The organism is Rhizobium sp. R711 (assembly GCF_002211365.1).
Taxonomy (GTDB): Bacteria; Pseudomonadota; Alphaproteobacteria; order Rhizobiales; family Rhizobiaceae; genus Rhizobium.
The window spans coordinates 576,208-688,915 of record NZ_LOKZ01000001.1 but is presented as its reverse complement, the minus strand read 5'-3'; the positions used below and the strand labels follow the sequence as shown (position 1 = coordinate 688,915).

Annotated in this window: 108 protein-coding genes, 1 tRNA gene and 9 pseudogenes (2 of these 118 running past the window's edge); 57 read left to right on the top strand and 61 right to left on the bottom strand. The window is 60.8% G+C overall.

Translation table 11 applies throughout. From position 1 onward, the window contains the following. Window positions 1-1,068, top strand: the end of a protein-coding gene (locus ATY80_RS03280) for an EAL domain-containing protein (RefSeq protein WP_088691028.1). Its footprint begins 1,317 nt before the window's first position; the window shows 1,068 of its 2,385 coding nt (coding positions 1,318-2,385); the start codon falls outside the window, past its left edge; the stop codon is at window positions 1,066-1,068. 3 nt (window positions 1,069-1,071) lie between these two features. Here the strand turns inward: ATY80_RS03280 and ATY80_RS03275 are convergent, their stop codons facing one another. After that, window positions 1,072-1,488, bottom strand: a complete 417-nt coding sequence (locus ATY80_RS03275; protein WP_088691027.1) for a MarR family transcriptional regulator — start codon at window positions 1,486-1,488, stop codon at window positions 1,072-1,074. 422 nt (window positions 1,489-1,910) lie between these two features. On the opposite strand from ATY80_RS03275, the gene polA reads away from it, so the two are divergent. Both polA and ATY80_RS03265 read left to right on the top strand, forming a co-directional pair. After that, window positions 1,911-4,910 (top strand): DNA polymerase I, encoded by a 3,000-nt coding sequence (gene polA, locus ATY80_RS03270; RefSeq protein ID WP_088691026.1) that lies wholly within the window; start codon window positions 1,911-1,913, stop codon window positions 4,908-4,910. Between the two features lie 172 nt (window positions 4,911-5,082). Then, window positions 5,083-7,431, top strand: a complete 2,349-nt coding sequence (locus ATY80_RS03265; protein WP_088691025.1) for a DNA translocase FtsK — start codon at window positions 5,083-5,085, stop codon at window positions 7,429-7,431. Between the two features lie 431 nt (window positions 7,432-7,862). Here the strand turns inward: ATY80_RS03265 and ATY80_RS03260 are convergent, their stop codons facing one another. The 8 genes from ATY80_RS03260 to phnC form a co-directional block, all read right to left on the bottom strand. Next, a complete protein-coding gene (locus ATY80_RS03260; RefSeq protein WP_088691024.1) occupies window positions 7,863-8,372 on the bottom strand; it encodes a GrpB family protein in 510 nt (169 codons plus the stop codon). A 14-nt stretch (window positions 8,373-8,386) separates the two neighbouring features. Beyond that, entirely contained in the window at window positions 8,387-8,986 is a 600-nt protein-coding gene (gene phnN / locus ATY80_RS03255; protein WP_088691023.1) for a phosphonate metabolism protein/1,5-bisphosphokinase (PRPP-forming) PhnN, read from the bottom strand. Further along, window positions 8,983-10,122 carry an alpha-D-ribose 1-methylphosphonate 5-triphosphate diphosphatase gene (locus tag ATY80_RS03250; protein WP_088691022.1) on the bottom strand — a complete coding sequence of 380 codons (1,140 nt, stop codon included), beginning with the start codon at window positions 10,120-10,122 and terminating at the stop codon, window positions 8,983-8,985. Before ATY80_RS03250 ends, phnN begins: the two co-directional genes overlap by 4 nt. 13 nt (window positions 10,123-10,135) lie before the next feature. Further along, window positions 10,136-10,831 carry a DUF1045 domain-containing protein gene (locus ATY80_RS03245; RefSeq protein WP_088691021.1) on the bottom strand — a complete coding sequence of 232 codons (696 nt, stop codon included), beginning with the start codon at window positions 10,829-10,831 and terminating at the stop codon, window positions 10,136-10,138. 131 nt (window positions 10,832-10,962) lie between these two features. Next, a complete protein-coding gene (gene phnE, locus ATY80_RS03240; protein ID WP_088691020.1) occupies window positions 10,963-12,303 on the bottom strand; it encodes a phosphonate ABC transporter, permease protein PhnE in 1,341 nt (446 codons plus the stop codon). Window positions 12,304-12,311: 8 nt separating this feature from the next. Beyond that, window positions 12,312-13,280 carry a phosphonate ABC transporter, permease protein PhnE gene (gene phnE, locus ATY80_RS03235; protein ID WP_088691019.1) on the bottom strand — a complete coding sequence of 323 codons (969 nt, stop codon included), beginning with the start codon at window positions 13,278-13,280 and terminating at the stop codon, window positions 12,312-12,314. A 69-nt stretch (window positions 13,281-13,349) separates the two neighbouring features. Then, window positions 13,350-14,255 (bottom strand): phosphonate ABC transporter substrate-binding protein, encoded by a 906-nt coding sequence (phnD, locus tag ATY80_RS03230; RefSeq protein WP_088691018.1) that lies wholly within the window; start codon window positions 14,253-14,255, stop codon window positions 13,350-13,352. A gap of 90 nt (window positions 14,256-14,345) precedes the next feature. Then, window positions 14,346-15,191, bottom strand: a complete 846-nt coding sequence (gene phnC / locus ATY80_RS03225; RefSeq protein WP_189637073.1) for a phosphonate ABC transporter ATP-binding protein — start codon at window positions 15,189-15,191, stop codon at window positions 14,346-14,348. 290 nt (window positions 15,192-15,481) lie between these two features. Between phnC and ATY80_RS03220 the strand changes: the two genes are divergently transcribed. After that, the gene (locus ATY80_RS03220; RefSeq protein ID WP_088691016.1) at window positions 15,482-15,694 is read left to right on the top strand and encodes a hypothetical protein; all 213 of its coding nucleotides are present in this window, start codon (window positions 15,482-15,484) and stop codon (window positions 15,692-15,694) included. Window positions 15,695-15,772: 78 nt separating this feature from the next. Here the strand turns inward: ATY80_RS03220 and ATY80_RS03215 are convergent, their stop codons facing one another. The 7 genes from ATY80_RS03215 to phnG all read right to left on the bottom strand — a co-directional run bounded on the left by ATY80_RS03215 (window position 15,773) and on the right by phnG (window position 21,016). Beyond that, the gene (locus tag ATY80_RS03215; RefSeq protein WP_088691015.1) at window positions 15,773-16,390 is read right to left on the bottom strand and encodes a DapH/DapD/GlmU-related protein; all 618 of its coding nucleotides are present in this window, start codon (window positions 16,388-16,390) and stop codon (window positions 15,773-15,775) included. Then, complete coding sequence (gene phnL, locus ATY80_RS03210; protein ID WP_088691014.1) at window positions 16,387-17,097, bottom strand: phosphonate C-P lyase system protein PhnL; 711 nt, start codon at window positions 17,095-17,097, stop codon at window positions 16,387-16,389. Before phnL ends, ATY80_RS03215 begins: the two co-directional genes overlap by 4 nt. Before the next feature lie 64 nt (window positions 17,098-17,161). Beyond that, complete coding sequence (phnK, locus tag ATY80_RS03205) at window positions 17,162-17,938, bottom strand: phosphonate C-P lyase system protein PhnK (protein ID WP_088691013.1); 777 nt, start codon at window positions 17,936-17,938, stop codon at window positions 17,162-17,164. Continuing rightward, complete coding sequence (locus ATY80_RS03200) at window positions 17,935-18,816, bottom strand: alpha-D-ribose 1-methylphosphonate 5-phosphate C-P-lyase PhnJ (RefSeq protein WP_088691012.1); 882 nt, start codon at window positions 18,814-18,816, stop codon at window positions 17,935-17,937. Before ATY80_RS03200 ends, phnK begins: the two co-directional genes overlap by 4 nt. Next, on the bottom strand, window positions 18,813-19,922 hold the full coding sequence (locus ATY80_RS03195; RefSeq protein WP_088691011.1) for a carbon-phosphorus lyase complex subunit PhnI: 1,110 nt from the start codon (window positions 19,920-19,922) through the stop codon (window positions 18,813-18,815). Before ATY80_RS03195 ends, ATY80_RS03200 begins: the two co-directional genes overlap by 4 nt. 3 nt (window positions 19,923-19,925) lie before the next feature. Further along, the gene (phnH, locus tag ATY80_RS03190) at window positions 19,926-20,549 is read right to left on the bottom strand and encodes a phosphonate C-P lyase system protein PhnH (RefSeq protein WP_088691010.1); all 624 of its coding nucleotides are present in this window, start codon (window positions 20,547-20,549) and stop codon (window positions 19,926-19,928) included. Continuing rightward, the gene (gene phnG, locus ATY80_RS03185) at window positions 20,549-21,016 is read right to left on the bottom strand and encodes a phosphonate C-P lyase system protein PhnG (protein WP_088691009.1); all 468 of its coding nucleotides are present in this window, start codon (window positions 21,014-21,016) and stop codon (window positions 20,549-20,551) included. The genes phnH and phnG overlap by 1 nt, the downstream gene beginning before the upstream one ends. Window positions 21,017-21,113: 97 nt before the next feature. Here phnG and phnF point away from each other — a divergent pair, with 97 nt between their 5' ends. Continuing rightward, window positions 21,114-21,845 carry a phosphonate metabolism transcriptional regulator PhnF gene (phnF, locus tag ATY80_RS03180; protein ID WP_088691008.1) on the top strand — a complete coding sequence of 244 codons (732 nt, stop codon included), beginning with the start codon at window positions 21,114-21,116 and terminating at the stop codon, window positions 21,843-21,845. Window positions 21,846-21,897: 52 nt separating this feature from the next. Here the strand turns inward: phnF and ATY80_RS03175 are convergent, their stop codons facing one another. Next, entirely contained in the window at window positions 21,898-22,767 is an 870-nt protein-coding gene (locus ATY80_RS03175) for an oxidoreductase (protein ID WP_088691007.1), read from the bottom strand. Between the two features lie 87 nt (window positions 22,768-22,854). Between ATY80_RS03175 and ATY80_RS03170 the strand changes: the two genes are divergently transcribed. After that, window positions 22,855-23,268, top strand: coding sequence for a helix-turn-helix domain-containing protein (locus tag ATY80_RS03170; RefSeq protein ID WP_088691006.1), 414 nt, complete (start codon window positions 22,855-22,857; stop codon window positions 23,266-23,268). A gap of 62 nt (window positions 23,269-23,330) precedes the next feature. Here ATY80_RS03170 and ATY80_RS03165 read toward each other — a convergent pair whose 3' ends face one another. The 7 genes from ATY80_RS03165 to ATY80_RS03135 form a co-directional block, all read right to left on the bottom strand. Then, entirely contained in the window at window positions 23,331-23,966 is a 636-nt protein-coding gene (locus ATY80_RS03165) for a 2,3-bisphosphoglycerate-dependent phosphoglycerate mutase (RefSeq protein WP_088691005.1), read from the bottom strand. 21 nt (window positions 23,967-23,987) lie between these two features. Beyond that, window positions 23,988-24,812: a 4-hydroxy-tetrahydrodipicolinate reductase gene (gene dapB, locus ATY80_RS03160; protein WP_088691004.1), complete on the bottom strand. Its 825-nt coding sequence runs from the start codon at window positions 24,810-24,812 to the stop codon at window positions 23,988-23,990. 17 nt (window positions 24,813-24,829) lie between these two features. After that, window positions 24,830-26,617, bottom strand: coding sequence for an ABC transporter ATP-binding protein (locus tag ATY80_RS03155; protein WP_088691003.1), 1,788 nt, complete (start codon window positions 26,615-26,617; stop codon window positions 24,830-24,832). A 96-nt stretch (window positions 26,618-26,713) separates the two neighbouring features. After that, a complete protein-coding gene (locus ATY80_RS03150; RefSeq protein WP_088691002.1) occupies window positions 26,714-27,739 on the bottom strand; it encodes a glucokinase in 1,026 nt (341 codons plus the stop codon). A gap of 35 nt (window positions 27,740-27,774) precedes the next feature. Beyond that, window positions 27,775-28,155 (bottom strand): methylglyoxal synthase, encoded by a 381-nt coding sequence (locus ATY80_RS03145; protein WP_088691001.1) that lies wholly within the window; start codon window positions 28,153-28,155, stop codon window positions 27,775-27,777. A gap of 92 nt (window positions 28,156-28,247) precedes the next feature. Beyond that, the gene (gene mepA, locus ATY80_RS03140) at window positions 28,248-29,318 is read right to left on the bottom strand and encodes a penicillin-insensitive murein endopeptidase (protein ID WP_088691476.1); all 1,071 of its coding nucleotides are present in this window, start codon (window positions 29,316-29,318) and stop codon (window positions 28,248-28,250) included. 117 nt (window positions 29,319-29,435) lie between these two features. Further along, complete coding sequence (locus tag ATY80_RS03135) at window positions 29,436-30,008, bottom strand: hydrolase (protein ID WP_088691475.1); 573 nt, start codon at window positions 30,006-30,008, stop codon at window positions 29,436-29,438. Window positions 30,009-30,059: 51 nt separating this feature from the next. Between ATY80_RS03135 and ATY80_RS03130 the strand changes: the two genes are divergently transcribed. The 10 genes and pseudogenes from ATY80_RS03130 to ATY80_RS03085 all read left to right on the top strand — a co-directional run. Continuing rightward, entirely contained in the window at window positions 30,060-30,674 is a 615-nt protein-coding gene (locus ATY80_RS03130; protein ID WP_088691000.1) for a TetR/AcrR family transcriptional regulator, read from the top strand. Window positions 30,675-30,790: 116 nt separating this feature from the next. Continuing rightward, window positions 30,791-32,626, top strand: a complete 1,836-nt coding sequence (locus ATY80_RS03125; protein WP_088690999.1) for an extracellular solute-binding protein — start codon at window positions 30,791-30,793, stop codon at window positions 32,624-32,626. A 168-nt stretch (window positions 32,627-32,794) separates the two neighbouring features. Continuing rightward, on the top strand, window positions 32,795-33,889 hold the full coding sequence (locus ATY80_RS03120) for a microcin C ABC transporter permease YejB (RefSeq protein ID WP_088690998.1): 1,095 nt from the start codon (window positions 32,795-32,797) through the stop codon (window positions 33,887-33,889). Beyond that, a complete protein-coding gene (locus ATY80_RS03115; RefSeq protein ID WP_088690997.1) occupies window positions 33,889-35,037 on the top strand; it encodes an ABC transporter permease in 1,149 nt (382 codons plus the stop codon). The genes ATY80_RS03120 and ATY80_RS03115 overlap by 1 nt, the downstream gene beginning before the upstream one ends. Then, window positions 35,034-36,671, top strand: coding sequence for an ABC transporter ATP-binding protein (locus ATY80_RS03110; protein ID WP_088690996.1), 1,638 nt, complete (start codon window positions 35,034-35,036; stop codon window positions 36,669-36,671). The genes ATY80_RS03115 and ATY80_RS03110 overlap by 4 nt, the downstream gene beginning before the upstream one ends. A gap of 8 nt (window positions 36,672-36,679) precedes the next feature. Continuing rightward, window positions 36,680-37,639 carry a glyoxylate/hydroxypyruvate reductase A gene (locus tag ATY80_RS03105; protein ID WP_088690995.1) on the top strand — a complete coding sequence of 320 codons (960 nt, stop codon included), beginning with the start codon at window positions 36,680-36,682 and terminating at the stop codon, window positions 37,637-37,639. A gap of 83 nt (window positions 37,640-37,722) precedes the next feature. Beyond that, complete coding sequence (locus tag ATY80_RS03100) at window positions 37,723-37,992, top strand: hypothetical protein (protein ID WP_088690994.1); 270 nt, start codon at window positions 37,723-37,725, stop codon at window positions 37,990-37,992. A 171-nt stretch (window positions 37,993-38,163) separates the two neighbouring features. Continuing rightward, window positions 38,164-39,468, top strand: a complete 1,305-nt coding sequence (pncB, locus tag ATY80_RS03095; RefSeq protein ID WP_088690993.1) for a nicotinate phosphoribosyltransferase — start codon at window positions 38,164-38,166, stop codon at window positions 39,466-39,468. A gap of 139 nt (window positions 39,469-39,607) precedes the next feature. Further along, window positions 39,608-40,129 (top strand): peptide-methionine (S)-S-oxide reductase MsrA, encoded by a 522-nt coding sequence (gene msrA / locus ATY80_RS03090; protein WP_088690992.1) that lies wholly within the window; start codon window positions 39,608-39,610, stop codon window positions 40,127-40,129. A gap of 166 nt (window positions 40,130-40,295) precedes the next feature. After that, window positions 40,296-40,576: pseudogene (locus ATY80_RS03085) on the top strand (recombinase family protein); the annotation flags it as partial. A gap of 58 nt (window positions 40,577-40,634) precedes the next feature. On the opposite strand, the gene ATY80_RS03080 reads toward ATY80_RS03085, so the two are convergent. Further along, the gene (locus ATY80_RS03080; RefSeq protein WP_088690991.1) at window positions 40,635-41,024 is read right to left on the bottom strand and encodes a hypothetical protein; all 390 of its coding nucleotides are present in this window, start codon (window positions 41,022-41,024) and stop codon (window positions 40,635-40,637) included. A gap of 81 nt (window positions 41,025-41,105) precedes the next feature. Between ATY80_RS03080 and ATY80_RS03075 the strand changes: the two genes are divergently transcribed. The 5 genes and pseudogenes from ATY80_RS03075 to ATY80_RS03055 all read left to right on the top strand — a co-directional run. Beyond that, entirely contained in the window at window positions 41,106-41,375 is a 270-nt protein-coding gene (locus ATY80_RS03075) for a hypothetical protein (RefSeq protein WP_245306742.1), read from the top strand. A 135-nt stretch (window positions 41,376-41,510) separates the two neighbouring features. Then, window positions 41,511-41,675: pseudogene (locus tag ATY80_RS29385) on the top strand (IS481 family transposase); the annotation flags it as partial. A gap of 212 nt (window positions 41,676-41,887) precedes the next feature. Beyond that, the gene (locus ATY80_RS03065; protein ID WP_189637072.1) at window positions 41,888-42,178 is read left to right on the top strand and encodes a DUF1778 domain-containing protein; all 291 of its coding nucleotides are present in this window, start codon (window positions 41,888-41,890) and stop codon (window positions 42,176-42,178) included. Further along, window positions 42,175-42,690, top strand: a complete 516-nt coding sequence (locus ATY80_RS03060) for a GNAT family N-acetyltransferase (RefSeq protein ID WP_088690990.1) — start codon at window positions 42,175-42,177, stop codon at window positions 42,688-42,690. The genes ATY80_RS03065 and ATY80_RS03060 overlap by 4 nt, the downstream gene beginning before the upstream one ends. Further along, window positions 42,687-43,359, top strand: a pseudogene (locus tag ATY80_RS03055) (recombinase family protein); the annotation flags it as partial. The gene ATY80_RS03060 and the pseudogene ATY80_RS03055, both read left to right, overlap by 4 nt. Window positions 43,360-43,368: 9 nt before the next feature. Here the strand turns inward: ATY80_RS03055 and ATY80_RS03050 are convergent. Next, window positions 43,369-43,458 (bottom strand) — tRNA-Ser (locus ATY80_RS03050). 229 nt (window positions 43,459-43,687) lie between these two features. On the opposite strand from ATY80_RS03050, the gene ATY80_RS03045 reads away from it, so the two are divergent. From ATY80_RS03045 to ATY80_RS02990, 12 genes are all read left to right on the top strand, one after another. Next, window positions 43,688-44,005, top strand: coding sequence for a hypothetical protein (locus ATY80_RS03045; protein WP_088690989.1), 318 nt, complete (start codon window positions 43,688-43,690; stop codon window positions 44,003-44,005). Between the two features lie 305 nt (window positions 44,006-44,310). Continuing rightward, window positions 44,311-45,303: a BMP family ABC transporter substrate-binding protein gene (locus ATY80_RS03040; RefSeq protein ID WP_088690988.1), complete on the top strand. Its 993-nt coding sequence runs from the start codon at window positions 44,311-44,313 to the stop codon at window positions 45,301-45,303. 68 nt (window positions 45,304-45,371) lie between these two features. Next, window positions 45,372-46,883 carry an ABC transporter ATP-binding protein gene (locus ATY80_RS03035; RefSeq protein WP_189637071.1) on the top strand — a complete coding sequence of 504 codons (1,512 nt, stop codon included), beginning with the start codon at window positions 45,372-45,374 and terminating at the stop codon, window positions 46,881-46,883. 7 nt (window positions 46,884-46,890) lie between these two features. Beyond that, the gene (locus tag ATY80_RS03030; RefSeq protein ID WP_088690986.1) at window positions 46,891-47,994 is read left to right on the top strand and encodes an ABC transporter permease; all 1,104 of its coding nucleotides are present in this window, start codon (window positions 46,891-46,893) and stop codon (window positions 47,992-47,994) included. A gap of 12 nt (window positions 47,995-48,006) precedes the next feature. After that, a complete protein-coding gene (locus ATY80_RS03025) occupies window positions 48,007-48,978 on the top strand; it encodes an ABC transporter permease (RefSeq protein WP_088690985.1) in 972 nt (323 codons plus the stop codon). 4 nt (window positions 48,979-48,982) lie between these two features. Next, complete coding sequence (locus ATY80_RS03020) at window positions 48,983-49,369, top strand: cytidine deaminase (RefSeq protein WP_088690984.1); 387 nt, start codon at window positions 48,983-48,985, stop codon at window positions 49,367-49,369. Continuing rightward, window positions 49,369-50,172, top strand: a complete 804-nt coding sequence (locus ATY80_RS03015; protein WP_088690983.1) for a purine-nucleoside phosphorylase — start codon at window positions 49,369-49,371, stop codon at window positions 50,170-50,172. Before ATY80_RS03020 ends, ATY80_RS03015 begins: the two co-directional genes overlap by 1 nt. Then, entirely contained in the window at window positions 50,169-50,945 is a 777-nt protein-coding gene (deoC, locus tag ATY80_RS03010; RefSeq protein WP_088690982.1) for a deoxyribose-phosphate aldolase, read from the top strand. Before ATY80_RS03015 ends, deoC begins: the two co-directional genes overlap by 4 nt. 1 nt (window position 50,946) lies before the next feature. After that, a complete protein-coding gene (gene deoA / locus ATY80_RS03005) occupies window positions 50,947-52,272 on the top strand; it encodes a thymidine phosphorylase (RefSeq protein ID WP_088690981.1) in 1,326 nt (441 codons plus the stop codon). Window positions 52,273-52,572: 300 nt separating this feature from the next. Further along, window positions 52,573-53,655 (top strand): substrate-binding domain-containing protein, encoded by a 1,083-nt coding sequence (locus tag ATY80_RS03000; RefSeq protein WP_088690980.1) that lies wholly within the window; start codon window positions 52,573-52,575, stop codon window positions 53,653-53,655. Window positions 53,656-53,733: 78 nt separating this feature from the next. Next, entirely contained in the window at window positions 53,734-55,986 is a 2,253-nt protein-coding gene (locus ATY80_RS02995; protein ID WP_088690979.1) for an ABC transporter permease, read from the top strand. Continuing rightward, window positions 55,979-56,779, top strand: coding sequence for an ATP-binding cassette domain-containing protein (locus tag ATY80_RS02990; RefSeq protein ID WP_088690978.1), 801 nt, complete (start codon window positions 55,979-55,981; stop codon window positions 56,777-56,779). Before ATY80_RS02995 ends, ATY80_RS02990 begins: the two co-directional genes overlap by 8 nt. Before the next feature lie 3 nt (window positions 56,780-56,782). On the opposite strand, the gene ATY80_RS02985 is transcribed toward ATY80_RS02990, so the two are convergent. The 7 genes from ATY80_RS02985 to ATY80_RS02955 form a co-directional block, all read right to left on the bottom strand. Next, complete coding sequence (locus ATY80_RS02985) at window positions 56,783-57,304, bottom strand: TIGR02281 family clan AA aspartic protease (RefSeq protein WP_088690977.1); 522 nt, start codon at window positions 57,302-57,304, stop codon at window positions 56,783-56,785. A 160-nt stretch (window positions 57,305-57,464) separates the two neighbouring features. Beyond that, a complete protein-coding gene (gene upp, locus ATY80_RS02980) occupies window positions 57,465-58,094 on the bottom strand; it encodes a uracil phosphoribosyltransferase (RefSeq protein ID WP_007529134.1) in 630 nt (209 codons plus the stop codon). Between the two features lie 108 nt (window positions 58,095-58,202). Next, entirely contained in the window at window positions 58,203-59,171 is a 969-nt protein-coding gene (locus tag ATY80_RS02975) for an adenosine deaminase (protein ID WP_088690976.1), read from the bottom strand. Beyond that, a complete protein-coding gene (locus ATY80_RS02970; protein ID WP_088690975.1) occupies window positions 59,168-60,388 on the bottom strand; it encodes a phosphopentomutase in 1,221 nt (406 codons plus the stop codon). Before ATY80_RS02970 ends, ATY80_RS02975 begins: the two co-directional genes overlap by 4 nt. 97 nt (window positions 60,389-60,485) lie before the next feature. Next, a complete protein-coding gene (locus ATY80_RS02965) occupies window positions 60,486-61,061 on the bottom strand; it encodes a TadE/TadG family type IV pilus assembly protein (RefSeq protein ID WP_088690974.1) in 576 nt (191 codons plus the stop codon). Continuing rightward, entirely contained in the window at window positions 61,061-61,678 is a 618-nt protein-coding gene (locus tag ATY80_RS02960) for a TadE/TadG family type IV pilus assembly protein (RefSeq protein WP_088690973.1), read from the bottom strand. Before ATY80_RS02960 ends, ATY80_RS02965 begins: the two co-directional genes overlap by 1 nt. A 116-nt stretch (window positions 61,679-61,794) precedes the next feature. After that, window positions 61,795-62,205 (bottom strand): pilus assembly protein N-terminal domain-containing protein, encoded by a 411-nt coding sequence (locus tag ATY80_RS02955; RefSeq protein WP_088690972.1) that lies wholly within the window; start codon window positions 62,203-62,205, stop codon window positions 61,795-61,797. 406 nt (window positions 62,206-62,611) lie between these two features. On the opposite strand from ATY80_RS02955, the gene ATY80_RS02950 reads away from it, so the two are divergent. The 10 genes from ATY80_RS02950 to ATY80_RS02905 all read left to right on the top strand — a co-directional run bounded on the left by ATY80_RS02950 (window position 62,612) and on the right by ATY80_RS02905 (window position 72,101). Continuing rightward, window positions 62,612-62,791, top strand: coding sequence for a Flp family type IVb pilin (locus ATY80_RS02950; RefSeq protein WP_088690971.1), 180 nt, complete (start codon window positions 62,612-62,614; stop codon window positions 62,789-62,791). Window positions 62,792-62,876: 85 nt separating this feature from the next. Continuing rightward, window positions 62,877-63,389 carry a prepilin peptidase gene (locus ATY80_RS02945; RefSeq protein ID WP_088690970.1) on the top strand — a complete coding sequence of 171 codons (513 nt, stop codon included), beginning with the start codon at window positions 62,877-62,879 and terminating at the stop codon, window positions 63,387-63,389. Window positions 63,390-63,500: 111 nt separating this feature from the next. Continuing rightward, window positions 63,501-64,316, top strand: a complete 816-nt coding sequence (gene cpaB / locus ATY80_RS02940; protein ID WP_088690969.1) for a Flp pilus assembly protein CpaB — start codon at window positions 63,501-63,503, stop codon at window positions 64,314-64,316. A 5-nt stretch (window positions 64,317-64,321) separates the two neighbouring features. Next, entirely contained in the window at window positions 64,322-65,833 is a 1,512-nt protein-coding gene (locus tag ATY80_RS02935; protein WP_189637070.1) for a type II and III secretion system protein family protein, read from the top strand. After that, on the top strand, window positions 65,830-66,582 hold the full coding sequence (locus tag ATY80_RS02930) for a CpaD family pilus assembly protein (RefSeq protein ID WP_088690967.1): 753 nt from the start codon (window positions 65,830-65,832) through the stop codon (window positions 66,580-66,582). Before ATY80_RS02935 ends, ATY80_RS02930 begins: the two co-directional genes overlap by 4 nt. Window positions 66,583-66,600: 18 nt before the next feature. Beyond that, the gene (locus ATY80_RS02925; protein WP_088690966.1) at window positions 66,601-67,878 is read left to right on the top strand and encodes a CtpF protein; all 1,278 of its coding nucleotides are present in this window, start codon (window positions 66,601-66,603) and stop codon (window positions 67,876-67,878) included. A 29-nt stretch (window positions 67,879-67,907) separates the two neighbouring features. Beyond that, window positions 67,908-69,377 (top strand): CpaF family protein, encoded by a 1,470-nt coding sequence (locus ATY80_RS02920; RefSeq protein ID WP_088690965.1) that lies wholly within the window; start codon window positions 67,908-67,910, stop codon window positions 69,375-69,377. Window positions 69,378-69,381: 4 nt separating this feature from the next. Further along, window positions 69,382-70,389, top strand: coding sequence for a type II secretion system F family protein (locus tag ATY80_RS02915; RefSeq protein ID WP_088690964.1), 1,008 nt, complete (start codon window positions 69,382-69,384; stop codon window positions 70,387-70,389). 13 nt (window positions 70,390-70,402) lie between these two features. Then, window positions 70,403-71,386, top strand: coding sequence for a type II secretion system F family protein (locus tag ATY80_RS02910; RefSeq protein WP_088690963.1), 984 nt, complete (start codon window positions 70,403-70,405; stop codon window positions 71,384-71,386). 82 nt (window positions 71,387-71,468) lie between these two features. Beyond that, on the top strand, window positions 71,469-72,101 hold the full coding sequence (locus tag ATY80_RS02905) for a LysE family translocator (protein WP_088690962.1): 633 nt from the start codon (window positions 71,469-71,471) through the stop codon (window positions 72,099-72,101). A gap of 3 nt (window positions 72,102-72,104) precedes the next feature. Here ATY80_RS02905 and ATY80_RS02900 read toward each other — a convergent pair whose 3' ends face one another. After that, the gene (locus tag ATY80_RS02900) at window positions 72,105-72,935 is read right to left on the bottom strand and encodes a tetratricopeptide repeat protein (RefSeq protein ID WP_088690961.1); all 831 of its coding nucleotides are present in this window, start codon (window positions 72,933-72,935) and stop codon (window positions 72,105-72,107) included. 155 nt (window positions 72,936-73,090) lie between these two features. Here ATY80_RS02900 and ATY80_RS02895 point away from each other — a divergent pair, with 155 nt between their 5' ends. From ATY80_RS02895 to ATY80_RS02885, 3 genes are all read left to right on the top strand, one after another. Next, entirely contained in the window at window positions 73,091-74,479 is a 1,389-nt protein-coding gene (locus ATY80_RS02895) for a M17 family metallopeptidase (protein ID WP_088690960.1), read from the top strand. A gap of 117 nt (window positions 74,480-74,596) precedes the next feature. After that, window positions 74,597-74,947, top strand: coding sequence for a MarR family winged helix-turn-helix transcriptional regulator (locus tag ATY80_RS02890; protein WP_088690959.1), 351 nt, complete (start codon window positions 74,597-74,599; stop codon window positions 74,945-74,947). Between the two features lie 10 nt (window positions 74,948-74,957). Further along, entirely contained in the window at window positions 74,958-75,815 is an 858-nt protein-coding gene (locus ATY80_RS02885) for an NlpC/P60 family protein (RefSeq protein WP_088691473.1), read from the top strand. On the opposite strand, the gene ATY80_RS02880 is transcribed toward ATY80_RS02885, so the two are convergent. The 9 genes from ATY80_RS02880 to purU form a co-directional block, all read right to left on the bottom strand. Next, window positions 75,808-77,199, bottom strand: a complete 1,392-nt coding sequence (locus ATY80_RS02880) for an amidase (RefSeq protein WP_088690958.1) — start codon at window positions 77,197-77,199, stop codon at window positions 75,808-75,810. The two genes, ATY80_RS02885 and ATY80_RS02880, sit on opposite strands and share 8 nt — an antisense overlap. Before the next feature lie 32 nt (window positions 77,200-77,231). Next, on the bottom strand, window positions 77,232-78,098 hold the full coding sequence (locus ATY80_RS02875) for an ABC transporter permease (RefSeq protein WP_088690957.1): 867 nt from the start codon (window positions 78,096-78,098) through the stop codon (window positions 77,232-77,234). 1 nt (window position 78,099) lies between these two features. Continuing rightward, window positions 78,100-79,047 carry an ABC transporter permease gene (locus ATY80_RS02870; RefSeq protein ID WP_088690956.1) on the bottom strand — a complete coding sequence of 316 codons (948 nt, stop codon included), beginning with the start codon at window positions 79,045-79,047 and terminating at the stop codon, window positions 78,100-78,102. A gap of 47 nt (window positions 79,048-79,094) precedes the next feature. Further along, window positions 79,095-80,624: an ABC transporter substrate-binding protein gene (locus ATY80_RS02865; RefSeq protein WP_088690955.1), complete on the bottom strand. Its 1,530-nt coding sequence runs from the start codon at window positions 80,622-80,624 to the stop codon at window positions 79,095-79,097. A 148-nt stretch (window positions 80,625-80,772) separates the two neighbouring features. Beyond that, window positions 80,773-81,693, bottom strand: a complete 921-nt coding sequence (locus ATY80_RS02860) for a LysR family transcriptional regulator (protein WP_088690954.1) — start codon at window positions 81,691-81,693, stop codon at window positions 80,773-80,775. An 18-nt stretch (window positions 81,694-81,711) separates the two neighbouring features. Then, window positions 81,712-82,743, bottom strand: coding sequence for a P1 family peptidase (locus ATY80_RS02855; RefSeq protein ID WP_088690953.1), 1,032 nt, complete (start codon window positions 82,741-82,743; stop codon window positions 81,712-81,714). Between the two features lie 121 nt (window positions 82,744-82,864). After that, window positions 82,865-83,059, bottom strand: coding sequence for a hypothetical protein (locus ATY80_RS02850; RefSeq protein ID WP_007529092.1), 195 nt, complete (start codon window positions 83,057-83,059; stop codon window positions 82,865-82,867). A gap of 522 nt (window positions 83,060-83,581) precedes the next feature. After that, entirely contained in the window at window positions 83,582-86,509 is a 2,928-nt protein-coding gene (locus ATY80_RS02845; RefSeq protein WP_088690952.1) for an aminotransferase, read from the bottom strand. Between the two features lie 110 nt (window positions 86,510-86,619). Beyond that, entirely contained in the window at window positions 86,620-87,504 is an 885-nt protein-coding gene (purU, locus tag ATY80_RS02840; RefSeq protein WP_088690951.1) for a formyltetrahydrofolate deformylase, read from the bottom strand. A 357-nt stretch (window positions 87,505-87,861) separates the two neighbouring features. On the opposite strand from purU, the gene ATY80_RS02835 reads away from it, so the two are divergent. Next, complete coding sequence (locus ATY80_RS02835; RefSeq protein WP_088690950.1) at window positions 87,862-88,194, top strand: hypothetical protein; 333 nt, start codon at window positions 87,862-87,864, stop codon at window positions 88,192-88,194. A gap of 1 nt (window position 88,195) precedes the next feature. Here ATY80_RS02835 and ATY80_RS02830 read toward each other — a convergent pair whose 3' ends face one another. The 5 genes from ATY80_RS02830 to ATY80_RS02810 form a co-directional block, all read right to left on the bottom strand. After that, window positions 88,196-88,681, bottom strand: coding sequence for a DoxX family protein (locus tag ATY80_RS02830; protein WP_088690949.1), 486 nt, complete (start codon window positions 88,679-88,681; stop codon window positions 88,196-88,198). A gap of 21 nt (window positions 88,682-88,702) precedes the next feature. Next, entirely contained in the window at window positions 88,703-89,458 is a 756-nt protein-coding gene (locus tag ATY80_RS02825) for a DNA-binding domain-containing protein (RefSeq protein WP_088690948.1), read from the bottom strand. Between the two features lie 10 nt (window positions 89,459-89,468). After that, complete coding sequence (locus ATY80_RS02820) at window positions 89,469-90,323, bottom strand: DUF692 domain-containing protein (protein WP_088690947.1); 855 nt, start codon at window positions 90,321-90,323, stop codon at window positions 89,469-89,471. A gap of 72 nt (window positions 90,324-90,395) precedes the next feature. Next, a complete protein-coding gene (locus ATY80_RS02815; RefSeq protein WP_088691472.1) occupies window positions 90,396-90,680 on the bottom strand; it encodes a DUF2282 domain-containing protein in 285 nt (94 codons plus the stop codon). Window positions 90,681-90,722: 42 nt separating this feature from the next. Continuing rightward, window positions 90,723-90,992, bottom strand: a complete 270-nt coding sequence (locus tag ATY80_RS02810; protein WP_088690946.1) for a DUF2282 domain-containing protein — start codon at window positions 90,990-90,992, stop codon at window positions 90,723-90,725. Window positions 90,993-91,214: 222 nt separating this feature from the next. Between ATY80_RS02810 and ATY80_RS02805 the strand changes: the two genes are divergently transcribed. Together ATY80_RS02805 and ATY80_RS02800 are read left to right on the top strand one after the other, a co-directional pair. Next, complete coding sequence (locus tag ATY80_RS02805; RefSeq protein ID WP_088690945.1) at window positions 91,215-91,781, top strand: sigma-70 family RNA polymerase sigma factor; 567 nt, start codon at window positions 91,215-91,217, stop codon at window positions 91,779-91,781. Then, the gene (locus tag ATY80_RS02800; RefSeq protein WP_088690944.1) at window positions 91,768-92,403 is read left to right on the top strand and encodes a DUF1109 domain-containing protein; all 636 of its coding nucleotides are present in this window, start codon (window positions 91,768-91,770) and stop codon (window positions 92,401-92,403) included. The genes ATY80_RS02805 and ATY80_RS02800 overlap by 14 nt, the downstream gene beginning before the upstream one ends. A 220-nt stretch (window positions 92,404-92,623) precedes the next feature. Here ATY80_RS02800 and ATY80_RS02795 read toward each other — a convergent pair whose 3' ends face one another. The 3 genes and pseudogenes from ATY80_RS02795 to ATY80_RS02785 all read right to left on the bottom strand — a co-directional run bounded on the left by ATY80_RS02795 (window position 92,624) and on the right by ATY80_RS02785 (window position 94,425). Further along, the gene (locus ATY80_RS02795) at window positions 92,624-93,526 is read right to left on the bottom strand and encodes a HEPN domain-containing protein (protein WP_088690943.1); all 903 of its coding nucleotides are present in this window, start codon (window positions 93,524-93,526) and stop codon (window positions 92,624-92,626) included. A gap of 110 nt (window positions 93,527-93,636) precedes the next feature. Then, window positions 93,637-93,874: pseudogene (locus tag ATY80_RS02790) on the bottom strand (type II toxin-antitoxin system RelE/ParE family toxin). A gap of 95 nt (window positions 93,875-93,969) precedes the next feature. Then, window positions 93,970-94,425, bottom strand: a complete 456-nt coding sequence (locus ATY80_RS02785; protein ID WP_088690942.1) for an Lrp/AsnC family transcriptional regulator — start codon at window positions 94,423-94,425, stop codon at window positions 93,970-93,972. A 116-nt stretch (window positions 94,426-94,541) separates the two neighbouring features. Here ATY80_RS02785 and ATY80_RS02780 point away from each other — a divergent pair, with 116 nt between their 5' ends. The 3 genes from ATY80_RS02780 (at window position 94,542) to ATY80_RS02770 (ending at window position 98,637) form a co-directional block, all read left to right on the top strand. After that, entirely contained in the window at window positions 94,542-95,453 is a 912-nt protein-coding gene (locus tag ATY80_RS02780; protein WP_088690941.1) for a DMT family transporter, read from the top strand. A gap of 22 nt (window positions 95,454-95,475) precedes the next feature. Then, a complete protein-coding gene (locus ATY80_RS02775) occupies window positions 95,476-96,675 on the top strand; it encodes an aromatic amino acid transaminase (protein WP_088690940.1) in 1,200 nt (399 codons plus the stop codon). Window positions 96,676-96,864: 189 nt separating this feature from the next. Continuing rightward, entirely contained in the window at window positions 96,865-98,637 is a 1,773-nt protein-coding gene (locus tag ATY80_RS02770) for an adenylate/guanylate cyclase domain-containing protein (RefSeq protein ID WP_088690939.1), read from the top strand. 270 nt (window positions 98,638-98,907) lie between these two features. On the opposite strand, the pseudogene ATY80_RS02765 reads toward ATY80_RS02770, so the two are convergent. Beyond that, window positions 98,908-100,274: pseudogene (locus ATY80_RS02765) on the bottom strand (IS5 family transposase). Window positions 100,275-100,528: 254 nt separating this feature from the next. Here ATY80_RS02765 and ATY80_RS02760 point away from each other — a divergent pair. The 3 genes and pseudogenes from ATY80_RS02760 to ATY80_RS28840 form a co-directional block, all read left to right on the top strand. Beyond that, a complete protein-coding gene (locus ATY80_RS02760) occupies window positions 100,529-101,038 on the top strand; it encodes a nucleoside kinase (RefSeq protein WP_088690938.1) in 510 nt (169 codons plus the stop codon). Window positions 101,039-101,195: 157 nt separating this feature from the next. Further along, window positions 101,196-101,502 (top strand): annotated as a pseudogene (locus tag ATY80_RS02755) (type II toxin-antitoxin system RelB/DinJ family antitoxin). After that, window positions 101,499-101,767 (top strand): annotated as a pseudogene (locus ATY80_RS28840) (type II toxin-antitoxin system RelE/ParE family toxin); the annotation flags it as partial. The pseudogenes ATY80_RS02755 and ATY80_RS28840, both read left to right, overlap by 4 nt. A gap of 172 nt (window positions 101,768-101,939) precedes the next feature. Here ATY80_RS28840 and ATY80_RS30105 read toward each other — a convergent pair. From ATY80_RS30105 to ATY80_RS29380, 3 genes and pseudogenes are all read right to left on the bottom strand, one after another. Beyond that, window positions 101,940-102,076: pseudogene (locus ATY80_RS30105) on the bottom strand (IS21-like element helper ATPase IstB); the annotation flags it as partial. A 209-nt stretch (window positions 102,077-102,285) separates the two neighbouring features. Further along, on the bottom strand, window positions 102,286-102,723 hold the full coding sequence (locus ATY80_RS02740) for a VOC family protein (RefSeq protein WP_088690937.1): 438 nt from the start codon (window positions 102,721-102,723) through the stop codon (window positions 102,286-102,288). Window positions 102,724-102,960: 237 nt separating this feature from the next. Continuing rightward, a pseudogene (locus ATY80_RS29380) lies at window positions 102,961-103,163 on the bottom strand (IS3 family transposase); the annotation flags it as partial. A gap of 690 nt (window positions 103,164-103,853) precedes the next feature. On the opposite strand from ATY80_RS29380, the gene ATY80_RS02730 reads away from it, so the two are divergent. After that, complete coding sequence (locus ATY80_RS02730) at window positions 103,854-104,249, top strand: hypothetical protein (protein WP_088690935.1); 396 nt, start codon at window positions 103,854-103,856, stop codon at window positions 104,247-104,249. Between the two features lie 369 nt (window positions 104,250-104,618). Here ATY80_RS02730 and ATY80_RS02725 read toward each other — a convergent pair whose 3' ends face one another. From ATY80_RS02725 to ATY80_RS02685, 6 genes are all read right to left on the bottom strand, one after another. Then, entirely contained in the window at window positions 104,619-105,857 is a 1,239-nt protein-coding gene (locus tag ATY80_RS02725; RefSeq protein WP_088690934.1) for a type II toxin-antitoxin system HipA family toxin, read from the bottom strand. Continuing rightward, window positions 105,847-106,440 carry a helix-turn-helix transcriptional regulator gene (locus ATY80_RS02720; RefSeq protein ID WP_088690933.1) on the bottom strand — a complete coding sequence of 198 codons (594 nt, stop codon included), beginning with the start codon at window positions 106,438-106,440 and terminating at the stop codon, window positions 105,847-105,849. Before ATY80_RS02720 ends, ATY80_RS02725 begins: the two co-directional genes overlap by 11 nt. A 991-nt stretch (window positions 106,441-107,431) precedes the next feature. After that, window positions 107,432-109,807 (bottom strand): hypothetical protein, encoded by a 2,376-nt coding sequence (locus ATY80_RS02700; RefSeq protein ID WP_088690930.1) that lies wholly within the window; start codon window positions 109,805-109,807, stop codon window positions 107,432-107,434. Between the two features lie 12 nt (window positions 109,808-109,819). Then, window positions 109,820-110,590 (bottom strand): ABC transporter permease, encoded by a 771-nt coding sequence (locus ATY80_RS02695; protein ID WP_088690929.1) that lies wholly within the window; start codon window positions 110,588-110,590, stop codon window positions 109,820-109,822. A 10-nt stretch (window positions 110,591-110,600) separates the two neighbouring features. Next, window positions 110,601-111,596, bottom strand: a complete 996-nt coding sequence (locus tag ATY80_RS02690; protein ID WP_088690928.1) for an ABC transporter substrate-binding protein — start codon at window positions 111,594-111,596, stop codon at window positions 110,601-110,603. Window positions 111,597-111,608: 12 nt separating this feature from the next. Next, complete coding sequence (locus ATY80_RS02685; protein WP_189637067.1) at window positions 111,609-112,364, bottom strand: ABC transporter ATP-binding protein; 756 nt, start codon at window positions 112,362-112,364, stop codon at window positions 111,609-111,611. Between the two features lie 217 nt (window positions 112,365-112,581). On the opposite strand from ATY80_RS02685, the gene ATY80_RS02680 reads away from it, so the two are divergent. Next, on the top strand, window positions 112,582-112,708 hold the 5' end (the start) of the coding sequence (locus ATY80_RS02680; RefSeq protein ID WP_088690926.1) for a GntR family transcriptional regulator. Its footprint extends 593 nt past the window's final position; only the first 127 of its 720 coding nucleotides appear in the window; its start codon is at window positions 112,582-112,584; the stop codon falls past the right edge of the window.

Below are 112,708 nucleotides of genomic sequence, written 5' to 3'. Positions count from 1 at the left end.
ACGGGCAAGCAGCAGCCGGACGCCGCGCGCAAGCTCGCTGGGCTTATTCTTGACGGGCTCGCCGCTGAAATGGATATCGCCCGCGATCCGACCGCCGTCGGCATCAGTGTCGGTATCGCTGTTTATCCTACGGACGGACACACGGCGGAGGAGCTGAGCGATAACGCCGATACGGCGCTTTACCGTGCCAAGCACGGCGGGCGCGGCAAGGCCTGCTTCTTCGACGCGGAAATGGACGAGGCCGTGCGCGCCCGCCGCCAGATCGAGGCAGAGCTGCGGCATGCGATCACGCGCAATCAGGTCTCCGTAAGCTACCAACCGATCCTCGACAGCAGGACGGATACCGTCACCGGCTATGAAGCCCTGATGCGGTGGAATCGGCCGGGACATGGCATGAGTGAACCGGAGGTCTTTATCGGCATAGCCGAGGAAAGCGGCGTGATCGTGCAGCTTGGAGAGTGGGTGATGCGCCAGGCATGCACCGAAGCGGCGCGGTGGCCGCAGCCACTGTCCATTGCCGTCAACGTCTCGCCGGTGCAGTTCATGCTCCCGAACCTTTGCGAGCGGGTTGCGGCGATCCTCGAAGAGACCGGGTTGGCCCCGGAGAGGCTGGAACTGGAAATTACCGAAGCTGCCTTCGTGCGCGACCGAAGCAATGTCATCGCAACGCTGATGCGTCTGCATGGACTAGGCGTGCGCATCGTCATGGACGACTTCGGAACGGGCTTCTCATCGCTTTCGAACCTGCGCGCTTTGCCATTTGACAAAATCAAGGTGGATCGCAGCTTCACGGGCATTCTCGAACATGACGCCGCCGCCCGTTCCATTGTGCGCGCCATCATCGGCCTTGGTCACAGCCTGGGAATTCAGGTCGTGACCGAAGGCGTCGAAACGGAACTTCAGCGTCAGATCGTCATCGAGGAAGGCTGCGAGCAGATGCAGGGCCTGCTTCTCGGCAAGCCGGACATCGAGCCGAGCGTCAAGCTGGCAGCGCGTGAGAGCTTCCTCACAACCCACGGCGAGTTGGATCGGCCGCTCGCTTCCGCCACCATAACGGCGGCGGAATAGAACTCAGAGCTTCTTGGCGTTGTCGAGAAGGCGACGGATATATTCGAGGGTCAGCTCGCGTTCGAAGCTCTTGAAGCCCTCAAACAGCGCTAGATCCGCTTCACGCGCCGCCTCGATCGCGTCGTCTTCCATGCCCTTGGCCTTGTCCGTCAGGAAGATCAGCTGGGCGCGCTTGTCGGACGGATGCGGGCGGCGGTCGATGAGCCCGTCTCGCGCCATGCGTGCGAGGGTGTTTGCCATCGTCGCCTGTTCGATGTCGACGCGGGCCAGCAACTGCTTCTGCGTCAGCCCGTCCTCGGCCCAAAGTTCGAGAAGAACCGGGAACTGCCCTGGCGAAAAGCCGAGCCTTGCCGCGCGCTGCTGGAGCGAACGAGCGAAGCCCTTGGCCAGCTGGCTGGCAAGGTAAGCCCCCGAGTCCATACGATTAATTCCCATCTTTTCAGTTAGTCGCAAAAAACTCGACAAAACAATGCAACAAATCTCATACGATGGATCACAAACGCTTCATCGCAGGTTGTCCTTGGAAAGATAGAGCAGAAAAACAAAGCCGCCATAGCCTGGAGGTCTGGCTATGGCGGCTCTAAAATGGGGACAAAGGCCCGGAGAGGGGATAAGGCCTTTGTCCAAGTCCGATGCGGCGGGGGACAAGCCAGCTATCAGACCCTCGACGCGATCAACACGATCAAACGTCGGTAGTAATCATTTGTGATCGGGAATGTGGCTTTTCAAGGGAAAGCTGAGGATTGACTATTACAAATTAGTAACAGTTTGGTGAGGCAGAATCTTTTCTCCCTCCGAACTTTATATGGACCTTCCAAGGTCGCCGCGCTATCCATGACGCCATGAAAAAAGGCGATCATCTTTTCCTTGTCGACGGCTCCGGTTTCATCTTTCGAGCCTTTCACGCACTCCCCCCACTCACCCGCAAAAGCGACGGCTTGCCGGTGGGAGCGGTTTCGGGATTCTGCAACATGCTGTGGAAGCTATTGACGGATGCGCGCGACACATCGGTCGGCGTGACGCCGACGCATCTGGCGGTCGTCTTCGACTACTCGGCAAGGACGTTCCGCAAGGATCTCTACGACGCCTACAAGGCCAACCGCTCGGCGCCGCCGGAGGAACTGATCCCCCAATTCGGGCTCATCCGCCAAGCCACGCGGGCCTTCAATCTGCCGTGCATCGAAACTGAAGGCTTCGAGGCCGACGACATCATTGCGACCTATGCGCGCCAGGCCGAGGCCCTCGGCGCTGACGTGACGATCGTGTCTTCGGACAAGGATCTGATGCAGCTGGTGACGCCTGCTGTCCACATGTACGACAGCATGAAGGACAAGCAGATCGGCATCCCTGATGTCATTGAGAAATGGGGCGTTCCACCCGAGAAAATGATCGATCTTCAGGCGATGACCGGCGACTCGGTCGACAACGTGCCTGGCATTCCCGGCATTGGCCCGAAGACGGCGGCGCAGCTGCTTGCCGAATACGGCGATCTCGACGCGCTCCTCGAACGCGCGACCGAGATCAAGCAGGAAAAGCGCCGGCAAACGATCATCGAGAATGCCGACAAGGCCCGCCTGTCGCGTGAGCTGGTGCGGCTGCGCATCGACGTTCCGCTTGAACTCAAGGTCGAAGACCTGATCCTCGAGCCGCAAAACGGGCCAAAGCTGATCGGTTTCCTGAAGGCCATGCAGTTTACCTCGCTGACGCGGCGGGTGGCCGAGGCTTGCGATTGCGATGCCAGCGCCATCGATGCGGTCGATGTGCCGGTCGAGTGGGGTGCAGCAGCGCGCGGGCCGGACCTCGATGCCGCCGAGCCGGAGCCGGTTGCCGGTGGAATTCCCGAGGTCGCCGGCGAGGCGGTGCCTGTTCCGGCAAAGGCGAACGGCGCGAATGGTCGCGAAGGCACCTTCTTGCCGGCTGATTTTGCCAAGGCGCGCGCAGAAGCGTTTGCCTCGCTCCCGTTCGATCACTCGCGCTATGTCACCATTCGCGATGTCGCGACGCTCGACAAATGGATTGCCGATGCGCGCGAGACGGGTCTGGTTGGCTTCGACACCGAGACAACGTCGCTCGACGCGATGCAGGCGGAGCTCGTCGGGTTCTCGATGGCGATCGCAGACAACGACAAGAACCCCACCGGCACCAGCATCCGCGCCGCCTATGTCCCGATCGGCCACAAGACCGGCGTCGGCGATCTGCTCGGCGGCGGGCTTGCAGACAACCAGATCCCGATGCGGGACGCCCTTCCCCGGCTGAAGGCGCTTTTGGAAGACGAGTCGATCCTGAAGGTCGCCCAGAACCTCAAATACGACTACCTGCTGATGAAGCGCTATGGCGTCGAAACGAAGAACTTCGACGATACGATGCTGATCTCCTACGTGCTGGACGCCGGAACCGGCGCGCACGGCATGGATCCGCTGTCGGAGAAGTTCCTCGGCCATACACCCATTGCCTACAAGGACGTGGCCGGCAGTGGTAAGTCGAACGTTACATTCGACCTCGTCGATATCGATCGCGCGACGCACTACGCCGCAGAGGATGCCGATATCACGCTGCGGCTCTGGCTGGTCCTGAAGCCGCGCCTTGCGGCCGAGAAACTGACGACGGTTTACGAACGTCTTGAGCGCCCACTGGTGCCCGTTCTGGCGCATATGGAAGAGCGCGGCATCACCGTTGACCGGCAGATCCTCTCGCGCCTGTCCGGCGATCTCGCACAGGGCGCCGCCGCGCTCGAGGACGAAATTTTCAAGCTCGCGGGCGTTCGCTTTACCATCGGCTCGCCGAAGCAGCTGGGCGACATCCTGTTCGGCAAGATGGGACTTGCCGGCGGTACGAAGACGAAGACCGGCCAGTGGTCCACCTCGGCAAGCGTGCTCGAAGACCTCGCAGCCGCGGGCTTCGAACTACCACGCAAGATCGTCGACTGGCGCCAGCTGACCAAGTTGAAGTCGACCTATACGGATGCGCTGCCGGGATACGTTCACCCCCAGACGAAGCGGGTCCACACCTCCTATTCGCTGGCCTCGACGACGACAGGCCGGCTGTCCTCCTCGGAACCCAACCTGCAGAACATTCCGGTGCGGACGGCGGAAGGCCGCAAGATCCGCACGGCATTCATTTCGTCGCCGGGCCACAAGCTGATTTCGGCCGACTACAGCCAGATCGAACTGCGCGTGCTCGCGCACGTCGCGGAGATCCCGCAGCTAACGCAAGCCTTTGCCGACGGTGTCGACATTCATGCCATGACCGCGTCCGAGATGTTCGGCGTTCCGGTCGAGGGCATGCCGTCAGAGGTGCGGCGTCGCGCCAAGGCAATCAACTTTGGGATCATCTACGGCATATCCGCGTTCGGCCTCGCCAATCAGCTCTCGATCGAGCGCTCGGAAGCGGGCGACTACATCAAGAAGTATTTCGAGCGCTTCCCCGGCATTCGTGACTACATGGACAGCCGCAAGCAGATGGCGCGCGACAAGGGCTACGTCGAAACGATCTTCGGGCGGCGAATCAACTACCCTGAGATTCGCTCCTCCAACCCGTCGGTTCGTGCCTTCAACGAGCGCGCGGCGATCAACGCACCGATCCAGGGATCGGCGGCCGATATCATTCGCCGGGCAATGATCAAGATGGAGCCGGCGCTCGCCGAAGCGGGACTTGGCGACCGCGTGCGCATGCTCCTGCAGGTCCATGACGAACTGATCTTCGAGGTCGAGGATGCAGACGTCGAAAAGGCCACGCCGATCATCGTCTCGGTCATGGAAAACGCCACCATGCCGGCGCTTGAAATGCGCGTGCCGCTGAGGGTCGACGCGCGTTCGGCGACCAACTGGGACGAAGCGCACTGAGCGCTTCGTCGAAAATCCATTAAAATTTTCTCCACGTTTCAAATAATTGATATTGAACATTTTTCTTTATATTTTTCATCGACCGATGGTGTGGATGGAAGGAACTTATTAACCTTCATTTCCTAATTCGAGAGCGGATATTAGTTGCTAATCATGAGTGAGTAGCGGTCGTATGCGCTTTCCTAGAACCAATCTGACAGGGGCCGAGGAGATTTCCGCGGAAGTCGAAGGTGAACAGCTGCAGGAATACGCAGGCGAGAAGCCTACGGCACCAATCTGGCAGAGCAATTTTTCACTGGCTCCGAATGTGCGGTTCACCCGCACGCCCGAGAATCTGATCAATCCGAAGCGCGTGCCGGCGCCAGCCGTCCACACGCCGCCTCTTGCGCTGCAGGAACGCGTTGCGGCCGAAATCGGCGCGAGCGTGGCGCCGGCGGCGCCTGTTGTCGCCAACGTCCCACTCGAGGTCCATGAAGCCGAGATCCCCCTTACGATCGAAGTGCAGCCGGCTGTGGCTGTATCGCCAGTGATGTCGGTCGAGCCTGAAACCGAGACTATTGTCCGTGCATCCACTGAACTGGCTGCCATCTCGGACTTCGCGTTCTGGGAGGTCATGGCCTTCGAGGAAGCGGTAGCCGAACCGATCCTACTGCCTCAGATTTCATTGCCGCGGCCGGAAGTCAGCCCCGAATCGATCATCAGCCGGTTCCGCGTCATGGAGTGGCGACCAGGTCGGCAACATCAGGCAATCGCCGTTGCACCGATGCCTGAGCCGGTCGCCCCGCCACCCGTCGCGCCGGCTGCCAGTTTGACGCGCGGCCGCGCAACACAGAGCCCGGTCGCGACCGAGCGGACCCGCGTAGAAGAAGCGGCGGCAGTCCAGCCGAAGACGCAGCCGATCGCTCCGCTGCCGGTTCGCGCGCAGGCTCCCCAGCCGCTCGCTCCGGCGCCGCGCTTTGCCGCGCCGAAGATCGTGCCCTCGAGGGTCGATGCCTCCGGCTACGAATTCCCCTCACATTCGCTGCTGCAGGAACCGCCGGAGCGTGTCGGCGAGATCATGTCGCAGGAGACGCTGGAGCAGAATGCCGGCCTTCTCGAAAGCGTGCTCGAGGATTTCGGTATCAAGGGCGAGATCATCCATGTCCGCCCCGGCCCCGTCGTCACACTTTACGAGTTCGAGCCGGCACCGGGCGTCAAGTCCTCCCGCGTCATCGGCTTGGCCGACGATATCGCCCGTTCGATGTCGGCGCTGTCGGCGCGTGTTGCCGTGGTTCCCGGCCGCAACGTCATCGGTATCGAACTGCCGAACGCGCTGCGCGAAACCGTCTACTTCCGTGAGATGATCGAAAGCCAGGATTTCGAGAAAAGCGGCTACAAGCTTGCGCTCGGCCTCGGCAAGACGATCGGCGGCGAACCCGTCATCGCAGAGCTCGCGAAGATGCCGCATTTGCTCGTCGCCGGCACCACCGGTTCGGGCAAGTCCGTCGCCATCAACACGATGATCCTGTCGCTGCTCTACCGCATGTCGCCGGAACAGTGCCGCCTGATCATGGTCGATCCGAAGATGCTGGAACTCTCCGTCTATGACGGCATCCCGCACCTTTTGACACCTGTCGTCACCGACCCGAAGAAGGCCGTCATGGCGCTGAAGTGGGCGGTACGCGAGATGGAGGATCGCTATCGCAAGATGTCGCGCCTCGGCGTGCGCAATATCGACGGCTACAACAGCCGCGTGGCGCAGGCGCGCGACAAGGGCGAGACCATCCACGTCATGGTCCAGACCGGCTTCGACAGAAGCACGGGCGCTCCGATCGAGGAGCAACAGGAGATGGATCTGACGCCGATGCCTTACATCGTCGTCATCGTCGACGAGATGGCCGACCTGATGATGGTCGCCGGCAAGGAAATCGAAGGGGCGATCCAGCGCCTGGCGCAGATGGCGCGCGCCGCCGGCATCCACCTGATCATGGCGACGCAGCGCCCGTCGGTCGACGTCATCACCGGCACCATCAAGGCGAACTTCCCGACGCGGATATCCTTCCAGGTGACGTCGAAGATCGACAGCCGCACTATTCTTGGCGAACAGGGAGCCGAACAGCTGCTCGGCCAGGGCGACATGCTGCACATGCAGGGCGGCGGGCGGATTTCGCGCGTACACGGACCATTTGTTTCGGATGCCGAGGTGGAGAAGGTCGTCGCGCACCTGAAGACGCAGGGTCGGCCGGAGTATCTCGACACCGTTACAGCTGACGAGGAAGACGAGGCCGGCGAAGAAGAGGACAACGCAGTCTTCGACAAGAGCGCCATGGGCTCCGAAGACGGCGACGAGCTTTACCAGCAGGCGGTCAAGGTCGTGATGCGTGACAAGAAGTGCTCGACCTCCTACATCCAGCGCCGTCTTGGCATCGGCTACAACCGTGCGGCTTCGCTCGTCGAGCGCATGGAAAAGGAAGGTCTCGTTGGCCCGGCAAATCATGTCGGCAAGCGCGAGATCGTGGCTGGACGCGGCGAAGGCGAATAACGCAGTGGCTGTGACATCCCAGAACGGGTGCCGCCGCCAGCAGTGATGTCCGCGCCGAAGAGTGATCCGGTACGGCTTGGGCTTGCTGGGAATGGGCAGGCGACGTCGTGGTAGATGTGGATTGTCAGGCGGCGCCGCCTGCCCGATCGCATCGAGTCCCCACTCTTCCAGGCCGACAGGAGCGTCTCTCGGCCCTTCCGTTGCGGTGGATCGCCGGTCCTGACGGCCTACGATCCCTCTCCTGCAATGATTATCGAACGCCGGATTTCGACCAATTTTGTCAGATCCGGTTCGCGACCCGGCTCCCTGTCCAATGACGTCATCAGTGTGCCGCAGATCATTTGCGCGGGGATCGGCGGGGAAGAACAGTTTGTTCAAATCACTGAAAGTTCATTCGATTTTTTCCACGCACAACAAAATTGCACCGCGGATCAGTCCGCCTCGCCAGCCGCGAGACGTAAGGTCTCGCGTACGAAGTCGGTCTTGCCGCCGGTGTAGTAGGCCCAATCGTCGTTCGCCTCGCTCATCAGGCGAAGCTTCAGCGCGGCGTATGCTTGCGCCCGCTGGGGATGCGCCCGCAAGTAGTCGCGGAAAACGATGCGATCGCGGAGCACGTGGTTATCGGATGAACAGAGATAGAGCCGCGCGCCGTAGGAGCCCTTGCCGCTGGTGAAGGTCCAGCTCTGGTCGTTGTATTTGTCACCGTGAAACGTGTAGGCGGAGAGGTCTTTTACCCGCTCGATCGCGGTCAGTAACCCATCCTCATTGCAAAAAGCAGCGTGCAGATCGATCTTGGGCTTCGCGGCAAGACCAGGAACCGATGTGCTACCGACATGATGAAAAAACGGTGCCAAATCGGATAGTACCGGATGCAGCTCTGCTTTGACCTCGTCGAAAAGCTGTGGCCACTCGGGATTGTAAGCAACGACAACGATGGCCATCGTACCTCCCGATCCTATGCCACTTCCGCGAGGAAGCCGTTCAGCGCATCCACGATCCTGCGCTCGCCGTCTTCCAGCGAACCGCTGTTGTCGACGTCGGTCACGTCGTAATCGCCACGCACCGTCAGCGGGCCACGGGCGAGACGCGCCATGATGTCTTCATGCGTCTCGCGGCCGCGCGCTTCCAGACGGCTGGCCAGCACCTCGGCGGTCGCCGTCACATTGATGACCTTGAGCCGCGGGAAAGCGGCCTTGAAATGGTGAAGCGCCGAGCGCGAGCCATTGGCGATAACCAAATTTCCCTGAGCGAGCGACACCGACACCTCGGCCGGAATGCCATATTTCAGGCCGTGTGCTTCCCACCAGACCGCAAAACTTCCGGCCTGTTCCATCGACGCAAAGCCCTGGTCCGACACGGCGAGATGCTGCTCGCCGCCGGCATGGGTGTGACGGGTGATGACGCGGCGGACGAAATGCACCTCTGGACGACCCCGGAAGTGCTTGGCGGCCAGCGCCATCAACGTGTCCTTGCCGGCACCGCTCGGACCAACGACCACGACCATGATGCCGCGTTCGGTGCCCGGAACGATGTGAGGTTCGTGCGACGGGTTCATGCGACACGGCGCCCTTCACGCCAAACAGAACGGGTGACCGGCACGCCGTGGTCACGGAAGACCCGGACGAGATCGGCGCGCAGGCCGGTGGCGATGCGGCCGCGGTCGTTGAGGCTGACGGCGCGGGCCGGAGTAGCAGTGACCATGGCGATCGCCTTCGGCAGCGAAATGCTCTCGACTTCGTCGGCGATCAGGAAGGGCGCGTAGAGGAGGCTGAGCGGGACGTAGTCGGAGGACAGCACGTCGAGAACGCCGTGTTCGGCGAGATCACGGGCGGCAATGTTGCCGGAGTGCGACTTGCCGCGAACGATGTTCGGGGCGCCCATCAGCACGCTCATGCCATGCTCGTGCGACGCCTTGGCAGCGTCGAAGCTGGTCGGGAATTCGGCGAGGCGAACGCCATTTTCGATGGCTTCGTCGACATGGGCGAGCGTTGCGTCGTCGTGACTGGCGACGGTAATGCCACGCTCAGCGCAGACCCTGGAAATGGCCGCGCGATGCGGCGTCGAGTTGCGCTCGGACTCCGTCACGCGGCGATCGACGAACTTGGCGAACTCGGCATCGGAGAGACCGCGCTTCTTCTGGTAGTAGAAGATGTACTGGTCCATCGTCTGGAACTGCCGCTGGCCAGGCGCGTGGTCCATCAGCGAGACAAGACGGACGTAGGGATCGTTTTCGAAATCGGAGAAGTGCTGCAGCACGTTGTCAGCGGAGACCTCGCAGCGCAGGTGAAGCAGATGTTCAGCCCGCAAACGGCCTTCCTGCTCGGCCTTCTGGATCGCATCGGCCATCTCGCGCATCTCGCCGTGCTCGAAGCCGCCATCCTCGTCTGCGCCCATGCGCAGGCAATCGAAGACCGTGGTGATGCCGGATGTGACGATCTGGGCATCATGCGCCTGGATCGCCGCCGTCTTGTGCCAGCGCAGGCCCGGGCGCGGCGAATAGTGGCCTTCGAGATGGTCGGTGTGGAGCTCGACGAGACCAGGGATCAGGTAGTCGCCTTCGAAATCCTCACCGACATGCGAGTTGCCTGTCGAGATATCGGCAATCTTGCCGTCGCGGACGAGGACCGAGCCTTCGATGATTTCATCCTCGAGGACAATGCGAGCGTTGGAGAAGACGGTTTCTTTGGTCATTGAATATGGTCTCTCAGTTTTTCGCGCCGGCAAGCGGCCACCAGGAATGGGCTGTAAACGGAGCGCCGCGCGCCTCCTCAACGAAAACGGCAAGGCCGGTGATCGGGAGCGGCCGGCCAGTAAAGGCGGCGAAACGCTCCGCCAGAATGGCCTTCATTATGCCGGCACGCTCCTGCGGCACCTGGCCGGTCAGCGTCATATGAAACCCGAAGTCATCCATCACATAGGGATAGCCCCAGCGCAACAGATTGGTCCTCTGGCTCTCGCTTAGTCTTTCCGGATTGCGGCGCGCGATATCGGCATCCGACAAGGCGGCGCGAAACGGCTCGAAGGATTTTACCACCGTGGCAGCAAAATCCTGAAGCGGCGGATGCAGAAAAGCGGGCACCAACGCAAAGAATTTACCCAGTTGCCCAAGCACCAGCTCGGGAATCTCGAAGGCCGACGTGCGGGCGGCAAAATCCTCAACAACCTGGATCAGGTCCTTCTCAGTGACGGAGGCTGCCAGATGGAAGGGCGCCTTGATCGTCGCGTGGAAAGCGTAGCGGCGAGGATCGGCGGTCAGCTCGAACTGCTCGGCGGCCGGCAGGTCCGGATGATCAGGAGCCGGGTAAGTTTCGCCGGTGAAGGCATCGCGGCCGAGCCAGAGCGCGGCCGTGCCGTTCAAAGGATCGTCCTTCGGCGGCGTGAAATAGAGTGCGTAGCGCAAGGCTCGTATCCTGGGAATCGTTCCGAATGCGGATTGTAGTGTTCAGTGATTTGACCGCCACCGCAAGCTGGCTTCCGGCTAAAAGATTTCCGTGACAGAATGATGATGATCCGGAACGATCCTGCGCTTTTTCAGTGTGCCTTGGTGCCCATCAATCGATGGCGCAGCGCGTTCGAGGCCATGTCGAACAGGAAGACGACAATGAGAATCAACAGCACCATATAGGCGACGTTTTCCCAGTTGGCGTTGGTGCGCATCGCTTCCCAAAGCTTGAGGCCGATACCACCCGCGCCAACCGCGCCGATAATGGTGGCGCCACGAACATTCGACTCCCATTGGTAGAGGGTCTGGCTGACGAAAACAGGGACGACCTGTGGAATAATGCCGTAGCGATGCGTGAGTACGGTGGACGCACCGGTCGATTTGATGCCTTCGCGCGGCTTGTTGTCGACGTTCTCCAGGCCTTCTGAATAGAGCTTGCCGAGCGTGCCCGTTTCGGTGAGGAAAATCGCGCCGGACCCAGCCAGAGGACCGGGACCGAAGGCGCGGGTCAGAAAGAGTGCCCAGATCAGCATGTCGACCGAGCGCAGAAAGTCGAAGAAGCGCTTCAGGACCTGATTCAGCACCTTGTTCGGGGTGATGTTGCGCGCTGCAAGAAACGCCAGCGGAAAAGCGAACAATGCACCGAGCAGCGTCCCCAGGAAAGCCATCACGATGGTCTGGAACAGTTTTGTCCAGACGTCGCCGTGCTGCCAGGCGCTGTTGTGCCACATATTATCGAAGGCAAGCGACAGGTTGGATTGGCCGGGCTTCAGTTCCGGTCCCGAAACGATCAGGCTGATGACCTTGCTCGCCGGCTTGCCGAAGAATGGCGATTGGGTGTCGAAAACGAAATTCGCCCAGCCGAGGAAGCGCTTGCGCACCTTGACGCGATCGACCGAAATGCTGACGTCGCCGGCAAAGCCCAGGTCGGCTAGGACGTTGTCGTCGTAGACCGTCATCCAGCTCGGCACGGGGCCGACGAGCTTCGGTGCGCCGCTGGAGACTTCCACCGGCACGCTGATGCCGTGGGCGGTCACCGTCGTCTCCGTTTTGGAGATGGTAACGCTGCGGCTTGTGCCGCTGACCGAAACCGTGACGCTGCCATCCGGATTGTTGATGACCCAATCCGGATGCGGGTTGTCGCCGAGCGGCGAGAAACGCGGATATTTGACCGTGATGCCGTCATCGCCAATGCGCAATTCGAGCTGCACGTCATAGCTTACCCACTGGCTGAGATAGAGGCCGACGCGCTCCCAATGGGCATCGGCAAGCAGCTTCGGCAGGTCGAAGAACCAGGTTGCGTAAAGCCCATAGACAAGCGTCGCGATCACGATCATCAGGCCGCCGAAGCGCTGCCGGAAGGAACGTTTGAAATACTCCGGATAACGCTGCTCGATCTCGTGCATCCGGTTGGCGTCGATCACCGTCATGGCGGACCTCAATGCTGCAAAAGGAAGGCGTGCTCACCGACGAGGCGGCGGCGCAGCCATGCGGAGAACTGGTCGACCGCAACGATGGTGATGAAGAGCAGGAGAACGAGAGCCATCGTCTTGGCGCCGAAACCGCGCGAGATGGAGAGCTTCAACTCCTCACCGATACCGCCGCCGCCGACCGCACCGATGATGGTGGAGGCGCGGACATTGATCTCCAGGCGCAGCAGCGCGTAGGAGACGAAGTTCGGCATGACCTGCGGCAGGGCAGCGAAGCGGACGCGCTCCGACCAGCTGGCGCCGACGGCTTTCATGCCTTCATCCGGCTTCATGTCGATGTTTTCGACAACTTCATAGAAAAGTTTGCCGAGCGCACCGATGGTGTGCAGGCCGACTGCAATGATCGCGGCAACCGGACCGATCGAGAGGATGGCGGAAAACAGGCCTGCGATAACAATCTCGGGGAACGCGCGGAGGAGTTCCGTCAGACGCTTGGCGATGATGCGCAGCGGATTGGACGGCGCCAGATTGCGGGCCACGAGAAAGCTCAGCGGCACGGCGAAGATGAAGCCGATGATCGTCGAAACGAGCGCGACGTTGATCGTGATGATCATCAGCTCGAAATATTCGGGGATATAGAAGCCGCCCCAGACATAGACGCGACCCTGGGCGAAATTATACTCTTCACCGGTCTTCTGGGTCGGGTTTGCGATATCCAACAGGGCGCGCCAGACATCATTCCAATCCTTGGGAATGAGCCAGTTCAGAAAATCGAAGAGATGCGGCAGGCGCTCAAAGAAATGGCCGGCATTGCTTTCATCGGCAAAACGCACGGAGGCGATGAAAGCGGCAAGCAGGATCACCAGCCCAAGGCCGGTATAGAAGCGGCGTCGGGCCACCATCTTGCTCCAGGCGTCACCGATTTCACGGGCGCTTTGCTGGGCCGGCGCGTGGGTGTTGGGATCGGCAAAAGTCATGAAGGTGTCCGCTTTCTTCGCAACAAAAAGGGCGGCTTGTTACGGCCGCCCTTCAACCGTCAGGATCGATCAACCGCCGATGGCAGCCTTACGAGCATCGATGATGGCATTGTAGAAGTCAGGCTGAACCTTGGTGTAGCCCTGGTAATCGCCGCCTTCGATGGCTGCGAAGCACTTGGCATCCTTTGCCGGGAGCTTCATGAAGAAGTCGGTGAGCTTTGCCTGCCAATCAGCGCCGAGTTCGTTGCGAATAACGAGCGGGCCGTTCGGGATCAGTGGCGAACGCCAGACTTCGACGAGCTTGTTCGGATCTACGGTGCCCTTGTCGACAGCCTTGCGGAAGGTGCCGGAAGTGTAGCCGTCCTTGAAATCGCCGATGCCCGAGGAGTCGTCAACGGCGATATCGACCTTGCCGTCATAGGCAGCGAGAAGGTTGTTCTCGTGGCCGCCGTTGAACTGCGTGGAAGCGAAGTACTGGTCATTCGGCATGCCAGTGTCCTTCGGGATCTGCGTCAGCGGGATCAGGTAGCCCGAGGTGGAGTCCGGATCGGCGTAGCCGAGCTTCTTGCCCTTGGCGTCCTTGATGTCCTTGATGCCCGAGGACTTCAGAGCGAGACCAATCGAGTGGTAGCCCGTCGAACCGTCCTTCTGAACGGTCGTCAGGATCGGGGTGACAGCCTTGTCGTTCTTGATGGCGATCGCAGCGTAACCCGAAGCGCCGAGTTCCGCGAAGTCGAGCGTGCCGCCGAGAAGACCCTGGATAACGCCGTCATAGTCGGCAGCCGGGAAGAGCGAAACCTTCTCGAAGCCGAATTCGGTCTTCAGGTGGTCAGCCAGGCAAGCGTAGTTACGCAGGCGATCGGCTTCGTTTTCGCCACCGAGAATACCAACGCGGAATTCCTTGAGGTCTGCAGCATGCGAAACGCCGGCAAGCGCAAACAGCGCCGTCGCGGCAAAGAGTGCTTTCTTCAACATGGTACTCTCCTGATTGACCGGTCTTCCCGGCGATCCCTGGTTAAGAAGACGTGCGCCCATAACGCGGGCTTACGATCGAGGCCGCCCCTCTCAGAGACCGGCCAGCGCCAGCGGTTGCAAGCCGGCGGATTGATTGGCGGCGGCAGCCGCGGGAATGTTGATCGAGGTCGAGGTCATCGTCTCGTCGATGCCGGCGCCATCCTTGTCGGTGCCGTAAATCTGTTTGACGGCTTCAGCCGTCAGTTCGGAGGGCTTGCCGTCGAACACGACGCGGCCAGCAGCCATGCCGACGATGCGTTCGCAGTAGTTGCGGGCGGTATCGAGTGTATGAAGATTGGTGATGACGGTGATGCCTTCGCGCTCGTTGATGTCGCGCAGTGCGTCCATGACGATCTTGGCGTTGAGCGGATCAAGCGAGGCGATCGGCTCGTCGGCGAGCACCATCTTCGGGTTCTGCATCAGCGCGCGGGCAATCGCCACGCGCTGCTGCTGGCCACCCGACAGAGTGCCTGCCATCTGCAAGGCCGTCTGCTCGATGCCGAGGCGCTCAAGGGCGGCAATCGCGTGGATGCGCTCCTCGCGGGTGAAGAGACCAAACAGGCTCATCGCGGTGGAGCGATGATTGAGACGGCCGAGCATGACGTTGGTCAGCACGTCGAGACGCGGAACGAGATTGAATTGCTGGAAGATCATCGCGCAATCGCGCTGCCAGTTGCGTAGCGCCTGGCCGCCAAGGCTGGAGACCTTGACACCGGCGAAATGGATCGAGCCCGATGTCGGCTCCTGCAGGCGGTTGATCATACGCAGAAGCGTGGACTTGCCCGCACCGGAACGTCCGATGATGCCGACCATCTGGCCCTGAGGAATGTCGAGCGTAACGGAATCGACGGCGGTCTTCTTTCCGAAACGGCGGGTGACATTCCTCAGCTCGAACATCATGCTCTTCCTCATAGTCCAAAGGCGATATGAGGGAGTGCATTAGTCCCGCTTGATGAAGCTCCAATGTCAATTTTGTGTAAGGACTGTCATAATCGGTCCTTTGACGGACATCGGATCCAGCCGCGGTCGTGTGCCGGATAAACAATAGCGACGGGAACCTGCCAACCGCAGCTGGGGCTGAGCGATTGCACACGAAGTCGGCACGAGAGGTATCGTCGCAGCAGTTGACCCGATCACCAGTCGATGGCAGGCAATTCAACGGATATCGGGAATACTGGAGTAAAGCGATGGATCAGGCACTCTTCAAAAGCCTGTGCAAAGACGGGAAGTTCAAGGAGGCGCTCAGTCTCGCCATCCGTGGACACGAGAGCGAAAAGTTCACGCCGAGCCGCTTCTCGATGGACAAGAAGACCGGACAGCCGATCTTCTACCGCGGCAACAAACGCGTCGAGCCGGACGAGACCGGTGAATGGCAGTTGGCGAAGAACCCAAATCCGTAGACCAAAGCCTGGCTTTTCGCGTGGGGCTGCCTTCGTGGACCGAAGAGAAAAGCCCCTGAGCGAACTCAAGGGCTTCGGTCACTGCTCGTAGCGGGCGAGAAAATCTTCGACGCTGAGGTTCCGGAAGTCCTGCAGGGCGACCCGCAGGCGATCATGCTCCCAATCCCACCAGGCGAGCTTGTCCATGCGTTCGCCGACCTCTTTCGGGAACCGCTCGCGGATCAGCTTGGCGGGGACGCCGCCGACGATGGTGTAGGCAGCGACATCCTTGGAGACGACCGCGCCGGCACCGATGACCGCGCCGTTGCCGACCTTGACGCCGGGCAGGATGGTGGCCCCGTGGCCGATCCAGACGTCATGGCCAATGACGACGCGGTTGGAGCGGCGCCATTCGAAGAAGTCGGCCTCCATATCGGCATCCGGCCAATAATCGGCGGCGCGATAGGTGAAGTGATGCAGCGTTGCGCGCCAGGTCGGATGGTTGGTGGCATTAATCCGCACCGAGGCGGCGATGTTGACGAACTTGCCGATCGTCGCGCACCAGATCGCACCGTCCTGCATGACATAGGAATAGTCGCCGAACTCGACTTCCTCCATGCGGCAACGCTCCGAGACCTCCGTGAAGCGACCGAAGGTGGCGTTCTTCACCGATGCTGTTTCGTGGAAATAGGGCTCGAGGCCAATCTTGCGGCTCATGCGGCGATCGCCTTTCGCGGCGAGAATTTCTGGACGTCGAGAATGCGGTCGGCGACGGCCTCGCGCACCTCTTCATCGTGGAAGATGCCGAGAAGGGCGACGCCCGCCTTCTTCTTTTCCTCGATCATGCCGACGACGACGGCGCGGTTCCTGGCGTCGAGCGAGGCGGTCGGCTCATCGAGCAGCAGGACGGTGTGCTCGGTGATGAAGCCGCGGGCGATGTTGACGCGCTGCTGCTCGCCGCCGGAGAAGGTGGCGGGCGGAAGCTGCCAGAGCGCTTCCGGCAGGTTCAGCTTCGAGAGAAGGTTTGCCGCCTTCTCGCGCGCCGTTTCAGCTTTCTCACCGCGGGCGACCAGCGGCTCGGCCACCACGTCGATGGCCGCGACACGCGGAACGGTGCGCAGGAACTGGCTGACATAGCCGAGCGTATGACGGCGCATGTCGATCACCGTGCGCGGGTCCGCCGTTGCCAGATCGACGATCTTGTCGTGATGCTTAATGAGAATCTGGCCACTATCCACGGCATAGTTGCCGTAAATCATCTTCAGCAGCGAGCTCTTGCCGATGCCCGACGGGCCGCCGAGGACGACGCATTCCCCGCATGCCACGGAAAAGGATACATCCGAAACGACCGGCAGCTTGATGCCGTCGCGCAGGTGCATGGTGAAGCTCTTGACGACTTCAGAAACAACGAGTGGCGTTGCCATGATTTCTTTCCTTAGTTTCGCTTGCCGCCGACACCGATAGCCGGAGTCGGAACAGCATTCTCGATCAGACCTGCAGGATGGAGGAAACGAGGAGTTGCGTGTACGGCTCGCGCGGATCGTCGAGGACGCGATCGGTCAGCCCGTGCTCGATGACATGACCATCCTTCATCACCATCATGCGGTGCGACAGCAGGCGCGCGACGGCGAGGTCGTGGGTGACGATGATCGCGGCAAGGCCGAGATCATTGACGAGGCCGCGCACAAGATCGAGCAGGCGGGCCTGCACCGAGACGTCAAGGCCGCCGGTCGGCTCGTCCATGAAGACCAGGCGCGGGCCGGTCACCAGGTTGCGAGCAATCTGCAGGCGCTGACGCATGCCGCCGGAGAAGGCACGCGGCTGATCGTCGATACGGCCTTCGTCGATTTCGACGCGCTGCAGCCAGTCGATGGCCGTGGAGCGGATGTTGCCGTAGTGACGGTCGCCGATCGCCATCAGGCGTTCGCCGACATTGGCACCGGCCGAGACCGTCATACGCAGGCCGTCAGCCGGATTCTGATGCACGAAACCCCAGTCGGTGCGCATCAGGAAGCGGCGCTCGGCCTCGTTCATGCGGTAGAGGTCGCGATAGGCGCCGTCGCGCATGTGATATTCGACGCTGCCCGTTGTCGGCATCAGGCGAGTCGAGATGCAGTTGAGCAGCGTGGTCTTGCCTGAGCCGGATTCACCGACGATGGCGAGCACTTCGCCGGGCCAGAGCTCGAAGGAGACGTTGCGGCAGCCGATGCGGTTGCCGTAGAACTTCGAGACGTCATTGACTTTGAGAAGTGGGGTGTCGCTCATTCGGCGGCCTCCTGACTGGGTGCCAACATCTCGCCGGCATGCCCGCGGGCGCGGCGGTCTTCGCAATGGTCGGTGTCAGAGCAGACGAACATGCGCCCGCCCTTGTCGTCGAGGATGACCTCGTCGAGATAGACCTCTTCTGCGCCGCAGAGCGCGCACGGCTTGCCGAAGCGCTGGATCTCGAAGGGATAATCCTCGAAATCGAGGCTGACGACTTCGGTATAGGGCGGAACGGCATAGATGCGCTTCTCGCGCCCTGCCCCGAAGAGCTGCAGCGCATCCGACATGTGCATTTTCGGATTGTCGAACTTCGGCGTCGGCGACGGATCCATGACGTAGCGGCCGGCGACCTTGACCGGATAGGCGTAGGTCTTGGAGATGCGGCCGTTGTGCGCGATGTCCTCGTAGAGCTTCACATGCATGAGGCCGTATTCCTCAAGCGCGTGCATCTTGCGGGTTTCGATCTCGCGCGGCTCGAGGAAGCGCAGCGGCTCGGGGATCGGCACCTGGTAGACCAGCACCTGATTGGTCCCGAGCTTTTCTTCCGGGATGCGGTGGCGGGTCTGGATGATCGTCGCTTCCTTGGTGTGCGTCGTCACCGCGACATTGGCGACCTTCTGGAAGAAGGCGCGGATCGAGACCGCGTTGGTCGTATCGTCGGCGCCTTGGTCGATGACCTTCAGCACATCATCCGGGCCGATGATCGAGGCCGTGACCTGCACGCCGCCGGTGCCCCAGCCGTAAGGCATCGGCATTTCGCGCGAGGCGAAGGGCACCTGGTAGCCGGGGATGGCGATCGCCTTCAGGATCGCGCGGCGGATCATGCGCTTCGTCTGTTCGTCGAGATAGCCGAAATTGTACGTGGCCAGATCGGTCATTCCGCAGCCTCCTTGATGGTATCGTCGCCGCCGGTGCGGTTGGCTTCGAATTCGTTGCGCATGCGACGGACCAGATCGAGTTCCGCCTGGAAGTCGACGTAGTGCGGCAGCTTCAGATGCTCGACGAAGCCGGTCGACTGCACGTTGTCGGCATGCGAGATGACGAATTCCTCGTCCTGCGCCGGGGCGGTGATGTCCTCGCCGAGTTCTTCGGCGCGCAGTGCACGATCAACGAGCGACATGGACATTGCCTTGCGCTCGCTCTGGCCGAAGACGAGGCCGTAGCCGCGGGTGAACTGCGGCGGCGCCTTTGACGAACCCTTGAACTGGTTGACCATCTGGCATTCGGTGACCTGGATGGTGCCGAGCGAGACAGCGAAGCCGAGTTCGCGAACATCGAATTCGACCTCGACCTCACCGATGCGGATTTCGCCGGTGAAGGGATGGTTGCGACCGTAGCCGCGCTGCGTGGAATAGCCGAGCGCCAGGAGGAAACCTTCATCACCGCGGGCCAGCGCCTGCAGGCGCAGATCGCGGGTCATCGGGAATTCCATAGGCTCGCGCGTGAGGTCACCGATCTCGTGATCCTCGGGCATTTCGCCATCGCCCTCGATCAGGCCTTCCTGCTCGAGGATTTCCGAAACGCGCATGACGCGGCCGGTTTCCGCTTCGCGAAGCGTCGGTTCCTCGACGGCTTCGTCTGATAGCAGCGATGGGTCTAGGAGGCGATGCGTGTAGTCGAAGGTCGGGCCGAGCAGCTGGCCGCCGGGCAGATCCTTGTAGGTGGCAGAGACGCGGCGCTCGATCTTCATATGGGCGGTGTCGATCGGCTTGCTATAGCCAAAGCGCGGCAGCGTCGTGCGGTAGGCGCGGAGCAGGAAGATCGCTTCAATCATGTCGCCACGCGACTGGCGGACGGCGAGAGCGGCAAGCGTGCGATCGTAAAGCGAGGCTTCGGCCATGACGCGATCGACGGCCAGCGCCAGCTGCGCCACGATCTGGTCGATACCGATAGCCGGCAACGTACGGTCGCCGCGACGGCGATCCGCCAGCAGGCGATGAGCGTTGGCAATGGCGGCCTCGCCCCCTTTGACAGCAACATACATGGGTCACATCTCCCTTGCGGTGATCTTGGTGGTGCGGGGCAGGCAGAGAAAACGGCTGCCCGAGGTCAGCACGATGTCGATGCCGCGCGGGAAGAGGGCGCGGTTCTCCGTCCAGAGGCGCAAGAAGGTATCGGGCAGGCCAAGCGGCGCGATGTCGGTCACGGTCTTGATGCCGGGACCCATCAGCGCCAGCTTGCGGCCACCTTCGATATCAGCCAGTTCGATGACCAGCGTCGTCGAACGGTCCGGATATTCCTGGGTGCCGGCGGCAAAGAGACCGAAGGACGACAGCGGCGTTCCGGCGTCGACGAAGGCGAAGCGCGCTTCGGCCTTCTCCGGCGTGACAGGCGCACCGGTGTGGAAGCCAAGCCATTGCGGCACGGCGGATTTTGCCAGCCCTGATGACAGCCAGACCGGGGTGTCGTGATCGCAGAGCGTCAGCGCGATCGCGCCGGCCGCAACGCCGAGGGGCGCCGGCGGCAGGGCGTCGGGGGCGACCGTCTGGATCGTGCCCGGACGGGCCATCGCATCCATCATCAGCTTGAAGACGCTCTGGGCGTGGAAGACCGGCTCGGCAAAGCCGCCGGCCAACGCATCATTCCTGGGGGCTTCCGTCTTGAGGCTCATCAGTCGTCTCCGCGAACCATGGTGAAGAAATCGACGCGGGTTGCCGCAGTCTCATCGGCCTTGCGGCGACCGGCATCCGCCACGCGTGCGGCGATCGGCTGCAGAAGCGCATGCTCGACGAAGGATTGTGTCGCCTGCTCCTGCCAGAGGGCGTCGAAGATGGCGGAAAACCGGGCCTTCTCTCGATCCGTGCCGAGCGCCTGGGCGTGACCCACGGTGCCTGATGCAAGGCGCACGGTGGCGCGGGTGACCGTCACCTCGCCGAGGTTGAACGGCGCACCGCCGCCGCCCATGCGGCCGCGGACCATGACGAGGCCCGTTTCCGGTCCGCGCACCGGCTGGGCCGCAGGCTTTTCCGCCAGCTTGTCCCATGCCTCGACCAGCTCCTGTCGCTCCGCACGCGCAAGCAGGTCGACGACGCGCTTGCGCCCCCCTGCCCCCGGCTCATTCTTTTCCGCTAAGGTCATCGCCACATCCTTAAATGTCTATTGATATAGACAACCATACAAGATACGGTTACGCTTAAATCCGCGACATGACAAGCGTGTGACATCAAGGGGTAAAATGGCTGGGCAGGTACAAAGACAGACGGGCGTGGCGCTGTGGCGGCAGATCGCCGACCGCATTCGCCAGGCGATCAGCGCCGGCGCCTATGACGAGACCGGCATGGTGCCGCCCGAGACGGTTCTGGCGCTGCAGTTCGGCGTCAACCGGCATACAGTCAGAAGCGCGATCGCCGCCCTTGCGCAGGAAGGCATCGTGCGCGCCGTGCAGGGACGCGGCACGCTGATCGAGCGCAAGGAGCGCCTGAACTTTCCGATCACCAAGCGCACCCGCTTTACCGCCGGGATCGGCGAGCAGGCGCGCGAGATGCGCGGGCTGCTGCTTTCCTATTCGGAGGAGAAGGCCGACGCGGACGTGGCGCGCGGGCTGCAGATTCGGCCAGGCGAGCCTGTCATCCGCATGGAAACGGTTCGCAAGGCGGATGGCCGCCCGGTCTCCTGCGCGACGGCGTGGTTTCCAGCTGGGCGCTTCGGCGGCATGCCCGATGCCTACCAGCGGACAGAATCCATCACCAAGGCCTTTGCCGAGCTTGGATTATCCGACTATGTGCGCGCGACCACCGAGATCACCGCCGTCCATGCCGACGAGGCGGATACGGCAGCGCTCGATCTGGCGCCCGGCGCGATCCTGCTGATCACCAAGGCTGTCAACACCGACCTCGAAGGCGTGCCGGTCCAATATGCGATCAGTCGGTTTGCGGCCGACCGCGTGCAGTTCACGATCGAGAATTAGGTCAGTCCGATGCCGGAGGAGCGCTCCCCGGCATCGATCACGAGACCGGCGGCTATCTCCCCGCTTCCCAAGGGAACTTTCCGGCGCCGGCGCCGGGCTCGAAATCCGTGGAGACACTGAGGTCGCGCCAGACCGCATGCTCCTCGGCTCGTACCGCGTCGTTCTGTTCGACACCACGCACCGCATCGCTGCCAAGCAGCAGGCGTAGTGGCGGTTCTGCGACAACGGCCAAATGGATGATCGCAGCGGCTGCCTTTGCGGGATCGCCCGGCTGCTTGCCGTTGTAATCGCGCTGGTAGCGAGCCATCTTGCCGACGGTGTCCTCGTATTCCGGGCGTCCTTCGCGGAGCGTGGTCGAGGCGCCGGCGAAATCGGTCCGGAAGCCGCCGGGCTCGATGATCGTCACCTTGATCCCGAGCGGGCCGACTTCCCTGGAGAGCACTTCGGAAAAACCCTCGACGCCCCACTTGGCCGCCGCATAGGGAGCGCGGCCGGCCGGGCCGATGCGGCCGCCGACGGAGGAAAACTGGATGATGTGACCGGTGCCCTGCTCGCGCATCAACGGCAGGGCCGCCTTGGTGACGATGATCGTTCCGAACAGGTTGGTTTCGATCTGGGCGCGGAAATCGGCAAGGCTGGTGTCCTCGATCGATCCGACATCGCCATAACCGGCATTGTTGACGAGCACGTCGAGCCGGCCGAACGTCTGCACTGCGGCCTTCACGGCTGATGCAGCCGATTGCTCGTCGGTCACATCAAGAGGAATCGTCAAGACATTGTCGGCGTAGCGCTGCTTGATATCCTGAAGCTGCGAGGGATCGCGCGCGGTCGCGACCAGCTTGTGCCCTGCCGCCAGAACCGCTTGCGCAAGGGCCCTGCCCAGGCCACGCGAACTGCCTGTAATCAACCAAACCTGTGACATCCGAAATCTCCTTGATCCGTCGCAAGACCATATAGGCAAGTCGGTTTCATCTTGAAAGAAGGTACCCGTGAGAGCTATACATACCTGATGGTAACTGACCTGAGCGATGATACATTCGATTTCTGCGAGACGCTGACCGATGCGCAGGATGCGTTGGCCCGTGAGATGCTGGAACGCGCCAGCGCCAAATGGCCCCTGCGCGTCATGCACATCCTGGCGGAGGCAAAGGGGCCTTTGCGGTTTTCGCGGGTTCTGGAACGGGTCGAGGGGATCAGCCAGAAGGTGCTGACGCAGACGCTGCGGACGCTTGAGAGCCACGGGCTGGTGACGCGAACGCTCTACCCGCAGGTGCCGCCACGGGTGGAATATGAACTGACGCCGCTCGGCGGAGAGCTTCTGGTGGAGGTGGTGACGCTCTGGCAGTGGATCGCCAACCGTCTGCCGGATTTCGAGGCGGCGCGAAAAAGGGCGCCTCAGGCTACGGACACGTCTAAAGGCTGAAAGCCGGTGCCAACCAGGCAGGCGAAGCGCCGCGCAGCAAACGATGCGCGGCGCAATCGATATCAGTGAGCGCCGGACATGTCGCCGAGCACTTCCTTGGAAGCGACGGTGGAGTCGGCGTTGAGCTTGTAGACCATGGGCACGCCGGTCGCGAGGTTGACGCCGAGGATCTGTTCCTTGGTCAGCTTGTCGAGGACCATGACCAGAGAGCGCAGCGAGTTGCCGTGGGCGGCGACCAGCACCTTTTCGCCGCGCAGGACGCGAGGCAGGATTTCCGTCAGGTAGTAAGGCCAGACGCGGGCGCCGGTGTCGCGCAGGCTTTCGCCGCCCGGAGGCGGAACGTCGTAGGAGCGGCGCCAAATGTGAACCTGCTCTTCGCCCCACTTGGCGCGGGCGTCGTCCTTGTTGAGGCCGGAGAGATCGCCGTAATCGCGCTCGTTCAGCGCCTGATCCCTGAAGGTCTTGAGGTCCGGCTGACCGACGTTGTCGAGAATGATCTTCAGCGTGTCCTGAGCGCGCTTGAGATCCGAGGTGAAGGCGACGTCGAACTTGATGCCGTAGTCGACGAGGGCCTTGCCGCCGGTGTTGGCTTCCTGAATGCCGAGCTCGGTCAGGTCAGGGTCCTTCCAGCCGGTGAAAAGGTTCTTGAGGTTCCAGTCGCTCTGGCCGTGACGAACGAGGACGAGAGTGCCGCTCATGAAAAATGCCTCCGAAAAAGATTACTTTGAAGAAAGCCCGAGCACGTCGAGCATGGAATAGAGACCGGGCTTCTTGTCGCGTGCCCAGAGCGCTGCCTTGACGGCGCCGCGGCCGAAGATCGAGCGATCGGTGGCGCTGTGCGACATCGTCACGGTTTCGCCCTCGCCGGCGAAGATCACCGAATGCTCGCCGACAACCGAGCCGCCGCGCAGTGTCGCAAAGCCGATGGTGCCCTGCTCGCGTGGACCGGTGTGGCCGTCGCGCACGCGCACGGACTTCGAGGCGAGGTCGATGCCTCTGCCCTTGGCCGCCGCGTCGCCTAGCAGCAGCGCCGTGCCCGAGGGCGCATCGACCTTGCGCTTGTGGTGCATTTCAAGGACTTCGATATCCCAATCGGTCGGATCCAGCGCACGTGCGGCCTGTTCGACAAGGACGCTGAGCAAGTTCACGCCGAGCCCCATATTGCCGGATTTGACGACCCGGGCGTGACGGGCGGCGGCCGCGATCTTCATATCGTCTTCGACAGAGCAGCCGGTCGTACCGATCACGTGAACAATACGCGCTTGTGCGGCCAGCGCCGCGAACTCCACCGTGCCGGCGGGCGACGTGAAATCGAGAACCCCTTCGGCATGGAGAAACGCCGCCAGCGGATCATCCCCGATGATCACGCCATTCGCGCCAAGACCGGCGATCTCGCCGGCGTCCCTGCCAACGAAGGGCGAGCCGGTGCGCTCGACCGCGGCATGCAGCGTTACGCCATCAATGGCGTGGATGAGACGGATGAGCGTTTGCCCCATGCGCCCTGCCGCGCCAACCACAACCAGTTTCATCGCAGCATCGCTCATGTCAGTCGATCATCCTATCAGCGGGCATCCGAGGCGGCTGGCCTCTGCAGATTGTTGAGGCGAGCGTAAAGACCGTCGCTACGCTGCGCAAGGCTGTCGTGATTGCCCTCTTCGATGATCCGGCCCTGTTGCATGACCACGATCTTGTCGGCGCGGACAACGGTGGACAGGCGGTGGGCGATCACGACCACGGTCCGACCAACCATGGCCTCATCGAGCGCCTTCTGAACGGCCGCTTCCGACTCCGTGTCGAGCGCCGAGGTCGCTTCGTCGAGGAGCAGGATCGGAGCATTGCGCACCAGAGCGCGGGCGATCGAAAGGCGTTGGCGCTGACCGCCTGAAAGCGTCACGCCGTTTTCGCCAACCGGCGTGTCGTAGCCTTGCGGCTGCGCCAGGATGAAGTCGTGCGCATAGGCGAGACGCGCGGCGCGTTCGACTTCCGCGTCGGTCGCCTCCTGGCGGCCATAACGGATGTTGTCGCGGATCGTCCCTTCGAAAAGATATGGCTGCTGGGAAACATAGGCCAGTTGCTCCCGCAGCGACTTTTTCGTCACATGCGCAATGTCCTGGCCGTCGATCAGGATTTGCCCGGCCTTCGGATCGTAGAAACGCGGAATGAGCGTAATGATCGTCGATTTGCCCGCACCCGACGGTCCGACTAGCGCCGTTGTCTTGCCGCCATCGGCGACGAGGCTGACATCGCGCAGGACTTCATCGTCACCGTAGGCGAAGGAGACGTTACGGAATTCTATCCTGGCTTGTGTGACGACGAGCGCCTTTGCGCCGGGCACATCGCGCTGATGCGGCACAGTATCGAGGAATTCATAGATCATGCGGGCGTTGACGACGGCACGCTCCATCTGCACCTGAAGGCGAGCAAGACGGCGCGCGGGATCGTAGGCCAGCAGCAAGGCCATTACGAACGAGAAAAAGGCGCCCGGCGGAATATTGTTGTAGATGGTGCGGTAAGCGGCGTAGGCGAGAACGCTGGCGACGGCAAGACCGGCGAAGCTTTCCGTGAGCGGGGCCGTTCGTTCGGACAGTCGCGCGATCCGGTTCGCACGCCGTTCGGCGCTCACGACGAGCCTGTCAACCTTGTCCTCCAACTGGGCTTCCATGGTGAAGGCCTTGACGATAGCGATACCCTGGATGGTCTCCTGCATCGCACCGGCAACGTGGCTGTTGACGTGGATCGCATCCTTGGTTGCCACGCGAAGCCGCTTCGACACGTATCGCAACGCGTAAAGAAGAGGTGGCGCCAGAACGAAAACCGCCAGGCTGAGCAGCGGATCCTGAATGATCATCACGGCGAGCAGAGAGATGAACGTCAGGAGATCGCGCACCGTCGACGTGATCGTCAGGTTCATCACATCGCGGATGCCGCTGATGTTCTGGTTGAGCTGCGCAACAACATGGGCCGATCGCGTCTGGTTGAAATAACCGAGCGACAGCTTCATCAGGTGCGAATAGGCACGCTGCTGATACTGCGCGACAATGTTGTTGCCGATCTTGGACAGAACCACGGCCTGGCCGTAGCTCGCAAAACCGCGCGCGACGAAGGCAATGAAGATGGTAAAACAGATCGCCCAGACGATATCCGCACGCCGATTTGCGAATGCCTCGTTGATCACCGACTTCATGATCCAGGCAGTATACGCCGTCGACAGGGCAACGATGACGAGGCAGCTTATGGCAAAAACATAGCCCCACAGATGCTCACGGCCGTTTTCCGCGATAATGCGCTTCAAAATGCCGGTGATGCTGTCGCTCGTTAGAGGCTTCTGCTGGATGTCCGGTGCTTGCAAAAATCAGTCTTCCTGTGTGTCAGGACACGCATGTCGTCATGGCTGCGCGTTCTCGCCCGGCTCTATAAAGAGTTGACGGCGTTTTGACCAGTACCGCTACGCCCGCCAGCGACGGCCGTCCGTCAAGACGCCGAAGCTCTCGGGCTTGCGGGCATAAGATGAAAGGCCCGCAAGCGCCGCAAGCGGGTGTGTGACGACATAAGTCGGGATCGTCGCAAGCAACGCCGAATGCGGCGCCTTGTCCTCGAACGCAGCCCGGAATTCCGGCTTCTTGAGCGCGGGCAGGATCTTCTGCGAGATACCCCCTGACAGGAAGACGCCACCGCGCGCCATGAAGATCATTGCCATGTCGCCTGCAACGCGGCCGAGGTAGGTCGAGAACAGGCTGATCGTCTCAACGGCAACCTTGTCGGTAGCGGCAAGCGCGTGTGAGGTGATGTCTGCGGGGTCGGAGTAGACGGGCTCGACACCATCCGCCGTGCAGATTGCCCGGTAGAGGTTGACGATACCCCGGCCGCACAGAATCTGCTCCGCAGAAACCCGGCTCTCAATCGTCTCCACATGCGGGAAGATCTGAAGGTCGCGCGCGGTGCGCGGCCCGAGATCGACGTGGCCACCCTCGCCCGGCACGGGAATCCAGGAGCCTCGTGCATGAACAAGCCCCCCGACGCCGAGACCGGTACCCGGACCAAGGACGACACGGGATGCGACCATCTCGCCCGATGCATTGCCAAGGCGCTCGCGGTTCTCGTCAGAGAGGTTGGCAATTGCCAGTGCCTGCGCCTCGAAGTCGTTGACGACGAGCACGTCCTCAATGCCGAGGCCGTCGATCATCGTGCGTGGGCGGACAACCCAGCCGCAGTTCGTCAGCGGTATCTCGTCCCGGCTGATCGGGCCAGCGACAGCAAGGATTGCCGAGCGCGGTCGCAAGCTGCTCTTTTCAAGAATGCAGCTGCGGATCGCATCGTCGATCGTCTCGAAATCGGCGGTGCGGACATTCGGAAAATGGATCTGCTCTGCCGCGGCGTCCGGGATGATCGCAAAACGGGCATTCGTGCCGCCGATATCGCCAATCAGGATTGGAAAAGGCATGGCGGTGTCGCTGGTATCGAGCTGGGGCATGGCAGGTTCCGTACGTGCGCGCAATCAAGCGCCGGTTACGCGTGAAGGGTGGCAATAAGCTTGTCGGCGGTCGCTTCGTTCAGCGCCATCGGGATATCGTAGACGATTGCAAGCCGCATCAAAGCCTTGACATCGACATCATGCGGCATCGGTGTCAGAGGATCGACAAAAAAGATCAGCGCATCGACTTCGCCGGTGGCAATCAGTGCGCCGATCTGTTGGTCGCCGCCCAGCGGGCCGCTTTTCAGGCGGGTCACATCGAGGTCCGGAGCGGCCTCAAGAACCCGGCCGCCGGTCGTGCCCGTGGCAACGATCTTCCATTTCGCGAATGTCTCACGGTTGCGGCGTGCGAACTCCGCCATGTCGTCCTTCTTCTGGTCATGCGCAATCAATGCAAGGCACTTGCCGCCGGCCATGAAAAGGACCTCCGCCTGAAATTCAATCGATTTGACTGCTTCTATACGAAGCGCCCGTCTTTTGAAAGACCACCGCCAGCACTGGCAATGCGTCACTCGACGGACGGCTTGTCATCCGGCACCGGCCCGATGGCAGGCAGTCCCTCGTCGGACGCCGCGGCAGGCATCACCGCCATCGGCGCGACCGCCGGGGCATCGGCGGCACCACCGAACGTCGCCGCCTGGATGGAGTCAACGGACGGTGCTGCGAGGACCGCCGAGCAGGCGTTCGGAAGATCAGAGACCATCACTTCGCGCGGCTTGACGGGCTTCGTGCCGGGCTTTGGTGGCTTCGGCGGAGCCCATGGTTCCTTCGTGAACCACCATGCCAGCGATTTGCCGCATCCATCGTCGGCGGACACTGGCGCTTGCGGCTTGCAGGCGGTTGCGCCCGGCGGGCACTTGATGCGGATGTGGAAGTGCGAGTCGTGGCCGTAGATCGGGCGCAGCTTGCCGAGATTGGTGCGATCGCCCGTCCAGGTGTCACACATCTTCTTCTTGATGGCAGGATTGACGAAGATCCGTTCCACCTGGGGATAGCTCGCCGCACGCATCAACAGCCTGGCACGCGATTCGGTCCAGACATTGGGATTGATGGTCAGGAACGCATTCTTCTGCAGCATCGTCGTGAAGGGCAGCGTTTCGCGTTCCTCGACGCTCAGCGGATGAGCGGGCATTGGCGTCAGCCAAATGTCGGCATCAAGTCCGATCTGGTGCGACGCATGGCCGTTAAACATTGGCCCGCCGCGCGGCTGCGAGATGTCGCCGACGAGCAGGCCCGGCCATCCGTCATACTTTGCCGCGTCACGGGACAGCCGTTCCAGCAGCGAGATCATGGCGGGATTGCCCCAACGGCGATTGCGCGAAAGCCGCATGGTCTGCCATGTGGGTCCATCGATCGGCAGCGCCACGGCGCCGGACATGCAACCTTTCGCGTAGAAGCCATAAGGCTGAGCTGCGCCCTGGCTCGGCAGAGAGACGGAGCCGAAAATGGCCTTGGCGCTCCCGGGACTCGGCTGCTTATCTTCGGCGCCGGCATCGCCGGCGACGAGACTTGCACCGAGCATGCCGGCAAATGCCAATTTCAAAAATGTCTGAAAAGTCCTGGTGGTATGGAGAGCCATGCCATGTCCTGAGCGTCTGCGGCGCGCGGCCGAGTGATTTGCGATCGAATCTATCGTGAAAAGCAATTTTGGTGAATCGATGTTTTCACCCATGCCAGCTCGGGCAGCGTGTGAGGCTCAGGCGTTCGCGAGAATGTCGGCGGTTTTGCGCACCCGGGCAAGGCGCGGGAAGATGCGCTCACAGGCAAAGGTCTGCATCTCGCCTGAGAACGTCGTCATCGCATCCTCGACGGCGATGACCGCATAGTTATGCGCGAAGGCATCGCGGATGCTGGCTTCAACACCGAAATTGGTGGCGATGCCGGTGAGAATAACGGTCTTGATGCCGCGCCGGCGCAGTTGCAGGTCCATTTCAGTCCCGTAGAAGGCGCTCCATTGATGCTTGGTGATGCGCACGTCGGGCGCAAGGGCCGCGATCTCGGGCGGCTCGCGCAGGGCTTCGGCCGGCAGTCCACCCTGTGGGAAGGCCGCCGGCTCGTCGGTCGGCTGGTTGACAGCATCGGCATAGTCTGCGGAAAATCCGACCGTCACGAAAATCGTGGTGCCGCCGGCGGATTTCAGCGACTTCGCGATTGCGGCCGTATTTTCGATCACCTGCTGGGCGGAATGGGGTGTCACGGGCCTGGAAATGATAAAGCCCTGCAGATCGATGGAGATCAGGGCCGTGGTCTTGGGATCGTAGAGGGACATGAAAGACTCCGGAATAAACATGAGGAAATCCTCACAATTGGAAATATGAGGATGACCTCACAAAAATCAAGCCCCGATCCGATGAATCGTTCTCCGAAGCAGAAGCGCGGGCGGGAACGCGTCGCCGTTCTGACCGAGGCGGCGGCCAAGGTGTTTCTCGATAGAGGCTACGAAGCCGCGACGATGACCGAGATCGCCGCTGAGGCGAAATCCTCGATCGGCTCGCTCTACCAGTTCTTCCCGACCAAGATGCTTCTGGCGGAAGCGTTGCATCTCGAACGGCTGCGGCAGCTCAACGCGGCGCTGGTAGATCTCCAGCCAAAGGTGGATGGCAAACGCGCGGCGGAGATCGGCGACGCGATATTCGCCCGACTTGGCGCCTTTCTGGAAGAGCATCGCGAATTTCCGGTCCTGGCGGCGCGGCGGGACATTCCCAAGGAACGCAAGGTGCAATCACGGGCGGAACTGCGCGGCAATATCACCACACTGCTGAGGAAGGCCGTGCCGTCGATTGGCGACGACGTGGACCTGCTGGCGGCGCTGGTGCTCGAACTCCTTCGGATCATCGTCACCGCAGCGCACGATCCGGATATCGGAGGCGACCCCCGCATGGTGGCGGAACTACGCGGAATGCTGCGCAAAAGGCTGGAGGAAGCGACAACCTGACGGGCCGCAGCCTTGGTCACGTTCCCGCTAGCCGGACAAAAACTGTTGGCTCACCTGTTTTTCGCCTGTTTTTCGCCTATTGTCGGCGAAAGCAGAAGAACAATCGGGGTTGGCGAATGGCGCTTACGTGGTCGAAATTTGGTGTGGTCCTTTCTCTTCTCGGCGCAATGGCCCTGCCCTTGCAGGCTGTCGCCCAGGAGCCAAATTTCCAGATCGGCAGTTCCGTCATCAGCGAGCTGAAATACAAGCCGGGATTCAAGCATTTCGACTACGTCAATCCTGATGCGCCGAAGGGCGGCAATCTGCGGCTTTCCGCCTCCGGCACCTACGACACCTTCAATCCGTTGCTTGCGAAGGGCGAAACGGCGGTCGGCCTGACGCTGCCTTTCGAAACGCTGATGAAATCGGCCGACGACGAGCTGCTCGCCTCCTACGGGCTATTGGCGGAAGGCGTTTCTTTTCCCGACGACGTATCGAACGCAACCTTCCGGCTGCGCAAAGAAGCCAAGTGGGCCGACGGAAGCCCGGTGACGCCTGATGACGTCGTCTTCAGTTTCGACAAATCGAAGGAGCTCAATCCGCTCCTGTCCAACTACTACAAGCATGTCGCAAAGGCCGAGAAGACGGGCGAACGCGACGTGACCTTCACCTTCGACGAGAAGAACAACAAGGAGCTTCCCAATATCCTGGGACAGCTGACCGTAGTGCCTAAGCACTGGTGGGAGGGCGCGGGGCCGGACGGCAAGCCGCGCGACATTTCCAAGACGACGCTCGAGCCTGTGATGGGATCCGGCCCCTACAAGATCGCTGCCTTCGCGCCGGGCGCGACGATCCGCTACGAGTTGCGCGACGACTATTGGGGCAAGGACCTCAATGTGAATGTTGGCCAGAACAATTTCGGCTCGATCACTTACACCTATTTCGGCGACCGGGACGTGGAGTTCGAGGCCTTCCGGGCCGGCAACAGCGACTATTGGCAGGAGACGCAAGCGGCGCGCTGGGCGACAGGCTATGATTTCCCGGCCGTCAAGGACGGGCGCGTGAAGAAGGAAGACGTCCCCAACGCACTGCGCGCCACCGGCATCATGCAAGCCCTGGTACCGAACACGCGCCGCGATATCTTCAAGGACGAAAAGGTTCGCGAGGCGCTGAACTACGGCTTCGACTTCGAGGAACTGAACCGCACCGTCGCCTTCAACACCTACAAGCGCATCGACAGCTATTTCTGGAACACCGAGCTCGCCTCCTCCGGCTTGCCCCAAGGCCGCGAGCTTGAAATCCTTGAAAGTCTGAAGGACAGGCTGTCGCCTGCGGTCTTCACCACGCCCTATACCAATCCGGTCGGCGGTGATCCGCAAAAGAGCCGCGACAACCTGCGCAAGGCGATCGGGCTCTTCAAGGAAGCCGGCTGGGAGATCAAGGGCAACCGCATGGTCAACACCAAGACCGGCAAGCCGATGAGCTTCGAGATCCTGCTGTCCAGCCCGATACTGGAACGCTGGGCGGTGCCCTATACCAACAATCTGAAGAAGATCGGCATCGATGCGCGTGTCCGGACCGTGGATGCCTCGCAATACACCAACCGGGTGCGCAGCTTTGACTACGACATGATCTGGAATGTGTGGGCGGAGACGATGAACCCTGGCAACGAGCAGGCCGACTACTGGGGATCGGGATCGGCCAACCAGCAGGGCTCACGCAACTATGCGGGCATCGCCGATCCGGCGATCGATGCGCTGATCCGCCTGGTGATCTTCGCCCCCAACCGCGACGAACAGGTGGCGGCGATCAAGGCGCTCGACCGCGTGCTCCTGGCGGGGCACTATGTCGTACCACTGTTCTATCGCGGCACGCAGTCGATCGCCTATTGGGACACCATCACGCGGCCGACCGAATATCCGACCTACGCGACCGGCTTCCCTGATGTCTGGTGGTCGAAGGACGCGAAATAGCCGGCCGGCGAGCAGGCTTGCATTGCCGGTGTGAGTGGGCTCCAAATGAACGATGCGAATCAGGGCAAGGCGTAGCGCGCTTGGCCACACGACAAGGAGACCGCACGGATTGAACGGCGATAGACTGGACAGCGCTCGACGCAAGCTTTCCCGGAAGGGCCTTTACTGATGGGCGCCTATATCCTTCGCCGCCTGCTTTTGATGATCCCGACGATCATCGGCATCATGGCCATCTCCTTTACCGTCATCCAGTTCGCGCCCGGCGGTCCGGTCGAGCAGGTGATTGCGCAGCTGACCGGCGATGCGCAGGGCGCCGATTCTCGGCTTTCCGGCGGTGGCGGCGATCTTCTCGGCGGCGGAGGGCTCGATGAAGGCGGCTCGAAATACCGCGGCGCCCAGGGGCTCGATCCGGAACTGATCGCCAAGCTCGAAAAGCAGTTCGGCTTCGACAAGCCGCCGCTGACGCGCTTCGGCGAGATGATGTGGAACTACATCCGCTTCGATTTCGGCGAAAGCTTCTTCCGCAATACCTCGGTGCTGAACCTGATCAAGGAGAAGCTGCCGGTCTCTGCCTCGCTCGGCGTCTGGATCATGATCTTCTCCTACGGCATCTCGATCCCGCTCGGCATCCGCAAGGCTGTCAAAGACGGCTCGACTTTCGACGTCTGGACCTCGGGCGTCATCATCATCGGCTATGCGGTCCCGAGCTTCCTGTTCGGTATCCTGCTGATCGTGCTCTTTGCCGGCGGATCCTTCTACGACTGGTTCCCGCTACGCGGCCTCGTCTCCGACAATTTCGACCAGCTCGCCTGGTGGCAGAAGCCGCTCGACTATTTCTGGCACCTGACGCTGCCGCTGATCTCGCTCTCGCTTGCCGCCTTCGCGACGACGACGCTGCTCACCAAGAATTCCTTCATCGAAGAAATCAAGAAGCAATACGTGGTGACGGCCCGCGCGAAGGGCTTGAACGAGCGGCAGGTGCTCTATGGCCACGTCTTCCGCAACGCCATGCTGATCATCATCGCCGGTTTCCCCGGCGCTTTCATCTCCGCCTTCTTCACCGGTTCGCTGCTGATCGAGAATATCTTCTCGCTCGATGGCCTGGGACGGCTCGGTTATCTGTCGGTGGTCAACCGCGACTACCCGATCGTGTTTGCGACGCTCTACATCTTCTCGCTGCTCGGCCTGTTCGTCAGCCTGATTTCCGACCTGATCTACACATGGATCGATCCGCGCATCGACTTCGAGCGGAGGGACGTCTGATGGACACCGCCGCCAATCCGACGACCGCAACGCCGGCCAAGCCGCCGCGCAAGGGACTGCTGTCGCCGACCAACGTCCGCCGCTGGAAGAACTTCAAGGCGAACCGCCGTGGCTACTGGTCCTTGTGGCTGTTCCTTGTCCTATTCGTGCTCAGCCTGTTTGCCGAGTTCATCGCCAACGACCGGCCGATCATCGCTTCCTACAAGGGCGAGATCCTCTTCCCTGTCCTGGTCAACTATCCGGAAGAGAAGTTTGGTGGCTTCCTGGCCGAGACCGATTACCGCTCCGACGTCATCACGGACGAGATCAACGCCAATGGCTGGATGATCTGGCCGCCGATCCACTACTCCTATCGCTCCGTCAACTCGAATATCCCGCATTCTGCGCCGACCGCGCCCTTCTGGCTGATGAGCAAGGAAAAGCGCTGCTCCGGATATCCGCAGGGCACGGCCGATCCAGGCTGCAACTTCGGCAATCTCAACTGGCTCGGCACGGACGATCAGGCGCGTGATGTGCTTGCCCGCGTCATCTACGGCTTCCGCATCTCCGTGCTGTTCGGCCTGGTGCTGACGATCTGCTCGGCCGTCATCGGCGTCACCGCCGGCGCGATCCAGGGCTATTTCGGCGGCTGGACGGACCTCTTGCTGCAGCGTTTCATCGAGATCTGGTCGTCGATGCCGGTGCTCTACATTCTCCTGATCATCGCGGCGATCCTGCCACCCGGATTCTTCGTGCTGCTTGGTATCATGCTGCTCTTTTCTTGGGTCGGCTTCGTCGGTGTGGTGCGCGCCGAATTCCTGCGGGCCCGCAATTTCGAATATGTCAGGGCGGCGCGAGCGCTGGGCGTCGGCAACCGGACGATCATGTGGCGCCACCTGCTACCGAACGCGATGGTGGCGACGCTGACCTTCCTGCCGTTCATCCTGTCGGGCTCGATCACGACGCTGACCTCGCTCGACTTCCTCGGCTTCGGCATGCCGCCGGGCTCCCCTTCGCTCGGCGAGATGATCGCGCAGGGCAAGGCCAACCTGCAGGCGCCGTGGCTCGGGCTGACGGCGTTCTTCACCATGTCGATCATGCTGTCGCTCTTGATCTTCATCGGCGAGGCGGTTCGTGATGCATTCGATCCCAGGAAGACGTTTCAATGAGTGACGCTGCCGAAACACTGCTGTCCGTTCGCGATCTCTCGGTAGCATTCCACCAGGGCGGCGATACATCGATTGCTGTCGATCACGTCTCCTTCGATATCCGAAAGGGCGAGGTCGTGGCGCTGGTGGGCGAATCCGGGTCGGGCAAGTCGGTCTCCGCCAACTCGATCCTGCGGCTGCTCCCCTACCCCGCGGCCAGCCATCCCTCTGGCGAAATCCTGTTCAAGGGCAAGGACCTCCTGAAGGCATCCGACAAGGCGTTGCGCGAGGTGCGCGGCAACGACATCACGATGATCTTTCAGGAGCCGATGACTTCGCTCAACCCGCTGCACACGATCGAGAAGCAGATCGCCGAGATTCTCGAGCTGCATCAGGGCGTGACAGGACAGGCCGCACGCACGCGGATTCTCGAACTCCTCAATCAGGTCGGCATTCGCGAGCCGGAAAAGCGGCTGAAGGCCTATCCTCACGAGCTTTCCGGCGGCCAGCGGCAACGCGTGATGATCGCCATGGCGCTCGCCAACCGGCCGGAGCTTTTGATCGCGGATGAGCCGACGACGGCGCTCGACGTCACCGTGCAGGCGCAGATCCTCGAACTGCTGCGACAGCTCAAGGGCCAGCATGGCATGTCCATGCTGTTCATCACTCACGATCTCGGCATCGTGCGCAAGTTCGCCGATCGGGTCTGCGTGATGACCAAGGGCAAGATCGTCGAGACCGGCACGGTGGAAGAGGTCTTCCGCAATCCGCAGCACGAGTACACCCGGCATCTCCTGGCCTCCGAGCCGCGCGGCGAGCCGCCGCGTACCGATCCCTCGAAGCCCATCGTGATGCAGGGATCGGATATCCGCGTCTGGTTTCCGATCAAGGCCGGCCTCATGCGGAAGGTCGTCGATCATGTAAAGGCCGTCGACGGGATCGACCTTCAGCTGCGCGCCGGCCAAACGCTCGGCGTCGTCGGCGAGTCCGGATCCGGCAAGACAACGCTCGGCCTTGCGCTGACACGGCTGATTTCGTCACAGGGCCGGATCAGCTTCGTCGGCAAGGATATAGCCAGCTATTCGTTTACGGAAATGCGGCCTCTCCGCAACCAGCTGCAGGTCGTCTTCCAGGATCCCTATGGCTCGCTCAGCCCGCGCATGTCCGTCGGCGACATTATCGCCGAGGGGCTCAAGGTGCATGAGCGGTCGCTCTCTTACGAGGAACGCGACCAGCGGGTCTGCTGGGCGCTGGAGGAAGTCGGGCTCGATCCGCTGACCCGCTGGCGGTATCCGCACGAGTTTTCCGGCGGACAGCGCCAGCGCATCGCCATTGCCCGCGCCATGGTGCTGAAACCCCGCTTCGTGATGCTGGATGAGCCGACGTCCGCGCTCGACATGAGCGTCCAGGCGCAGGTCGTCGACCTCTTGCGCGACCTGCAGAAGAAGCATGATCTCGCCTACCTCTTCATCAGCCACGATCTGAAGGTGGTGAAGGCGCTGGCGAACGACGTCATCGTCATGCGCTTCGGCAAGGTCGTCGAACAAGGACCTTCCGCCAAGATCTTCAGTGCGCCCAAGGACGACTATACCAAGGCGCTGATGGCTGCTGCCTTCAACATCGAGGCGGTTCCGACACCCGCCGTCCAACAGTAAAGACTATCATGTCCGCAAAACCACCCATTCTCGTCGATCTGAAGTTCGACCCCGACACCGTTGCCCGCATCCTCAAGACGTCCTTTTTGGATCGCGGCAGCATCAATCTCGCCGATCCCACAAACAGGGATCGCGATCTGACCGACATCGACTATGCGCTTCTCTGGAAGCCGGACGCGGATCTTTTCAGCCGCGCCCCCAATCTCAAGGTCATCTTTTCGGGTGGCGCCGGGGTCGACAGCTTCATGAACCTGCCGGGCTTGCCTGACGTCCCGATCGTTCGCTTCTCCGACCGCAGCCTGACGACACGAATGAGCGAATGGGTGGTGATGCAGTGCCTCATGCATCTCCGGCAGCAGCATCAGCACGACAAAGATCAGCGCGCGCGCATCTGGGGCAAGCTGGTTCCGCCGGAAGCTGCCGAGATCACCGTCGGCATCATGGGCCTCGGCGTGCTCGGACAGGATGCGGCCTACAAGCTGAAGGTGATGGGTTTCAACGTCATCGGCTGGTCGCGCAGCCGCAAGGAGATCGACGGCGTCGAGACATTCGATTTCGGTCAGCTCGACGATTTCCTGTCCAGGACGGATGTTCTCGTCGGCCTTCTGCCGCTAACGCCCGAGACCAGTTGCTTCTATAATGCGGCGCTGTTTTCAAAGCTGCGGCAGGGCGGCGCGCTGGGCAAACCGGTGTTCATCAATGCCGGCCGCGGCAAGAGCCAGGTGCAGAGCGACATTGTCGCCGCGGTTCAGGGCGGCGTGCTCGGTGGCGCCTCGATCGACGTCTTCGCCGTCGAGCCGCTGCCCTCCGATGATCCGCTCTGGGGGCTGGAGAATGTGTTCATCACGCCGCACGATGCGGCGGTATCCGATGAGACAGCACTCTTCCGGCACGTCGAGCGCCAAATCGCCCGCTACGAGAGCGGTGAGCCTCTGCAATTCGTCGTCGACCGGCAGAGAGGTTACTGACGGCAGGAACCATGCCGCGTGCCGTTCGTTTTCCTCCGAGATGAAGCGCAGGGCTGATAAAGCTCACGCGGAAGGAGGAAGGCATGGCTCAGCAGACGGAAGCGCGCTGGGAAAAGCCCGACGGCAAGCTCCACGCCGAAGAGACGATTTCGCCAGTCAAGGCAAGGCAAGGTCGCATGGGCACCCGAGTTCTCATGGTTCTGATCGTCGCGTTGGCGCTTGCCTTCATCGTATGGATCCCCGTTGAAATCTGGGGCAAGAAGGAGGCCGCGGAGGTCGTTTCGCAGCAACCTGGACAGCAGATTCAATCGCAACAGCCGGCACCGGCTACGCCGAATGCCCCCGCGCAATAGGAACGGGGCGGGTCAGGCGGTCACAAAAGGCATCCTGCCGGACGGCCGGCGGGATGCTTTTCTGATTGCTCTGGACTTTACCGGCTGATTTTTCGATAAGAAAGCGCACGAGCCGGTCTTCGTGCGTCGGCTTATGACGCGATGTGTCCGGTTTGGGAATGGGCGGAGTTCATGGCCAAGACCGATATCGCAAGGCGCGTTTACAATCACACCTGGAAGCTCGATCCGATTGTTCGCAGCCTGATCGACACAGATTTCTACAAGCTGCTCATGCTGCAGATGATCTGGAAGCTCTATCCTGACGTCAACGCCACATTCACGCTGATCAACCGCACCAAACGCGTGCTTTTGGCCGAAGAGATCGATGAGGGCGAGCTGCGCGAGCAACTTGATCATGCGCGTTCGTTGCGCCTTTCCAAGAAAGAGATGATCTGGCTCGCGGGTAACAGCTTCTACGGGCGCGCGCAGATCTTCGAGCCCGAATTCCTGGCCTGGCTTTCGCATTTCCAGCTGCCCGAATACGAATTGTCGAAGCGCGATGGCCAATATGTACTCGACTTCCACGGCTCGTGGAAGGACACGACCATGTGGGAAATTCCAGCACTCGCGATTGTCAACGAGCTTCGGTCGCGCTCCGCCATGAAGGCGCTCGGGCCGTTTACGCTCGATGTGCTCTATGCCCGTGCCAAGGCACGGATGTGGGAAAAGGTGGAGCGCCTGCGCGCATTGCCGGGGCTACGCATCTCCGATTTCGGCACGCGCCGCCGCCACAGCTTCCTGTGGCAGCGCTGGTGTGTCGAGGCGCTGAAGGAAGGCATTGGTCCCGCCTTCACGGGCACCAGCAACGTCCTGCTCGCCATGGATTCCGATCTCGAAGCCGTGGGCACGAACGCCCACGAGCTGCCGATGGTGGCCGCGGCACTTGCCCAAACCGACGAGGAACTGCGTCGTTCGCCCTATAAGGTGTTGCGAGACTGGAACAAGCTCTACGGCGGAAACCTGCTGATCGTCCTTCCGGATGCCTTCGGCACCACCGCCTTCCTGCGCGATGCGCCCGAATGGGTCGCTGATTGGACGGGTTTCCGCCCGGATAGCGCGCCGCCTATCGAAGGCGGTGAGAAGATTATCGAATGGTGGAAGAAGATGGGCCGCGATCCGCGCCAGAAGCTGCTGATCTTCTCGGACGGGCTTGATGTGGATGCCATCATCGACACCTACAAGCACTTCGAAGGCAAGGTGCGCATGAGCTTCGGCTGGGGCACCAACCTCACCAACGATTTTGCCGGCTGCGCGCCGACCGAGATCTCCGGGCTCAATCCCATCTCTGTCGTCTGCAAGGTCATCGACGCCAACGGCCGCCCCGCCGTCAAACTGTCAGACAATCCGCAGAAGGCGACCGGCGACCCGGCCGAGGTTCAGCGGTACCTGAAGTTCTTCGGATCCGAAGATCGCGTCGATCAGGCGGTGCTTGTCTAGGCGCTGCCTGCGCAATCTCTTCAGAGCCGAGCCGAGAGCGAGATACAAGCTGGCAAAACGCGGTCACGGTCCCCATCTAGGAGGCAAGGCGCGGGCTGCCGATGGTTCACGCGCATCATTTCGCTGAAAGGACGATCCAATGACTGTAGAGCGTGCGGTACTGGCGGGCGGTTGCTTTTGGGGCATGCAGGATCTCATCAGGCGCTATCCGGGCGTCGTCTCCACTCGCGTAGGCTACACCGGTGGTGAAGTAGCGAACGCTACTTACCGGAATCACGGAAACCACGCCGAGGCGATCGAGATCATGTTCGATCCCGCGAAGATCAGCTACCGCGACATTCTCGAGTTCTTCTTCCAGATACACGATCCCACGACACTCAACCGGCAAGGCAATGATCTCGGCGCCAGCTACAGATCGGCGATATTCTACGCCAACGACGAACAGCGGCTAACCGCCGAAGACACCATCGCTGATGTGAACGCATCAGGCCTGTGGCCCGGCAAGGTCGTTACCCAAGTGGTTCCGGTAAGCGATTTCTGGGAGGCCGAACCGGAGCACCAGGACTATCTGGAGCGCATTCCGAACGGCTACACCTGTCACTTTGTCCGGCCGGGGTGGAAGCTACCGAAGCGCGAGCAGAGCGCAGCTGCTGGCGGCTAGGACCGGCGATCCTTCCGTCGCTCCTTTCTCAACGCCGGATTGGATCTGACTGACAGAGGCCTTACCTCCGGGCAAAGGCATTTTGCAGCGGCTGCAGCTTGCACGGGTGCGTCCGCCGTAATGGTCTTGGTGGTCCGAATGGTATTGCGAAGGCCTTTCCTCCGGCCGCCGCCCCGAGTTCCAGCGCATGATTGAAGCGGGAACATCGAAGCCCACGCCCTTCGATGTCGTCGTGGTCCATTCGTTCAGCCGGTTCTTCCGTGACCATTTCGAGCTGGAATTCTACGCTCGCAAGCTCGCCAACACGGCGTGAAGCTGGTCTCGATCACACAGGAAGCCGGCGATGACCCCGTGCACATCATGCGCGCCTTGAAGGAGAACGCACGGCAAGGCTTCTGGAACGGCTCGCTTCCTCCGAAATGGCGGACCGCTAGCGATGAAAGCGGGCAATTCGTTTTCGCCATAGCCCTCTGATCGAGATTATTGAAACGCGACCCGCCGCGCATCAGCCCGATTCAAGCTGGCCGGTCCAACGGTTTCGTCCTGCCCAGTATGGACAATTCGGGCAAGCCCCGCCGCTCGGATAGTCGATCCCCTCCTCATGGGGGCAACCCAGGATTTGCTCCGTCATCGCCACCGATCGCACCTCGTGACCGCGCAGGAACGTTGCGATCTCGACAAGGATCGTTTCGTTCGTCCGCACATCGCCGAAATCGACGAACCATCGGCGCAGTTCGGACGGATCGGATTGCGGTGCCGGGATAATGCTGGCGGCCGCCTTGGTGGCGCGGCGGTTGTCGGGACCATAGAAGGCGATCGTACCAACAGGATAACCCCCGACGCCTCGCTTGGCCTTTTTCTCGAGCCATTTCCTTGGCTGCCAGCCCAGTTTCATAGCGGCTGCTCCTTTCCGCGCTTCACGAATCTGCGCCATCCAGTATATAGAGTTCCAGAGCGGCGAGCATGGATCAAGGACATGGCCCACGGAAAGCGGCATCGGCCCGGAAAGCCGGCGGCGGTCGACGACCTGGAGAAGCAAGCGATTGTCACGGCCCGCGAGACCTTCATTCGTGACGTCCTGAAGCCGCGCTTCCTGCCCGAGATCCGACCGGCCGAGTGGAACTATGCGATTGATATTCAGATGCGCCCTTCGCCCGTCTCGACCGGACGGGACCGGACCGCTTCGACATCCAGTGGATGCGGCATACTGGAAAGTGGTGGCGGCTGCATACCGGGGTCAAGCTGACCGAAGCGCTCCACATCCTCGAAACCGATGGTATTCTGCATCCCCATTGATGCGAGATGTGTTGTCCGCCAACAATTCGATCCCGTAAGCGCACATCGACGCCAGCAGGGCAGCCGCACCCCGATGTTCTGACCTGACGGCCGATGCTGTTACCCGCTGACAGTCACCGACCAGATGTCACGCCACCTGCTTGCCTGCGAGGCCTTTGAATCGCCAAAGGAGGTGGGTGTGTTCGAGGCGTTCGGCCGATTGTTCGCCCAGCATGGCCTACCGAGCGCAATCCGCAGTGACAACGGCCTGGCTATTCGTGGCCGTTCCCCGGCAGACCGCCCAAGCACGACCTCAGCACATGGACCGTCACCGATGACTGGCCCGATCCAGTTCCTGTCACGGAAGCCGAGATCGAGGTGTTCGAGCGATTGTTCGGGACCTGTTCGATGAACTCTTTGGCGCATCTGATCCTTGATAAATGCGGCAATATGCCGTATATAATCAAGGCAAGGAGATCAGCCATGCCCAGACCCACGAGTGAAGTCGAAACCGCCCGCCTTGAGGCGCGGGTGCCAGTCAACGTCTATGAGCAGATGCAGCGCGCCGCACGGCTGCGCGGCATGACCCTGACCGGCTATCTTATCGCGACGGCAGGTGAGGATGCCCGCCGCACTGTCGAGGAAGCCGACGTGCTGCGTCTGGCTGCCGAGGATCAGGTGCGTTTTGCCAAGGCCCTGATCGATCCGCCCGCGCCCAACGCCCGTCTCGCCCGCGCCGCAAAGCGTCATGCTGATCTGATCGCGCCCCGGTGAGTGCAAGGTTTGCTATAGAGCCGCTTGCCAAAGCTCACCAGCGCAAGGCGTTCTCGTGTGGCAATGAACGGATCGACCGCTATTTCCGCGAGGTCGTCACGCAGGACATCAAACGTCGATACGCAACCTGCTTCGTTGCCCGCGACCTTGAGACCGACCGGGTTGCGGGCTTCTACACGCTCTCATCGAGCAACGTGCCGCTCATGGCCGTGCCGGAACCGCTAGCGAGCCGATTGCCGCGCTACCCTACCGTTCCGGCCGTGCTGATCGGCTGGCTTGGCCGCGATCAGTCCTATGCGGGGCTTGGACTCGGCGAAGCCCTGTTGTTCGACGCTATCAAGACAGTCGCCGAAGCACCGATAGGCGCTCATGCCATCTTCGCCGATGCCATCGATGAGAAGGCCGCAGCCTTCTACGCGGCCTTCGGGTTCACCGCGCTGATTGATCGACCCAATACGCTTTATCTGCCGGTTGGGACAGCGCAGCGATTATTGTCGGGAGAAACGCCATGACATCTCCGAGCGAGGGCAAATCTCTACCTCATGTGGCGCTGCGCGCCGCCCTTTACCTGCGCGTCTCGACGGCGCGGCAGGCCGAGCGTGATGTCTCCATTCCCGACCAGAAGCGGCAGGGCGAAGCCTATTGCGAGGCGCGCGGCCTGCAACTGGCCTAGACCTTCATCGAACCCGGCGCGTCCGCGACCAATGATCGCCGCCCCGAGTTCCAGCGCATGATCGAGGCGGGCACGTCTAAGCCCGCGCCGTTCGATGTCGTCGTGGTCCATTCGTTCAGCCGCTTCTTCCGCGATCACTTCGAGCTTGAGTTCTATGTCCGCAAGCTGGCGAAGAATGGCGTGAAGCTGGTTTCGATCACGCAGGAAATGGGGGATGACCCCATGCACGTCATGATGCGGCAGATCATGGCGCTGTTCGATAAGTACCAGTCCAAGGAAAACGCCAAGCACGTCATCCGGGCTTTGAAAGAGAATGCCCGGCAAGGCTTCTGGAACGGCTCGCTTCCGCCTATCGGCTATCGCACCGTCGCCGCAGAACAGCGCGGAGCGAAAACCATGAAAAAGCTGGAGATAGACCCGCTGCACGGCGACACGGTGCGGCTGATCAACCGGCTGGCCGTGCATGGTGCACGGCACCACTGGCCAGATGGGTGTCAAGAACATCGTCTGATTGTAATGGCGGACAGAGAGGGATTCGAACCCTCGGTACGCTTTCACGTACACACGCGTTCCAGGCGTGCGCCTTCAACCACTCGGCCACCTGTCCTTTGGCGGTCTGCATCTGCGAAGATGCAAATCGTCGGAACGGCCGCGATATATACCGATGAATTTTTGCCGATCAACCCAAATCTAACAGTTTTTTGACTTCTTCCAGTAAAAGTGCGGCCAAGCCCTCCATTGCAGTCCCACCCGCCAGCTACTATGATTTGTTGTAGGTGCAAATGGCGCGGCTGGTCGGGCAAAATGCTCGGCGCGTTTGGTAGCCGGAGAGATCGATGCGTTTCCTTTTGCGTTTGGCAAGTCTTGTTGCGCTGGCCGTTGCCGTCATTGCCGGAACGATCGATTCCATCCAGTCCGTTGCCGCATCTTCCGTTGTCGTCACGCCGATGGGCGACGCGTGGCAGGATCTCAGCCCTTCCTCGCTGGAAACGCTGCAATCGACCATCGCCTACTATATCCATCCGCGCTTTTACACGCTTGCCTTCCAGTGGCTGATGCTCCAGCCCGCCTTCGCCGTGTTTCTGGTTCTGTCGCTGCTGTTGTGGATGGCGGGTTACAAGAAGTCGCCGGTGGCCGGCCGCTTTGCGGCATAACAAATGGCCTTGGCCCGGAATTTGAACGAAGACTTCGGCTCAGCATCAGACCAATTTTGACTGCCCGACTGACTACAAAAACCGCAACCCAACGATGATTTTGTTCAAAAATCAGCCCGCCTGAGCTGATTTTTGGCAATTGCGGCAAATTTTTACCAGCCGAAAAATTTCTCGTGAATTTTTTTTTGAGCCATGCAAGGATGCGCCCAGCCAGGCCTCCGGGGGGAGGTCGGTGGTTCCGCAGACACGCCTGAAACAGGCTTGCGGGAGGACCCAAACAAATAGAAACAATAGGGCTGCAACTCATGAAAAAATCCCTTCTGACTCTCCTGGGCGTGGCTGCAATGTCCACGACGGCGCTGGCCGCCGATGTCAAGCCGGCGCTCGTTTACGGCACCGGCGGGAAGTTCGATAAGTCTTTTAACGAAGCAGCCTTCAATGGCGCTGAGAAATTCAAGAAAGAAACCGGGATCGCTTATCGCGACTTCGAGCCGACCGGCGACACCCAGGGCGAGCAGGCGATCCGCAACTTCGCGAGCCGCGGCTTCAACCCAGTTATCGCTGTCTCCTTTGCGTGGACCTCGGCCATCGAGAAGGTCGCAGCTGAGTTCCCCGACACCAAATTTGTCATCGTTGACGCCGTTGTCGACAAGCCGAACGTCCGTTCTGTCGTCTACAAGGAAGAAGAAGGTTCCTTCCTCGTTGGCACTCTCGCAGGCCTCGCTTCGAAGACCGGCAAGGTCGGCTTCGTCGGCGGCATGGACATTCCGCTGATCCGTAAGTTCGAATGTGGCTATGAGCAGGGCGCACGCTCCGTCAAGTCCGATATCGAGGTGTTCCAGAACATGACCGGCACGACGGGGGCTGCCTGGAATGACCCGGTCCGTGGTGGCGAGCTCACCAAGAACCAGATCGATCAGGGCGCTGACGTCATCTACGCTGCAGCAGGTGCCACCGGCCTCGGCGTCCTGCAGACGGCTGCCGACAACAAGAAGCTCTCGATCGGCGTCGACAGCAACCAGAACCACCTTCACCCGGGCTCCGTCCTCACCTCGATGGTCAAGCGCGTCGACCTCGCCGTCTACAACGGCTTCAGCGACGTCAAGGCTGACAAGTTCACGGCTGGCGTCCTGGCGCTCGGCGTCAAGGAAGACGGCGTCGCCGCCGCCGTGGACGAGAACAACAAGGCCCTGATCACGCCTGAAATGCAGGCTGCGCTCGACAAGGCCAAGGAAGGCATCATCGCGGGAACCGTCAAGGTTCACGACTACACGACGGACAACGCTTGCCCGAAGTGATCCGTGACTGAGACGGGCGTATGGCGGAGTTTTTTCGCCATACGCCCTTTTCGTATTTGGAGCCTGCTGTGACAGACACGCCCGCTATCGAACTTGTGGGCATCGACAAGAAATTCGGTGCCGTTCACGCCAACAAGGACATCAATCTTACCGTCGCCAAGGGCACGATTCACGGCATCATCGGGGAAAACGGTGCCGGCAAATCGACCTTGATGTCGATCATCTACGGATTCTATCATGCCGACGCCGGCGAAATCCGCGTCAACGGCAATCCCGTCACCATCAAGGACAGCCAGGCTGCGATCGCGGCCGGGATCGGGATGGTGCACCAGCACTTCATGCTGGTCGACAATTTCACGGTGCTCGAGAACGTCATGCTCGGCGCCGAGGGCGGCGCGCTGCTCGCCAGGGGCGTTTCTTCCGCGCGCGCCGAATTGCGACGCCTGGAGAAGGACTACGGCCTCGAAGTCAATCCGGATGCGTTGATCGAAGAGCTTCCGGTCGGGCTGCAGCAACGCGTCGAAATCCTGAAGGCCATGTACCGCGGCGCCGAGATCCTGATCCTCGACGAGCCGACGGGTGTGCTCACTCCTGCTGAAGCGGACCATCTTTTCAAGATCCTTCGCGTCCTTCGCGACCAGGGCAAGACCGTCATTCTGATCACCCACAAGCTGCGCGAGATCATGGCGATCACCGACACGGTATCGGTCATGCGCCGCGGCGAGATGGTCGCAACCCGCAAGACATCCGAGACGACGGTCGAGGAGCTTGCCGAACTGATGGTCGGCCGCCGCGTGCTTTTGCGCGTACAGAAGGGTGAAGCCAATCCGGGCAAGGTGATCCTGTCGGCCCGTAACCTGACCGTTAAGGACAATCGCGGCGTTACCATGGTCGACAACGTCTCCTTCGATGTCCGCGCCGGCGAGATTGTCGGCATTGCCGGCGTCGCCGGCAATGGGCAGTCCGAGCTACTGGAGGCGATATCAGGTATCCGCAAGCCGCATTCCGGCGAGATTTTCCTCGACGGTCATCCGATCGACAAGGCCGATCCGGCGCGGCTGCGCGAGCTTGGTCTTGCCCACATTCCGGAAGACCGGCATCACATGGGGCTGGTGCTGAAATTCGAGGAATACGAGAATTCCGTTCTCGGCTACCATCGCAATCCCGGCTACAGCAAGGGTCCGCTGCTCGACCTCGACGCGATCCGCAAGGACGCGATGGAGAAGATCGAAAAATACGACATCCGTCCGCCGAATCCTCGGCTGAAGACCGCTAACTTCTCCGGCGGCAACCAGCAGAAGATCGTCGTAGCGCGCGAAATCGAGCGCGATCCGACGGCGCTGATCATCGGCCAGCCGACCCGCGGCGTCGATATCGGCGCCATCGAATTCATTCACCGCCGGATCATCGAGATGCGCGACGCTGGCAAGGCGATCCTGCTCGTCTCTGTCGAACTCGATGAAATCCGCGCCCTTTCAGACCGTATCCTTGTCATGTTTGCCGGCCACGTCGTCGGCGAGAAGACGCCCGATGCCGGTGAACAGACCCTCGGCCTGATGATGGCCGGCATTGCCGCGTGAGGCCTTGATGAGCACTGCTTCCGTTCCACTTCCAAATTGGATCAACTACGGGCTCATCCCGCTGTTGAACCTGCTCGTCGCCTTCCTGATCTCCGGCTTCGTCGTCTGGCTGATCGGGGAGAGCCCGCTAGCGGCCCTGTCACTGCTGATCGAGGGCGCGCTCGGCAGCGGCGAAGGCATCGGCTTTACGCTCTACTACGCGACGAGCTTCATCTTCACCGGCCTCTCCGTTGCTGTTGCCATTCATGCTGGCCTGTTCAACATCGGTTCGGAAGGCCAGGCCTATCTTGGCGGTCTCGGCTGCGCACTGGTGGCGCTGGCGCTCGACCACTATGTCCCGTGGTACGTGACAATGCCGGTTGCCGTGGTGGGTGCCGGCCTCTTCGGCGCCGCCTGGGCCTTCATCCCCGCCTTCCTGCAGGCAAAGCGCGGCAGCCACATCGTCATCACCACGATCATGTTCAACTACATCGGCGCGGCGCTGATGGTGTATTTGCTGGTGCATGTGCTGATCGTGCCCGGCAAGATGGCTCCGGAAACGCGAACCTTCCTTGAAGGCGGACAGTTGCCGAAGCTCGGCTGGCTGATGAACATGTTCGGCGCCAAGCTTGGCGCAGCCCCCTTCAACGTCTCGTTCCTCATCGCGCTTGCTGCCGCCTATTTCGTCTGGCTGCTGATCTGGCGCACCAAGCTCGGCTTCGAGATGCGCACACTCGGCGTCAGCCAGAGCGCTGCTGCCTATGCCGGCATCCCCTACGCCCGTATCGTCATGATTGCCATGCTGCTGTCCGGCGCGCTTGCCGGCATGATGGCGCTGAACCCGGTCATGGGATCTTCTGCGCGTCTGCAGGTGGAGTTCGTCGGCGGCGCCGGCTTCGTCGGTATTGCCGTGTCGTTGATGGGGAGAAATCACCCGGTCGGGATCATCTTCTCCGCGATCCTCTTCGGCATCCTCTACCAGGGTGGTGACTGGATCTCCTTCGAGATGCCCAACATCACGCGCGAAATGATCCTGGTGATCCAGGGGCTCGTCATCCTCTTTGCCGGCGCGCTCGAATATATGTTCCGCCCCGCGATGGTTCGCGTCTACCAACAGTTCAAAGCCGCGTGAGGGGAACGGACGATGGATTATTATGACATCTTCATCAGCGTCCTGAGCTCCACGATCCGCCTGTCGATCCCGCTGATCTTCACGGCGCTGGCAGGGCTGTTTTCCGAGCGGGCCGGCATCTTCGATATCGGCCTCGAGGGCAAGATGCTCGGCTCGGCATTTGCAGCGGCCTGCGTCGCTTATCTGACCGGTTCGCCATGGCTCGGCCTCGGCGCCGGCATCGTCTGCTCCGTGGCGCTCAGCCTCGTGCACGGCTTCGCCTCGATCACCAACCGCGGCAACCAGATCATCTCGGGTGTGGCGATCAACTTCTTCGTCGCCGGTATCACGATCGTTCTCGGCGGCGCATGGTTCGGCCAGGGCGGCCGCACGCCGCAGCTGCTTCCCGAGGCTCGCTTTGTGCCGATCGCGCTACCTGGCGCCGATGCCATCCGCGAAGTTCCGATCATCGGTCCGCTTTACGCCAACGTGATCTCGGGCAACAACATCCTGACCTATCTCGCCTTCCTCGCGGTCCCGCTTTCCTGGTGGATTCTCTATCGCACGCGCTTCGGCCTGCGACTGCGCGCCGTCGGCGAGAATCCGGGCGCGGTCGATACGGCGGGCATTTCGGTAAGCTGGCTGCGCTATCGCGCTGTCATGTGCGCAGGTATCCTCTGCGGCTTCTCCGGAACCTATCTGGCGATCGCGCAGTCGGCGGCCTTCATCAAGGACATGTCGGCCGGTAAAGGCTACATCGCACTTGCGGCGCTGGTCTTCGCGAAATGGAAGCCGGTGCCCGTCATGTTCGCCTGCCTGCTCTTCGGCTTCCTCGATGCGCTGGCAAACTTCATGCAAGGCAAGCACGTTCCTCTGATCGGCGAAGTTCCGGTGCAGATCTTCCAGGCACTGCCCTATATCCTGACCTGCGTCCTGCTCGCCGGCTTCATCGGCGTGGCGATCCCGCCGAAGGCGGGTGGTGTCCCCTATACGAAGGAGCGTTGAGAACATGTCCCACGATCTTTTCGAGGCCGCTCGCGGAGCCATGGCCTTCGCTCATGCTCCCTACTCGAAGTTCCCCGTCGGCGCGGCGATCCGCGCCGAGGACGGCAAGGTTTATACCGGCGCCAACATCGAAAACCTGTCCTTCCCGCAGGGTTGGTGTGCGGAGCCGACCGCCATCAGTGCCATGATCATGGGTGGCGCCAAGAAGATCGTCGAAATGGCTGTCATCGCCGAGAAACTGCCGCTTTGCCCGCCCTGCGGCGGCTGCCGGCAGAAAATCTCGGAGTTCGCTTCCAAGGACACGAAGATCTATCTTTGCGATGAGGTCGGCGTGAAGAAGACGATGACTATGGAAGAACTACTGCCCTTCAGCTTCGAGACTGAACTTTGATGAGTGTCGCTCTCGATGTCCTTGCCGGCAAGCTCGGCGGTCTTTCGCCTCGCGTGGGCATCGTGCTTGGTTCGGGCCTCGGTTCGCTGGTCGGCGAGCTGAAGGACGCGCACCGCATCCCTTATCATGACTTGCCGGGCTTCCCGGTCAGCGCTGTCTCCGGCCATGCCGGAGAAGTCGTCGCCGGTTCGCTTGGCGGTGTACCTGTGGTGATGTTGTCCGGCCGAGTTCATTTCTACGAGAAAGGTGACGCAGGCGCGATGCGACTGCCGATCGAAGTCCTGAAGGAACTCGGTATCGGGACCCTGATCCTGACCAATTCCGCGGGTTCGCTGCGGGACGACATGCCGCCCGGCTCGGTGATGCAGATCACCGACCACATAAACTATTCCGGCATGAATCCGCTGATCGGCGAGGAGAGCGACCGCCGCTTTGTCGGAATGACCAGTGCCTACGATACGGACCTTGCCGACAGGATGCGCAAGGCCGCCGAGACGCTTGGCATCCCCTTGTCGCAAGGCGTCTATATGTGGTTCTCCGGCCCGAGCTTCGAAACACCGGCCGAAATCCGCATGGCCCGCATCCTCGGTGCAGACGCGGTCGGGATGTCGACGGTACCGGAGGTCATTATCGCACGAATGCTGGGCTTAAGGGTTGCAGCAGCGTCGGTAATCACCAACTATGGAGCGGGCATGACCGGCGGCGAACTGAGCCATGAGGAGACCAAGGATATGGCTCCGATCGGCGGAGCTCGCCTCGCCGCCATACTGAAAGAAATGATTGCAGGAGAACGCGAACAATGACCAACCATTCCAGCAAGGAAACGGCCGCCGTCGCCCTCTCCCTCCTCGATCTCACGAACCTCAAGGACGATTGCACCGAGGCGCAGATCGACGCGCTATGCGCCCGGGCCCAGACCCCCTATGGCAACACGGCAGCGATCTGCATCTGGCCGCGCTTCGTCGCTCGCGCTCGCGCCGTACTCGGCACAGGCCATCCGGTGCGGATTGCGACGGTGGTCAACTTCCCGTCGGGCGAGATGGAGGTGGCCGACGTTGCCGCCGAAACCCGCGAGGCGATTGCCGATGGCGCCGATGAAATCGACCTCGTCATCCCCTATCGCAAGTTCATGACCGGTAGCGGCAAGGCCGTCACCGACATGGTTGCCGCCGTCCGTGCCGAGTGCAAGGATCCGATCGTGCTGAAGGTCATTCTCGAGACCGGCGAAATCAAGGACGCGGCGCTGATCCGTCGCGCCTCCGAACTCGCGATTGAAGCGGGTGCCGACTTCATTAAGACCTCCACGGGCAAGGTCTCCACCAATGCGACCCTGGAAGCGGCCGACATCATGTTGCGGGTCATCCGCCAGAGTGGCCGAAAGGTCGGCTTCAAGCCGGCAGGCGGTATCGGTTCGGTGGCAGATGCAGCGCTTTATCTGAGCCTTGCAGAAACGATCATGGCACCCGACTGGCCGATGCCATCCACCTTCCGTTTCGGCGCATCGGGGTTGCTCGACGACATTCTTGCCGTTCTCAGCGGCACGCAATCCGCAGCCGCCGTCGCTTCGAGCTATTGAGATGATCCCGCAGGAGATCATCCGCCAGAAACGAAACGGCGGAACGCTTTCCAAAGAGGATATCCAATCGTTCATTGCCGCGCTTGCGTCCGGTCAGCTCTCCGAGGGGCAGATCGGCGCCTTCGCCATGGCGGTCTGGTTCAAGGGCATGTCGCGCGACGAGGTCGTGGCTCTGACGCTTGCGATGGCGCACTCGGGCGACATGCTGAGCTGGGCAGACACCGACCGACCGATCGCCGACAAGCACTCGACAGGTGGCGTCGGCGACAATGTCTCGCTGATGCTGGCACCGATCGCGGCAGCCTGCGGACTGGCCGTTCCGATGATATCAGGTCGTGGTCTTGGCCATACCGGCGGGACACTGGACAAGCTCGAGGCTATTCCCGGCTATACCATCACCCCTGACGCCATGCTCTTCCGCAAGGTCGTGAAGGATGTGGGCTGCGCCATCATCGGCCAGACCGGAGCCCTTGCGCCTGCGGACGGCAAGCTCTACGCGGTTCGGGATGTCACGGCGACAGTCGATTCCATCCCTCTCATCACCGCCTCCATTCTTTCGAAGAAGCTGGCGGCCGGGTTGCAGACCCTGGTGCTCGACGTCAAGGTCGGCACGGGCGCATTCATGGCCGAGCCGAAAGACGCAGAGATGCTGGCACGGGCACTCGTCGATGTCGCCAATAGCGCAGGCATGAAAACCTCGGCGCTGATCACGGACATGAACCAGCCACTCGCCGATGCCGCGGGAAACACCGTCGAGATCCGCAATTGTCTGGAATTTCTGGCTGGCAGGAAAAAGAATACGCGGCTCGAGGCAGCCGTTCTGGCTTTCGCGGCCGAGATGCTGATGAAATCAGGTGTCGTTTCGTCGCTTCAGGAAGGTGAAACGAAGGCCGCGGATGCCATTTCCACAGGCAAGGCGGCCGAAAATTTCGCCCGCATGGTTCACCTGCTCGGCGGCCCGTCGGATCTTTTAGAAGAGCCGGATAAATACCTCGTCAAAGCGCCAGTAACGAAAGCGGTTCGGGCACCTCAGTCCGGTTGGCTTTCCGGCTGCGACGTACGGGAAATCGGCATGACCGTCGTCGATCTCGGCGGCGGACGACGCCATCCCGACGACAGGATCGATCACCGCGTTGGTGTATCCGACATCCTGCCGCTCGGCACCCGCGTCGAAAAAGGTGATCCGATCGCATTGGTGCATGCCGCCAGCGAGGACGCGGCAGATGCGGCAATCGCTGTCCTTTCTGCCAACTACAGGATCGGCGAAGAGGAGCCTGCAATCCCGGCTGTCGTTTGCGAGCGCATCGTGGCTATTGCCCGAGGCTGAGAGCCTCCTTGGCAAGCGTGAACGAGAGCATCCTCCTTCAACAGGAAAGCAAGACGGCAGTGCCGGAGTTACACCCATGGCGCTTTGGAGGCGCCAAACACGACTTCGGCGGCTATTTCCCAACAAAAACCACCTTGAGGTGCTTACGAGGCGAACAAATTCACCTCTACGATGAGTTGACCGTTTACTTGCATCGGAATTGCGCAGAATATTAGCGCATGGGAGGAAGCCTTCGGGCCTTTGCTCTCTATAAATTGCGCCCGAACGGCTTCCTCCCTTTGCTCAAAGGGAGGACTAATCATGAGGCGGACTTTGCTGTACGCGGCGTCGGCTGCGGTACTGTCGCTGAGCGCTACGCATGCATTTGCGCAGTCGGGCGGCGTTGAGAAAGCTGTTGGCGGCTACGATTTTGCCGCAGCTGCCAAGGAAGCGCCCGAGACGAAAAACTTCCATTCGGCTGATGGTCATTTGACCTTCGCGATCGTGACGCATACGGCCGGCAATGGCTTTTTTGACCCCGTCTATGTCGGTGCAACCGTCGCCGGCAACATGATCGGTGCCAAGATTTTGTTGCTCGGCTCGGAATCACCGGTCGACGATCCGGCGCGCGAGATCGAGATCCTGAACCAGATCGTTCAGGACCCGACAATCGACGGCATCATCATGACGACGCCGCAGGTCGGCGCCTACAACGACATCGTCAAGGCTGCCGAGAAGGCCGGCATACCGATCGCCACAACCAACTCGTTCGATGCGACCATCCTGCACCGCAGTGGAATTAGTCATACCGGCCAGGATGCGTCAGCTGCGGCAATCGGCGGCGAGGCGCTTGCCAAGTGCGTGCTGGACAGCGGTGCGACCAGCGGCTCGATCCTCCTGCCGTCGTCGACCGCGATGGGCAACATCGAGGTCAACAATCGCGTGACGGCCGCCTTTAACGCCATCGTCAAGACGCTGAAGGATGCCGGCAAGCTCGACGCCTTCAAGGTCGATGCCGGGCCGGAGAATGTCGGCATCGATACGAATCCGAATGATCCCGTCAACGCGCTTGTTTCGCTCTTTGAGTCCCGCGGCGATGCAGTCGGCGCCTTCACGGCCAACAACGTCTTCACGCCACCGCTCGTTAAGGCAGTCGCACAGATGGGCAAGACCGGTAAGTTCTGCGCCTTTGGTTTCGACCTCGGCCCGGCACAGCAGGAGGGGATCGCCGCTGGAAACCTGACCGGATCGCTGGGACAGCAGCCCTTCCTGCAGGGCTTCTGGCCTGTCATGCAGCTTTATCTCCAGATCGATCGCGGCATTTCCGCCGCCAACCTGGACACGCGTGCCCAATTGGTGACGAAGGAGAACGTCGCAAAAGTTGGCAAGCGCTTCGAGAACTAACGGTTCGAAACGCCTGAGATCGATGCGGGATGACTAAAGCCTCCCGCATCGCGACGGCAAGATTGATCGGTAGAAACCATGGCGCCAACGACGACATCGCTAGGCCATGCACCGCCTCAGCTCGTCGGCGGCTGGGAGGCTGGGCTACTGATATTTCTCGCCCTGCTCTACCTCGGCGGGGCTCTCGTCAATCCGGCCTTTTTTGGGTCTACGGAGGCTCTTCACGCACTTTTTCGCGATACATCCCGCGTCGGGATCATCGCGGTCGGCATGACCTTTGTCATCGCCAATAAGGATCTCGATCTTTCTGTCGGCTCCACTTACGGCCTGATCGCCGTAGTTTTTGCCAGGCTGTTCGCATCGAACGTTCTCGACTTCGGCGTCATCGGGTCCGCGATCTTCTGTTTGCTGCTTGGCACAGCAATTGGCCTCCTCAACGGCATCCTTGTAACGATCCTCAGAGTGCCTGCCTTCATCGCAACGCTGACGATGCTTTTCATCGGTCGCGGCTTCGTTCTCGCGCTTACACACGGTCAGGCAATCTACTATTCCGGCAAGGCGAAAGACTATCCGTTCTTCTTTCATCTCGGAGAGATCAACGCCCTCGGTTTCAATAACCAGATCGCGATCTTCCTCGTGGTCGCTGTTGTCGGTGCCTATGTGCTTGCGAAGACCCGCTGGGGCTATGAGACCTTCGCGACCGGCGGCAACGAGCAGGCCGCGGCCTATGCGGGCATCAATACGCGGTGGGTGCGCATTCGCGCCTATCTGCTCTCGTCACTTTGTGCGACGCTTTCTGCTCTCCTGGCAGCGGCGCAGGACAAGGGTGTCACTCCTCTTTACGGCGTCAGTTGGGAACTTACCGTTATCGCATCTGTCGTCATCGGCGGTGCATCGATCCTCGGCGGGCGTGGGCGGGTGTTCGGGTCTTGCCTTGGCGCCGCAGTCGTTGTGCTGATCGACAAGGTGTTGCGTGAAGGCTGGCCGATCACGCGGACCGTCGTTATCGATGGAGAGAACGTTGCCGTGGGCGCCAGGTTCACCTTGCCTGCCGGTGCCGTACTGGTTTTCCTGGGCCTGCTTCTTGTCACGGCCGTTCTTATCGAGCCCTTCCTCATTCGACGCCAGATCGCTGCCCGGTTCTGGGCCTGGCTCCGCAGCCAACCGCCGCCGCCGGCCTACGAGACCGGCGGCGTGGCCCTGGAAGGTGTCCAGACCAAAGGGGCGATGGCGACCGACCTGGCGCTCTCGGCCACGGGGCTCGGTAAATTCCTCGCGCGGCGTGACGCGCTGGCCATCATCCTGACTATGGTACTCTGGCTGACCGGCCTGGCGCTGAGGCCGGACTACTGGTGGAACCTGCCCAACACCTTTGCGATCCTGCTGAACTACACGGAACTGGCCCTGATCACCGTCGGGCTTACCTATGTCATTGCTGCCGGGGATATCGATCTCTCCGTCGGGGCCGTGCTTGCGCTTGCCGGCAGCACCGCCGCCTATTTCCTGAAGGTACTGGGCGCCGATCCACTCACCGCGGTGGCAATGGGCCTGCTTGCCGGGACAGCTGCTGGCCTCGTCAATGCCGTCGTCACGGTCGGCTTCAAGCTGCCGGCCTTCATCGCTACGCTCGGCATGTTCTACATTGCCAGAGGCCTCGCCGCCTGGTTTGTCGCCGGCCAGCAACTGACCGGCTGGCCCGAAGGCTACAATCTACTTGGCCGCAAACTGAACGACGTTCTCCTGCATTTCGGCCTTTTGCTGCCGTCGGGCATCATCCGCACGCTAGCCGAGGTCGTCAGCATACAGACGATCTTCATGTTCTTCGTTGCCCTCGTCGCCGGCATCGTGCTCGCCTACACACCATTTGGACTGAAGGTCTGCGCCGCTGGCGGCAACGTCCGCGCAGCCGCTTACGCCGGCATCAACACCAACCGCGTGCGTTTCATCTCGCTGATGCTGGCAGCGCTCTGCGCGACCATGGCCGGCATTATCAACGTTGCTTACTTTCGTAGCTTCAACCCGGTTGCCGGCCAGTTCCGAGAGCTTGATGCCATTGCCTCCGTCATCATCGGCGGCGGATCGATCTTCGGCGGTTACGGCACGATGATCGGCTCACTTGCCGGTGCGGCCGTGATCACGCTCGTTCGCGCGCTCCTGCAGCTCAATGTCCAGGGCTTCAGCATGCCGCAGCACTGGATCAATGTCTTCATTGGGGTCATCCTCATCGTGGCAGTGCTGATCGACATTTGGGTGCGCCAGGCCAATCTCTTCGCGCGCCTGCGGGCCCGTTTCGCGGCGGCTGTCCCAACCGGAGAACGCCTCCATGGCTGACGCGCAGCCCTTACAGCCGATCGTGGAAATGCGGGGCATCGAAAAGGCGTTCGGCGCCGTGCAAGCACTCCGCAAGGTCGATCTCGTACTCTATCCCGGCGAGATCCTCGGCCTGGTCGGGGACAATTCGGCCGGCAAGTCGACGCTGATGAAGATCCTAACCGGCGCCTATCAGCGCGATTCCGGCGAAATCCTGGTTGCCGGGCAACCAGTATACTTCAAGAGCCCGCACGAGAGCCGCGACGCAGGAATCGAGATGATCTATCAGGACTTCGCGCTCTGCGGGAACATGGATGTCGGCCAGAACATCTTTCTTGGCCGCTGGCCGCTCAGGGGCCCGTTCGTCGACCGGCGGAAGATGTATGCCGAGGCGGACAGCGTTCTGAAACGGCTCAAGGTCGACGTGAATTCCGTCTATCAGAAGGTCGAGAGCCTGTCGGGTGGCCGACAGCAATCCGTGGCGATCGCCCGCGCGATCTCATTTGAGCCGCGCGTCGTGATCCTCGACGAGCCGACTGCCAACCTTTCGGTAATGGCCACCGAGCGGCTGCTGGAAACCATGCTGGAGCTGAAGAAGCAAGGCGTTGCCCAGATCATTATCTCGCATCGTCTGGTCGACATTTTTGCCGTCGGCGATCGCGTCATGGTTCTCAAGCGCGGCGAGTATGTGGGCGACCGCTACGTCAAGAACACGGACGAGCACGAGGTCCTGGAGATCATTGTCTCCGGCACAAGGGAGAGTGCGCGGACCGCCGATGAGGCAAGAAGCACCGATCGGTCGCCGACGTCCTGACGCCTATTGTTTCAAACTGAGGGATCCGTCTGCAACGGAATAGGAGGCAAGCTTCTTGAGGAAACTCATCCCGACAAGGGTGGAGGAAAGGGCTTCATCCTTCAGGACGAAGGCCTCCACATCGCGAACGCGAATACCGCCGATTTCGACCCGATCCAGCATCACGTGCGCAGCCTTTGTGGTGCCGTTGGCGGTGTTGACCGAGTAGCGGAAATCAAGCTGGTTGCCGGTAAAGCCGAGCCGTCGGGCGAAGCTCTCGTTGAGAGCGACATAAGTTGCACCGGTGTCGATCAGACCCTGCACCTGTCGACCGTTGATTCTGAAGTCTCCGGAATAGTGTCCCTGGGCATCGGCCTGCAGGCGCATTGTGCCGCCATTGGCGGTCGCGGCAGGCAGCTCTTCGGCGGCGCCGGTGACGAAGTTGGCCGACGTGACCGTTTCGCTGCTACGCTTTCCCACGAGGGTGGGTATCTGTGTTGCAAGCACCGCAGCGACGCTTGCAAAAATGACGGTACGCACGAGCATCGGGACAGAAATCCTTCCTGTATAAACCCCGCGTCATGCGTGGCCATGCTTACAGGTGCTACGCCATAATTGCTGACAAGTTGCTAATGCCGGCAAAGCAAATGGCCCGGCAAGCTTGTCCGGGCCATCAACTGCATCGATTGGGTAAACGGATTGTGAATTATTTCGTGCCGTACATGCGATCGCCGGCATCACCGAGGCCGGGCACGATGTAGCCCTTCTCGTTCAGATGGCTGTCGATCGAGGCCGTAAATACGGGAACATCCGGATGCGCTTCACGGAAGTTCCTGATGCCCTCGGGTGCGGCCAGAAGGCAGAGGAAGCGGATGTTGCGCGCGCCCCGCTCCTTGAGCTTGTCGATCGCGGCAATCGAGGAATTGCCGGTGGCAAGCATGGGATCGACGACGATGATCAGGCGCTCGGCGACATCCTCCGGCGCCTTGAAGTAATATTCGACAGGCTGCAGCGTTTCGTGGTCGCGGTAGACGCCGATATGCGACACGCGCGCCGACGGCACGAGATCCAGCATGCCTTCGAGAAGACCGTTGCCGGCGCGCAGGATCGAGGCGAAGACAAGCTTCTTGCCTTCGAGGATCGGCGATTCCATCGTCTGCAGGGGCGTCTCGATGGTCTCCATCGTAAGCTCCAGATCGCGGGTCACTTCGTAGCAGAGCAGCGTCGAGATTTCGCGCAGGAGCCGACGGAAACTTCCGGTCGATGTCTCCTTGCGCCGCATGATCGTGAGTTTGTGCTGCACAAGCGGGTGATCGATGACCGTTACGCCGTCCATGGCCGAGCCCTTTCCATCGTTGTTCTTATCGGATGTTTCTTCCATGGAAATTGCCTTCACCGCAAGAGCGGAGGCCATTTTGCAACGCCGATCCCCAGGGCGGGTCGATCACATCCGGGCAAAAAGCGCTTGGCGTGTCGCCTCGTCGACGAAGGCTGCCGCAATACCGGTTCGCGTCATCTCATCAATTGCGGCGTCGCTGAAGCCAAAGGCATCGGCGGCCAGCTCGTATTCACGCTTCAGCGACGTGTGAAAGAACGGCGGGTCATCCGAACTGATCGTCACGCGTACGCCGGCTTCTTTTAGTTTTCGCAGCGGGTGCAATGAGAAATCCGGAAAGACCTTCAGCGCGATATTGGAGCCGGGACACACTTCCAGCACCGTTCCGAGATCAGCGAGCCGCTTGACAAGATCCATGTCCTCGATTGCTCGCACGCCATGACCGACGCGCGAGGGCCGGACGATGTCGAGCGCATCGGCGACGCTGAAGGCTCCGCACACTTCGCCCGCGTGGATGGTGAGGCCAAGCCCCGCATCGCGTGCGATGTCAAACGCACGCGCGTAGTCGGCAACCCGCCCCATCCGTTCCTCGCCGGCGAGATTGAAGCCGGTAATAAGGGGATTCTTTGCCTTGGCCGCGTACTCGGCGGCGCCAATGACGCTTTCCGGGCCGAAATGACGCTCTCCTGTAACAATCAAGCGCGCTTCGATGCCACATTTTGCCTTGGCACGGAGAATACCTTCGCACACACCCTCGATGTAAGCATCGGCACCAAGCCCGATCCGCTTGCCGTGATCAGGAGATACGATCAGCTCGCTGTAGATCGTTCCGATCGCGGCGAGCTCCTCAAGATAGGTCTCCGTCAGCAACGCATAGTCCTCCTCAGTCTTGTAGACCTCGGAGACCTTGTCGTAGCATTCCAGAAAACTTGCGAAATCATGCCAGACATACGTACCATCGGCCAGGTAACGGCCGATGTCGATGTTGTATTTCCGGGCCTGCGCCAAGGTCAGCGCCGGTGGCGCTGCCCCTTCCAGGTGGCAATGCAACTCGACCTTCTTCAAATGCGATGTCATAGAAAACTTCTCCCATGCGCCCCCATCGGGATGCGCAAATGGCGGGCGATCGTCTCGCCGATGTCCGCGTAAGTGGCGCGTATGCCGATATCGCGAGAACGCAGTCCTGGCCCGTAGGCAATGATCGGTACGCGCTCGCGTGTATGATCCGTGCCACGCCACGTCGGGTCGCAGCCGTGATCGGCAGTCAGGATGACGAGGTCGCCAGGCTTCAGCTTGCCGCCAACTTCCGGCAGCCTGGCGTCAAAGGCCTCGAGTGCTGCGGCATAGCCCGCTACATCCCGACGATGGCCATAGACCATGTCGAAATCGACAAAGTTTGTGAAAACCAGGTCGCCATCCTCGGCAGTATCCATGGCCGCAAGGCTGGCGTCCATCAACGCTTCATTGCCATTCGCCTTGACCACCCGGGATACCCCCTTATGCGCAAAGATATCACCGATCTTGCCAATGGCATGGACCTTGCGGCCTTCCTTGACCAACCGGTCAAGCAGTGTCGGCTCCGGCGGCGGCACTGAAAAATCGCGCCGGTTTCCGGTCCGCTGAAACTTGGAAGCGGTTTCCCCGACAAATGGCCGGGCGATAACGCGGCCGATGTTATAGTGGTCCAGCAGGGCGCGGGCGATCGTGCAGAAGGTCATCAGCCTGTCGAGGCCGAAATGCGTCTCGTGTGCGGCAACCTGGAAGACGGAGTCGGACGAGGTGTAGCAGATCGGTTTCCCGGTCCGGATATGCTCTTCGCCAAGCCGGGCAATGATATCAGTGCCGGAGGCGTGGCAATTGCCGAGAATCCCCGGAACCTCGGCCGCCCTGCAGAGCGCCTCGACGAGTGGCTGTGGGAAGGCGTCGCCTTCAGTCGGAAAATAACCCCAGTCGAAAGTCACCGGCGTCCCCGCGATCTCCCAATGGCCGGACGGAGTATCCTTGCCGCGCGAGACTTCGATCGCTGAGCCGAACATCGCGTAGACCTTCTCCGGCACCGGCATCCCGGCCGGGAAGCGGCCAGACGCCGCCTTCGCGAGATGGACCAGACCAAGAGCCGACATGTTCGGAAGCTGCAGGGGGCCGGAGCGCAACCCCTCGCGATCACCAGCACCTACCGCACAGAATTCCGCGATGTGTCCCAGCGTATCGGCGCCCTCGTCACCATAGGCAGCCGCATCCGGTGCCCCGCCGACACCAAACGAATCCAGAACAAAAAGAAAGGCTCGCGCCATGCTCCACCCAGCGACAGAAATTCGTCGGCCCGCCCATCGCGGTCCGCTCCGCAAGCCTTATAACGGCAGAGCGGACTTGGCAAACGAGCTCGGGGCGTCAGCAATCGCTGCAGGCAACGGAGCTGTCCACACGGGGGAGATAGAAGTAACTGCGGCTGATGGTGATCGTGCTGTCATTCGGCACCAGGTTGGGTGCAAATAGGAACAGCTTATAAGGGATGCTCAGTTCGGTCCGAACCAGAAAGATATCGGCCTTCTTCATATCGGTCGGCACCGTCGTGGCGGAATTCACGACGTAGGGACGACTGCCATCCTGCGCCCATGACCATGCCACCGTCGGATTTGCGGCACTGTCGAGAGAAATTCCGGTGATCTTGATCGTAAGGCCGGTCGAACCATATGGCACGAACACTGCGGAGGCGACCGAGGGCATATCGGCAAGCCACGACTTGGTTACGCTTTTCTGCTGCGTCACGATATCCGTGATCATGCCGGCTGCGCGGCTTGCCCGCTTGCTCATGCTGAGGCCGATCGTGATCTCGAACGCACCGATGTAGAGCATCACCAGGATCGGGAACAGGATGGCGAACTCGATCGCGCCGACGCCCTGCCGGTCGCCGGTGAAGCGTCTTGCGAGTTGATGAAGCCGGATCAGTACGCCACGACCTGCCATTATGGGTACTGCTCATTCTGGAACGCCGTCGTGGCGACCATCAGAAAATATGATGACGACCCATCGGTCGGGCGGACGTTCGTGATGTAAGGCCTGATCAGGTCGGTTATGACCTGCCAGCGGTAATAGGCGCGGACCATGTTGATCGTCCCGGAGCCTCCCGGCAGATATTTGAAGTCCGATGTCTTGATGTCCGCATAGGTGTCGGTCGACGTTCTGGGTATGGTGGCCGGAATAGCCGCAAATGTGGAGAAGTTCTGGACGTCGATGAAGAGCTTGCTGGGAGTGGCCACTTCCGTTGAAGAGCATGCGATCAGGATCGAAATCTCATTACATAACGCCGTTCTGAACGCCGTCACATCCGTGTTTGCCGGCGTGATCTGTCCGGTTCGCATCTTGCGGCTCATGGTATCGACCGCATTGGACAAGAGTTCCTCGCCTGCAAAGGCGACGAATGTCTCGATGATCGCAAAGACCACCATGAAATAGGGTATGGCAAGGAGCGCGAATTCGATAGCGGCCGCCCCGTCACGGGAGCGCGCAAAGGCGGTTAATCGCAGCCCTTTCCGCTTATGGCGGCGGGAGGCTGCGTCCGCGACTTGATCCACTTCCTTCATGGCATGCATCCGGGGACAGCGACGACTACACCTTTGTAAGGCGCGATCGTTGATTTTCCGTTTCAAGCCGGATCAGAAGTTTAACGGAAGGCTGACGAACGAGAGATGGCGGCTGACTATTGAGCTGCCGCCGCAGCTTCGGTTCCTTGCTGGCTATGCTGTTCGCAATTGGGCGTGCAGGAAAGGACCGAGCGCTCCGTTTGTCGAAACACACGGACGGTGTTTGCTTCGTCGATCGACACCAGGATGCTTTCGTCCAGAATTGCATTGCCGTCGACGTCGAGCAGCACAAGGTTGGTTGTTCCGAAGCTGCGTCCGGTCAGCACGATCGTTTTTGCATCGGCGACGGTCGCATCCGCAACCTTGGCATTGCCGACGATCACCTTGCTCACAGGGCGATCGAGCTTCAGAACGCGCGCCTGGTCCATATAGACCCGCAGAACATCCTGCTGCGCGAGCGCGGATTCGCTAAAGCCGACGGCGGCAAGAAAGCTGGCCAGGATAATCCTCTTGCCACTCGGCAACATTTTGATTCTCTCTCAAGAGTTACGGCGATTTTACGAAACAGCATGAGAAAAATTGGTGAATGAAGCTTTAATTCCATTTCTGTTGCGTCCGCAATCCTGATTTGGCGCGCCATTTGGAGACAACCTTTGCATAAACGGAGGCCTATTTGGGCGCCATTTTGAACTATCGGCGGGACACTCCCAAGTTTCCCTAGTCTCAACTACGAAACGGCACACGAGCTTTTTCCTAAAATTCTAAACAATGACGCAAGCGGATACTTACCGTTCTCAAGTGTTGGTCGTCGTTTACGAAGCAGTAACTCTACTCTTTAAGTTGATGGAAATAGGGCCGCGCTAAATTGTGGCAATCCGATCAACGGCAACAGTTGGCGGACGTGCTGAACATCAACTGGAGTTAGGAGTTACCATGACCAAGCTTGTTAGCCGTTTTCTGAAGGACGAATCCGGCGCGACCGCAATTGAATACGGCCTGATCGCAGCGCTGATCTCCGTCGCGCTCATCACCGGCGCAACTGCACTGGGCAGCAAACTGAACATCATGTTCAACAACCTGTCCAACACGATCAGCAGCAAGACGCCGACCTGATTGACCGTACTAGGTACGCATTTTGTTCTTAGGGGCTCACGGACCAATGGCACCGTGAGCCTTTTTTTTGCAGGAGATACTGAGCATGACCGCGGCCACAGTTTTCTTGATTTTCCCGCTCTGCCTGACTATCGCAGCGTTGTCGGATCTTTTGACAATGACAATCCCGAACAGGGTCTCGGTCATTCTTGTTGCCGCATTTTTTCCTATCGTATTGTCAATGGGTTTGCCACTTGCCGCGATCGGCGCGCACGTGGCTGCAGGCGCCGCTGTCTTCGCCGCCTGTTTTGCACTCTTCGCGTTGAACGTGATGGGTGGCGGCGACGCGAAGCTGTTAACTGCTGTCTCACTATGGTTCGGCCTCAACTCTTCTCTCTTCGAATTCCTTGTCTATGTCAGCTTGATCGGTGGCGCCGCGACGCTGCTGATCCTCATGATCCGCGCACAAGCCAACTTGATCCTTGCCGTCGGATTGCCGGTGCCAAACTCTATTCTCATGGCCAAGAAGATCCCCTATGGCATTGCGATCGCGATCGGCGGGTTTATGGCCTTTCCCTCTTCGCCGCTTTTCCTGGCAGCACTTAAAGGACTGAAGTAACGGCAAGTTAATTCTCAGTTAACCTAAACTCGAAGCCTTTCATTAACCATAATTATACCAATTGCGGGCCATTCTCCGGGGCGAATAGCGCGAATCCCCGAGGAACGTTCGATGAAACCCGCCCGCCTTATGATACTTGGAGTGGCCGTCGTGGCAGCCGGCCTTGCCGGTGTGCTGGCGATGAGCCTCGCGGGCCGTGGTTCCGTCGTCACCCAGGTTCAGTCGGTCGTCGAGAAGGAGCCGACTGTCAACGTGCTCGTCTCCAGCGCCAATCTGCCGGTCGGCGCCAGATTGGATGACAAAGCGGTTCACTGGATGGGATGGCCGCAGAGTGGCGTCGTCCAGGGCTTTATCACCGAATCCGACAAGCCCGATGCTCTGAAAGACATGCAGGGCGCCGTCGTTCGCCTTCCGATCTTCGAGGGCGAACCGATCCGCGCGGAAAAGATTGCCGACTCGAACAGCCGCATCATGTCCTCGCTGCTGCCCTCCGGGAAACGTGCAGTCGCAACCGAAATCTCGGTTGCGACAGGTGCCGGCGGCTTCATCCTGCCGAACGACCGCGTCGACGTCATCATGGTCCGCAAGTCCAAGGAAGCCGACAAATATCTGACCGAGACCGTGCTCAGCAATGTGCGCGTGCTCGCGATCGACCAGCAGATCCAGGAAAAGGAAGATGGCTCCAAAGCCGTGGTCGGCACCACGGCAACGCTGGAGCTGACCCCCGACCAGACCAAGGTACTGGCCGTTGCCCAGCAAATGGCCGACCGGCTGTCGTTGGCATTGCGCTCCGTCGCCGACGCTGAGGAGCAGGATACCAGCGCCGCGGACTACCTGCTCAGCGGCGACAACGGCAACGCCCTCGTCCAAGTCATCAAATCAGGCTCTATCGTTACAGACAGCAGCAGCGCGCCGAAGGCTGAGTAAAGGAAATGGGAATGGGCAATCTGAAGCGCCATATGAAGCCCTTGACGGCAGGGTGCTTGTCCTTTGCGATCGGGTTTACCGGCGCTGTGCCGGGCGCTTTCGCCCCGGTCTTCGGCCCGAGTGCAGCATGGGCCAATTCCGACGGTATGGTGACGATAACCCAGACGGGTCCCGGCGCCCATCGCAGCTTGAAACTCGGCTTGAAGAAGGCGATCGTCGTCGATCTACCCGTCGATGCCCACGATATCCTCGTGTCGGACCCTTCCATGGCCGATGCAGTCACTCGTAGCTCGCGGCGTATCTATCTCTTCGGCAAGACCGTAGGGCAGACGAACATTTTCATTTTCGGCGCCGACGGCCAGCAGATCGTCAGTCTAGATATCGCGATCGAGCGCGACGTCGCGGGCCTGGAAGCTAATTTGCGGCGCTTCATCCCCGACTCCTGCATCAAGGTCGAGATCGTCTCGGACAATATCGTGCTAACGGGTACGGTTCGCACACCGCAGGATGCAGCCCAGGCCGCGGATCTGGCACAAGTGTTCTTGAAAGGCGGCGAGGCCACGACACGTACGGAAACCGCGACCGGTTCCGGCGGAGACAGCTCCGTGGCACTGTTTGCCGAAGGTCGCCAGGTTTCGCAGGTGGTCAACCTTCTGCAGATCCAAGGCGAAGATCAGGTGACGTTGAAGGTCACCATCGCCGAAGTTCGTCGTGAGGTTTTGAAGCAGCTCGGCTTCGACAATCTGGTTTCGAATTCGGGGGGTCTTTCGGTCGCCCAGCTGGGCTCCCCTAGCGCTGATAGCGCTACCGCGGTCGTGGGCGGCGGTCTCGCCGCCCTCTTCAAGAGCTCGATCGGCAAATACGACATTTCGACCTATCTGAACGCACTTGAGCAGGCCAAGGTGGTCAAGACGCTGGCGGAGCCGACCCTGACTGCCATTTCCGGCCAGGCAGCAACCTTCAATTCCGGCGGCCAAGTGCTCTATTCGACGACCGATAGTGACGGCAACGTCACGATCGTTCCCTATAACTACGGCATCAATCTCGCCTTCAAGCCTGTCGTGCTTTCCTCGGGCCGCATCAGCCTGGAGATCAAGACGAACGTCTCGGAGCCCGCACCTTCGGTGTCCGGATCGACGCCAACCTATCAACGCCGCTCTGCGGAGACCTCCGTCGAGCTTCCCTCCGGCGGCTCGATCGCGCTTGCCGGCCTGATCCGCGACAACGTTTCGCAGACTTCGAATGGTACGCCCGGGGTCAACAAGATCCCGCTGCTTGGCACGCTGTTCCGGCAGCGCACGGTCGAGCGCGACGAAACCGAGCTGGTGATCATCGCAACGCCCTATCTCGTGCGCCCGGTTGCTCGCAATCAGCTCAACCGTCCGGACGACAACTTCAGCCCGGAAAACGATGCTTCGGCTTTCCTGCTCAATCGCGTCAACAAGGTTTACGGCGGCCGCGAAACGCCCGTTGCCGACGCCCAATTCCATGGCTCCATCGGGTTCATCTACAAATGACCGCGGCAGAATCAACAATGGCCCAACACAGAGATCAGCAGATGGCCCACAAACAGCGCACTGTGCATGAAACTCGCCTTTCGAGATCACTGCTGAGCGTAGTCGCCGTGGCGGCCGCGCTTCTTTCCGGCTGCGCCTCCCACGACGAACTGACGACCGGCGGCATTCCCGACGATTATCGTCAGCGCCACCCGATCGTGGTTGCCGAAGCCGAGCAGTCGGTCGATATCCCTGTCGCTTCGACGGACCGCCGCCTCAACATCGCCCAGCGCGACATGATCCGTGGCTTCGCGCAGAACTACACCTCGAGGGCCACCGGACCGGTCTACTTGCTGACGCCCGAAGGGTCGCCCAATGCAGCAGCCGCCCGCCAGCTGCGCGGCCAGGTGCGCGCCGAACTGTCGGCCCGCGGCATCGCGAGCTCCAAGATCGTCAACAGCACCTACGCGGCCAACGGTGCTGGAGACGCGGCTCCGATCCGCCTGACCTTCGTCGGAACGACGGCGATGACCTCGCAGTGCGGTCAGTGGCCGAGAGACATGATCAACGATTTCAACAACCAGAATTACTACAATTTCGGCTGCGCAACGCAAAACAACCTGGCCGCCCAGATAGCGAACCCTGAAGACCTGATTGCGCCTCGCGGCATGACCCCGATCGATGCGACCCGTCGTAACGCCGCGATTAAAGAGTATCGCGAAACGACAAGCACGATCGAAGACCTCAGCAGCAGCTCCAGCACCTTCTGATCAGTTTAGGACCGAACGATGAGTACAGTCGAATACGAGATCAAGAATACGACGGAGCTGCGCTACGCCGAGGATGCCATTCGCATGGCCGAACTCGAGAACATGCGCCCACTTCCTCGCATCTCGGTCCACGCCTTCTGCGAGAGCGAAGAATTGCAGCGGGTCATGGAGCGCTGCAGCCATGACCGCCGTATGTCCAAGGTCGGCTTGCGGATCACCAGCGGCGGCATTGCGGCCGCCGCGAACATGTTTACGACAGCACCAACGCCAAATCTGATCATTCTCGAAACCAAGGCGGGAGCTGCGAGCCTGCTCAGCGAGCTGGCGCCGCTTGCCGCCGTTTGCGACCCTTCCACCAAGGTCATCATCGTCGGCTACTACAACGACATCCCGCTTTACCGCGAACTCGTACGCAATGGGATTTCCGAATATATGGTCCAGCCCGTCGCCATGCCGGACATCATGGCGGCAATGGCGACGATCTTCGTTGACCCGGATGCGGAACCGCTTGGCCGCAGCATCGCCTTCATCGGCGCCAAGGGCGGCGTCGGCGCCTCGACGATCGCCCACAATTGCGCTTTCGGCATCTCCAACCTGTTTTCGACCGAAACGATCCTGGCCGATCTCGATCTGCCCTATGGCACGGCCAATATCGACTTTGACCAGGACCCGACCCAGGGTATCGCCGAGGCCGTCTATGCGCCCGACCGTCTGGATGAAGTATTTCTCGATCGCTTGCTGACGAAGTGTTCCGAGCACCTGTCGCTGCTTGCGGCCCCTTCCCTTCTCGACCGCGCCTATGATTTCGAACCACAGGCATTCCAGCCTGTCCTCGATGTCCTTCAGCGCAACGCGCCTATCACTGTCCTCGACGTGCCGCACGCCTGGTCGGAGTGGACGCGATCCGTGCTAGGTAGTGTCGACGAGGTCGTCATCTGCGCGTCCCCCGATCTTGCCAACCTGCGCAACGCCAAGAACATGATGGACGCACTCAGAAAGATGCGGCCCAACGACAAGATGCCACATCTCATCCTTAACCAGGTCGGCATGCCGAAACGGCCGGAGATCAGCCCGTCCGATTTCTGCGAACCGCTGGAAACCGACCCGATCGCAATCATCCCCTTTGATGCCAACCTCTTCGGCAATGCGGCCAATAGCGGCCGCATGATTTCGGAAATGGATGCAAAGTCGCCAACGGCGGAAACATTCTCGCAGATATCGCACATCGTGACCGGGCGGATTGCCCTCAAGAAAGCACGCAAGGGCAGATTGCTGGGCCTGCTGAAGCGCAAGTGACGCCCGCCAAGATCGGATTGGAATAAGGCATGTTCGGAAAACGCGGAAACGAGGGTTTTGGCAAGGCGGGCGGCACGACCGCGCCGCCTCCGCCGGTTCAGCAGCCCTCTCCGTCTGCCCCTGCGGTTCTGGTCGAACCGCAGCGTGAGCCTTCGCGCCAGCAGGTTTCGCCGCCACCGATGCAGACGCCTCAGCGCAAGCGCCCAACCCGTACGGACGAATACTACGACACGAAAGCGCAAGTCTTTTCCGCGCTAATCGATACGATCGATCTTTCGCAGCTTGCCAAGCTCGACGGAGAAAGTGCGCGCGAAGAAATCCGCGACATCGTCAACGACATCATCACGATCAAGAACTTCGCGATGTCGATCTCCGAGCAGGAAGAACTGCTCGAAGATATCTGTAACGATGTTCTCGGCTACGGTCCGCTCGAGCCACTGCTGGCCAGAGACGACATCGCCGACATCATGGTCAACGGTGCCGGTCAGACCTTCATCGAGGTCGGCGGCAAGACCATCGAATCCGAAATCCGCTTCCGCGACAATTCGCAGCTGCTGTCGATCTGCCAGCGTATCGTTAGCCAGGTTGGCCGTCGCGTCGACGAATCAAGCCCAATCTGCGACGCCCGTCTGCCCGACGGTTCTCGTGTCAACGTCATCGCGCCGCCGCTCGCCATCGACGGACCGGCACTCACGATCCGCAAGTTCAAGAAGGACAAGCTGAACCTCGAGCAGCTCGTTCGCTTCGGCGCCATCACGCCGGAAGGTGCGACGCTGCTCCAGATCATCGGCCGCGTCCGCTGCAACGTCGTCATTTCGGGCGGCACCGGCTCGGGCAAGACGACGCTGCTCAACTGCCTCACCCGCTACATCGACACAGACGAGCGCGTCATCACCTGCGAAGACACGGCCGAACTGCAGCTGCAGCAGCCGCATGTGGTGCGCCTGGAAACCCGCCCACCAAACATCGAAGGCGAAGGCGAGATCACCATGCGCGATCTCGTCAAGAACTGCCTACGCATGCGACCGGAACGGATCATCGTCGGCGAAGTGCGCGGACCGGAGGTTTTTGACCTGCTGCAAGCAATGAACACCGGTCACGACGGCTCCATGGGCACGATCCACTCAAACTCGCCACGCGAATGCCTCAGCCGTATCGAGTCGATGATCGCAATGGGCGGTTTCACGCTGCCGGCAAAGACCGTGCGCGAAATCATCTCGGGTTCGATCGATATCATCGTCCAGGCGGCGCGCCTGCGCGATGGATCGCGTCGCATCACGCAGATTACCGAAGTGATCGGGATGGAAGGCGACGTCATCATCACCCAGGACCTGATGCGCTACGAAATCGAGGGCGAAGACGCGTCCGGCCGCCTGATCGGAAGGCACAAGTCGACCGGCATCGGCAAGCCGCATTTCTGGGACCGCGCACGCTACTTCAACGAAGAAAAGCGCCTTGCCGCCGCCCTCGACGAAATGGAAGCCAAGTCTAAGGATTAGTTTGATGTTCGGGTTCGATCCTGTCGTGTTGGCCATTGTCGTGCTTGCCGCCGTCGCGGCCGGTGCCGTTTGCTATGGCCTTCTCTTCGCGCAGATCGAGACCGAGAAGAAATCGGCACACCGCGTTAACCGTGTCGTTTCGGCCGAGGCAGACAAGGCCAGCGTCAAGGCGGCCCGTGACCGCGTCCAGGAACTGTCGAAGCGCCGCAAGTCGGTGCAGGATAATTTGAAGGATCTTGAGAAGCGCCAGCAGGAAAACACCAAGAAGAAGCTGTCGTTGAAGTCGAGACTGACGCAGGCCGGCCTGCGGATAACACCCGGGCGGTTTTACATGTTCAGCGCGATTTTCGCCGTTATCCTGATGTTCTTCGCATTCCTGGCCGACGCCCCTGTCATGGTCGTGCTCGGCCTGCCCATCATTGCCGGGGTTGGGCTGCCGCGCTGGGTGATTGGCTTTCTGATCAAGCGGCGTCAAAACAAGTTCCTCGACGAGTTTCCGAATGCGCTCGATGTCATCGTGCGCTCGATCAAGTCTGGCCTGCCTTTGAACGACGCCATCCGGCTCATTGCCAACGAGGGCAAGGATCCCGTCAAGAGCGAGTTTCGCCGTGTGGTCGAATCGCAGCAGGTGGGTCTCAGCGTACCGGATGCCTGCGCGCGTATGAGCAATTACATGCCTCTACAGGAAGTGAGCTTCTTTGCGATCGTCATCGCGATCCAGTCACAGGCCGGCGGCAACCTCTCGGAGGCTATCGGCAACCTCGCCAAGGTGTTGCGCGACAGAAAGAAAATGAAGGCGAAGGTCAAGGCGCTGTCGATGGAAGCCAAGGCCTCTGCCGTCATCATCGGCGCTCTGCCGTTCATCGTTGCGACACTCGTCTATCTGACATCCCCCCAATACATGCTGATCCTGTTCACCGACCCGCGTGGCCACCTGATCATGGGCGCCTCAGCGGTCTGGATGTCGATCGGCATTTTCGTCATGCGCAACATGGTCAATTTCGACATCTGATGGAGGACGGGCCGTGTCATCTGATCTCGCCGCTAAACTGACAGACCCCGCCATGCTGATCGCGGTGCTGGTGGCGATCGCTGTATTCGCCAGCCTCTATACCGTCGCCATTCCTTTCTTCGAACGTGGCGACCTCAACAAGCGCATGAAGGCTGTTTCCACGGAACGCGAACAGATCCGTGCCCGCGAACGTGCGCGCATGAACGCCGACGCAGCGGGAAAAGGCTCGCTTCGCACACAGAACAACCGTTCTGTCCGCCAGATCGTCGAGAAGTTCAACCTTCGCGAGGCACTGGTCGACGAAAATACCATGAACAAACTCCGCGCTGCCGGGTTCCGCTCGGAAAATGCGCTGAACATGTTCCTCGTGGCGCGCTTCCTGCTGCCATTCCTGTTCTTCGGCCTTGCCATCTTCTGGGTCTTCGGTCTCAATCATCTGGCCGACAAACCAACGATGATGCGATTTCTGCTGACGCTTGGCGTTGCCTATGTGGGCTTCTATGCGCCGAATATCTTCATCTCCAATCGGATGTCGAAGCGCCAGCACTCCATCAAGCGTGCCTGGCCCGACGCGCTCGACCTGATGCTGATCTGCGTCGAGTCAGGTATCTCGATCGAGGCAGCCATGCGTCGTGTCTCAGAAGAACTTGGCGAGGCGTCTCCGCCGCTGGCGGAAGAAATGATCCTGACGACGGCCGAGCTTTCGTTCCTTCCCGATCGGCGTGTTGCGCTGGAGAACCTCGGCCTGCGCACGCAGATCCCATTGGTGCAATCGGTCACCCAGGCGCTGATCCAGGCCGATCGCTACGGCACACCGATTTCGCAGGCGCTGCGCGTGCTGGCACAGGAAGGCCGCGACGAACGCATGAACGAGGCCGAGAAGAAGGCCGCCGCACTTCCGCCGAAGCTTACGGTGCCGATGATCCTGTTCTTCCTTCCAGTTCTCGTCGCCGTTATTCTTGGCCCGGCCGGCATCCAGGTGGCCGATCGCTTCTAGGCTTCCATGTCCGCGGGGCTGGTCATCTCTAAGCATTACGCATAGGTTTTGCGGCATCTCCATAAGCCGGCAGGAGCCGTTGATGTCGTCCCTGAGCATCTTCCTGAGTATCATCGCTGCTCTTTCTATCGGGGCGATGAGCCCAGGCCCAAGTTTTGTTCTCGTTTCACGTATTGCGATGTCGCGTTCACGTCTCGACGGGCTTGCGGCGGCGCTTGGGATGGGCGTTGGCGGCGTTGCCTTCAGCGTGTTGGCGCTGGCGGGGCTGACCGCGCTGCTCTCACAATTCGAATGGCTCTATCTGGCTCTGAAGGTGGCTGGCGGAGCCTATCTCGTCTACATCGCCCTGAAGATCTGGCGCGGGGCGCGAGAGCCGATCCACGTCGGCGATGCGGGCAGCGATCGTCGCGCGCTCCCGCGAAGCTTTACCACCGCCCTCCTAACACAGGTCAGCAACCCAAAGACGATCGTCGTCTACGCAAGCATCTTTGCAGCTTTGCTGCCGAAGACGGTTCCACTCGGGCTTATCTTCGCAGTGCCGATCGGCGTCTTTGCCGTAGAAGCCGGCTGGTACACAGTCGTGGCGCTCGCATTCTCCGCAAAACATCCGAGACGGCTATACCTCGCTGCGAAGACATGGATCGATCGCCTGGCCGGTACGGTCATGGCCGGTCTTGGCGCACAGCTGGTCGCATCGGGACTGGCCGGCCGCTAGAGATCAGTTGGTGCTGGTGGGGGCGCTGCTGCCGCTATCCTTGGCCGCAAGCTTCTGCCAGGAATTCTGTTGCGACAGCATCGAGCGCAGATAGGCGACGTTGGCATCGGCCTGCTGCTGCGAAAGCTCTGCGCGCGCAATCTTCTCCGCCTCGGGGAACCGGCCCTGAAGACCGATAACCAGTGCGAGATTCTGGCGGACCCGGCTGTCGGCCGTGGGCTGGCCTGCCGCCTGGCGCAAATAGGTCTCGGCTGTCCGCAGGTCGCCGGTCAGCACATAGGACATGCCGAGGTTGGACAGGATCGATGCCTCGCCCGGCTGGATATCGAGCGCTTCACGATAACGCTGTCGCGCCTCGGTGGAGCGGCCGAGCTGATCGAGGATCGCGCCCTCCGCCGATGTGAGCTTCCAGTCGGGACGATCAGGGGTTTGAGCGCGACCGATTGTATCGAGCGCCTGCTGCAATTGCCCGGCGGCAGCCTGAGCCTTTCCGTAGGCCGCCAGGACGGTTCGATCGGTCGGGTTGGCAATGGCAACCTGCTGCATGACCGCAAGCGCCTGGGCGTCGCGGCCTTGCATGCGCAACAGGTTCGCATAGTTCACGCCGTTGACGGCATCGCGGGGGTTCTTCTCATAGGCCTGCCCAATGCTCTCAGTCGAGCTGCGCAGCTCGGCTTCGTTCATTGTTTCGGCCGGCTTGGTGGGTTTCGGTATGGATCCCGTCGTCATCCGGTCCCTGGTCGTCGTGCAGCCGGCAAGTGAAAGGACGACGAGCGCGGTCGCGACGCCCTGAAAAATACGGGTTTTGATCAGAGTATTGGCCGAAGCAGGCATCGTGCGTCCCTGAGATCCGAAATGAGATCCGAAATCGGCGTCTGACCTCAAAGCGAAAACAGGGAAAGGCTTTGACGCAATCTTCACTCCAGCAATAGTCTGTTAACCCTAACGGACCGTTAAGACGCGATTCCCGGACGCCCCAAAGGATACTCATGGCACCTTATCAGTTCATCGAGAGACCCACCCCCTTCAACAGCAAGGGCGGCTCGACCCTGCCGATCTTTGCCGTCACCCCCGCGCATATCGAAACCGGTACGATCGATCCGATCGCGCTCGATTGGGCCAGGAAGGCGGGCTACAAGGCCGAGAGCGGCTCGATGCTGCTGATCCCAACGGAGGACGGTCATCTTGGTGGCGCGCTGTTCGGGCTCGGCACCAACCCGTCTGAACAACCCTACATCACGGGCAAGCTTGCGCGTACGCTGCCGGCCGGCGACTGGCATATCGAAACGGCGCCGCTGACGGCAAACCGCCTCTCGCTCGGCTTCGGCCTCGGCAGCTACCGCTTCGACCGTTACAAATCGGAGAAGTCTTCGGCTCCGACGCTGATGATCCCGCGCGATGCTGACGGCGCGGATATCAAGCGGCAGCTGGCGGGGGTTTTCCTGGCACGCGACCTGATCAATACGCCGACGAACGACATGGGGCCGAACGAACTGGAAGCAGCCTTCCGCGGTCTGGCGGCACACTATAAGGCCGAAATCAATGTCGTCAGCGGCGACGACCTGCGCCAGAACTTCCCGCTCGTTCATACCGTCGGCCGTGCCAGCGCGGACGCGCCACGTCTGCTCGAATTGCGTTGGGGCAAGAAGGGGCACCGCAAGATTACACTCGTCGGCAAGGGCGTCTGCTTCGATACCGGCGGCCTCGACATCAAGCCGGCGTCCTCGATGCTGCTGATGAAGAAGGACATGGGCGGCGCGGCAAACGTCATGGGCCTGGCACTGATGATCATGGACGCCAAGCTCAAGGTCGATCTCAGGTTGATCGTTCCCGTCGTCGAAAACTCGATCTCGTCCAATGCCTTCCGTCCGGGTGACATCTACCGGAGCCGCAAGGGGCTGACGGTGCAGATCGACAATACCGACGCGGAAGGCCGGTTGATCCTCGCCGACGCGCTTGCCTATGCGGATGAGGATGCGCCCGACCTCCTGATTGACATGGCGACGCTGACGGGTGCGGCCCGCGTGGCACTCGGTCCCGACCTGCCGCCCTTCTTCACCGACGACGCCGAGCTTGCCCAGGACCTGACCGAAGCAAGCCTCGAGACGGATGATCCCCTGTGGCGGCTGCCGCTCTATGCCGGCTATGAAAAGGATATTCGCGCCAAGTTCGCCGACATCACCAACGCACCGGCGGGCGGCATGGCCGGTGCAATTACCGCTGCCCTGTTCCTCAAGCGCTTCGTCTCCAACACCACGAGCTGGGCGCATTTCGATATCTACGGCTGGGCGCCTTCCGAACGGCCGCACTCCCCCGGCGGCGGCGAGGCGCAGGCAATTCGTGCGCTCTACCATCACATCCGGCAGAGCGTGCGCTAAGCGGCGATCGTTAGAATTTTATTCACCGTGACGGGCGGCAAAACCTGCCGCCCCATTGCGTTGCACAGTGCACTGCCGGAAAATGGAACGCGGGCGTAACGAGTTTCCGGAGGACCCATGCCGATCGAACTGACGGCTTCGCAGGCGCTGGGCCTGTGGCATGGTGTGACGCTCGATCAGGTGAGGCTCGACGATCGCGATTTGACGTTGCGCCAAATGGCGATCCTGCTGCATATCTATCTCGTGCCGCCGCCGCATACCGTACGCGGCCTGGCGGCGACGCTCAACGTGACCAAGCCCGTGATCACCCGGGCACTGGATACGATGGGAGAAATGGGTCTGGTCGACCGTGTGCGCGACGAACGCGACCGGCGAAACGTCGTGATAAAGCGCACCGTCGGAGGCGCGCTCTATCTGGAAAAGCTTGGCGATCTGGTGCGCGACAAAGGTCGCCGCCTGACGCCGTGAAGGGGATATGATGACGATGCTTGATCGCCGCCTGCATGCCTACCGACCGGATCTTGCCGAGGCGGGGCTGGAAGGACGTGTGGAAGCCCTGCGGTTCGTTTCTGGCACGCCGGGCCGTGTCACCGTGCCGGTCATTGGATTGCGACCCGCGCCTGATCTGACCAAGGGAATCGATACCGAACTACTGCTGGGCGAGGACGTCACCGTGTTCGAGCGCAAAGACGGCTGGTGCTGGGTCAAGGCTGCTTCGGACGACTATGTCGGCTATCTGCCGGAAACTGCCCTTTCGGACGCGCTGGTTGAGCCCACGCATATCGTCACGGTTCAGCGGACGTTTCTCTATCTCGAGGCCGAGCTGCGCAACCCCTACAAGAGCATCCTGTCCATGGGCAGCAGGGTCCGGATCGTCGGGGAAGCCGAAACGCGCGGCAACCGCTATGCGATGCTGGAAGATGGGACGGCGATCTTTGCCAAGCACCTGCAGCCGATCGGGGCTGGCGAAGGCGGGGACTATGTCGACGTCGCAACCCGGTTCCTTGAGACCCCCTATCTCTGGGGCGGCCGCTCCGGACTTGGCATCGATTGTTCCAGCCTTGTGCAGCTTTCGATGCTGATGACGGGGCGAAGCGCGCCGCGCGACACCGACATGCAGTCGGCAACCCTTGGCGTGCCGATCGACCGATCCGAACTTTGCCGTGGCGACCTGGTTTTCTGGAAGGGTCACGTTGCGATCCTGGAGAACCCGGAGACAATCATTCACGCCAACGGCCATACGATGACCGTTGCCCGCGAAAACTTCGAGGATGCCATCAAGCGCATCGGCTGGCTGTACGAGCAGCCGACCGGCTATCGCCGCCCGGTCATCTGACCGGCGGCGTCGGCCATGACCTCACCCCGCCTGTCCAGGTCTCAAAAGCCTTCGACAACCTCAGCACAAGCATATCATCGAAGCGCGGACCGACGATCTGCAAGCCGATCGGCATTCCCGATCGCGAGAAACCGCAATTGATCGATGCGGCGGGCTGCTCCGACATGTTCCATGGTACCGTGAAGCAGATGTGCTCGAAGGGACGTGCGGGATCGTTCGTCGGCGAAGCCCATTCCGCCGGATAGGAAACGATAGGATTGGTCGGTGAAAGTACGGCATCGACCCTCGTGAACAGTCTGCCGCAGCTTTTGCGCATCTCGATTGTCTGATTGAAGCCCCTGACGGCATCGGCGCCGCTGATGGAGGCGCCGCCCTTTGCCCATGCGTAGATGTAGGGCAGGATCTTGCTTCGACGCTCGGCGCTCAAGTGCTCGATATCGCCCCAGAAGCGAGAACGCCAGAATGTGTCCAGTCCGTCGAGCATTGCCCGCGTCATAACGTGCGGAACCGGTATGACAATTGCGCCCGCATCTTCAAATCGCTGACCAGCCGCCTCGACCGCCGCACGTACCTGGTCGTCGACTGCAAGGCCACATCCGGCATCGAGCATCAACCCAATCTTCAGACCGCGGAGATCAGTCTCGAGGTCCATCCAGTCGATATCGTTCGGGGGCAGACTGGTGCCGTCGCGCCAGTCCGGACGCGAGAGCGTCGCCATTGCATAGGCGGCATCCTCGACGGTCCGCGTCATCGGTCCGGCGCAGCGACCGACATAGAACGGATCGACCGGAATGCGGCCGTGGCTCGGCTTGAAGCCGAAGGTCCCTGTCCAGCCAGCCGGCAGCCGCACCGATCCACCGATATCGGTACCGATGTGCAGGGGTCCGTAACCCGCGGCCGCTGCCGCCGAGGCGCCTGCGCTCGAACCTCCAGGGTTCTGTGACGTATCCCAGGGATTGCGGCTCAGATGATGGAAGCTCGAAAGGCCCGAGGAGAGCATCCCGTAGTCCGGGCACGTCGTCTTCGCAAAGAGCACCGCGCCGTCCTCGCGCAATCTGGCCGCCGCAGGAGCATCCTCTGTCGCAGGCGCCAATTCGGTGGCTCTGGTCCCGAGCGGCACTGGCTGCCCCTTGGTCGCGATAAGCTCCTTCAGCGTTGCCGGGATGCCATCGAGCACGCCAAATGTCGCGCCCCTCACCCAGCGGTCGGTCGACGCTTGTGCCTGCTTGCGCGCCGCGTCCGGATCATAGGCGTAAAGGGCGCAGATTATAGGCTCCCACGCCTCGATGTGCTGTTCCAACGCCAGCCAGTATTCGAGCGGGGACAGGCTTCGATCAGCGAAGCGCTGCCTCAGTTCGCGGATCGTTAAGTCGGTTTCGGACATTGCATTGTCATCCGGGCCTGTGGTTTCGAAGACTAACGGCGGTTCGCCTCGCGAGGATCGAGCATGTCGCGCAGACCGTCGCCGAGCATGTTGAAGCCGAAGACGCAGAGTGCGATGGCGACGCCGGGCAGGATTGCCAGCCATGGCGCAACCGCCAGGTAGGTTTGTGCGTCGGCAAGCATGCGGCCCCATGTCGGCGCGGGTGGCGCGATCCCGAGGCCAAGGAAACTGAGCCCAGCCTCCGTCAGCACCGCCAACCCCAGCTGAATCGTCGCCTGGACAATGATCTGGCTCATGATGTTCGGCAGCACATGGCGGACGGAGATCGTGAAGCGGCTATTTCCGATTGCACGGGCCGCGAGCACATAGTCCCGGCTCCAGGCCTGGAGGCCTGTTGCCAGCGTGACGCGGGCAAAGACGGGAATCATGAAGGTCGCAATGGCGATGATAGCGGTAAGCCGGCCCGGGCCCAGAAAAGCCCCCAGCATCATGGCCGAGAGGATCGGCGGCAGGGCGAAGACAACATCGCAGGCACGCATCAGCAGAGCCTCGACCGGCCCTCGAACGGCCGCCGCCGCGATGCCGGCGACGGAACCGAGCGTCCCCCCGATCGCGACGGCGGCAATGGCGATCGACAGGGAGTTCCGGCAGCCGACCATCAGCATCGAGAGAATATCGCGGCCGAACTGGTCAGTGCCTAGAACGCCGAATGCAAGAGGCGGCTGCAGCTTGTGAATGATTTGCATCTTCGCCGGCGGCAGCGGTGTCCAGACCAGCGACAGCAGCGCGACGGCGACCAGGAACGCGATGATACCGCCGCCGACCATCAGATTCGTTCTCCGGCTAATTTCAAATCGCCGGCGCCGGACCCTCATTTGATCGGAGACGATGGGCGCCATGTCAGACGCCTTTGCGCAAGCGTGGGTCGATCGCCAGATAGGAGAGATCGACGATGAAATTCATGACGATGACAAGCGCGGCGAAGAACAGCACGACATCCTGCATGACGATGATGTCGCGTTGCGACAGCGCCTGATAGGCAAGGCGGCCGAGGCCCGGAAGGTTGAAGACGTTTTCGACAAGAACCGCGCCCGCAACCAGAAAGGTGAACTGCAGGCCGAGGATCGTCAGGACGGGAACAAGCGCATTCGGCACCGAATGGCGCCACAGGACCCGCCGCTTCGACAGTCCCTTTGCGAGCGCCGTTCGGGTGAAATCCTCGTGCAGGGTTTCGAGGACGGCAGAACGCGTTACGCGCGTCAGGACTGCGGCTTGCGGCAAGGCAAGCGCTACCGCTGGCATAACGAGCGCCTTAAGAGCGGGCCAAATGCCGGCATCCCACCCCGGGAAGCCTCCGGCCGGCATCCAGCCGAGTGCCGTCGAGAAGAGCATGATCAGCAACAGCGCCACCCAGAAACCGGGAACGGCAATGCCGATCTGCGAAAATATCGAGGCTGCTGCATCCGCCAGCCCACCGCGATGCGCCGCCGCAAGCACGCCCAGCGGAATGGCGATGGCGACGGAGAGTGCGATCGCCATCAGCGCCAGCGGCAGCGTGACCGCCAGCCTCTCAAGGATCAGCCCGGCCACCGGCACGCCATAGGTATAGGATTGACCGAGATTGCCCCTGAATACGCCGGCGAACCACTCGCCATAGCGCCAAAGGAGCGGCTGATCGAGGCCAAGATCGTGGCGAAGGGTTGCGAGCGTTTCCGGCGAGGCCGAGGTGCCAAGCATGATGGAGGCCTGATCGCCCGGCAACAGGTCCATCACGACGAAGATGAGCAAGGAAACGACAGCAAGCGTAACGATGAGACCAGCGAGGCGACGGGACAGAAGCGTTATCATTTCACGTCCGGTTTAATTCGCCGCCTCACCATGTCACTCATCCGCAATCAGTCTTCCCAGGAGACGTTGGTGAGGACGTTCGAGGGAATCGGTTCGTTCTCCCAGAGGCCCTTCAATTTCTTGTCCCAGACGCCCAATTTGGGCATGACGAAGAGATAGAGCGCCGGTACGTCCTCGGCCAGAATCTTCTGAGCCTCGCCGTAGATCTTCCCTTGCGCCGTCGGATCCGCCGTTTCCTGCACCTTCTTCATCAGTTCGTTGAAAGCCGGATTCTTGTAATTGAAGTAGTACGGATCACGGGCGTAGATGTCGATGTCGAGCGGTTCGGCGTGCGCAACGATCGTCATCTCATAGGCGCGATCCTTCATGACATCCTGCACCCACTTGGCCGGGAACTCGGTCGGCTCGATGTTCATCGTCACGCCGATTTCGGCGAACATCGCCTGCATGACCTGCGCGCTCCGCGGCGCATAGGCCATTTGCGGCGACTTGATCGTGAAGGTGAAACCATTGGGGTAGCCGGCTTCGGCCAGCAGCGCCTTGGCCTTTTCGGGATCATACGGCAATACGCCTGTGAGATCGAGATAGCCGGGGTCGTTCGGCGTGTAGTGGCTGCCGATTGGCGTGCCAAGGCCTGACCATGCGCCGTCGACGACTGTCTTCCGATCGATCGCCATCATCAGCGCCTGACGCACGCGCTTGTCGTCGAACGGCTTCTTGGCGTTGTTCATGCCGGCCACGACCTTGAGCTCGGTGTTGCCGATCTTGGTCGCAAGCTTGGCGTCGCCGTCAAACGAATTCATCAACTCGGGAGCCGCGAACTCGGGAATGGCGTCGACGTCGCCCGACTTCAACGCCGCGGCCTGGGCCTGGGGGTCGGCGATGAAGCGGAAGGTCACTTTGTCGAGCTTTACCGCGACGTCCTTGTTCCAGTAGTCGGCGTTCTTCTTAAGCTCGACCTTGTCGCCCTTCGCCCAGTTCACGAACTTGAATGGCCCGGTGCCAACAGGCGTCGTCTTATCCGCGGCCGCAGACTTCGGGCCTACCATGACGGAGGCCGGCCAGCCGAGCCAATAGAGGAGGCTGCCAGTCGGCGTGGAGAGTTTGAGGACCAGCGTCTCAGGGTCGGGCGTCTCGATGGAAGCGATCGAAGCGAAGAAGCGCTTTTGCGGGTTTATCGAGTCGGCACCGCGGGCGCGATCAAGCGTGAATTTCGCTGCGACGGAATCGAAAGCTTCGCCGTCATGGAATTTAACGCCGGTCTGCAGCTTGAACGTATAGGTGAGACCGTCTGGAGAGACCTCCCAGCTTTTGGCGAGCTGCGGCTTTATCTTGCCGGCCTCGTCGATCGTTACGAGGCCTTCGAAAACGTTCTGCCAAGTGACCTGACCGATCGCAACAGGGGCTGCGATCGTCGGATCAAGGCCGGTCGGCTCCACCGTCATACCAAGGGTCAGTGTGGTCTTGGCGGCTTCAGCCGGGGTAAGTCCCAGCAAAACGAGGCCGACCGAAGCGGCCGCGCCGAGATAGAGGCGCCGAACCAGCCGCGCCGACGGCGCGAGCGAAACCTTCATCATTCTGTTCCCCTGTCTGGCCGCCGACGTGGCGACGACCTTTGAAAGCTAAGGTGTCATTCTCGGAGTGCACACACAATGGCGATTATGTGTTCTCAGTGTAGCCGAAAGTGCTACACTCGAAGGCATCCTCTGAGCAAGTCCACGGGGGCTAGTCTTTTGGCTTCAAGCTTGTTTCCGCGCGCTCCCGCATGAACCGCTCGATAAAATCGACCAGTTTTGTCGCCGCAAAGGAAAGCTGACGGTCCGGCGCGACGCAGAGATCGACATAGGTGCGTATCGCATTTTTGCCGGCCAGGGGAATGGCGCGGAGCTGGCCTGCCTCGATCTCGCGACGGACGGTCAATGCCGGCAACAGGGTCACTGCGGCACCGCTCAGAACCAGCTCCTTGAGCATTTCGAGCGAACTAGCGACGAACACGGGCTCGACATCGAGGCCATCCTTTTCGATGCGTGCATCGAAAGCCTGACGGAAACCGAAAGACTGGTCGGGAAGCGCCAGGGGGTAGTCGGCGATATCCTTCAACGCGATCTCTGACCGATCCGCAGCCGCATGTGCTGGGGAAACGATCAGGTCATAGGCGATTTCCGAACGTAGCCGTACTTTCGTACCGGAGAGCGGTGGTGCGAACAGCGTTACGGCAATATCGGCTTCGGCGCCGTTGACCGCTTCGATCGCCTGCCGAGCGCTGGTAATCGCGACCTCGAAGCGCAGCTTCGGATATTTCAGGCTGAACTCCGCCAGCGCCGGAGCAAGCAGATTGGCGACGGTTGCGCCGTTCGCATAGATGCTGACCTTGCCGCGCTGCAACCCCTTCAGGTCTTCGATGAGCTGGCCGACGTGATCAAGTTCGCGGAGCGTCCGTCCGGCACGGGCCGCGAGCAACTCGCCTGCCGCCGTCAGTTTCACGCCGCGGGCGCTGCGTTCCACAAGCGGCGCGCCGAAGTGATATTCAAGGTTCTCGATCTGCCGGCTGATCGCCGTCGGCGCGACGTTCAGATTTTCCGCAGCCTGGCGCATGGAGTTGGTGCGCACCAGCTCGTCGAAGTACATCAGGGCACGGATTTGCATGTCATGGTCTCCGCCGCTTCAGGCAATATCGCCCTGTTTAGGCGATCTTGCGCGATCCGGGTAGCGGTCTCGCCAAGCTTGTTGCGCACCAGCGACCGGAAGTGCGGTGGCCTCGTAGACTCCACGTGCGATGGCGCGGGCCATCACGGTCGTCGCGAAATGGCAAAGCTCCAGAAAAGCGGAAAGATCCGGCCGCGGCCTTTTGCCCGTAGAGGCTGCAAAGACCGTGTCGCCATCAAGCGGCAGATGAGCCGGCAGCAGGGCGCGCGCGAAGCCATCATGGGCCATGATCGCCAGGCGATGAGCCTCCTGCTTTGTCAACTCGGCATCGGTGACAATGGCCCCGATCGTGGTCGCCGTGGTGTTTGCGCCCTTCAGCCGCATGCGGGTGTCGGCGTCTAAGATCAGAGAGGGCAAGCCGAGGCCGCCAAACTCTGCATTCTGCTCGAACGGTGCTGACCAGAAATTCGGCCCCTCGCCCACCGTCGCCGAACCGAGCGCATTGACGGCAACGATCGCGGCGATCTTCAGGCCGGTGCTGGTTTCGGCACTTGCCGAACCGAGCCCGCCTTTGAAGGTCGCCGTGGTCGCCCCCGCGCCCGCGCCAACGGTCCCGAGGGCGAAGCGCCCCCTGGCTGCTTTCTTGAAAGCTTCATAGCCCATGTCGCGATAGGGCGACTGCAGACCCCAGTCTTTGTCACCACCGTTGAGAAGGTCCATCAGGATTGCCTGGGGAACGATCGGCACCTTCACATCGCCGACGGGAAAGCCTCGACCGGCGTCCCGCAGGCCCGCCTGGACGCCGCCTGCTGCGTCGAGACCGAAAGCCGAGCCGCCGGAGAGCACGAAGGCATCGACAGCACCGACCGTCATCGACGGATCGAGAAGGGCGGTATCGCGACCGCCGGGAGCGCCGCCCAGCACCGCGCCGGAGGCGGTAGCAGGCTCGTCGAAGACGATTACGGTCACGCCTGAGCCGAGCTTCAAATCCGTCGCGTTTCCGACCAAGACGCCTTCAATGTCGGTGATCAGATTGAGCACGCGCGCCATCCTTATTTCTGCAGGTGCGCGCGATAGGACCGCAACGGCGATCAAAAGACAAGACCGGCCTCACCTTTGGGCAAGACCGGTCCGAAATCTGTCAGGGCTGGTTAGGCCGTGCCTCATGCCCTCAGGCATGGATGGGCTTCGGGTGACGGCGGGTCATCAGATCATGGATGGCGAGCTTCACTTCCGCCGGCGAGCTGAAATGTTGCTCGTCCAGATCGTGAACATGAAACTTCACTGCGATGAACTTCAACCGGTTCTCATCCGGGATGACGATCCCGACGGGAACGCCTGCGTACTCGATTACTTCTTTTTTCATGCGTAGAACTCCTGCCGCGCGGTATGCGCTGGCGATGGCGAATTGACTTGTCTGATTCCGTTAAGGGTGGACGAAGGTCACATTCGACAGTTCGGGCGGGAGAGGGCGCCCGGACGGTCATTGCCAAGCACGAATCGCCCAAGGAAATTGGCGAGAGTATCGATGTCAGTCATGTCTCGTTCCTTTCTCTGGCGTTGCGCTTGCTTGAGGCCCTGGCTTTCCGGGGCCGGCGATGACTGCGCTATTAATCTACTTCATTTGTAGACTATAACTGGCAGCCCATCAGAAACATATTCCGAAACATGTCAAAATATCGACCATTCGGAAAATTTCATTCCATCACACTCGAATTGACTGAAAGAACCCTATCAAGTCTTTGTGCAATCCGCGTGACAGTCCGAAGCTCTCTTTCGATCACGGGAGCAGACATAGGAAGTGCCGGTGATTCCGGCAATGGGGCATTTGATTAAAAATGCGAAGTCGCGAAATGACCGAAATGGTTAACGCCGCATACACGGCTGCCTACCATCCCTCAGAAAGCACCTTTTCGAGCATGTCGACGAAGAAATCGGCGCTCTCGGCGGTGAGGCAGAGGGGAGGCTTGATCTTCAACACGTTCAGGTGATCACCGGTCGGCTGCATCAGGACACCGAGATCAAGGAGCCGGCTGCAGATTGCCGCGGTCTCTTCTGTCGCTGGTTCCAGCGTCGTTTTATCGCGGACGAGCTCGAGGCCGAGATAGAGCCCGCTGCCATGCACCGCGCCGACGATCGGATGGTGCTCGATCAATGCGACCATGCGGCCCTTGAGATGATCGCCGACATCGCGCGCGTTCTCCTGCAGCCTTTCCTCGGCCATGATATCGAGCACGGTCATGCCCGCCACGCAGCTGACCGGACTGCCGCCGGTGGACGAGAAGAAATAGCCTTCCTTCTCCAGTGATTCGGCGATGGCTCTGGTGGTGATCACAGCACCGAGTGGATGGCCGTTCCCCATGCCCTTGGCGATCGTGACGATATCGGGGACGACGCCCTGTTGCTCGAAGCCCCAGAAATGGTGCCCAAGCCGTCCATAACCGACCTGCACCTCGTCGGCGATGCAGACCCCGCCACGAGCCCGCACCTGCCCATAGACGGCCGCGAGATAGCCCTCGGGCAGCGATATGCCACCGGCATTCCCGTAAACCGATTCGGCGATGAAGCCGGCCAGGCCCTCGCCTTTTACGTCGATGGCTTCAAGCGCCTCGAACACCGCTTGCAGATAGCCGGCAGTCGAATCTGAACCACGGAAGGCGCCGCGATAGGTGTTCGGCGAGAGAACGGCATGCACCCAGGCGGGTCGCGTCGTCAGCGCCTGCGGATTGTCGGCGATCGACGTGGAAACCGCGTCGCTTGCGACCGACCAGCCGTGATAGGCCTCGAGAAGGCTGAGCATATGCCTGGAACCGGTATGCGCGGAGGCGAGCCGCAGGGCAAGGTCGTTGGCCTCCGATCCGCTGTTGACGAGGAACACCGCGTCCAGCCCTTCCGGGGCAAGGGAGGCAAGGCGCTCAGAAAACTCCGCAATGGCGGCATAGTGAAAACGTGAATTGGTATTCAGCCTTAACCATTGCTCGCTGATCGCCTCGGCGAGACGAGGGTGGCCGTGACCAAGAATAGTGACGTTATTGAGCATGTCGAGATAGGCGCGCCCCTCGACATCGAACATGTGCTCCTTCCAGCCACGCTCCATCTGCGGTGGCGCCTCGTAGTAGTTCTTCTGCGGCTTAGCGAGATGGGCCTGCCTGAGCGCGTACAATTCGTCGGACACCGGCTTCGGCGCATTCACGTCGGGGCCGAGGAGGGCGGCCGGCGACGGGCATAGTTGCGACCAGGCGACCGCTTCCTGCGGGGTGCAAAACAAGGGCGGTTGCTCGCCCTTGAGGGTGGAGAGCTGCACGCGCAATCCACCGAGAGAACCGTCTTCGCCAGAGACTGCCCCAATCGACTGCCCGGCTTCGACTTCCGCCTCATCCTGCAACGACGGCTCAATTCCGTCGAGATGAAGGCTCACGCCCTCGCCTGCCAGAATGAAATGGTGGTTCTTCCAACTGGCCTTGCCGGCGAATGGAGCGGCAATCACGCTGCCGCCTGCGAGGCAAATGTCGCAATGCAGTGTGAAGGTTGAAGACGGGCTGGCGCTGCGAAGTTTCGCGCGCGACAATCGGTATTCGCCATAGCGCGTCGCCGCGGTGCCGGTTTCTGCCGCCGCGCGGGCAAGCAGGCGCCAATCCATGTCGGCCTGCGACCAGTTGCCTGCGGCAAAATACGGACTCTGGACGCCGAGATCGACGAAGGAAATGGTCGCCGGGTCGATCTCCGGCAACAAGGGATGCCAGTCCTCTGTCGTCAGGGCGGCCGTTTCCATGCCGACTGCCTTGAGGACAGCGATCTCCATCAATTCGAACGGCACGGACACCGCCGTATCGAATATGCGGCGCTCCAGCTCGAGGTTGCCCAGAACATAGTCGTTGTCGGGATCGATCGAGATCTGCTGTTCGCTGCTGGCGACAAGAATGACGGCGCGGGCAACGACGAGCGGCCAAAGGGCGCGCAACTCCTCTTTGGTGAGCGGGTAGACCTCGTGATAGGCCTTTACAGCAGGAAGAATGTAGAGCGGATCACCGTCCGCCTGATGCAGAAGCGAGGCGCAGGTGACCGCCAGGTCCCCGATCAGCCAGCCGCGGATTATGTCGCCGAAATCGATGACACCATCCGGAACCAGATGGCCACGATCGTCGCGACGGCTGACGACATTGTCGCCGGTCACATCGTGATGCACGGCTTGCAGACGCAAGGACGGCGCCAGGGGCTGGATTCGCCGAACGGCCGATACCATCGTCTTGGCGATGCGATCGCGCGCGGCGCTGTCGGTGATCGCCGACAATAGCTGCACGGCAACTGGACCGGCACGGCGCAAATCCCATTGCAGGCTGCGATCGAGACCAGGGTGGGTGAAGTCGGCGAGCGACTGTGCCAGGCGTGCGCACAGCGCGCCAAGTGCTGCGACCGACTCCCTTGGCAAATACCTGCGATGGGTGAGCCCCTCGCCTTCCAGATATTCCAGCAGCCGAACCTGATAGGTCTGATCACGGACAGTGACGGCGATGATGTCCTGACCGTCGGTCGACGGGATGACCCGCGGGACGCGCGGTGCACCCTCCTTCATACTGAGGTGGTGGATGGCCGCGTTCTGCGCCTCGAGCTCCAGTGTCTGGTAGGCGACGTGGCAGATTTTCAGGACATAGCGCCGCTCGTCGGTATCTAGACGATAATTGCGATCCTGTTGGCTGCCGAGCTCGGTGATCGCTCCCGACAAGCCATAGCGTGACTGGACGATGTCGCCGGCTTCGGCGGCCGTCACGTCAGGGCGTGGCAACGTCGCGCGATCGGCAAGCGTCTCGTCAGTCATGGCATCCCCCGCGGCATGATTCGATTTTGCAGACTAAGCAGATAATCGAATCCGTGCCACCGGCAAGCGAGGAGATCTCATTCGTTCAACGGCATAGCCGCTGTCAGCGATCAGCCCATGCGCTCGGAGGCGTAGCTCCCCGGGCTTGCCGGAAACACGATCGTGCGGTTGCCATTCAGGAAAACGCGGCGGTGGATATGCGCATGGATGGCGCGGGCCAGAACCTGGCTCTCCACATCGCGGCCGATGGAGACGTAATCGTCGGCGCTTTGGGCGTGGGTGATGCGGGCCGTATCCTGCTCGATGATCGGACCTTCGTCGAGGTCGGCCGTCACATAATGAGCCGTGGCGCCAATCAGCTTCACGCCGCGATCGTAGGCCTGCTTGTAGGGGTTGGCACCCTTGAAGCTCGGCAGGAAGGAGTGATGGATGTTGATGATCCGGCCCGACATCTTGCGGCACATCGCGTCGGAAAGCACCTGCATGTAGCGGGCAAGTACGATCAGTTCGGTGCCGGTCTGATCCACGAGGTCGAGGAGCTGGGCCTCCGCCTGCGGCTTGTTTTCCTTTGTCACCTTGATGTGGTGGAACGGAATATCGTGGTTCACCACGACCTTCTGATAATCGAAATGATTGGAGACCACGCCGACAATCTCGATCGGCAGCGCGCCGATTTTCCAACGGTAGAGCAGGTCATTCAAACAGTGGCCAAAGCGCGACACCATCAGGAGCACCTTCATGCGGCTGGCGCCATCATGGATTTCGGCGTCCATTTCGAATGTCTCGGCGACCGGCTTGAAGCCTTCCTTCAGCGCCGCAAGACCGACGCCTTCTTCTGAAATGAAGCTGACGCGGGTGAAGAATTTGCCGGTATCGAGGTCATCGAACTGCGACGAGTCGATGATGTTGCAACCCTGCTCCGCCAGGTAGTTCGCAATCGCCGCCACGATCCCGCGCGTCGACTTGCACGTCACCGTCAATACATAGCTCGTCATCTGTTTGGTCCTTCTTGCGGCACCTGCTGGCCGGCCTGCTTAAATCAAACCGAAAGCGGCGGATAGAGAGCCGCGCCTTCATTCGTGCAACTATTTGCAAGGAAAACCGTCAGAAGCTTGCAAGCTGCTGGCGTCTCCCCGTCGCAATCAACTTACGGCAGCGCGCGCAAAACTCCGTTCCGCTTGCGCCGTCAAGACGCGTATCCCCGCCGTGATAGCGCCAGGCAAGGATCCTGCTTCGGCAAAGTCACGTTTGCGAGATGGGCGTCGACAGACGGATGCGCTTGCTTGATAACGATTGCCGGCGCGCTTACATCGATGCGAGATGACGAGCTCCAGATCCGGCGAGGCGACAGAATGCGATTCGCAAGAATGTTGTTGATGGTCGTGGCAGTTGGCGCAGGCATGGCACCAGCAGCGAGCTTCGCCACGGACTGGCGGCGCGCCGGAGAAGCTCAGGCTCAATCGGCATATCCCTACGCGAACCTGCCGGGCGTCAGGGCGAAGCCGGAGCCGAAGGACGAGGAACAATATAACTGCCGGACGGAAACGCGGCCGCTTCGCCGCGGATACGACAAGATTTTCCGTACCGGCGGCCTGCCGACCCTCGTCTATGTCTGCGATCGTGACGGCCTGGAGAGCGTCGGGACACAGGTGCCGCTTCGCGGACACTATCAGCCGGTCCGCTGAGCTATCGGGCGGCGTCGCTAAACTGGCGCGCGATCATGTGGTCGATCGATAGTCTCCCCGGCCCCCCGGCAATGATCACGAGGAAGCAGACGGCCCAGGTGCCATGTGTCGGCCAGGCACCGGGGTAGACGAACAATTCGATCACCAGTGTCATCCCAAGAAGGGCAAGGGCGGAAAGGCGGCTTGCCAGACCGATCACCAGCAACAGTGGGAAGAAGTGTTCGGCAAATGCCGCCAGATGGGCAGCAATCCAGGGATCGACGAACGGCAACTTGTATTCATTCTCGAACAGGTAGACTGCGTTGTCGGTGACATGCCAGCCTTCGACCTTTGTCTGGCCGGATTGCCAGAAGACGGCCCCGATCGACAGACGGGAGATAAGAGCGATGAAGTCGTGTGGGATATGATCGAGCAGCCGCAGCATGCGGTAGAGCTTCTGCGGGTTCGTCGGCCTCCGCATGTGGTTCATCGTGATTTCATCATACATGGCCGTGTCTCCAGACGTGAGTTAGCGAACGGAACGGAATGCGCCTGTTTGTAGGGCACCGGCGAGATTGGCTGAGAGGTCGAACGCAGGAGCCGCAGCGCTTGCCGCCGCGACCGAACCGGCAAGCGACATGCCTGTTGCAAGTGCTTCGATAAAGGCGGCGCCACCAGGCGGCAGCCGGTGAACCTCGACGCTCAGATGAGCTCGCACGATCAGCGCATCTTCGCCGCACCAGCCTTCAACCGGCCCGAGTTCGATCTCGCCGGCGTTCATCGCCCAGATCGTCACCACCGGATGAGGCGAACGCAGGACTGACATCGCCGGATGTGGGTCGAAAACGAGATCCCCGAGCTTCGCCGGATCGGTTGTGGCCAGGCTATTGGGGTCCAGCGGTGTCGCATCGGCGGCATGGTAGGCCCGGCTGCGCGCACGTTCGAGGCGAATGACATCCGGCAGGTATGCGACGGCCGCTGCCGGCTCGAACGACGCCACGAATTCCGCAAACTCGTCCCCGTAGGACAAAAGCAGCGGCGAGCGCGGTGGGTGATGGCGAACGAATTCGGATGCCATCGCCGCAAAGAACCCTTCGCCAACGATTTTCTCCGCAACCGGAAAGCGGGAAGCGAGCGCACCCAGCAATCCGACGGTGACATTGTTGCGATAGACATTGAAGCGACGCTCGCATGTCCCTCCGCTCCATGCGGCGAGACCTTGCGGGATGCCTGTCTCGGGCGTTGTCAGAGCCTGTGCGAACATCGTCTGTGTGGAGAGAGACATGGTCGAGCTCCTATGCCGCACGGCGATCGGCGGCCCGGCGCAAGATTGCATCCGCAGCCTCGGCCTCGGCCCGCAGCACTGGCCAATCCGGCACGTCATTGTCCCATTCGACGAGGCTTGCGATGGGCCCGGTTCGGGCAACCAGCTCCTCGTAAAGCGCCCAGACGGGATCTTTGACGGGGGTATCGTGTGAATCGATCAGCAGCGTAGCGCCGAGTTCATCGACGGTTTCGGAGTGGCCGCTCAAGTGGATTTCGCGCACCCGTTTAACCGGGAAGCGGGACAGGTAGTCGAAAGGGCTCGTGTGATGGTTGGTGGAGGCGACAAAGACGTTGTTGACGTCCAGGAGGAGACCGCAGCCGGTGCGACGCGCAATTTCTTCGAGGAAGGCCGTCTCCTCGATGGTGCTCTCTTCGAAAAGCAGGTAGGTCGCCGGGTTTTCGAGCAGCATCTGCCGCTTCAGCACGCTTTGTACTTCGTCGATATGTTCGACAACGCGCGCAAGCGTCGTCTCAGTGTAGGGCAAGGGGAGCAGATCGTTCAAAAAGACATCGTCATGCGTCGACCAGGCGAGATGCTCGGAAAAGCTCTCAGGCTCGTAGCGATCGCAGAGCGCCTTCACGCGGCTAAGATGATCCCGGTCGAGCGGCTGCATCGATCCGATCGACAGGCCGACGCCGTGGACCGACAATGCGTAATCTTCTCTCAGCCGACCCAACTGCGCGTGCGGCGGGCCACCCGCTCCCATGTAATTTTCGGCGTGTACTTCGAAGAAGCCGATCGGCTGGCGGCGGGCGTTAATACTGGTGAAGTGTTCCGGCTTGAAACCCACGCCAGCGCGGCGCGGCAGTTTGGACGGCTTCATGGCTGATCTCCCAGACTTCGTTAGGACAGCGACACGAACCACCCGTGTCGCTGTCGATTGATCGGCGTCAGGTCAGGCCGGAGCTGGACCTTGCGTCAGCGAGCCGTGGCCGTTCGGCGTCTTCATCGAAACGCACGTACCCGTGGGAACGAGCTTCCAGGAGTTCTGTTGAAAGTCGACCTTGGATGTGCCCGCGCATGTCGTGCCAGGCCCGGCCGCGCAGTCGTTTTGCCCTTTGAGGGCGATTCCATAGCACTTCTCCTTCGAGGTATCGGCAGCGGAAACTTCTACGGTGCCGATCAGGGACAAGGCGGTCGCCACCGAAGCGGCAAAGACGGTTGCTGAAATATTGGACATGATGATCTCCGGTCCTTGAAACTGAGTGACGTCGACGAGCAATCAGGCCGGCATCAGCGAGCCGTGGCCCTTCGGGGTTTTCATCGACGTGCAAGTGCCGGTGGGGACGAGCTTGAAGGAAGCCTTGTCGTAGCTCATGGTCGACTTGCCGGCACAATCATGCTTGCCGGCAGCGCAGTCGTTCTGGCCCTTGAGAGCCACACCGTAGCACTTTTCCTTGGAGTCGGCGGCCGAAGCTACCGGTGCATTAATCGTTGCAAGCGCAGAAGCCAGTGAACCTGCGAGAGCCAAGGCGATGATGCTGTTTTTCATGAGTCCATCTCCGTTTGAAGGACAAGCCGTGATTGGCTTGCACTGGGGTCTACGGAGGCCGGTTGTTACAGCCGCCGTCGTGATTTTTTTGCGCGGCCCCATCTTGCCGCGCCCTCGATTGCGAGAGAAAACGCTCGCGAACCAAAGCTTTCCGGCCGGATCGAAAAATGGTGTCCGACGCCGGTAACAAAAACGTGTGACAATCCGTAGAGGATAATGCGGGTGAGGCATTCGACGCGTGAAGAGGAGTGGGCAGAGTGGATGCGTGACGCTCTCAAGGGCGATACGCTGGCCTATCACCGCTTTCTCGCCGCCGTCACGCCGCATCTGCGCGCCATGGCCCGCAGGCGATGTGACCAGCTTGGCGCCCCGGCAAGCGAGGCCGAGGACGTGGTGCAGGAGGTGCTGCTTGCGGTCCATCTTAAGCGCGGCAGCTGGGATCCGTCGCGCCCGATCGGCCCGTGGCTATCGGCCATCGTGCGCAACAAGCTGATCGATAGCCTTCGCCGTCGCGGGCGGCATGTGAACGTACCGGTGGAAGACGTAATCGACACGCTGGAGGCCGAGGAGCAGACTGATGCCATGGATCGACTGGATGCCGATCACCTGCTGGAGCGTTTGAAGGATCCCCAGCGTGACATTGTCCGTTCGATATCGCTGCAAGGCGCCGGCGTGCGCGAAACAGCCGAGCGGCTGAAAATGACTGAAGGGGCCGTGCGCGTCGCGCTGCATCGTGCGCTGAAGTCGCTGGCGGCCCTTTATCGGAGTGAAACACGTGAAGACGAATGACCTGATCAACCTTTTGGCGCAAGATGCTCCGGTTCGCACCCGGTTGGGGCGCGTTCTTGCCCTCGCGCTCGTCGCTGGCGTTGTCCTGTCAGGCGGCATTCTTTTGTCGACGATCGGTATCCGTCACGACATGTGGAGCATCTTCGAAACCGCGCGTGTGCTCTTCAAGATCGGCTTCACCCTCGTGCTTGCCGTGACTGCCTGCATCGTCGTGTTCCGCATCGGCCGTCCCGGTGTTGCGATGAAGGAAAGCGTCGCAGCGCTGCTGCTGCCGCTTGCGCTCCTGATCGCAGCGGTTACAGCAGAGATGAACGTGATCCCGTCTGCTGCCTGGGAAACGAGCCTTGTCGGCAACAATGCCCGCTTCTGCCTGATGTTCATTCCGCTGTTGTCGCTGGCACCGTTGGCAGGCTTCATGCTCGCCTTGCGAAACGGCGCACCGAAACGCCCCTCGCTCGCGGGCGCGGCAGCCGGCCTTGCGGCAGGCGGCATCGCGGCGGCGCTCTACGCCTGGCATTGCCCGGACGACAGCCCGCTTTTCGTCGCAACCTGGTACACGATTGCAATCGCGGCCGTGACCGCAATCGGCAGCCTGATTGGACGTCGTTACCTGCGCTGGTAGTGTCCTTTCGGGGAAGAAACAGGAAGCCGTTGGAGCGGCTTTCACTTGGCAACTCTCGGCCGCGTGGCTGCTGGTTTGCGGCATAAGACCCGCTGGACAACGGCTCCGCAAAGACTGGATTGCATCGACGGCGAGGGAGCGGGGTAGCAGCTCACAATCCTATCCGGCGGCGGCCCATCTGCCGGCAACGCCGCCGTCGTCCGACTTCTCCTGACCGGCTTTAACTGCGCAGGCGCGCTTCACAGACATCCTTGACGAGAGCCTGCAGCACCTTGATCCGCTCGACCAGCCAGGCCAGCTCCTCGCTGGTGATCTCGTAATGCGGCGAATAACGGGCATCGACGTAAGCGCGGTCGAGCCGGGTAAAGCAGCGCCTGGCAAACTTGCTGTCGCGCGGCCATGCCTCGATCAGCCGCGGCTCGACCCGTTCGGCATGCGTGCGAAGCACGCTCAGCCGGTGCGACTTCGGGGAGTAGAGCGTGAGTACGAGGAGGGCACAATGATACGCTTCCTCCGTCGCCTGATGCAGCATGAAGGCGCCGTGACGCCAGATGTCGTTGGAGAGACTAAATTCAGCAACTTTGAGTGCGTCTGCCGATAGCTGGAACCACTGCTCGAAATGCCGCTGCGCTTCCGCGCGCGCCGCCTCCGGTGTCAGCGGTTTCGGCGCGGCCAGCGGATGGCCGGGCGCTTCATAGAGCATGATCCCGTCACGGGCGATGTCCATGAAGAACGGCAGTCCCCGCGAAAGCTTGTCGTTGACATCGGCCAGGCTATGGGCAATCACCTTGGCCGGTGTCTTAAGATGGCCGGTGACGGCGAACTCCCGTGTCAGCCGATCGTCGATCGTCTGCCAGACGTCGTTCTCCTCGGCGAAGCTCTCCACGTTGACGACGGCCAGCAGGTCGTAATCGGAACGATAGCCGCTGTCACGATCCTCGACCCAATCGCCGCGCGAATAGCTGCCAAACAGGATCAGTTTCAGGATGCGGCCGGCGCGGGCTTTGTCCGACAGCTTGTGCTTCTGGGCGTCCTCGAACTCCTCGAAGATGATCTCAACGACGCGGGCAAGCTCACGGCGCTTCTTGTCGGGGAGATGATCGAGCTGTTCAGGAATGATCAAGGCAATCTGCCCTTTGTGTTCTGCAATTACCAATACCGCAATGCGCGAGATTCTCTACTGCCGATGGCAAAAGCGCAAGAGGTCTCCGGTCGCATGCGCCGTTGGCGCGCTTACTCGTCCCCGAACTCGAAGGGCCAAATCTGGGCGCCATGCAAAATACAAAGAATGCGTATCCGATCCGCCATTAGCATGTAGGCTGCGATGTATGGTGTGCGCGGAATTACCAGTTCGCGCGTTCCCTCAATTCGGCCAGGTCGACCGCTTTCGAGAAAATCAAGGAGGCGACGGACGGTTCGCGCGATTTCCTCGTCGACGTGAACCGCCCGCCTTCGGGTTGTCACGTTCAATGTGTCATTCGCGCCATGGGCCGAGCCGGATCACGCAGTGAACTGTCCGCCTGCCGATCCCGATCAAGAGATCGTTTGCGGTGCCTCGGGATTTGGTCACAGCTTGGGAAAGACTGATGCTCTCTTGACCGTTCCGTAGGCAAAGCTCGTATCGATCGCAGCAATACCTTCGATGCTGTGCAACTGATGCCGGACGAACTGCTCGTAGTCCTTGAGGCTTTCGACCAGGACCCTGAGGAGATAGTCGGCTTCGCCGGTCATTACATAGCAATCCTGGATATTGTCGATCATCCGCACCTTGCGTTCGAAGGCCGCGACGGAGGCTTCGGAATGACGCTCGAGCCTGATCCGGACGAAGGCCGTGATCGGCAGGCCATAGGCCTCCTCGTCGACGATCGCCGTATAACCCTTGATGATCTTGGCCTCTTCGAGAAGGCGGAGCCGCCTCAAGCAGGGCGACGGCGAGAGCGCAACCTTTTCGGAGAGCTCCTGGTTGGAAAGCCGGCCCTCTCCTTGCAGCGCCCAAATGATCTGCCTGTCCTTTTCGTCCATTTTCGCCCCATTGCTAGCAGATTCTGCCAAACCTCGTGGTCTACGCCACTGAAATAGCAAGAAATCGATACGCGGAGAAGCATATTGTCGATGTCATTGAAACCAAGAGGCCCGCAATGACCGACATCACGTCAGATTTCCATCAATCCAGGAACGGATTGCTTTCTCCGACGACGGTCGGTTATCTCGTTCTCTCCGTCGTGGTGCTGATCTGGGCGGGCTTCGCGCTGACCATGCGGGCCATGGGCGCATCGCCGCTCGCCCCGGCCGATGTCGCTGTCATCCGCTTCGCTATCCCGATCGTCGCTCTCCTGCCGGCGATACCGCAGAGGCTTGCTGCGCTGATGAAAGTTCGGCCGAGGGACGCGGCTCTGGTATTGCTCGGCGGCGTGCCCTTCTTCCTGATCGTCTCGGCAGGAGCGCGGACGACGTCGGCGGCTTATGTCGGCGCCCTGATTGCGGGAACCACCCCTCTCTCGGTGGCCGTGCTGACCGCCCTCATCGAGCGTCGGGGCGTGCCGAGGAAGCAGTGGCTGCCGCTTGCGCTGATCCTTGCAGGTGTCTTCGGCATCGTTGCCGGACAACGGTATGCCATCACCGCCGAAATGTTGCGCGGCGTCGGCCTGCTCCTGATCGCAAGCCTTGTCTGGGGCGCTTACACGATCGGTCTCAAGCGAACCGGCGTCGATGCTATCGGCAACGGACTGCTGCTGTCGGTGTGCTCGCTCGTCGTTCTGATTGCCATGCTCTTCGCCGGTGTCGCCACGACGCATGTCGGGCAATTCACGTTGCATCAGGCCCTGCCTTTCATCCTGGTCCAGGGGCTCGGCGTCGGCCTTGTCTCGACCGTCGGCTATGCGTTTGCCATCTCCCGGCTGGGTGCAGCCAGAAGCGCGACCATCGGCTCGCTCGCACCGGCGCTGGCCAGCCTGCTTGCGATCCCGGTGCTTGGCGAGCCGCTCACCGTGGCAACCGCGGCCGGCATTGCCGTTATCACCACTGGCGTGATCCTCGCAAACCGTCGCTAAATCAGGCCCTATGGAGGAACGAATGCTTGCCGCTCTGCCAATCGCCGAACCCGATCCGTTGTGGGCCCTGATCCGTTCGTTCCGGCATGATCGCCGTGCGGACAAGATAGATCTCGTCGTCGGCGTCTATCGCGATGCGTCGGGGGAGACGCCGGTGATGTGCGCCGTTCAGGAGGCCGAGGCCCGCCTTGCTTCCGCAGCCGCGTCCAAGTCGTACAGGGCCCTGTCCGGGAACATGGCTTTCAACGAGGGAATTTCCGCGTTCCTTCTGGGGGCAGATACCGAGACGCTCGGGCGTCAATGCACCATCCAGACAGTCGGCGGGACGGGTGCGCTCAGGGTGCTCGCCGATTTCATCGCCCTTGTTTCGCCGGACGCGACCATGTGGAATAGCAATCCCGGCTATGTGAACCATCGCCCGATCATGACCGCGGCAGGACTGCAGGTGAAGTCGTTCCGCTGGCAGGAAAACGACACTGGGCTCGATATCGAAGCCGCTTTCGCCGACCTCGATGAGGCTCGAAAGGGCGACGTGGTCATCCTACATGGTTGCTGCCACAATCCCACGGGCGTGGATCCGTCGCTTGAGCAGTGGCGCCGGATCGCAGCCTTCTGCAAGGACAAAGGCCTTACACCGATGGTCGACATGGCCTATCAGGGCTTCGGCGATGGTGTAGAGGAAGACGCGGCGGGCCTCAGGCTGCTGGCCGGCGCGCTTGACACTCTTCTCGTCGCCGCGAGCTGTTCGAAGAACATGGGCCTCTATTGCGAGCGGACCGGCGCGGCTATGGTGATTGCGCCCGACAGCAAGCCGCTCTCAAACATCCGCGCCACGCTGGAGCGAATAGCGCGCGCCAGCTACTCCATGCCGCCTGAGCACGGCGCCGCCATTGCCGCCGCCCTGTTCGAAAACCCTCGGGCATGGCTTGCGGAACTGGAGATCAGCCGCCGTCGGGTCGCTGGGATTCGCCGCGACCTCGGCGCAGCACTCCGCGAACACGGGGCACCCGCCAAGTTCCAGGCGCTGTGCCGGCAGAAAGGCATGTTTTCGCTGCTGCCCCTCGACAGCCATCAGATGACCAGGCTTCGCGAGGAATTCGGCGTCTACGGCACGGCAAGCGGCCGCATCAATATCGCCGGGCTGCTGCCGGATCAGGTCGACAGGCTGGCCGCCGCGCTCTGTGCGGTGTCGAGAAACGTTGCTGTTGCGAATTTACGTTGAGCGCTGGCGCCCGCTGCAATCTCGTCGGCAGTGATGATGTGCGGCAGTCAATTGCGTGGGGCTACACCTCGGCTGCGTCCACATGAACCATGGCCAACACGATCTCAACCAAGATCGCTCCGAGCAGCGGCTCAAAGTTCTTTCTCGCCTTCTGTCTCCCTGCTATCGTGGAAGTGAGGAGACGGCGCCATGAGCGAGACCCGAAAGCTGGCTGCAATCCTGGCCGCGGACGTGGTTGGGTACAGCCGACTTGCCGGCGCCGACGAGGACCGCACCCTGGCGAGGTTGCGGGCATTGCGCAGCGATCTCATCGATCCGACGATCGCCGTGCACCATGGCCGGGTGGTGAAGCGCACCGGCGATGGTGCGCTGGTCGAGTTCCGCAGCGTGGTGGACGCCGTGCGCTGCGCCCTTGAGGTGCAGAACGGTATGGTGGAGCGCAATGACGGCGTGCCGCAGGACCGTCGCATCGAGTTCCGGATCGGCATCCATTTGGGCGACGTCGTCGAGGAAAGCGACGGCGATCTGATGGGCGACGGCGTCAACATCGCCTCGCGATTGGAGGGCGTCGCAGCAGCGGGCGCGATCTGCCTGTCCGAGGATGCCTATCGCCAAGTCAAAGCGAGGCTTGACCTCTCGGTCAGCGATCTCGGCAACACGCAACTCAAGAACATCGCCGAGCCGATCCGGGTCTATTCGCTGCAAGTCGGCAGCGCCCGGACCAAGGCAGTCGCAACCTCGGAATTCGCGACGAGTCAACCGGCGACTGCAGCCTCGCCGAAGCTGTCGATCGCCGTCCTGCCCTTCGCCAACATGAGCGGTGACGCCGAACAGGATTACTTCACCGACGGCATCTCGGAAGACATCATCACGGCGCTTTCGAAGCTGTCGCAACTCTTCGTCATCGCCCGCAATTCGTCGTTCACTTTCAAGGGCAAGAACGTCCAGGTGCAGGAGGTGGGCACGAAGCTCGGCGTGCGGCATGTACTTGAGGGCAGCGTACGCAAATCGGGGAACAGGGTACGCATCACCGCGCAGCTCATCGACGCGACCACCGGCGGGCATCTATGGGCGGAGCGGTTCGATCGCGAGCTCACCGACATATTCGCGGTTCAGGACGATGTCACGCAGCAGATCGTCGGCGCGCTGGCGGTCAATCTGACAGAGGGCGATCGGCAAAGACTGGCGCCGGGGCAGACCCGGCACCCTGAGGCGTATGACTGCTTCTTGCGTGGCAGGGAGCTGTGGCACCGGCTGACCAAGCAAACGAACAGAGACGCCCGCGACCTTTTGCAACATGCCGTCGAACTGGACCCGAACTTCGCCTCAGCGCACGCCTTCCTCGCCCTTACCCACGGGCTCGACTACCTGAACCGGTGGAGCGAGTCGCCGCAACGCTCTATCGAGCAAGCCGAAGAGGCTGCGACGCTGGCGGTAGCGCGGGATGATAGCGATCCCGTGGCCCACTGGGCACTGAGTGTGGTCAAGCTTTACTCGCGACAGCACGATAGAGCCATCAGCGAGGCCGAGCGTGCGATAGTCCTCAATCCGAACTTCGCCGAAGGGCAGGTCAGCCTCGGCGAGGCACTAATCTATTCAGGCAGATCCGAGGAGGCACTCGCCTATTTCGATCGGGCGAGGGTCCTGAACCCGTACTTTCCGGATGTCGTTCTCCACTTTCAGGCCTTGGCCTTGTTTCAACTGCGAAGGTACGAAGAGGCCGTCGAACTGTTGCTGCAGCGCGTGAGCCGCAACCCCGTCACCGATGTCTCGCGCGCGCTTCTGGCCGCCTGTTACGGACACCTCGGCCGTTTCGAAGAGGCTCGCGCGAGGTGGCAAGAGGTGTTGCGCGTCAATCCCGACTATTCATTGGAATACCGTCGCAAAGTCTTGCCTTTCAAGAACCCCGCCCATTTCGAGCTCGTCTTGGAGGGGCTACGCAATGCCGGGATCATACAATGACGGGTGCATGTGTCCGATCTTGAACCTGTTGCCGCCATTTGCACGGAGGATGAGCAATAGCCAGTGCGGGTGTGATCGACAGCAAGGTCTGCGTCCAGGAAGGTGCGAAGCCTCCCTCTAGGGCCGACATGGGGCGCGTTCCCGCCAGACATTCACCCTTAATCCGAATGTACCGAATGCTAACCTTTATCAGGTGGTCGACCGTGAAGAACGCTGTTTTGATTGTGGCGGGCAGGATTGTCCGTCGCCACAGTTTTTACGTTGAGATCTTCAGGAAGCGTGTGACTGGGAAACCTGCGGGGATCGCGGCAGAGCCGCCAGGAGCAAGGCGGCGAGCAGGCACAAAAAGTCTCTGAACCAGGCGAGCAGGAGCGAGAAGTTGTAGCCAACGGCCGCCAGAACGGCATTGATGGCATCTCCTTGTTGTCCGGCGAGATAATTGCGATCCATCCGATGCTCGTTCTTGATGTGGCCGATGACGGGCTCGACGGCTGACCGTCGTCGCATCTGCCGTTTGATGGCCGGCGTCACGCGGCGCTTTTGACCACTGGTGAAGACCCTGAGCTTGTGGCTCTCAGGTGCATTGTGGCCGCGATAACCGGCATCAGCCAGGATGCGGGAGAGCTCATTGCCAATGGTCAATTCCATGTCGGGGATGATGGTCTCGAGGGTGTGCCCATCGTATGGATTGCCCGGCAGTGCCATGGCGTGCAGGGCAAACTGGCCGCCCTTGGAGCGGTTCAGTGTCGTGGCCACCGACACCTTGACGCCAAACTCGTAGGGCTTGTGTGCCTTTCCCTTGCCGATGCATTCGACTTCGTCGGCGTGGAGGCTGTAGATCTTGCGACCGCGCTGACGCTGCTTCTGCTCCAGGAGTGTCTTTGCCTGATAGAGCGGCCAGATGAAGATTGCCTTGAGCTGTTCATCGCCGGCGATCTGACGCTCGATATCACGGATGGTTCGCCCGAGATACGTCTTCAGCTTGCGCAACGCCTTGCCGGCCCGCTTGAATTGCTTGGCATGGGCATACCGCTGATGCTGGATCAAGGCGAATTTGCCCAGCCGCACATAGGTTTGGCGTAGATCGAGCCCCACTTTCCTGGCCGCCCGCACGAGCCGCTCCCGTGCTCGGTGAAGGAGCTTGGCATCGGTCGGAAACATCGCGTTCTTGGGCTGGACGGTCGTGTCGACGATCACCTGCCGCGTGTCCGACGGCTTCATTGCACCGCTCTTGACCGCCACCGACAGGCTCTCCTGGAGAAGCGCCTTTATCCGCTCCTCGCCCATGCGCTGGCGCCAGCGCGTCAGCGACGAACGGTCGAAGGGCAATGTGTGCTGGAAGAACGTCTCGCCGCAGAAGTATTGAAAATACGGGCTGTCGAGGTAGCGGGCACAGACAGCCTCATCCGACAGGTTGAACGTATGCTTGAGGATTGCCAGGCCCGCCATCAGCCGCGTCGGCAATGGCGGCATGCCAGGCCCATCCGAATAAATCTCACCAAACCGTTCTTCCAGAAACGCCAGTCGATGGTCTGCGCCAACTGCACCAGTTCGTGCTTCAAGTCGACGATCTGGTCGAGGCGGGATCGGAACAGATCACCTTCTCCCGTCTCGCGTCGTTCAACAGGCTTGGCCATCTACCAGCTCCGATTCATCGCGATATCGGAAGTGAATCACGCTTCGATGGCTGAGAAAACCGAAATCTGAAATCGCAAGGAAACAGATCGAAAAACATCCGTTTCTTGCGATATCGATTACTGAGAAGTGTCAAATATACATGAAATATCAATCACTTACGGATACTTCACGGCCGACCAGGTGAGCTCGTTGACGGAGCACACCCAGGCAGAGTGTCTTCTCACCGGATTGAAGGCCGTGATAAAAAGGGCCCATGGGCATCAAGAACTATCTAATCGAAGGCGGCTCGGGTACTGGAAAGACGTCAGTCGCTACCGAACTGGAGCGGCGGGGCTACCATGTCGTCCATGGTGACCGCGTTTTGGCCTATGTCGGCGACCCCGAGACAGGCCAGGCGCTCGCAGGACCACCCGAAGGGGCAGACCGCATCGCTTGGGGATACACTCACTGGATCTGGTCTGTCGACAAGGTCCGAGCTGTCGCTGCCGACACCACCCATCCTGCCACGTTCTTTTGTGGCGGTTCGCGCAATTTTCACAAATTCCTGGACCTGTTCGATGAGGTTTTCGTACTCGACATCGACGTTGAGACGTTGAACCGACGACTAGATGGGCGGCCGAATGAGCCGGGCTTCGAGCCGGCCGAGCGGGCGCTGGTACTCCGCTACCATCGTAACCGGGAGTATCTTCCGGCCGGCAATACTATCGACACGGCGAATACCGTCAAAGGTGTCGTCGACGATATCCTCGCTAAACTCACCTGAAGCACGGCAACGAACCGGGCGTCCTAACGGCCGTTTTCGAGGCGCAAAGCTGCCGTGCCTGCGTAACGAAATTAATGGTCCACTTCGGGCTCCTAGTCATTTGACCGGATTCTGTCATGCAATCGCATTACGCTGAGCTCAGCGGAGGAGAATTGCGATCACTTCAAATGCACTCCTTCAAACGCGGATTGATCCGGACATTCGGGACCGCACTACCGCCGTCCTACAAAGCATGCGACTGACTGTGCCTGAGGCGGTTCGAATTCGTTTAACTCGGACGGCGCAAAGGCTCGCTTCCACTGGAATTGGTTGCCAGCACAGACGCTCACGATCCCTGGTTCCGCGCCAAGGTGTTGCAGGCGCTTGAGGATACGCGAGCCGATTTCGAGGATGCTGACGCGGGGGCTCGATTCCGCGAGCGCCGGATGGCAGCTGCGCGTAAAGCAGGAGCGGGCGACCGATGAGGCTTGTCTGGGCGCAGTATGCGCTTGACGATCGCGATGCCATCTTCAGTTACATTGAACGTGACAACCCGAAGGCGGCGGTTCACGTCGACGAGGAAATCGCGCGAACCGTCCGTCGCCTCCTTGATTTTCCCGAAAGCGGTCGACCGGCCGAATTGAGGGAACGCGCGAACTGGTAATTGCGCGCACACCATACATCGCAGCCTACATGCCAATGGCGGATCGGATACGCATTCTTTGTATTTTGCATGGCGCCCAGATTTGGACCTTCGAGTTCGGGGACGAGGATGCGCGCCAACGGCGCATGTTTTGGCGTCTGCGGTTCGATTCCCATCACAAACTGAACGAAGGGCAGAATGGGCAATCAAAGGCGACCAAGTCACATCGCATGCGTAACATGCCGCACTCAGCAGAAGCGCTAGCGACGGTGATCTGGTAGACTGCTTCTCGGCGATCTGTGACTGCAACAGGTCACCAACGATGCGGGGTGGTTCGTGCTGGCGCTTGATGCCGGAGGCGATGATCTGGTGGTAGGTGCTACGCATGCCCAACAGCTTCAGCGTGTCCATATCATGTCGAGGATTTGGGATCGTTCCGGATGGCATGGAATGCCGGCCGAGAAAATGGGCGTCCCTATAGCAGCGCCAAATTTGGTCGATTCGCTTCTTCTCGGTCCGGCAGGGCGCATGAGAGATCGCGTGCTATTTGATCGTACGATCGACAGCAAGCTCCGGCTGCCGTCTTGTTATGATTAAAATCGGGGCATTCGTCTTCGTATCGCGCTCAGCCGAGTTCCTGGGCCAGGCCGATGAGAATTCCTTCAGGCCCACGGATGTAGCAGAGCCGATAAGCGTCATTGTACTGGACCACTTCACCGACGAGCTCGGCGCTGCGCGTGCGGAGCCGTTCGAGCGTTTCGTCGATATCGTCAACGGCGAACATGACACGAAGGTAGCCGAGCGCGTTGACGGGGGCGTTGCGATGATCTGCAACGACATCAGGCGCCAGGAAGCGGGAGAGCTCGATCCGGCTGTGGCCATCAGGTGTGCGCATCATGGCTATCTCGACACGCTGATTGTCCAGCCCGGTAATACGTCCGGCCCATTCTCCTTCGATCGTGGCCCGCCCTTCGAGCGCCAGACCGAGTTCGCGAAAGAAATCAATCGTCACCGTCAGATCTTCGACGACGATTCCGACGTTGTCCATACGCTTGAGCGCCATGTTTCCCAATCTCCAAGGTGTCGTTTCAAGGACTTGGCAGGACGTATCTTCCGCACGAGTATGTGGATCCTAGAACGCCTGACCCGCTTGCTCCAAGCCATCGAGGGCTGCCGTCCGGCTCACCGCCAGCTACGATACAACAAGAAGGCGTCGGTCCGCGAAGGCCACGCAGACGAAGCCCCGCCGGTTGGCGGAAGCCCGAATACAGAGCCTGTTCGGTGCAGGAGCCCTGAATTAGCGGTTCACGCGGTCCGAGGGACTTGGAGCCATCTTGCCCGGAATGTCGTGCGGATCGGCTTTCCCGAACGATATCATGCATGGCTAATCGGCCTCACAGGTCTTGCGACGGCGCAGCTGGCAATCTCGAAGCCGTTCCGCTTTATTTGCCGCCTGACCTTCCGAACGCCACAGATATGGAAGTTCGCCTCGTAGCATCGACGATGCGTCAAGGACGCGTTTCGAAATCCCGCGTTCTCGGTATGTGATCTGTTCAAGGCGTCCGGACAAGGCTGTTCACCATCAGCCCCTTCAAGAGACGCCGTTGCTTCAGAAGGGGCTGGGTTCCGGCTCCGGGATCAACACCGAAGATCTTTAATGGGCAAAGGTCATTGGCAGGGCAACCTTCGGCGAAGTCGCTGCTTTGCTCCTCGGGCATTCGGCTATCCTAAAGTACAGAATGGATCCGTGCCAAAGGTCGAATGTGCCGCGCGGCTTGAGCGCGTCAAGGGCGCTTCACTAAGTCCTGAGAATCACCGATGTCGCCCAGGATGGGAACCGATTCGGTTCCGTTAGATCGAAATTGGGCGATGTCTTGGTAGCCGATCGAGCCTTCGCTGATATCCTGCACCATCCAGTGGCGGGCGCGGAGGCGTTGGAGACGTAGAGCGCACGGGCGAGCATCCGAAGGTGGTCCTGGTGCGCCGAGAAGGGCGAGGTCAGCCGCGGTCAATCGACTCGCCAGGTCGAGGTTGGCCGAGGCCATTGTCTCTTCCGGTCGCCAAGCCACGATGGTCGCCTTACAAGCAGTCATGAGGATTTCGCCGTCCATCGAAATGGTGAAGCGACCCGCCTTGTGACATCAATTCATGGATGGTAGGTTAGCGATCGCTAATTTTCGAGAGGGTCCCGCTATGAGAAAGATGCTTTCAACCGTTGGAGCACTGACATTTTTACTCTCAGGGATAAGTGCATATGCCGTGGACCTTCCAACAGGTGCCAAGAAGGTTACGATGGAAGAGTTCAAAGCCTTTGCTGACGGCAAGCATGTGAAGGTCGAGATTTTCGATCTGGAGAAGCCCGTTACCGGGGATCTGGTGTGGAGTTGGAAGAAAGGCACGATCTCGGGCAAGGCCAACGTGGATGGCAAAATGGTGGACGTGAAGACCAAGCTTACCTTCAAAGATGGCAAAGCTTGCTCGAACGGAAAAGGCGAGAAGCCAAGCTGCCACTCCATATATATCGACGGGAACAAGTTCTATGAAGTTCGGGATGACATGAAGGTGCATGCTGTCTCGACGGTCGGGTAATCTTCCCTGAAGGTCGTGGCAGTTGCGCTGCCCTGCCGGTCCGGATTTAGCTGGGCAGGCCCGTTTAGTAGTTCTACGTATGCCTGCAGAGGCCAACCCCATCGCGGGCGACTGTCCGACGCCGGCTACGTATTGGATAGTTGTCGCTGGCAGTCTTCGATGTTCGACGGATTAACAAACTCCGCTCCCGCCACCGCCGGCAATATGGGCAAAGAGCAGCTCTTTGATTTCGGTCGAAGACGGTCGCGACAATCGCGCTAAGGTGAGGTGGTTCGGTTACGGGGTTGACCTGAGAGTGAAACTAGCCACACAAGGCTAACAACTGGGCTCTATTGCTCAATAGATTAGTCCTCGAATGTTGGGCGCGGACTAGGCCTTGCCCGTCACGATCGGCAGGGTTTCAAGGTGAGCATCGATCGTCTCGATCACGTTTCGGTCCAGTGGAAGGTTATTTTTCTCGTCCTTCCACCGCTCCATGAAGATCGAGACGGTATCGATTGCCGTATCCTGCACCAGCTTGCGCGGCAGGGATGCCTTGGCCGATAGGTGGTCGAGCTCCTCGAGCGTATATCCTGAAAAGTCCTTCGTGCGGCTGAAGGTCAGGGCCGATTTGTCGTTCGGGATGTAAGCGATCGTCGATACATAATCGTAGGCCGGCGACAGCCGCGCCCGCCTGCGGTCGGGATAGATCAACGACCAGTTTTTCAGATGCATGTCACCATTGCCAATCAGGACGTTGAATGTCAGCCTGCGGATGAATTCCGCCACGTCGTCATGGTCAGATTCTGCGGCGACGACGGCGGCGAGATTTCTGAAGCTTGCTTTTTTGTATTTGTCCTCGGGATAGACGTCGAAGACCTGAGCAAAGTCCTCGACATGAGTGAGCCCGCCGCCGTTGCCACGATCAAAGCGCTCGATGATGAAGGCGTTCGGGCCGAGTTGATCGATTCCATCGGGAAGATTGCCAATTGATCTGATGTCGCGAAGGTCGATGGCCGGCACGTTGATGCCGACCATGCGCGCGAGGCTCATCATCGAGAATTCGTTTTCCGGCACATGGGCAAATTCCCGGGAGGGAAGCTTAACGATCCAGTCGCCACCGACCCCGCTTGTCGGCACCGTCAATCCGCCGCTTGCACTTTGGACCGCCGAGAATTTGAGCTGGACGCCGGCAAGTGAAAATCTCAATGCGTCCTCGGCCGGCGCCTTTGCCGCCTCATCTCCCAGAGCGTCGTGGGCCGCCTGCGGCCACGCCTCGCCGTCAGCCGGAATGACGGTGATGGCGCCTGCGAGATCCTGTCCAAGGATCCACAGCAGGAAGAACTCGCGATCACTGTGAACATTTGCCTTTTCGGCCAGGTATTTGCGCAGGTGTCCTTCCGGCAGCAAATTGGAAAAGAAGGGCATCAGCTTGATTTTATAGAGACGAAAGTCGGTCAGCAGGTCGCCGAGCCGATCTTTGAACCGAAGCCCGAGAGTCGGCCTTGCAGCATTTTCGATATAGGCGTCGGTGAATGCAAACAGCGTCCTTTCGCTGCCGATATAGGTGATCGTGCCGATTTCCTCTCCAAAGAGGCGCACGGACAGGACAGATACATCAGCCATCATCGTCCTCATCGAGCGAATAGGCGGGACGAGTTTGGTCGTCCCTGTCGGAAGCTGGTGGCGCATGGGCGATCCGATTGCGCAGCGACCTGAAATCATTGATCACGTCCGCCACATCATCGGATGAGTGATTTCCAATGGCTCGTTCAAGGGCGACACGGATGGATCGCAGGGTGCCGAAATCATTGGCGGGGATCGGCCACTGTTGGACAAACATAAAGCTGCTGCGTAGGTCTTCATTCTGCGGAAGGGATGGAAACGCAACTTGCGTCCGATGGATGGAGGCCCGCAATCGGCGCATCTCTCTGGCAATTTCGGGAGCTTGGATGGACGCGGCGTCCATTGTTTGACGTGTGATGGATTTTATCGCAGGTACGGCCTTGCGCGGCACAAGGGCGATCTCCAAATCCAACGCGTGGGCGATGGCGATCAGGGTCGACAGCCGGAGGTCAATGCTGTTGGATTCGATGCGTGAGATCTGCGCCTGTGGAACGCCTGACAGTTGACTAAGCTCGCGCTGGCTTAAGGGTTTGCGCTCTCGCGTTTCCCGCAATTGCTTGACAATCTCGTCAGTGGCGTAAGGCATGATGTCTTATTCGATATCGATTAGCGATGTTGATGTCGATTTATATATCAATTCTCCAACGCCCCAACAAGAGTTGATGTTTGAAATGATATCAAAATGGAAAACGATGCCTTTATCGACATCAGCTTACGGCGACCTTCGGACCTCCTCGGTCATCCCGTCAGAGTTCCAGTCCGCGATTTTGGCCAGCAATCTGGCAATCGAGCTGTCGTGACCGGCCCCATGCCGGCGGCTTCCATCAGAAGACGTCTCAATCGGGCGAGACCGACTATAGCGGTCGCATCCCGAGATCGGCGATGGGGGCGTACGAACGGCGCTCTATTAGGCGGCCCACGTTATCTTGACCCGGCCGGTCAAAGGCTCGGATCTGAAGACCTGGGCATTGGCGGTAGCCAGGCGTGCGGGTCGCAGTAAGGCCCGTGTTGCGCTGGCCTGCAGGCTGGCGGTCAGGTTACACCACATGCTCAAGCCGATGCCAGCAGTGCTTTGCACCAATTGCCATTCTAACAAGCGCTTGATCCACGGCCGCAGCGCCTCGATTTCGACCCTTAGCGGCTAAGCGAGTCCAGCACCCTTTGGGCTGCGATGAGATCGACGATAGGATACTTAGTGTTGAATGTACGGACCACCGCTTGCAGACGTCCCGTGGCCTCATGGACACGATTTTGTCCTGCTAGAACCGGTGCAAGTTTGGTTGTGGCGGGAAGCTCGAAGAGCCTCGCTTATTGCTGGCGGGCTGCAGCAATTGCCTGCTCGAATAAATGCGCGGCACCAGTCAGATTACCTCTGCCCGCGGAGATTTGGCCACGGAGACGAACACGGTATCTGTCAAGTCGGGCAGGACATCGGCGTCCATCGCGTTGTGGCGCCCTGTTCGTACCAAACAAGTGGCAATGGCCGCCAACGAACAAGCCAATATGATCTGCAATATCAAAAACCAGCAGGCCGACGGGGGCGGGAGGCCACCGTCAACCATTGCGTCTAGGACGCATCAACTACGAGCCTTCAAGAACAATGGAGATGTCCAGATGCGGGATTGGTCGCGCTGTCGCGCTGTCAGGAACAACGGATGTTCTCGTCCCGGCTCAAGCTCGAGGTTGCTGAGCGAAATCTCATCCGCAAGATCTCTCGGTAGTGTTTGGTCCGTAATCCTTTCCACGATAAGACGCAGCTCGACGCCTGGCAGATCGAGTGTGATCGAGCCCTTTGCTATCAGATCTTTCCCGCTGACTTCCAGCCGTGCTTCGGGGGCATGTACATGCGGTGGCGGTTGAAGCGGGTCACCGATTTTGCTGTAGCCGTGGATTTTGGCGTCGATGGCAATGTGAACGCCGTTTAGGTCCGAAAGTGTGAGCTCAATTCCGTCGACATCGCCGTGTGTTGCCGTTTGAAAGCCGAGCTTGCCGAGTCCGGTACGCCATACGCTTTGTTCAGGGTGGTCAAAGCCAACTCCGTGCGCATCGAGAAGTGCCGCGCCGGTCACGGCGACTGCGCCACTCCAATAGGCTGCCCGATAGCGATCCTTGATGCGTGCGCCGCCGAAACGGATGCGGACACTTCGTTCGCTGAGGCCCACCTCCGCATGTAGATCACGGTTCCACACAAGGCGATCGCCGTCATAGAGTTGAACCTCTTCCCAGCCGGCATGGCCGAGCAGGCGGTAGGAAAGCGGCGCCTCGGGTTCAGCGTTGAACACCTCGCCCATGAAATGCTGTCCTTGCCATAGCGCGGCGAAGCTGCGTTCACCGGTCGTGGCGAATGTACGCCGTGCCCGGAGTGCGTTACCGACGCCGGCCCTGTCGAAGCGGTCGGCAATGACACCCGTCAGCCCGCCGCGCGACCCGAACGTTCCGGTTGCCGGTGCGCCACCGCCGCATCGGCCTTGGTGTTCGTCGCTCGCAGCCGAAGCGCCAACCCTGTATCCGCGCGCAAGAGCCTCGGTGTAGAGCCAATGGAATTGTCCCCAGGCGGAACCAATCTCGATGAGACGTTCCAGCTCCGGATGGTTCCAATCCAGAATGCACCGCCGGCCGCCCACATGTGGAATAAGCAAATGGCTCTCTGGATCATCCTCATAGGCGGCATGAAGCCGGTCTACTGGCCACATGCCGGGTCGGATCGTTCCGGCGGTCGTCTCATTCCATTCGAAAGAGCGCAGAGATTGCCCTTTTTCATCAAACGGGAAGCGCGGCTTGCCCTCACGGAGGAAGACGACATTGCGGTCGCCGCCGGCTGCGGAGTTGCCGCACCATTCGGTGCCAGGATAGCAGACGAAGCGGCCGGGCTCGTTGAGGCCATGGATAATCTCCACGGCCTTGTCCCAATTCGCTTCGGTGATGTTGAAGTCGTTGACGGTGTAGCCCACCACGTCGAGCCCGGCGATGTCGCGTCCGTAGGTGAGGTTGTAAGTCGCGTCGTTGGTGCCGACGGTGTCGTCGGAGTGGACGTGCAGATCCGCGTAGACTGGACGCAAGGCCTCTTCTTCACTCTGTACATAGGCGACGGCCGCGATGACGAAGGGTTCGTCGTCCAGCCATGCTTGCAGTTTCCACTCGCCGGTTTCGGCAAAGGAAAGGCCGGGAATTCGCGCGAATGTCCAGTCCTCCGCTGCGAGCGCGATCGGCTGCGTGCGCTCGGTCGCGTCCGGGGCGGTGATTACGAGCGTGCCCCGCAAATGGCGATCGCGGCAGGTATTTCCCCATATGTCGTCGACGCGTACGATCGCATCGAACGTATCGCCGAGGCCAACAAGGCGCGGCGCAATGACCTGAAGGGCGTGGGGCGGACCGGCAAGGATTTCGAGCTTGCAGTCACCCGGCACTTCGGCAAATTTCGAGCTGCCCAGCGGATCAATAAACAGCCGAAATCGGAATGCTTTCTCGACGAACGTCTGCACGCGCGTGCCGGCGCCGCCTTGTCGCCGATCGCCGAGACGGATGACGATCCTGTCGCCGGGATTGAGATAGCCATCGACGACATCGATGACAATGGCCTTCTGGAACGGGCGCTCGTGTCCCTTTTGGTCGAAGCGCACCTTCAGCGCCTGCACCGTCGCCGGGCTTTGACCGGGAGCCAGTGGCCGGGCGTGATATTCGGCAGAAACGTAGTTGGCGCCCGTCGGATCCGTTGTCTGGAACAGGGCCCAATCGGAATAGAATTTGAAGGCGAGCTTCAGCCACGCGCCGTCGGCAAGTCCGACAGCGCCAACCTCATAGTTGAGCTCCAGTTCGGTCCATTCGCCAGCGGTCAGCGTCCGTTTCTGACAGCTGAGCCGTCCGAGGAAGGGAAGCGTGTCGAAGTATGCGGCAAGGCCCACTGGCGAATGTACGGCTGCCTCGGATGCCTTGTGTTGCAAAGTCTCTGTCATGGGGGAAATCCGTTATTGACCGCGCCAGCCTTCGTAGTGGCGCTCTATCCGTCGAAACACGAGGCTCTCCATGAGCCACGCGGTGAATCCGATCAGCGCGATGCCGAGAAGCACCTGCGCCGAATTGCCGACCTGTCCGCCCATGGCGACCATCCAGCCGATTCCTTGGGAGGCGCCGATCATCTCGGCCGCGACAAGCGCCCGCCATGCCTGGGCAAAGCCGATACGTAGTGCGGCGATCAGGAACGGGAGGGAGGCAGGAAGATACACATGGGCCAGCAGTTGAAACCGTTTGGCACCCAGAACGCGCGCCGCGCGCACTTCCCCAAGGCCGATGGAAAGCACGCCTTCCTGGACCGTTACCGCCATCGGAAAGGCTGATGCGATGAATATGACAACGGCGATCGAGAGATAGCCGAGGCCGAAGAAGATCAGGCAGAGCGGCGCCCAGGCAATTGGAGGGATGGCCATGAAAAGGCCGAGCAGCGGCTGGGCGAACTCCCGGAACGGTCGCCAAAGTCCGGTGGACACGCCGATGAGCACAGCCGCCAGGATCGCCGCGCCGAAGCCGCCGAACTCACGCAACAAGCTGGCCAGAAACTGGCGGCCGAGTTCGCCGGACTGGATCCAGCGCAGTCCCTCGGCTGCCACTTCCCAGGGCTGTGGCAGCACATAAGACGGAACCCTGCTGGCTGCGAGACACCACACGGCAAGCAGGAAGGGAAGCGCTGCCCAGCGCCAGGACGGCTGCGGAGAACGCCGCCGCGCTGTCAATGTCTTCATCGATCGGATCTCACTGCTGAGCGGCCGCTTTCGCGGCAAAACTGTCGTCAATGATGTCATCGACGTTCAATGGCTTATTGAGAATGCCGAGATCGACGGAGTAGTTGATGAGCCGCTGGATGAAGGCGCGGTCGGACAGTTCGATTTCCGCGGACCAGCCGAGGCGTTTCCTTGCCTCGGCGACAATCGCTTCCGGCGGAACGACGGTTCCGTCCGCGGTCTTCACGGGCTCCAGCTTGAAACTCCGTGCGATGATCCGATTGGCCTCTTCGGGGTGCTCCCGCAGAAAGGCGATGGCCTTGGCATTGGCCTGCAGCAATTTGACGAGATCGTCCGGCCGTTCTTTCAGCGTCTTTGAAGGTGCTGCAACGACATACCATGGATAGCCCGGCAGAGCGCCGTTCACGTCGAATACAACGCGGCCAGCGCCGCGGAGCACCGACTGACTGATGAAGGGCTCCCATGAAAAGGCTGCATCCACCACGCCTGTATCAAGCGCTGCGTTCATATTGCCCACCGGCATCTGCGATAGTTGCAGGTCAGTGTCCGGATTGAGACCGGCAGTCTCTTTCAGGACGAAACCGCGCAGCAGCACGTCCATGCCGCTTCCTCTGTTGACGCCGGCGAGCTTCTTGCCCCTGAGGTCTGAGAGCGATTGAATCGAGCCGTCGGCCTTCGCGATCAAGGCTGCCTGACCATAGTTCACTTTGGCGATGATCTTCGCTTCGAGCCCGCGCGCGGCCCATTGATAGACGGGCGGGGCGCCGATATAGGCCACGTCGATTTCCCCTCCCGCCACCGCCTGCTGAATGACGGGGCCATCGCCAAAGCCCTTGAGCTCGACGTTCAAGCCCTGTTCCCGAAAGTAGCCCTTCTCTTCGGCGATGAGAGTCGGCGCGTTGGCCATGGCCTGGACCCAGCCGATACGAAGCGGCCGGGATTCCTGCGCAACGGCGGGCGAAGCAGCAGCAAGTGCGAAAAGGGCTGCAGGTAGAATGCGTTCCATCGGATGTCCCCTTCAGGTGGCTGGTTGATTGCTGGTCATGACCACGGCGATTTTCTCGGCGAGGCGTTCGCGCAATTGCGCAAACAAGGGATTGGCACGTGTGTCTCGCTGGTCGCGAGGGCGCGGCAAATCGATCGTCACTTCGGCCGTGATGCCGGTTGGAGGCAGGCCGAGAACGAGGACTCGGTCCGCCAGATAGATCGCTTCGTCGATGTCGTGTGTGATGAACAGCACGGTCTTGCCCAAGCTCGACCAGATGCGGAGCAGTTCGTCGTTGAGGGCTGAGCGCGTCATGGCGTCGAGCGCTGCGAAAGGCTCATCCATGAGCAGAAGGCGCGGCTCAAGCGCCAGCGAACGCGCAAGCGCGACCCGCTGACGCTGGCCGCCCGACAATCGGTGAGGCGGCTCTTCCGCCTTTTCTTCCAGGCCAACAAGTCGCAGAAAATGCAGGGCGATCGCCCTTTGCTCCTGTGGTGATCCCCTACTGTTCATACGAAGGCCGAAGCGGACATTTTCCAAAACGCTCAGCCACGGGAAAAGGTTGGGTGACTGGAAGACATATCCGAGTGCCGGATGTTCCGGCGCGACCGGGGCGCCGTCTATGGTGATATGACCCGATTGGGGGCGCAGGAAGCCGGACAATAGATTGAGCAATGTCGACTTGCCGCAGCCCGACGGACCGAGGATCGCGACGAATTCTCCCGGAAGGGCTTCCAGCGAAAATTTTTCGAATATGCTGCGTCGGCTGTCGGGATAGGCGAAACCCATGCCATTCACCGAGAAGGCGGCACCGGGTGAATGCTGCCGAGTTGGGGAAACAGATGCCATATTGCGTTTGAATAATCCGACGTTGGAAATTGCCCCAGTTTGTAATACATTATAATACAGGCTATCAACGTGGAGCCTTCCCTTGTCCTGCAGCAAAGGAGAACGCTATTCCAAAGCTACAAGAGTCCGTGGTCTTTTTAACCCCGATGGAAAACAGATGAGCCTGATACGCGACAACCCGGTGGCTATGTATCTCCAGATTGCTGATCGCCTTCGTCGAGAGGTCGCCGAAGGGACATTCGAGCCCTCCGGGCGACTGCCATCGGAGTCGCAAATCATGGAAC

Coding starts and splice junctions, on each gene's coding strand:
- ATY80_RS02900 (WP_088690961.1), bottom strand. CDS start 72,935: ATGCCTGCTTCGGCCAATACTCTGATCAAAACCCGTATTTTTCAGGGC.
- ATY80_RS02815 (WP_088691472.1), bottom strand. CDS start 90,680: ATGTCCAATATTTCAGCAACCGTCTTTGCCGCTTCGGTGGCGACCGCC.
- phnE (WP_088691020.1), bottom strand. CDS start 12,303: ATGACGGTGATCGACGCCAACCGGATGCACGAGATCGAGCAGCGTTAT.
- ATY80_RS03175 (WP_088691007.1), bottom strand. CDS start 22,767: ATGTCACAGGTTTGGTTGATTACAGGCAGTTCGCGTGGCCTGGGCAGG.
- mepA (WP_088691476.1), bottom strand. CDS start 29,318: ATGGCTCTCCATACCACCAGGACTTTTCAGACATTTTTGAAATTGGCA.
- phnH (WP_088691010.1), bottom strand. CDS start 20,549: ATGAGCCTCAAGACGGAAGCCCCCAGGAATGATGCGTTGGCCGGCGGC.
- deoC (WP_088690982.1), top strand. CDS start 50,169: ATGACCAACCATTCCAGCAAGGAAACGGCCGCCGTCGCCCTCTCCCTC.
- ATY80_RS02965 (WP_088690974.1), bottom strand. CDS start 61,061: ATGGCAGGTCGTGGCGTACTGATCCGGCTTCATCAACTCGCAAGACGC.
- ATY80_RS02925 (WP_088690966.1), top strand. CDS start 66,601: ATGAGTACAGTCGAATACGAGATCAAGAATACGACGGAGCTGCGCTAC.
- ATY80_RS02775 (WP_088690940.1), top strand. CDS start 95,476: ATGCTTGCCGCTCTGCCAATCGCCGAACCCGATCCGTTGTGGGCCCTG.
- ATY80_RS02850 (WP_007529092.1), bottom strand. CDS start 83,059: ATGAAAAAAGAAGTAATCGAGTACGCAGGCGTTCCCGTCGGGATCGTC.
- ATY80_RS02915 (WP_088690964.1), top strand. CDS start 69,382: ATGTTCGGGTTCGATCCTGTCGTGTTGGCCATTGTCGTGCTTGCCGCC.
- upp (WP_007529134.1), bottom strand. CDS start 58,094: ATGGACGGCGTAACGGTCATCGATCACCCGCTTGTGCAGCACAAACTC.
- ATY80_RS03150 (WP_088691002.1), bottom strand. CDS start 27,739: ATGCCCCAGCTCGATACCAGCGACACCGCCATGCCTTTTCCAATCCTG.
- ATY80_RS03145 (WP_088691001.1), bottom strand. CDS start 28,155: ATGGCCGGCGGCAAGTGCCTTGCATTGATTGCGCATGACCAGAAGAAG.
- ATY80_RS03110 (WP_088690996.1), top strand. CDS start 35,034: ATGAGTGACGCTGCCGAAACACTGCTGTCCGTTCGCGATCTCTCGGTA.
- phnN (WP_088691023.1), bottom strand. CDS start 8,986: ATGAACCCGTCGCACGAACCTCACATCGTTCCGGGCACCGAACGCGGC.
- ATY80_RS02975 (WP_088690976.1), bottom strand. CDS start 59,171: ATGACATCGCATTTGAAGAAGGTCGAGTTGCATTGCCACCTGGAAGGG.
- ATY80_RS03195 (WP_088691011.1), bottom strand. CDS start 19,922: ATGTATGTTGCTGTCAAAGGGGGCGAGGCCGCCATTGCCAACGCTCAT.
- ATY80_RS02950 (WP_088690971.1), top strand. CDS start 62,612: ATGACCAAGCTTGTTAGCCGTTTTCTGAAGGACGAATCCGGCGCGACC.
- ATY80_RS03025 (WP_088690985.1), top strand. CDS start 48,007: ATGGATTATTATGACATCTTCATCAGCGTCCTGAGCTCCACGATCCGC.
- ATY80_RS03080 (WP_088690991.1), bottom strand. CDS start 41,024: ATGAAACTGGGCTGGCAGCCAAGGAAATGGCTCGAGAAAAAGGCCAAG.
- ATY80_RS02700 (WP_088690930.1), bottom strand. CDS start 109,807: ATGACAGAGACTTTGCAACACAAGGCATCCGAGGCAGCCGTACATTCG.
- ATY80_RS03100 (WP_088690994.1), top strand. CDS start 37,723: ATGGCTCAGCAGACGGAAGCGCGCTGGGAAAAGCCCGACGGCAAGCTC.
- deoA (WP_088690981.1), top strand. CDS start 50,947: ATGATCCCGCAGGAGATCATCCGCCAGAAACGAAACGGCGGAACGCTT.
- ATY80_RS02820 (WP_088690947.1), bottom strand. CDS start 90,323: ATGAAGCCGTCCAAACTGCCGCGCCGCGCTGGCGTGGGTTTCAAGCCG.
- ATY80_RS03220 (WP_088691016.1), top strand. CDS start 15,482: ATGGATCAGGCACTCTTCAAAAGCCTGTGCAAAGACGGGAAGTTCAAG.
- dapB (WP_088691004.1), bottom strand. CDS start 24,812: ATGAGCGATGCTGCGATGAAACTGGTTGTGGTTGGCGCGGCAGGGCGC.
- ATY80_RS02825 (WP_088690948.1), bottom strand. CDS start 89,458: ATGTCTCTCTCCACACAGACGATGTTCGCACAGGCTCTGACAACGCCC.
- ATY80_RS02990 (WP_088690978.1), top strand. CDS start 55,979: ATGGCTGACGCGCAGCCCTTACAGCCGATCGTGGAAATGCGGGGCATC.
- ATY80_RS03115 (WP_088690997.1), top strand. CDS start 33,889: ATGGACACCGCCGCCAATCCGACGACCGCAACGCCGGCCAAGCCGCCG.
- ATY80_RS03130 (WP_088691000.1), top strand. CDS start 30,060: ATGACCTCACAAAAATCAAGCCCCGATCCGATGAATCGTTCTCCGAAG.
- msrA (WP_088690992.1), top strand. CDS start 39,608: ATGACTGTAGAGCGTGCGGTACTGGCGGGCGGTTGCTTTTGGGGCATG.
- phnC (WP_189637073.1), bottom strand. CDS start 15,191: ATGTTCGAGCTGAGGAATGTCACCCGCCGTTTCGGAAAGAAGACCGCC.
- ATY80_RS03170 (WP_088691006.1), top strand. CDS start 22,855: ATGGTAACTGACCTGAGCGATGATACATTCGATTTCTGCGAGACGCTG.
- ATY80_RS02835 (WP_088690950.1), top strand. CDS start 87,862: ATGCGATTCGCAAGAATGTTGTTGATGGTCGTGGCAGTTGGCGCAGGC.
- ATY80_RS02880 (WP_088690958.1), bottom strand. CDS start 77,199: ATGTCCGAAACCGACTTAACGATCCGCGAACTGAGGCAGCGCTTCGCT.
- ATY80_RS03260 (WP_088691024.1), bottom strand. CDS start 8,372: ATGGCCATCGTTGTCGTTGCTTACAATCCCGAGTGGCCACAGCTTTTC.
- ATY80_RS02865 (WP_088690955.1), bottom strand. CDS start 80,624: ATGATGAAGGTTTCGCTCGCGCCGTCGGCGCGGCTGGTTCGGCGCCTC.
- ATY80_RS02970 (WP_088690975.1), bottom strand. CDS start 60,388: ATGGCGCGAGCCTTTCTTTTTGTTCTGGATTCGTTTGGTGTCGGCGGG.
- ATY80_RS03000 (WP_088690980.1), top strand. CDS start 52,573: ATGAGGCGGACTTTGCTGTACGCGGCGTCGGCTGCGGTACTGTCGCTG.
- ATY80_RS02875 (WP_088690957.1), bottom strand. CDS start 78,098: ATGGCGCCCATCGTCTCCGATCAAATGAGGGTCCGGCGCCGGCGATTT.
- phnK (WP_088691013.1), bottom strand. CDS start 17,938: ATGAGCGACACCCCACTTCTCAAAGTCAATGACGTCTCGAAGTTCTAC.
- ATY80_RS02930 (WP_088690967.1), top strand. CDS start 65,830: ATGACCGCGGCAGAATCAACAATGGCCCAACACAGAGATCAGCAGATG.
- ATY80_RS02860 (WP_088690954.1), bottom strand. CDS start 81,693: ATGCAAATCCGTGCCCTGATGTACTTCGACGAGCTGGTGCGCACCAAC.
- ATY80_RS02955 (WP_088690972.1), bottom strand. CDS start 62,205: ATGTTGCCGAGTGGCAAGAGGATTATCCTGGCCAGCTTTCTTGCCGCC.
- ATY80_RS02935 (WP_189637070.1), top strand. CDS start 64,322: ATGGGAATGGGCAATCTGAAGCGCCATATGAAGCCCTTGACGGCAGGG.
- ATY80_RS02845 (WP_088690952.1), bottom strand. CDS start 86,509: ATGACTGACGAGACGCTTGCCGATCGCGCGACGTTGCCACGCCCTGAC.
- ATY80_RS02945 (WP_088690970.1), top strand. CDS start 62,877: ATGACCGCGGCCACAGTTTTCTTGATTTTCCCGCTCTGCCTGACTATC.
- phnG (WP_088691009.1), bottom strand. CDS start 21,016: ATGACCTTAGCGGAAAAGAATGAGCCGGGGGCAGGGGGGCGCAAGCGC.
- phnE (WP_088691019.1), bottom strand. CDS start 13,280: ATGACTTTTGCCGATCCCAACACCCACGCGCCGGCCCAGCAAAGCGCC.
- ATY80_RS02885 (WP_088691473.1), top strand. CDS start 74,958: ATGACGATGCTTGATCGCCGCCTGCATGCCTACCGACCGGATCTTGCC.
- ATY80_RS03020 (WP_088690984.1), top strand. CDS start 48,983: ATGTCCCACGATCTTTTCGAGGCCGCTCGCGGAGCCATGGCCTTCGCT.
- ATY80_RS02905 (WP_088690962.1), top strand. CDS start 71,469: ATGTCGTCCCTGAGCATCTTCCTGAGTATCATCGCTGCTCTTTCTATC.
- ATY80_RS02810 (WP_088690946.1), bottom strand. CDS start 90,992: ATGAAAAACAGCATCATCGCCTTGGCTCTCGCAGGTTCACTGGCTTCT.
- pncB (WP_088690993.1), top strand. CDS start 38,164: ATGGCCAAGACCGATATCGCAAGGCGCGTTTACAATCACACCTGGAAG.
- ATY80_RS02725 (WP_088690934.1), bottom strand. CDS start 105,857: ATGATGGCTGATGTATCTGTCCTGTCCGTGCGCCTCTTTGGAGAGGAA.
- ATY80_RS02780 (WP_088690941.1), top strand. CDS start 94,542: ATGACCGACATCACGTCAGATTTCCATCAATCCAGGAACGGATTGCTT.
- ATY80_RS03065 (WP_189637072.1), top strand. CDS start 41,888: ATGCCCAGACCCACGAGTGAAGTCGAAACCGCCCGCCTTGAGGCGCGG.
- ATY80_RS02830 (WP_088690949.1), bottom strand. CDS start 88,681: ATGTATGATGAAATCACGATGAACCACATGCGGAGGCCGACGAACCCG.
- ATY80_RS02685 (WP_189637067.1), bottom strand. CDS start 112,364: ATGGGTTTCGCCTATCCCGACAGCCGACGCAGCATATTCGAAAAATTT.
- ATY80_RS03275 (WP_088691027.1), bottom strand. CDS start 1,488: ATGGACTCGGGGGCTTACCTTGCCAGCCAGCTGGCCAAGGGCTTCGCT.
- phnL (WP_088691014.1), bottom strand. CDS start 17,097: ATGGCAACGCCACTCGTTGTTTCTGAAGTCGTCAAGAGCTTCACCATG.
- ATY80_RS03265 (WP_088691025.1), top strand. CDS start 5,083: ATGCGCTTTCCTAGAACCAATCTGACAGGGGCCGAGGAGATTTCCGCG.
- ATY80_RS03045 (WP_088690989.1), top strand. CDS start 43,688: ATGCGTTTCCTTTTGCGTTTGGCAAGTCTTGTTGCGCTGGCCGTTGCC.
- ATY80_RS02690 (WP_088690928.1), bottom strand. CDS start 111,596: ATGGAACGCATTCTACCTGCAGCCCTTTTCGCACTTGCTGCTGCTTCG.
- ATY80_RS02985 (WP_088690977.1), bottom strand. CDS start 57,304: ATGCTCGTGCGTACCGTCATTTTTGCAAGCGTCGCTGCGGTGCTTGCA.
- cpaB (WP_088690969.1), top strand. CDS start 63,501: ATGAAACCCGCCCGCCTTATGATACTTGGAGTGGCCGTCGTGGCAGCC.
- ATY80_RS02760 (WP_088690938.1), top strand. CDS start 100,529: ATGGGCATCAAGAACTATCTAATCGAAGGCGGCTCGGGTACTGGAAAG.
- ATY80_RS03250 (WP_088691022.1), bottom strand. CDS start 10,122: ATGACCAAAGAAACCGTCTTCTCCAACGCTCGCATTGTCCTCGAGGAT.
- ATY80_RS03135 (WP_088691475.1), bottom strand. CDS start 30,008: ATGTCCCTCTACGATCCCAAGACCACGGCCCTGATCTCCATCGATCTG.
- ATY80_RS02770 (WP_088690939.1), top strand. CDS start 96,865: ATGAGCGAGACCCGAAAGCTGGCTGCAATCCTGGCCGCGGACGTGGTT.
- ATY80_RS03105 (WP_088690995.1), top strand. CDS start 36,680: ATGTCCGCAAAACCACCCATTCTCGTCGATCTGAAGTTCGACCCCGAC.
- ATY80_RS02785 (WP_088690942.1), bottom strand. CDS start 94,425: ATGGACGAAAAGGACAGGCAGATCATTTGGGCGCTGCAAGGAGAGGGC.
- ATY80_RS03015 (WP_088690983.1), top strand. CDS start 49,369: ATGAGTGTCGCTCTCGATGTCCTTGCCGGCAAGCTCGGCGGTCTTTCG.
- ATY80_RS02895 (WP_088690960.1), top strand. CDS start 73,091: ATGGCACCTTATCAGTTCATCGAGAGACCCACCCCCTTCAACAGCAAG.
- ATY80_RS02920 (WP_088690965.1), top strand. CDS start 67,908: ATGTTCGGAAAACGCGGAAACGAGGGTTTTGGCAAGGCGGGCGGCACG.
- ATY80_RS02740 (WP_088690937.1), bottom strand. CDS start 102,723: ATGGCGCTCAAGCGTATGGACAACGTCGGAATCGTCGTCGAAGATCTG.
- polA (WP_088691026.1), top strand. CDS start 1,911: ATGAAAAAAGGCGATCATCTTTTCCTTGTCGACGGCTCCGGTTTCATC.
- ATY80_RS02960 (WP_088690973.1), bottom strand. CDS start 61,678: ATGAAGGAAGTGGATCAAGTCGCGGACGCAGCCTCCCGCCGCCATAAG.
- ATY80_RS02695 (WP_088690929.1), bottom strand. CDS start 110,590: ATGAAGACATTGACAGCGCGGCGGCGTTCTCCGCAGCCGTCCTGGCGC.
- ATY80_RS03120 (WP_088690998.1), top strand. CDS start 32,795: ATGGGCGCCTATATCCTTCGCCGCCTGCTTTTGATGATCCCGACGATC.
- ATY80_RS03215 (WP_088691015.1), bottom strand. CDS start 16,390: ATGAGCCGCAAGATTGGCCTCGAGCCCTATTTCCACGAAACAGCATCG.
- ATY80_RS02730 (WP_088690935.1), top strand. CDS start 103,854: ATGAGAAAGATGCTTTCAACCGTTGGAGCACTGACATTTTTACTCTCA.
- phnF (WP_088691008.1), top strand. CDS start 21,114: ATGGCTGGGCAGGTACAAAGACAGACGGGCGTGGCGCTGTGGCGGCAG.
- ATY80_RS03165 (WP_088691005.1), bottom strand. CDS start 23,966: ATGAGCGGCACTCTCGTCCTCGTTCGTCACGGCCAGAGCGACTGGAAC.
- ATY80_RS02855 (WP_088690953.1), bottom strand. CDS start 82,743: ATGGCGCGCGTGCTCAATCTGATCACCGACATTGAAGGCGTCTTGGTC.
- ATY80_RS03030 (WP_088690986.1), top strand. CDS start 46,891: ATGAGCACTGCTTCCGTTCCACTTCCAAATTGGATCAACTACGGGCTC.
- ATY80_RS03200 (WP_088691012.1), bottom strand. CDS start 18,816: ATGACCGATCTGGCCACGTACAATTTCGGCTATCTCGACGAACAGACG.
- ATY80_RS02720 (WP_088690933.1), bottom strand. CDS start 106,440: ATGCCTTACGCCACTGACGAGATTGTCAAGCAATTGCGGGAAACGCGA.
- purU (WP_088690951.1), bottom strand. CDS start 87,504: ATGACGAGCTATGTATTGACGGTGACGTGCAAGTCGACGCGCGGGATC.
- ATY80_RS02870 (WP_088690956.1), bottom strand. CDS start 79,047: ATGATAACGCTTCTGTCCCGTCGCCTCGCTGGTCTCATCGTTACGCTT.
- ATY80_RS02995 (WP_088690979.1), top strand. CDS start 53,734: ATGGCGCCAACGACGACATCGCTAGGCCATGCACCGCCTCAGCTCGTC.
- ATY80_RS02890 (WP_088690959.1), top strand. CDS start 74,597: ATGCCGATCGAACTGACGGCTTCGCAGGCGCTGGGCCTGTGGCATGGT.
- ATY80_RS03125 (WP_088690999.1), top strand. CDS start 30,791: ATGGCGCTTACGTGGTCGAAATTTGGTGTGGTCCTTTCTCTTCTCGGC.
- phnD (WP_088691018.1), bottom strand. CDS start 14,255: ATGTTGAAGAAAGCACTCTTTGCCGCGACGGCGCTGTTTGCGCTTGCC.
- ATY80_RS03075 (WP_245306742.1), top strand. CDS start 41,106: ATGGCCCACGGAAAGCGGCATCGGCCCGGAAAGCCGGCGGCGGTCGAC.
- ATY80_RS03040 (WP_088690988.1), top strand. CDS start 44,311: ATGAAAAAATCCCTTCTGACTCTCCTGGGCGTGGCTGCAATGTCCACG.